The following is a 115,343-nucleotide window of genomic DNA, read 5'->3' on the forward strand; positions in this document are numbered from 1 at the left end:
GACGGTCGTTGGATTACTCGGAACGGATGGTTGGACACGAACGGGAATCGATCTACTGGCACATATACGAGGATATGCTGCATCTGGTATCCGCCCCTTTCTATTAAGCGGAAGTTATATGGTTCCACCGGTCTTCCTGACGCAATCGACAGGACATGATATCGTCCTCATCAATGAAGTGATCGGTATCGGGGAAATTGCCATCAACGATCATCGGTCGACACAACCGACAGCCCATGAACTCGCACGATTAGCGTCAGAAGCCCGAATTGCCGGCATGGTCAAAGGCGTGTCGGGAACGATGAACGTCCATATCGGAGACGGGAAACAAGGACTCGATCTATTACATGAAGTGATTGACACGACTGATATCCCCATCGGACAATTCCTTCCGACGCATATCAACCGGAGTGAACGTATTTTTGAAGCGGGACTCGCCTGGGCGAAACGGGGAGGAAGGATCGATTTCACGACGTGTACGACGGAAAGCTTCATTGCGGAAGGCGAAATTCCAGCAGGACAGGCTGTCGCCCGTGCTTTAGCAGCAGGAATCCCACCTGAACAGATTACGATGTCGAGCGATGCTGGTGCCAGTCTTCCGGCATTTGATGATGCAGGTCGTCTAGTTCGGATTGATACAGGAAAGCCTTCTTCTCTGATACAAGCCGTGCGCGATGCAGTGGCGCATGGTGTTGCTTTTGATCAGGCAATCACGACGATCACGCGACATGTCGCGGATGCATATGGTATACCGGGCGGGCGAATAGCGGTCGGAGAACGAGCGGATCTGTTACTGATTGATGACGCTTTGCAAATCGATACGATTCTTGCGAATGGTCATGCTATAATGGTTCAGAAAAAATGGCTAATACCAGAATGACGGAGGGATAGACGTGTCAAAGAAAACAAAACGTAAAAATACGAAAAAACCGCAATCCAAGGCGAATTGGATTACAGCGGGAGTCATCGGCTTAATCGTATTGGTGGGAGGATTACTTCTTGTCTTCACGGATCGAGAAGATTCTGCATCGAAGAACGGCAATCTAACGGCTACACAAGTCGCAGATAAAGTAAAATCCGGTGATGAATTCTATACGTATTTCTATCAAACGGGTTGTTCCCACTGTGAAAAAGTAAAACCATATCTCGTCCCGCTTGGTGAAAAACAAGATATCCCATTCGAACAGATCGACCTTGCTGTCGAACAGTCGGCTTGGGATACGTTTGGTATCGAGGGTACACCGACTGTCGTTCACTTTAAGGACGGTAAGGAAGTTGGACGTGTCGCAGGTGAGCAAACGGAAGACAGCTATAAAGAGTTCTTCGCTGGAAAAGACGTAGAGGACTCAAAAGAAGAATCATCTGGTGATCTCAATGATTAAAAAATGGTTTTACTCTCGTGTGTTCGAATTAAATGGACACCCGCTTGTTGCCAAACAACTGAAACGTTTTGCGATGAGCCGTATCAGTCGTCCGTTTATCCGTCCGTTCGTTCAGGCATACGATTTAAATATGACAGAAGCGACTCGGAGCCTTGAAGAGTATTCGAGTTTACATGACGTCTTCGTTCGTCATGTCAAACCGGAAATGCGACCGATCGATCAAGCAGAAGGCGCATTCGTCAGTCCGTGTGACGGTGTGCTATCCGTCGTTGACGATTTGACGGCTGATAGCCGCTTTACCGTCAAAGGACAATCGTATACGGTATCCGAGTTACTCGGTTCCCATCATGAAGCACAGCAATATGTCGGTGGACGTGTAATGATCTTTTACTTAAGTCCGCAAAACTACCATCGTGTTCATGTACCGATGGATGGAACGGTCCGGACGAGTTATACGCTCGGTCGCGATTCGGCACCAGTAAATGAGATTGGTCTCACACATGCGCTTCGCCCATTGACTCGGAACTACCGTCGTGTGACACGCATCGTCCAAGGGAAACATGCTCTTGAACATGTCATGGTCGGTGCACTCAACGTCAACTCGATCGTTCGGACGAACGAGTCGAAGGACCTTCGTCGCGGGGATGAGTTCGGATACTTCTCATTCGGTTCGACGGTCGTCCTGATTTGTCCGAAAGATGCATTGACGTTAGACAGTCAAGCAATCGGACCAGTTTTAATGGGGCAACGCCTCGGACAATGGCATTCATGAAAGCGAGACGCCCGTTTTGGGCGTCTCCTTACGTTTAGGAGGAATGAATCATGCCGGCACTGGCATTAGCAGAAATCGGAAGTACACAGGTCCAAACGTATATCGCACTCATCATTTTTTTAGTGACCTATGGCTTCATCATCAGTGAAAAAGTAAGTCGGGCGATCGTCGCCTTGCTTGGAGCTCTCGCGATGGTCATCATCGGCATCGTGGATCTCGAGACTGCATTATTTGAATACATCGAGTGGGGAACGATCGTCTTATTGATTGGCATGATGATTCTCGTCACGATTGCCAACCAATCTGGCTTGTTCGAATACATCGCAATCCGTGCGGCGAAGACGACGAAAGGTGATCCGATCAAGGTGTTGATTCTACTGTCTGCATTGACGGCACTTGGATCTGCTTTTCTTGATAACGTCACGACGGTTCTATTGATCGTTCCAATTACGTTTTCGATTACGAAGATACTTAAGATTGCGCCGTTTCCGTTCTTGCTCGCAGAAGTATTGTTTGCAAACATCGGTGGGACGGCGACCTTGATCGGCGATCCACCGAACATCATGATTGGTGCTGCGAATCCACACTTAACGTTTAACGCCTTTTTAGTGAATCTCGCACCGATTATTCTCGTCATCACGGTTGTAACGATTGGCATTCTGTACTTCATCTTCCGCAAACAACTGCATGTCGAAGCGGAAGATCGACAGAAACTGATGGAAATCGATGAGAAGAGTTATATTGTCAGTCACAAATTGGTCACGCGAAGTAGTATCGTCCTCGTCAGTACGATTGCGTTGTTCGTGTTGCATCCGGTGCTTGATCGAATCGGACTCCATCTCGAAGCACCGGCCATCGCGATCCTTGGAGCGACGGTCCTAATGTTGCTGACGATCGAAAACGATCATCAGCTCGAAGGAATTTTTGCCCGCATCGAATGGACGACGATCTTTTTCTTCGCCGGACTGTTCGTGCTCGTCGGCGGGATTCAGGAGGCGGGTATCATTCGCTACCTTGCGGAAAAGACGATTGATTTGACGGGCGGTGACATTCAGACGACAGCGACTGCTGTGCTTTGGTTGTCCGGTATCGCCAGTGCGACGATCGATAACATCCCGTTCGTCGCGACGATGATTCCACTCATCAACGATGTGGCTGCTGGGATCGGATTGTCACCAGCAGATGCGAAAGTGGACGTGTTATGGTGGTCCCTCGCACTCGGTGCCTGTCTCGGTGGTAACGGAACATTGATTGGTGCGTCGGCGAACGTCATCGTCGCGGGTCTTGCAACACGACAAGGTGAAAAATTCACCTATATGCGCTTTTTGATTTACGGAGCACCGATCACGATCGTAACGTTGATTCTATCCCAACTCTATCTGTGGATTCGGTATTATTAAGAAAACGGAAGGTCCGCCTTCCGTTTTCTTTTGTGCGTCGCTCTTACTACCTGATTGTGCTATAATCGAACGATAAGAGCATAACTGTTTCTTAAACTTAACTATAGAGCTAGACCATTATCTGGAGGTTTTATTCTTGTTCAAACGACTTTATCCGAAACATTTCGTGGCTTCGATCTACGATATCGACCTTGAAATGCTCAAACGAAACGGTGTCAAAGCTATTTTGACCGATCTTGATAATACACTCGTCGCATGGAATATCGCAGATGCTCCAGACGAATTGGTTGCTTGGCTGGATATGGTGAATAATCAATATGGTTTCGACGTCATCATCGTATCGAACAACAATGGAGATCGCGTCAAGAAGTTCGCGGATCCACTCGGATTGCACTACATTGCACCTGCTCGAAAACCGCTTCCTATCGGGTTTAAACGGGCATTGACGGAATTCGGTTATCACGCGAAGGAAGTTGTCTTTTTAGGAGATCAACTCTTTACGGATGTACTCGGTGCAAACTCCGTTGGAATCGAAGTCATCCATGTTCAACCCGTCGTTAAGACGGACGGTGTCGTCACGAAATTCAATCGCCTGATGGAACGTGTCATTTTCCGCCGGATGAAACGCAAAGGAATCTATAAATTGACACAACGCGTCAAAGAAGATCCTTCTGTGCTGGAACATCCGATCGAAACACTTCGTCAGGATAAGCAACAATAACCCTGTCAGATCGGTAGATGAAAGGGAAGGCAGCAGTCGCAACATGTACGGCGAGAGGTCGGAAGTTACGCTCTTGGAGTAGCGAGCAGGGCGCTACGGTGAAAAGAGAAGGGATATCGTTCCCGCATGCGGCTCAACATAATATGATCGAAGAAATCCACTGCGCTGGTTGTGGTGTCGCCATTCAAACGGAAGACACAAAAGCACCAGGATACGCACCTAAATCTGCACTTGATCGTGAAATGGTCATTTGCCAACGTTGCTTTAAATTAAAGCACTACAATCAAATTCAAGATGTATCGTTATCGGACGATGATTTCGTTAAAATCTTAGACGGAATCGGTCAAAAAGATGCACTTGTCGTTAAAATCGTTGATATCTTCGATTTTAATGGAAGCTGGTTACCGGGATTACATCGGTTCGTCGGTAAAAACGACGTCTTACTCGTTGGGAACAAAGCCGATTTATTACCGAAGTCACTAAACCCGAATCGTCTCATGAACTGGATGCGTCAAGCATCGAAAGAACTCGGATTACGTCCAGTCGACGTTCATCTGATCAGCGCGAAAAAAGGGCACGGAGTTGATGAACTTGCTGAAAAAATCGATTATTATCGAAAAGGCCGCGACGTCTATGTCGTTGGTTGTACGAACGTCGGGAAATCGACGCTGATCAACCAAGTCATCAAACGCTTCGGTGAAGAAGATGAGGCCGTCATCACGGTCAGTCACTTCCCAGGTACGACACTTGATTTGATCGATATTCCACTCGATGATAACTGTAACCTATATGATACACCAGGGATCATCAATCACCACCAAATGGCTCACTATGTGGATGCAAAAGACTTGAAGCTGATCACACCGAAAAAAGAGATCAAGCCACAAGTCTTCCAAATCCATCCGCAACAGACGCTTTTCTTTGGAGGTCTTGCGCGATTGGACTATATGGAAGGGAACAAGCGTTCATTCGTCATCTACATGTCGAACGAATTGAAAGTTCACCGGACGAAGCTTGAAAAGGCAGACGATCTATATGCGAACCACAACGGTGAGCTGTTGTCTCCGCCAAACGAAAAGACGCGTGAGATGCTACCGCCGCTTGTCCGTCATGAATTCAGCCTCCGCGACAACATGAAGACGGATATCGTCTTCAGTGGACTCGGGTGGGTTGCGGTTCACGGAAAAGGTGGACGTGTCGCTGCTTACGCCCCGAAAGGTGTCGCTGTATCCTTACGTGAGGCGCTCGTCTGATGCGCTTTGCCGTCATCGGTCATCCGATTGCCCATTCACTTTCACCTGAGCTGCATACAGCTTGGCTGGAAGCGGCTGGGCTTTTCGGCTGTTATGACCTCATCGATGTAACGGAGCAGCAATTGCCGCAAATCATTACGAAATTACGCATACATCAGCTAGACGGAATCAATGTGACGATTCCGCATAAAACAGCAATCATTCCGTATCTGGATCGGCTAGAGCCGGCAGCTCAAAAAGCAGGCGCCGTGAACACGGTGTACCGGCAGGATGGGCAGTTGATTGGTGCGAATACAGATGGAATCGGATTCGTCCGCGCGTTGACAGAACGTCGTCCTTCATTTCAAAAAACGCTCGTTCTTGGTGCGGGCGGTGCGGCGCGAGGCATCATTGCTGCGTTGCCCGGAGATGTGACGATCACGAATCGAACAGAAGAACGCTCTAAGGCAGTTGCAGATGAATTTGGAGCAAACGTTCTACCGTGGCAAGAAACATTTGATTTAACGAGTTACGACGTCATCATCAATACGACTTCTGTCGGGATGGCTCCACATATCGAGGCACGTCCAATCGAATTGACAGAGACGCACGCCTTGATTTGTGATATTATTTATCGACCGACGCCGACCCGTCTATTGCGTGAAGCGACCGAAAAAGGGCTCGACACACTTGACGGCGTCCCGATGTTCGTCTTACAAGCGGCTGAAGCATTTGAACGCTTCACCGGACAAGCACCTGACTTTGCACTTGGCGAGCAGGTGATACGAAAGCAATTGGAGGAATTTTAATCATGTTAACAGGTAAACAAAAACGTTTTTTACGCGCGACAGCTCACGATTTAAACCCGATTTTCCAAGTCGGTAAAAATGGAGTCGGCGAAGCGATGTGTGCTGATTTGATGGATGCGCTCGAAAAACGGGAACTCTTAAAAGTACAAGTATTGCAAAACTGTGCGGACGCACCGAAGGATGTCGCACAAGAACTCGTCGCAGGAACGAATGCTGAACTCGTTCAAGTCATCGGAAAAGTCATCGTTCTTTATAAAGAATCAAAAGAGAACAAGACGCTCGAATTGCCACGATGAAAATCGGACTGATGGGCGGAACGTTCGATCCTCCGCATATCGGTCATCTCCTGATTGCCGAACAAGCGCAGGAACAACTCGAACTCGATGCGGTCTGGTTTTTACCGGCGAATGTGCCACCGCATAAACAACGTACTGTCACAGAAGCAACCAAACGTCTACGTCTTGTTGAAGAAGCGATTGCATTGAATCCGACCTTCTCCGTCTCAGCGATCGAGTTTGAGCGCGAAGAGCCTTCCTATACGTATGATACGATTCGTGCACTCAAGCACCGGTACCCAGAGCATGAGTTTCTGTTTCTCATTGGAGCGGATTCACTCGTTAGTCTCGATACGTGGTATCAAGCCGAACAGTTATACGAGGAAGTCGTCTTTGGTGCCGTCGCTCGACCGGGCAGTCGGTATCTGATTCCACGCGGTGCTCATGTGAAAGCAGTCGATATGCCATTACTAGAAATTTCTTCAACGGATATCCGGCAACGGGTCGCGCGCGGACGGAGCATTCGCTACCTTGTACCGGAAGCCGTTCGACAACGGATTGAGGAGTGGGATCTATATGCGCCTTGAAGAAGCACGTCAAATCATTGAGCGTACGTTGCCTGAACGACGCTATGTGCATACATTAGGTGTCGTCGAGACAGCGCGACACTTGGCTCTTAAATATGGTGTTGATGAAGAAGAAGCAACACTTGCTGCCATGCTCCATGATTATGCGAAATACCGCGATACGAATGAGATGCGTTCGATTGCCGTTGAGTTGAATCAACGTGTTTTACTCGATTATGATGACGAACTGCTTCATGCGCCAGTGGGTGCGGAGCTTGTCCGTCGAGAACTTGGTCTTGATTCAGATGTGATTTATCAAGCGATCGCAAATCACACGACGGGGGCACCCGGTATGCCGTTGCTTGATCAAATCATCTTCGTCGCGGATGCGATTGAACCGAATCGCAGTTATTCAGGTGTCGAAGCGCTTCGTGAAGTAGCGGAGCAGGATTTGACGGACGCCGTCATCGCAACACTCAGTCAAACGATTCATTTTTTATGTAAGAAACAAGCCATCATCTTTCCGCGAACGATTGAGACTTATAATGCCTTCGTCGCGGCCAAACGAAAGGGGACCGTCCTATGACAGTCGAACAAGAATTACAATTAATCGTAAATGCCATCGACGATAAACGCGCTGAAGATATCGTCGTCCTGAATATGTCGAGCATCTCACCAGTTGCCGATTATTTCGTCATCTGTGAAGGGAATTCAGAAAAACAAGTACAGGCGATTGCACGTGAACTCAAAGAAATCGCGCACGAACATAACCTGCCGATCAAACGTCTCGAAGGATTCGATGCGGCACGTTGGGTGTTAGCGGATCTTGAAAACGTCGTCGTTCATGTGTTCCACCGTGACGATCGTGATTACTATAACCTCGAAAAACTCTGGGCAGATGCTCCAAAGGTTGAAGTCGAGGTCAACTAATGGCATACGAACAGTTCGCCTACATCTATGATGAATTGATGCAAGACGTCCCGTACGATCAATGGGTCGACTGGGTCAAAGCATATGTTCCGACTGGAAGTACGATTGCTGATATCGGATGTGGAACGGGTACGGCGACGCTTGCATTAGCGGCACACTATGAAATGCTCGGGATCGATTTATCGGAAGAGATGCTAGAAGTCGCGCAAGAGAAGGCGATGGAAGAGGGATTAAGCATTCAATTCTGGGCGCAAGACATGCGCGAAATCGAATTGCCGACACCTGTCGATGCTGTGACAATACTATGCGACTCCTTGAACTATCTCCGGACGGAAGAGGATGTCAAACAGACGTTTACACATGTAGCAGCAATCCTCAAAGAGGGTGGACGTCTCTTATTCGATACACATTCTCCTTACAAGATGGAAACGTTGTTCAATGGAAAGACATACGCGACACATGCCGAGCAAAGTTCGTATATCTGGTTCGCGGATCCTGGTGAAACACCGCTTTCTGTCGTCCATGAACTGACTTTCTTCATCGAGGAAGAGGACGGTCGCTATGAGCGTGTCGATGAAACGCATCATCAGCGGACATATCCTCCGGCACAATACGTGACGTGGTTACGCGAAGCGGGATTCCGTGTCCTTGCCGTCACAGGCGATTTTGGACCGGATGCTCCTTCTGAGACAGCCGAGCGGATTTTCTTCGTTGCTGAAAAAATGTAAAAGTGATCTCATCCGTCTTCTTTAAGCGATACACGTTCGTGTTGCTTAAAGGAGACGGATTTTTTGTTCGTCAAACAGATGATAATTCAAAGTAACAGTATGGATGTTATGACCTTCATCCGACCTAACACATAGTATCGTGTTGTAAAAGAGTGGTTAGTACGTATTCCTTCGTTTCCTGAAGTCCGTAGCGACCTGTTAGAGTCGTGGGAAAAGGAGGGATTCGTCTTGACCGTTCCACGTTTGCAACAAATCGCAGGTCTCGTCGTCGTCCTGCTACTCATCGTTTTATTGTTCGTACCATTACCCTCTTGTTCGAATGAAGCGATGGTCGATCAACCGTCCTTAACGGATAAACAACAAGAGGCAAAAGCAGAGCCAGCAGAAAAGGAGACCTCGATTCGTGACAAACTCATCATGGTCGATGTGAAAGGGGCGGTAGAAGCACCTGGACCCTATCAATTCCACCTCGGTGATCGAGTGAAGGATGCAATCGAAAAAGCAAAGACGACTGCGAAAGCGGACATTCGACAAATGAATCTTGCGGCACGTCTCATTGATGGACAGGAAGTCATCGTGCCGGTAAAAAAGACGAAAGATCAGCCGAAATCAACGAAACGCTCAAAAGCAGAGATACCAAAAGGATTGATTGATCTCAATGCGGCAACAGCGGAACAGTTGATGGAGGTTCCGGGAATCGGTCCTGCCAAAGCAGAAGCGATCTTGACCTATCGGGAGGAGAAGGGAGGATTTTCGACGTATGAATCACTCGGAGATGTGAAGGGTTTTGGGGAAAAGACGTTAGAGTCGCTTAAATCCTACCTGATCGTCTACTGATGCCGCTATATGCCCTGTTTGTGCTCTTACTCGTTGTTGCCATTAAAGAATCAATCTGGTGGTTAGTAACGTTGATGTTGTTTGCTGTCATGAAATCATGGTCTTTTTCAATTGGTCGTCTCTTCTGTTTGCTCATTCTGAGTTGCCTTTTCATCGGAATGGGTCATCTGTCACCTGAACCGCATGACGTCTCGTCTGTTGACATTTTATCAGGTAAGCGTAATGGGGATCGAATTCGCTATGAGGCAGAGAGCAACGATCAATCGGTTCTGTTGACGGCGACGATTGCAGAAGAAAAGACAGGATACGAACGAATCGGGTACTCCTGTCGTGTCAATACGGAGCCGCTCGACGTCCGGCAACAATCGAATGCGGGAGGTTTTGACGAACAGCAATTCATGCATACACATCGTTACGCTGGAAAGTGGGAAGTCCGTTCATTTGATTCCTGTCATCCGACACCTGGGTATGCGGCAGAAGGAAGACGGGTACGTGAAGCATGGTTGAAACGGATTGAAGAATTGCTACCAGAAAAGCAAGCCTTCTACGTCGAAGCGCTCGTATTTGGTGAGGATCGACTAATGGATCAAGTGACGCTCGAACGGTTTAAGAAATTCGGCTTATTACATGCAATCGTCATCTCAGGATCACATATCGCTTTTTTAGTGTTTAGTCTGTTGTATGTCTTACGAAAAATCAGAATGACCAAAGAAAAACGACTTGATATCGTTCTTGTCTTACTGCCGATTTACGGATGGTTGACGGAGTGGAGTCCACCAGTCACACGAGCTGTTCTTGTCGCGATCATTCTGTTGCTCGGTCGTCGTTTCCATAAACCGTTAGATCCGGTGGAGGTCATTGCGGGGGTCGCCGCTTTTCAATTGGCGATTCAACCAACTGTCATTTACGATATCGGATTCCAATTGACGGTCGGACTGACGCTGTTTCTTGTGCTGTCGAGACGACTCATGGGTTCGGTTCGTCGTCCTTGGAACTGGCTGCTCATCAGTGCTTGGGCACAGTTTGGAACCCTCCTCTTTTTGCAAGGTATTGAACAGACGACTGTTTCCATTTGGTCGCCATTGTTGAACCTATTGATTGGTAGCTGGATTGAATGGGTGATTCTTCCGGGATCATTCATTCTTGCGACCCTTCCGTTCTTACCGATTCGTTCAACGTTTCAGATCGCGCATCAGTATGCGATTCAATGGATGGATCAAGCGTTACGACTGGCGGAGGATCTACCGTTGGCGATGGTTGCCGTTCCAGCATTTTCTCCTATCGTCTTGACGATCGTCGTTGTCGGAACGGGGATTGCTTGGTTCATTGCTGAGCGGAGATGGTGGGGGCATGCTCTCCCATTGATCCTTTTACTTGCGGCATGGGGCTACACGGAGTGGCGCGCACCCGAACAAATCACGTTTTTAGATGTCGGGCAAGGCGATAGTATCGTGCTTGAGAAAGCAGGAGAGACATTCGTCGTGGATACGGGTGGCGTTTATCAACAAACGACGCATCCACTGCTTCGTCCGTTTGATCCAGGTAGTCATATCGTCGCGCCCTTTTTATTCACACGAGGAGAAGCAGAAATCGACGGTCTCATCGTGACACATGCTGATCACGATCACGTCGGTGGACTTCTAGGTGTACTGCGTCAAGTTCGCGTGAAAACCATTTATTTAGGTGCGTATGACAACACGGATGAGAAGCGAAACGATTTGATTCGTTCCATCGAAGCAACTGGGACGCGTGTTGAGTTCGTTCAAAAGGGACAAACGATTCGTCCTTGGTTGCAGGTTCTTGCACCGACTGGACGAGAGGAAGAAGAGAACGATCGGTCTATCATATTACTTGCACAGATCGCCAAGCAACGTGTTTTGTTGACGGGCGACGCTGGTTTAGCAATCGAGGACGAGTTAACGATTGATCCGATCGATATTCTAAAAGCAGGTCATCATGGGTCGTACACGTCGACCGGTGAAGAACTCTTGCGGAAGACGAATCCGAAAATTGTCATCTTGTCAGTCGGACGGAAAAATCGATACGGGCATCCGCATCCGGACGTCCTCGAACGAATCGGAACAGATCGAATCGTCTTTCGAACGGATGAGGACGGGAGTGTAACTTGTTCTTCAGCGGGCTGTGAACCTATGATAAAATAAAAAAACAGCAACCCCCCAAGGTTGCTGTTTTACTGATTATAGACTTAAGAACTTAATTGCGACACCGATGATGAACAAGACTGCGAAGAAGCCGAATGATGCACCAAAACCAACGGCAGAGTCGAGCGCATCGTTGCGTTTTGATTGAATATCGTTCTCGAACGCGTTTTCACTTGGTGGGCGTACTGAATGTGCCATGCTGCATTCCCCCTTAATAGATTCCGCTTCTAGTATAGCGGAATAAAAGAGGATTATCTATGATGAAGTTAAGAACAAACTGTGAAATGTGGTGGGAATGATGAAAACTCCTTGGCTCGTCAACGGAAAATTAGCGAATTTATACTTATTATATGGAACAGAACGACACCTGTTAGAAGAATGGGAACGGGAAATCGTGAAAGCGGCTCTTCCGGACGGAGAACGCTTTGATTATATGAAAATCGATTTGAACGACCAACCGCTTGATGCAGTACTCGATGAGGCGGAGACAGTACCCTTTTTAAGTGACTATCGCGTCGTCGTTGCAAAACCTGCAACGTTTCTGACAGGGGCAAAAGATAAAAAACAACATAACCTCGAACGGTTAGCGGATTATATCCTACAACCGGCGGACTACGCAGTCGTTGTCTTGATTGTCGAAGCAGAAAAGCTCGATGAACGAAAAACCGTCGTCAAACGATTGAAGGAGCGCGCGACGGTACTAGAGGCAAAAAAACCGACGACCGAAGAGTTGTTCCGCTTCGTTCTGGATGCTGTCAACGACAAAGGATACCGGATGGAACGTCCGGCAATCGAGCGACTCATTTTCTTGACTGCTGAGATGTGGGGAACATTAGCCCATGAACTTGAGAAGTTGATGTTGTTTGCAGGGGACCGACCAACAATCGAAATCGAGGATGTCGATTTGCTTGTTCCGCGGACATTAGAGGACAACGTCTTTCAATTAACGGACTACTTGATGAAGCGTCAACTCGAACCAGCGATCCGCTTGATTCGCGACCTTGAAAAACAAGGACAGGAAGTGTTGGCTCTCCTTGGACTGATGGCACGCCAATACCGGATGATGTTGCTGTCGAAACGATTAGCAGAACAAGGATACGGAGAACGACAAATCGCATCAAAAGTCGGAGCTCATCCGTATGCGATCAAATTGGCACTCCAGTCTGCCAAACGGTTTACGTTTGCGCAGCTCGAGCAAGCACTCATCGCCATCACGACGACAGATGAAGGTATGAAAACAGGACGCGGTGATAAGAAAATTTTATTCGATGCGTTGATTGTTCGCTTAGCGACGCTATAAGAGGAGGCAAACGATGATGGAAGTCCAGATCATTACAGCAGAAGAGGTCATCCCATTACGGCATGATGTGTTACGTCCACATCAACCACGTGAAGCATGTGTTTATCCAGACGATGCCTTGCCATCGACGTTTCATCTCGGCGGGATAAAAGCACAACAAATTGTCGCAATCGGTAGTTTCTCGGAACAATCGCATGCACAAGCGCCAGGAGCGACGTATCAGCTTCGTGGCATGGCGTCGAGTGAAGACGTGCGTGGTGAAGGGTATGGTCGGGCGCTGATCGAAGAAGCCCGTCGTCTATTGAAAGAACGACAAGTGACAGCTTGGTGGTGTAACGCCCGCGTCACGGCACTTCCTTTTTATGAACGCCTCGGACTGGAACGTGTTGGAGAACCGTTCCTCATTGAAGGGCTCGGTCTTCACTATGTCATGATCGATCGTCTAGACGACAAGTAAGACAAGAAATGGCGGACGAAGGAATCGTTTTACACGAGTCCTTCGTCCGCCATTTTAGATCATATAAAAAATCGCCACTGGAGAACCCTCCTAGTGGCGACCCATCACCGTATTCTTCGGAAAGAATTAAAGTGCGTTTACGAGTTTAGCGAGACGTGATTTGTCACGACCAGCTTTGTTGCTGTGGATGAGACCTTTAGCAGCAGCTTTGTCGATTTTTTTAGAAGCTGTAGCGAAAGCAAGGACCGCTTGGTCTTTGTTACCTTCAGCTGCGAAAGTTTCGACTGCTTTAATCGCTGAACGCATTGCCGATTTACGTTGTACGTTAGCGACGCGGCGTTTTTCAGCTGTTTTAACGCGTTTGATTGCTGATTTAATGTTAGCCATGGATGATTCACCTCCAATAAAACTCATTCGAGATTTATATTCGCATATCTGCAGTTATCGTTCAACAGAACAAACACAATTGTAGCAAACGTTTTTCTTAAAAGCAATACGACGTCTAGGGAATCTTCACATTTTGTTTTTCGGGTAAAACAAAACGAGATAGTACAGTGAAGCGCTTTTTGGTATAATGAACCGTATGTACGTTTGAAAATAAGGTAAGGTGACTCTAAACATGACGAATGAAGACCGTTTAAAGCGGCAGAAGAGTATTCGTAACTTCTCGATCATTGCCCATATCGATCACGGGAAGTCGACACTCGCTGACCGAATTTTAGAAAAAACTGGCGCGTTGACATCGCGCGAAATGAAAGATCAGACACTTGATGCCATGGATCTCGAACGTGAGCGTGGCATCACGATTAAACTCAACGCTGTTCAATTGAAGTATACAGCAAAAGATGGGGAAGATTACATTCTTCACCTCATTGATACACCTGGACACGTCGACTTCACATATGAAGTCTCGCGTTCACTTGCAGCTTGTGAAGGGGCTGTCCTCGTCGTCGATGCGGCGCAAGGAATCGAAGCGCAGACGCTTGCGAACGTTTACTTAGCACTCGACAACGATCTCGAAATCCTTCCGATCATTAACAAAATCGATTTACCTTCTGCGGATGTCGAACGCGTCCGTCAAGAAATCGAAGATGTCATCGGACTTGATGCATCTGAAGCCGTTCCGACTTCTGCGAAAGCAGGGATCGGTATTGAAGAAATTCTCGAACAAATCGTCGAGAAAGTACCAGCGCCGACGGGTGATCCGTCTGCACCACTCGAAGCATTGATCTTTGACTCCTATTATGACGCTTACCGTGGTGTCGTAGCATCGATTCGAATCGTCAACGGAACAGTTAAAGTCGGCGATAAGATTCGGATGATGTCGACAGGTAAGGACTTTGAGGTTCTGGAACTTGCCGTTGCGACACCAAAACCATTACGTCAGCAAGAATTGACGGTCGGTGATGTTGGGACGTTGTCTGCTTCGATCAAAACGGTCGGCGACGTACGTGTCGGGGATACTATTACGCTTGCGAAACAGCCAGCTACTGAAGCACTGCCAGGATACCGTAAGATGAATCCGATGGTATACTGCGGACTCTATCCAATCGATGCTGCGAAATACAACGATTTACGAGAAGCGCTTGAAAAACTACAACTTAGTGACGCGGCGCTTGAGTTCGAACCAGAGACATCACAAGCACTCGGATTCGGATTCCGTTGTGGATTCCTCGGGATGCTCCATATGGAAATCATCCAGGAGCGGATCGAACGTGAATTCAACATCGATATGATCACGACGGCGCCATCGGTTATCTATCACGTGACGACGACAGCGGGTGAAGTCTTGCACGTCGATAACCCATCGAAGATGCCGGATCAGCAAAAAGTCGAATTCATCGAAGAGCCGTTCGTTAAGGCTGCTGTCATGACACCAAATGACTACGTCGGTGCGATCATGGAGTTGTGCCAGAAGAAGCGTGGGACATTCGTTGACATGCAATACATCGATACGACACGTGTCAAAATCACGTATGAGTTACCGTTATCTGAGATCGTCTACGACTTCTTCGATCAGTTGAAATCGAGTACGAAAGGGTATGCGTCACTTGATTATGAATTGATCGGCTATCAACAGTCGCGTCTCGTCAAGATGGACATCCTGCTCAACAACGAGAACGTCGATGCGCTCAGCTTCATCGTTCACCGTGACTTCGCGTACGAACGCGGGAAAGTCATCGTTGATAAGTTGAAAGAACTGATTCCGCGGATGCAGTTTGAAGTGCCGATCCAGGCAGCAGTCGGAACGAAGATTGTCGCTCGTTCGACGATCAAAGCATTACGGAAGAACGTTCTCGCGAAATGTTACGGGGGAGATATCTCTCGGAAACGGAAGCTGCTCGAGAAGCAAAAAGAAGGTAAGAAACGCATGAAGATGGTAGGCTCAGTAGAGGTACCGCAAGAAGCCTTCATGTCCGTTCTATCCATGGACGAAGATTAAACAGGTGGGGGGCGCTTGCGTCCCCTTTTTGGTTTTTATAGAGAAAGGATGAGGCGAAATGGGAATACGCGCCGCATATGTCCACATCCCTTTTTGTGAACATATTTGTTATTACTGTGATTTCAATAAAGTCTTTTTAAAGAATCAGCCCGTCGATGAATACCTCGATGCGCTCGAACGCGAAATCGAACTGACGTTGAAACAATACCCGACGGATCATCTCGAGACGATCTTCATCGGTGGCGGGACACCAACCGCTTTGAATGAACCACAGATGCAACGGTTGATGGAAATCATCCAGAAGCACTTGTTGCCACTGACAGGCGATGATTTAGAGTACACGGTCGAGTCGAACCCGGACGGTGTATCGGAAGAGAAACTCGATATCATGAAAGCGGGCGGTGTCAACCGCGTCAGTTTTGGTGTCCAATCATTTGATGACGGGTTGCTCGAACGCATCGGTCGGACGCACCGGGAAGCGAAAGTCGCGCAGACGCTCGACGCAGCAGCAAAACGGTTTGATAACATCTCCGTCGACTTGATGTTCGGGTTACCGAATCAGACGCTCGATCAGGTCCGCTACGATGTCACGCGGGCACTTCAATTGCCGATCACGCATATCTCTTCTTATTCATTGATTTTAGAACCGCATACGGTCTTTGCGATTCAAGAGCGAAAAGGAAAGTTACCTTTACCAACGCAAGATCTCGAGGCTGAGATGTATCAAGTGATGATTGATACGATCGAAGCAGGTGGATATGCGCAGTATGAGATCTCGAATTTCGCACAAACAGGAAAAGAGAGTCGCCATAATCGCGTCTACTGGGAAAACGATGAGTACTACGGATTCGGTGCAGGATCACACAGCTACATCAATCAGACGCGTCGTGCGAACATCGCACCAATTCCGCACTATATCAAGGCGGAAGGGTTACCGGTTCGAAAAGAGACGCCGTTGACGAACGTAGAGCGGATGGAAGAAGAGATGTTCCTCGGACTTCGAATGAAGGATGGCGTATCACTCGAACGTTTCCGGACAAAATATGGAGTAGCGTTTGAAGATGTGTTTGGTGATGTCATGAAACGTTTATTGCCAAACGGTCTCGTCGAACAGACGGAGACACATATCCGTTTAACGCCAGCGGGTATTCCGTTAGCGAACGAAGTCTTTGCAGAGTTCATCGGTGAAGCGCAGGTTCAATGAGTCTTGAATAAATGAAAGGAAGCGGTGTTCCCTTAAAAAAAGAGGAATACCGCTTCTTTTCATTTTTTGGATTTCCTTAAAAAATACGCAGTCGTTCCGATGACCGCGATGAACAGCCAGACAAAGACTCCCGCCATTGCCAATAATTCAATCATCCGATTCATCCTTTCCATTCTTTGTTTCACTGTATCGCAGAATGGGAAACTGTTCAAAGGGACACGTAATTCAGTTGACATCGGGCGGACAATTCCTTATAGTAAAAGATGTAATTAGCACTCGTTAAAAGTGAGTGCTAACAAAATAAGGTGGTGAAGAAGGTGCTGACGGATCGTCAATTGTTGATTTTACGTGCAATCGTCGATGATTACATCAAGACTGCTCAACCCGTCGGCTCACGGACGCTCTCCAAGCGAGACGACGTGACGTTCAGTTCCGCGACCATTCGTAACGAGATGGCGGACCTCGAAGAGATGGGTCTGATTGAAAAGCCACACACTTCCGCAGGACGGATTCCTTCCGAACTCGGATATCGTTTTTATGTCGACCATCTGATTCGTCCGGAAAGCATCACACCAAAAGAAGCGCAGGCATTGAAATCACTCTTTGCCCATTCCGTGAATGAGAATGATCGGTTGATTCGGCACACAGCAGACCTGTTGAGCGATTTAACCCATTACACGACGCTTGTACTTGGACCAAAAGAAGAGGGGCAACGCTTGCATCATCTGGAATTGATTCCTCTTGCCGAAGGTCGTGTCGTCATCGTTCTCGTAACGGAGACGGGACATGTCGAACACAAGACCCTGCAATTGAATCAAGCGTTGTCCCAGGAAGCAGCGAGCCGGCTGATGGAACGTCTGAATCAGACGTTACGCGGTACGCCGCTCTCAGCCTTACGCAGTCGCCTGCTCGAGGAAATCCGTCGCTTCCGTTCAGAGCATTCTGAACAGACGGTATTGCTTTCGAAGGCACTTGATCTCGTCTTGACGGATCAAGAGGAGCGACCGCTCATCTATCTGGGCGGGAAAGCCAACATGTTCGATCAACCTGAATTTCAGGACGTCGCAAAACTACGACCTGTTCTCGAGTTGATCGAACAGCAAGAAGCCGTTCTCGATTTCCTCCGACCGAATCTCGATAATCAAATCCTGATTACGATCGGGAGTGAGAACAATGTGGATGCATTAAAAGATTGTAGCGTCATCCGGGCCCATTATTCGGTCGACGGTGTCTCGATCGGGACACTCGCCTTGATCGGACCGAAACGGATGGATTACAATCGGGGAATCAACTCGATCATCCATCTACTTCAAGCATTCCAAACCGAATTGCATAAGAACAATTTGGATTGAATATAGAAAGGGGCTCGATTCAGAGTGGAAGAAAAAGAACAGAATCAAAACCTCCAACAAGAAGAAAACGTGACAGAGCCGACTGAAACCGTCGAAGTCACAGAAGAAGAAGTCATCCAAGCGGATCTCGTCGAAGATGAGAAACCAGACTTCGAAGCACAACTCGCAGAAGCGAAAGCTTCAGAATTACGCCTCCGTGCGGATTTTGAGAACTTCAAACGTCGCAACCGTGTCGAAGCAGAGAATCGCGCGAAGTATTCTTCACAAGCCATCGTCGAAAAGCTATTGCCACTCGTCGATAACTTGGACCGTGCGCTCCAAATCGAGACGGAAAACGAAGAAACGAAATCCGTCTTGACGGGTGTCGAAATGGTGAAACGTCAACTCGTCGAAACGCTTCAAAATGAAGGCGTCGTCGAGATTCCAGCTGTCGGTGAAGCGTTCGATCCGAACTTACACCAAGCGGTCGTTCAAGAAGCGAGCGAAGAACACGAATCAGGCGTCGTCATCGCTGAATTCCAAAAAGGGTACAAATTGCACGATCGTGTGATTCGTCCGAGTATGGTTAAAGTAGCTGAGTAACCAGCTTGCACTTTATTATTCCAATCATTGAAAGCGAGGAAATAGATCATGGCAAAAATCATCGGTATTGACTTAGGTACAACGAACTCATGTGTTGCAGTAATGGAAGGTGGCGAACCAGTCGTCATCGCTAACGCAGAAGGAAACCGTACGACACCATCTGTCGTCGCATTCAAAAACGGCGAGCGTCAAGTAGGGGAAGTCGCAAAACGTCAAGCGATCACGAACCCGAACACGATCATGTCGATCAAGCGTCATATGGGTACGGACTATAAAGTAGAAGTTGAAGGCAAAGACTACACACCACAAGAAGTCTCTGCGATCATCCTTCAAAAACTAAAAGCGCAAGCAGAAGACTACCTCGGTGAAAAAGTCACAGAAGCTGTCATCACAGTACCTGCTTACTTCAACGATGCAGAACGCCAAGCGACAAAAGACGCTGGTACGATTGCTGGTCTTGATGTAAAACGGATCATCAACGAGCCTACAGCGGCAGCACTCGCATACGGTCTCGAAAAAGGCGAAGATCACACGATCCTCATCTATGACCTTGGTGGCGGTACGTTCGACGTGTCGATCCTTGAACTCGGTGATGGCGTTTTTGAAGTTGTTTCAACTGCTGGTGACAGCCGTCTTGGTGGAGATGATTTCGACCAAAAAATCATCGACCATCTCGTAGCAGAATTCAAAAAAGAAAACGGCATCGATCTTGCTCAAGATAAGATGGCGCTTCAACGTTTGAAAGATGCAGCTGAAAAAGCGAAAAAAGACCTTTCAGGTGTTTCTTCAACACAAATCAGCCTTCCGTTCATCACAGCTGGCGCATCAGGTCCACTTCACTTGGAAATGACACTTTCACGCGCGAAATTCGACGATCTCACAGCAGATCTCGTTGAACGTACGATGGAACCAACACGCCGTGCTATGAACGATGCAGGTCTGACACCAGACAAAATCGACAAAATCATCCTCGTTGGTGGTTCGACTCGTATTCCTGCAGTTCAAAAAGCAATCCAAGATTTCACTGGTAAAGAATCGTTCAAAGGGGTTAACCCGGATGAAGTCGTTGCCCTCGGTGCAGCGGTTCAAGGTGGCGTGTTGACAGGAGACGTCAAAGACGTCGTTCTTCTCGACGTAACTCCACTCTCACTCGGTATCGAGACAATGGGTGGCGTGATGACGAAATTGATCGATCGTAACACAACGATCCCGACTTCGAAATCACAAGTCTTCTCGACTGCGGCAGACAGCCAACCAGCTGTTGACATCCACGTCCTCCAAGGGGAACGTCCAATGGCAGCAGATAACAAAACACTCGGTCGCTTCCAATTGACGGACATTCCACCAGCACCACGTGGTGTGCCACAAATCGAAGTTAAATTCGACATCGATGCGAACGGTATCGTTAACGTTTCTGCGAAAGATCTCGGAACGAACAAAGAACAGTCGATCACGATCCAATCATCAAGCGGTTTGACTGAAGCGGATATCGAGCAAATGGTCAAAGATGCAGAAGCAAACGCGGACGCAGACAACAAGCGTAAAGAAGAAGTCGAATTACGCAACGAAGCAGACCAACTCGTCTTCGCAACAGATAAAGCAATCAAAGACCTCGGTGAGCAAGTCGCTGACGCTGATAAAGAAAAAGCAGAAGCTGCAAAAGAAAAAGTAACAAAAGCTCTCGAAGGAACAGACATCGAAGCAATCCGTTCTGCAAAAGACGAATTGTCGACAGTCGTTCAAGAGTTGACACAAAAAGTCTACGAGAACATGGCACAGCAACAAGCGGGCGCTGAAGGCGCACAAGCTGGTGGTCAAGACGACAACGTCATGGACGCTGAGTTCGAAGAAGTCGACGAGAAAGACAACAAGTAATTCATCCGACCGATTTTTCGGGCGCTAGAGAGAGCCAAAGCGTATCCGCGCTTTGGCTCTTTCCATGTCGCACGAAGTTCGGTAAAATCAAACAGTATGAAATGAATCGGAATAGAGAGAGGAAGACTGCACGTGGAAAAACGCGATTATTATGAAGTACTAGGCGTCGCGCGCGATGCCTCATCAGCGGAAATCAAACGCGCGTACCGTAAGCTTGCCCGGACGTATCACCCGGACGTCAACAAGGAAGCAGATGCGGATGCGAAATTCAAGGAATTATCGGAAGCGTATGAAGTGTTATCCGATGACAATAAACGAGCACGTTACGACCAATTCGGTCACCAAGATCCATCGCAAGGTGGCGGTGGATTCAGTGGAGCTGAAGGATTCGGAGACATTTTCGACATGTTCTTCGGTGGCGGACGTCGTCAAGATCCAAACGCACCACGTAAAGGACAGGATTTACAATACGTCGAGGAAATCGACTTCATGGAATCGGTCACAGGCGTCGAGAAGACGATCACGATCCCAGTCGAAGAAGATTGCGGTACATGTCATGGTTCTGGTGCTAAACCAGGAACACATCCAGAAACATGTAAACGATGCGGTGGTTCGGGTCACATCAACGTCGAACAAAACACGATGTTCGGTCGTGTCGTCAACCAAACGACATGTTCAACGTGTCATGGCCGTGGACAAATTGTCAAGGAGCCATGTGAAACATGTCGTGGAGCCGGTCGCGTTCGTAAAAACAAAGATGTCCGTGTCAAAATTCCAGCAGGGATCGACAATGGGCAACAAATCCGCTTAGCAGGAAAAGGGGAAGCTGGTGTCAACGGTGGACCAGCGGGTGACTTGTATGTCGTCGTTCGTGTCGCAGCACATGAACTGTTCGAACGTGTCGACGATCATATCGTCATGGATATGCCACTTACATTCGCGCAAGCAACACTTGGCGATGAGATCGAAGTGCCAACTGTTCACGGTAAGGTCAGTCTGAAGATTCCAGCCGGAACACAGACAGGATCACGATTCCGTCTCCGCGGAAAAGGGATGCCGAACGTTCGGTCCGGTCACCATGGCGACCAGTACGTCAATGTCGTCGTCATTACACCGAAGAATCTGACGGAACGTCAAAAAGAACTCTTACGGGAATTCAATGAAATCAGCGATGAAAAAGGTGTCGAAGAGCAACACGAAGGTGTCTTCAGCCGGATCAAGACATTCTTCACAGGGTGATCACTACAGAGGAGCGTGACAAGAAATGAAATGGTCAGAGATCTGTGTCCATACGACACAAGAAGCCATCGAAGCAGTTTCAAACATCTTACATGAAGCGGGAGCAAGCGGAGTCGTCATCGAGGACGTCGAAGATTTCGAGATGATGTCCCACCGCGAAGATAACTTCGGTGAAATTTGGGATGAGACGAAACGAGACGAGTATCCGACACAAGGTGTACTCGTGAAGGCGTATCTTGCAGAAAGCAGCGATTTGACGGACACGATCAAAGGCATCGAACATGACATCCAACAGTTGACGAACTTCGGTCTGTCGATTGGCACGGGTGCTGTCACGCTGACTCAAGTAGATGAAGAAGATTGGGCTCATTCATGGAAACAATTCTATAAGCCAGTCAAGATCAGTCGCCATTTGACGGTCGTCCCGATGTGGGAAGACTACACGCCACAGCCGGATGAAAAAATCATCGAGCTCGATCCAGGTATGGCATTCGGAACGGGAACACACCCGACGACGGTTCTCTGTATTCAAGCGATTGAGAACTACTTGCAAGAGCAAGACCGTGTCGTCGATGTCGGAACGGGATCCGGTGTCCTCGCGATTGCAGCAGCGAAGCTTGGAGCAAAGGATGTCTTTGCACTCGATTTAGACGAAGTCGCTGTCAAATCAGCGACGGAAAACGTCGCTTTGAACGAAGTCAGTGAGCAGATCACGGTTCGCCAAGGCGACTTGATGAAGGAATTGAGTGAGCCGGTCGAGTTGATCGTCGCGAACATCTTAGCGGAAGTCATCCTCCTTTTCGTCAAGGATGCCTATACTTTGACGTTACCAGGTGGTCATTTCATCGCTTCCGGTATCATTAGTCAGAAGAAGGATATGGTCGTCCAAGCGATGCAAGAAGCAGGATTTACGATCGTCGAGACGACGAAGCTTGAGGACTGGGTCGCGATCATCGCGAAACGGGAGGCGTAAACACATGCAACGGTATTTCGTCGAGCCCTCGATGCGTCAGGGAGATGTATTTCATCTCCCGAAAGACGACGCACACCATATGAAAAACGTCATGCGGATGGAAGTCGGCGGAGAGATTCTCGTACTCGACGGGACAGGTCTTTACCGGTGCCGTCTGGAAGCACTCGATAAACAAGCGGCTTCTGCCCGGATCGAAGAGACTCTACCGATCGAGACGGAATTACCGATTCGTGTGACGATCGCCCATGGATTGCCAAAAGGCGATAAGATCGAACTCGTTGCCCAAAAAGCAACAGAACTCGGGATCCATCATCTACGAATTTTCGAAGCCGACCGTTCCGTCTCGAAATGGGATCAAAAGAAGGTTCCGAAAAAGATTGAACGACTCGAAAAAATCGTCAAGGAAGCAGCGGAACAATCGTACCGTGCCCACTTGCCGACAGTCGACTTCGTGGCGTATGATGAAGTCTTACAGGATGCATCGAACTATACGGCTTGTCTGGTTGCCTATGAAGAATCAGCAAAACAAGGGGAGACCTCCGTCCTCGCTACGACGCTTGCTGGATTGAAAGAGGGTGATTCCCTTCTTGTCGTCATCGGACCTGAAGGTGGGTTCGCTGAAGCAGAAATCGCACGTTTGACGGATGCCGGTTTTAAAAAAGCCGCTCTAGGGCGTCGCATCTTACGGACGGAAACGGCACCATTTTATGTCCTTTCCGCCGTCTCGTATCATTTTGAATTGAAAGGGTGAACGAAATGGCAACTGTTGCCTTTCAAACGCTTGGCTGTAAAGTCAACCATTACGAAACAGAAGCTGTCTGGCAACTGTTCAAGGACGCTGGCTACGCACGCGTTGATTTTGCGGATCATGCGGATGTGTATGTCGTCAATACATGTACGGTCACGAATACCGGAGATAAGAAAAGTCGCCAAGTCATCCGACGGGCGATTCGCCAAAATCCGGATAGTGTCATCTGCGTAACGGGTTGTTATGCTCAAACGTCTCCTGCTGAGATCATGGCGATTCCTGGCGTCGATGTCGTCGTCGGAACACAAGATCGGCATAAAATGATTGGATACATCGAACAATTCCGTGAAGAACGCATGCCAATCAATGCGGTCGGAAACATCATGAAAGCAAAAGTCTATGAAGAACTGGATGTACCGGCCTTTACGGACCGGACACGGGCTTCCCTGAAAATTCAAGAAGGTTGTAACAACTTCTGTACGTTCTGTATCATCCCATGGGCACGTGGTCTCATGCGGTCTCGTCAACCGGAAGATGTCTTGAAGCAAGCACAACAGCTCGTTGATGCGGGTTACAAAGAAATCGTCTTGACGGGAATCCATACAGGTGGATACGGTGAAGACTTAAAAGACTACAACTTAGCGAAACTACTTAAAGCACTTGAATCCGTTAATGGACTTGAACGCTTACGGATTTCGTCGATCGAAGCGAGTCAAATCACGGACGAGGTACTCGATGTCCTGAAGGACTCACCGATCGTCGTTCGTCACTTGCACGTTCCGATCCAGTCTGCATCCGATACGGTCCTTCGCCGGATGCGTCGTAAATATACGATGGCGGAATTCGGAGAACGGATCACGCGTCTGAAGGAAGTCCTGCCTGACTGTGCAATCACGTCAGATGTCATCGTTGGTTTCCCAGGCGAGACGGAAGAAGAGTTCATGGAAACGTTCAACTTCATCAATGATCATAAGTTCAGTGAATTGCATGTCTTCCCGTACTCGAAACGGACAGGAACACCGGCTGCGATGATGGACGATCAAGTCGAGGAATCAATCAAAGAAGAACGCGTCGCGCGTTTGATCGCCTTATCGGATCAACTCGCGAAGGAATATGCTTCGAAATATGAGGGAGAACTGCTTGAAATCATTCCGGAAGAATTCTCGGAAGAAGCAGGCGGTCGTCTCGTCGGTTACACGGATAACTATCTACGTGTCGCAATCGAAGGCGATGAGTCAATGATCGGACAACTCGTTCGTGTCAAAATCACGAAAGCGGGCTATCCGATGAACGATGGTCAATTCGTCCGCATCATGCAGACACTTAAAGACGCTGCAGTCTAATCGAAAGGGCAAAGGGAACCTCTGGTTTTCTTTGCCACTTTTTTTGTTTTCATTTCAGGAATGCGCTACACTGAATACAGTTCAATTAAGGAAAGAGGATATCATTCATGCGAATCAACAAATTCATTAGCGAAACAGGCTTTTGCTCAAGACGTGCTGCCGATAAACTGATCGATGCAGGTCGTGTGACGATCAACGGTCTGACAGCAGAACTCGGCTCGCAAGCTGAAGAAACGGACGTCGTCGAAATCGACGGTCAGCCGCTCCAGACAAAACCAAAACCTGTCTACATCGTCTTAAATAAACCAGTCGGCATCACGTGTACGACAGAGCTTGATATCGAAGGAAACATCATCGATTTCGTCAATCATCCGAAGCGGATTTTCCCAATCGGTCGCCTCGATAAAGATTCAGACGGCTTGATTCTTTTGACGAATGACGGTGATGTCGTTAACCGGATCTTACGAGCAGAAAACAATCACGACAAAGAATATATCGTAACCGTCGATGCACCAATTACGGATACGTTCATTCAAGGGATGGCGAGTGGTGTTGACATTCTCGGTACGACAACGAAGGAATGCATCGTTGAACCACTTGAGACACGGACGTTCCGGATCATTTTGACGCAAGGATTAAATCGTCAGATTCGCCGTATGTGTAAAGAGTTCGGCTACCGAGTTAAGCGTCTCCAACGCGTCCGGATCATGAATATCGAGCTTGGCGATTTACCGATTGGTTCTTGGCGTGATTTGACAGAAGAAGAATTACGCGAGTTGTTTACGACGCTTGACGGGCAATAAGGTTCAATGAAAGTCGCCACTGGCGGCTTTCTTCATACATAAGGGGGATGACCGTGGATAAACGGGGTATGAGTGCGACATTCGTCGCCTACGTGATTGGTGGACTGTTGCCGATCTACAAAGTATTTGCTGCTGGTATTCCAGCATGGACGGTCGTTTCAATTCGGATATTGAGTGCGTTCATCTTCGTGACGTTGTTACTACGCCTGACGAAGAAATTCCAATTCGTTCGTCAATTATGGCAAAACAAACGCCAGCGCTATACCGTGCTTGCGGCAGGGCTCGTATTAGGTGGGAACTGGTCGCTCTATCTGTATGCCATCGGGGAAGGCTATATCGTTGAGTCGTCACTCGGGTATTACATCAATCCGCTCGTCAGCGTCTTGTTCGGCCTGATCTTTTTTAAAGAACGATTGACGCGTCCGCAAGTGATCGCGATTTTATCAGCAATCACCGGTGTGATGATTTTAACGCTCGGTTATGGTCAATTTCCGATCATCGCCTTCTCACTTGCCGTTTCGTTCGCGTTTTACGGTGTACTAAAGAAAAAGGCAGCAGCCGAACCATTATCCGGATTATTTTTAGAGACACTCGTCACGCTTCCGTTCGCTCTCTTGACGCTTGGTGTGACAGATAGTCAACCGCTTGCGATGCCGACGAGTGCATTGATTGCGATCATCATGCTCGGAATCGCAACAGCAGTCCAATTGATGTTATTCGGATACGGAATGCCGAAAATCCCGTTCGTCTACGTCGGGATTCTCCAATACATTGCCCCGACGCTGACGCTGCTCCTTGGAATTTATCTATTTAATGACGTCTTTACGACGATTCACTTCATCGCTTTCCTGTTCATTTGGATTGCTGTTGCTCTCTTTACGATCAGCGGTTTATCGGCAGGGAAAATGCGAATGAAAAAGGTATCATAATGAAAGAGGGGATTACGTGAATCTACCAGGATTCTTTGCGACGCTTGTCGCGTATATCATTTGGGGACTCTTACCGCTCTACTGGAAGATGCTCGCCAATGTACCGAGTGAAGAGATACTGGCACACCGGATCATCTGGTCATTCTTATTTCTGCTCATCTTATTATCATTTCAAAAAGCGCTTGGGAAGTGGAAGACGGCGCTGCGCGATCCGTTCACGCGCCGACTCTTTTTCTTAAACGGACTGATCATCAGTCTGAACTGGTTCATCTATATCTGGGCCGTCAATCACCAATTCATTGTCGAGGCATCACTTGGCTATTATATCAACCCGCTCGTCAGCATCGTCTTTGGTGTCTTCTTCTTTCGGGAAAAGCTTTCACGGATCGAGTGGATCTCGATTGTCCTTGCAACGATCGGTGTCTTGATTTTGACGATTGGCTACGGCGAGTTTCCATGGATTTCGATCGCACTTGCCTTAAGCTTCGGCTTTTACGGCGTCGTCAAAAAGCGGCGACCACTCGAATCAACGGTCAGTCTGACGCTCGAGACGATGGCGCCGCTTCCGCTTGCTTTAATTTTCCTCGGCTATTGGCAAGTACAAGGGACGTCTTCGATGACCGAATCTGTCGGTACGACGACCGGACTCATCTTGACCGGGATTGTCACCGCTGTTCCACTTTTGTTATTCGGATTCGGGGCACAACGGATTCCGTTCACATGGGTCGGATTCCTCCAATTCGTCGCACCAACCTTGTCGCTTGGACTCGGTGTTTTGCTCTATCATGAACCGTTTACTAAAACACACATGGTGGCGTTTACATGTATTTGGACAGCAGCGATTGTCTTTACACTCAATGGAGTCTGGATTCGAAAAAAACAGCTTCGAAAAGTCGCGTAAAAAGATAGAAGTCAGACCTCTTGCGTGATAGAATAATATCAGAGTCAAAGGGAAGCCTTAAGGAGGATAACAATCATGAATTTAGCAGGAATGATCGACCATACGGCACTGAAGCCAGAAACATCACGTGCTCAAATCGAAACACTCTGTAAAGAAGCATTAGAATACAAATTCGCAAGCGTCTGCGTTAACCCGACATACGTCGCGTTAGCATCAGAACTCTTAAAGTCAGATGATGACGTGAAAGTATGTACAGTCATCGGGTTCCCACTTGGAGCAAACACGCCAGAAGTGAAAGCATTCGAAACAAAGGATGCCATTCAAAACGGTGCAACAGAAATCGATATGGTTTTAAACATCGGCGCACTAAAAGATGGAAATCTTGAGTTAGTAGAACGTGATATTCGTGCAGTTGTCGAAGCGGCGAACGGTACGCTCGTTAAAGTCATCTTTGAAAACTGTCTTCTTACAAAAGAAGAAATCAAAACAGCTGCTGAACTTTCAGTTAAAGCAGGTGCTAACTTTGTGAAAACATCAACTGGTTTCTCAACAGGTGGTGCAACAGTCGAAGATATCCGTCTCATGCGTGAGACAGTCGGTCCTGATATCGGTGTTAAAGCGTCTGGTGGCGTTCGTGACTTCGAAGGTGCAAAAGCAATGATCGATGCAGGTGCATCACGCATTGGGGCTTCAGCAGGAATCGCAATCGTTACTGGTGGTACGTCTGATAGCGACTACTAAGAATATGTCACATGTCCCTCTTTTTTAGAGGGGCATGTTTTTTTGTTGTGGGATTATTCTGAATTTGGATTTTGTATTAAAAAGTCAGACATCGTTTCCGATAATCAGATGTAGAATGTCGGAAGGGTGTGGAATGAATGAAACGATGGAGTGGAATCATACTGGCATCGACACTAAGCCTTGCAGGATGCGGTAGTGTCATCGATGATCCAGAACGGGCAGTCAAGGAGCGAAAAGAAATGGCGGTCGTCTTATCGGATGTTGGTCTTGGCGATCAATCATTCAGCGATGCAGCGATGAGCGGTATGGCGTTGTTACGGGAGAAGGAAGGCTGGTCGATCGATTACCGGGAATTAAACGAAACGAAGACCTATAAAACAGCATTTGAAACGTTAGCGAAAAAGAAGCCGACCGTTATCGTCGGACTCGGCTACATGGGGCAGACAGATCTTGAGACCGTTGCTAAAAAATATCCGAAACAACAATTCGCCTTGATTGATGCCGTCTCGACGTTACCGAACGTACTCTCGGTTACGTTCAAAGAGGACGAAGGAAGCTACTTAGCGGGTGCCGCTGCAGGAATCCAAACCAAGACGAATACGATTGGTTTCGTCGGTGGGATGAAGTCGCCTTTGATTGAGAAGTTCGAAAAAGGATACATAGCTGGCGCTAAAGCCGTCAATCCGAAAACAAAGGTACTCGTCGAATATGCGGAGGACTTTGCGGCGCCCGAAAAGGGACGGACGCTTGCAAACGAAATGATGCAGAAAAAGGCAGACGTGTTATATGCAGCTGCTGGGTTAACAGGGAGCGGCGTCCTTGAGGCAGCGCAAACGAAGGGGAAAAAAGCTATCGGTGTTGATAGCGATCAGACCCCGATCGCGCCTGACGCAGTCATGACGTCGATGCTAAAACAAGTTGATCTTGCGATTACGAAAATCGGACAAGATGTGGATGCAAAAGGACTCCAATCTGGACAAGTCGTCCTTGGTGTCAAAGAAGGGGCAATCCAGTTGGCTCCAATCCGTAATACGAACTTTACGGACGGGGAACGAAAAAAATTAGAGCAGCTGCAACAAGATGTGCTCGAAGGTAAGGTGACGATCCAATGACGTTACGGAAACGATTTTTACTCTCAACATTAGTGACGATTTTGAGTGTCGTCATCTTGATGGGATGGACCTTGTTCCAACTCCGTCAAATTCAATCCTATGACGAAGACTACGGGAAACAACTCGTTGAAATTTCAGAACTCGAAACGAAGCTCTTATATGAACAGGCAGCATGGAACCGACTGGCAAGCCAACCGTCTGAGAGTCAGGCGGAGCAGGTTCAGGCTCTTAGTAGGAAGAACGAGCAAGCTTTGAATCAGCTACAGAAGACATATTTGATTCCAGCGTTTCAAGAAGAGTTGAACCGGGCGGATATGAAGTATAAGACGCTCGCTGCAAAACGGACGGAACTGACGGACGCGGTGAATCCGATTGACATTCGCTCCCATGCTGCACGAATCGAAGGTGTCCTTAGTGATCTCTATACGTTACATACGAAAAATGGGGAGTTTTATGATGTCTTACAACGTGAGGAAAAAGACGAGACATTGAATTTGACGCGGACCGTCCTAATCGCGACATTCCTCCTCCTGATTGGTCTAGCGTTATACAATTGGTACTTCGCACGTAGTATCACGCGACCGATCTGCCGTGTCGTCCGGACAGCAGAGCAAATTTCGGATGGAGACTTGTCACAGGAACTGGTCGTATCCGGTCGAAAAGATGAGATTGGTCGACTCGAGACGGCTGTTGCGCAGATGCAAGGAACTTTACATGAGGTCATCGGAACGATCAGTCGCTCGTCGAACACGATTCGTCAGATGAGTACGGAAGCGACGACGGAGAACGCGAACATCGTCGAAGTTTCTGGTAACATGACCCATGCGATTAATGAGATGGCGAGTGGTACACAAACGGTGTCGGACGATATCCAGACGACAGTCAGTACGATGTCCGATATGCAACAGCTCTTCGAGGAGAGTGAACAACGTGCACAAACCGCTTATGCAGAAGGACAAGCGGCCGATCACGTGATGGTTCAAAGTAGTTCCGTCATGGAACAGCAAGCACGGTCACTTCGCGCGTCAACAGAACAAAATCGCGAACTCGGTCAGAAACTGGAAGGTTTCTTAGAACAGACGAAACAAATCGAGCAGATGGCACAACTCGTCGCGGGAGTCTCTGCGCAGACGAATTTATTGTCACTCAATGCGGCTATCGAGGCTGCACGGGCTGGGGAAGCCGGTCGTGGATTTGCCGTCGTGGCAAGTGAAGTCAAAAAGTTAGCGGACGAGACAAATGAGGCGACACGCTCGATCTTCTCACTCGTCCGTTCGATTCGTCAGGACGGGGCTGTCTTACAAGAAGCACTCGTGCAAGCGGAGCGGGAGCAGACGAACCAGGTCGAGAACTTTACGCACGTCCAGCAAGCATTCGGTGAGACGCGTCAAAAAGTAGCGAGTGTGACCGAAACACTCGATTATGTGACGAAACAACTCGTACATTCGAAACAACAAGCCCGCCATGTCGTTGGTCAAGTCAGTACAGTCAGTGGCGTCATGGAAGAACTTGCAGCCGGAAATGAAGAGATCGCTGCTTCGATGCGTGATCAACAGGCCTCGTTCGAACAGATTCATCAATTGATGCAAGAACTCGAATCGACGACGACGTCGCTTGACAGTCAGACACATCAATTTAAAATTTAATGAACATAGCAAAAAGTGCACGCTTTCTCGGGAAGAGAAGGCGTGCACTTTTTCTTGAATCGACTTAGAAGAAGCTTTCTGGGTCGAGCTCATTCGTCCGTCCATTCGCATCATACTGGTATCCACCATCGTGGATTTCAAAATGCAAGTGTGGACCAGTCGAGTTACCGGTGCTTCCGAGAACACCGATTTGCTGTCCTTGTTTGACTTGTTGTCCCTGTTTAACGTTCAAGGCATTCATATGGGCATACACGGTCGTATACGTTTTTCCGTCGATATTATGAGAGATATAGACGTGGTTGCCGTAAGGACCACCGGAACTTGCTAAGATGACTGTTCCATTTGCAGACGCAACGATTGGCGAGTTGAGTGGACCAGCGAAGTCGGTTCCATTGTGGTACGCATAACCATTACTTCCGCTCGCTGCACCCATTCCTTGCGAAACAGAGCCTTGAGCAGGTTTGATGAATTTACCTTTTGCTTTTGAGATGACTTTCGTGCTGGCCTTGCTAACAGATGCTGGCACTGCCGATTGTTTTGCAGCTTTTGCTGCAGCTGCTTTCGCGGCACGTGCTGCAGCTTTTTCTGCCTCTTCCTGTGCCTTCAGTTGGGCCGATGCCTCTTTCAGGCTAAGGATACTGGATTCGATTTTTTTCTTTTGCGACGTCAGACGTTTCAGAAGTGCTGTTCGCTTTTGTTTTTCTTGTTTTAATTCACGTTGTTTCTTTTTTAAAACATTACGATCTTCAATCAAGTCTTGGCGTGTCTGCTTCAGTTCTTCTTTCGCAGCTGCCAATTCCTTTTTGTTTGATTCGTAATCTTTTAATAAAGAAGCATCGCTTTCCGCGATTGTATTGAAGGCATTGAAACGGCTAATCATATCACCGACATCTTTTGCGCCGAAGACGGCCTCAAGCAGCGGAGCGTTATCGGCTTTCGACTGACGGACCGCTAGACGATCACCGAGCATTTTTTCTTGTTTCTTGATTTTCTTTTGTAACTTCTCGATTTTATCTTCTAATCGAGCAATCTGTTTCGTGTTTTCGTCGATTTTCTTTTGATTCTCGACGACTTGTAATGTCAGCCCATTAATCTGTTGATCCAGGGCGTAGACTTGTTGCTGTGCTTTAGATAATTGATTCTTTTTTTGAGACAACGCCTCGCGTTGCTTCGATTGTTGTTGCTGGTTTTGTTGTTGCTTTTCTCTATATGAACTTGCTGCGTCGACGGGAATTGTCGTCATGAGCGGACTTGCGAGTAAAGTGAGTGTCATGAGCGATAGCCCGAGTGACTTTCCGAAAGGTCGTTTCATAAACTAAGCGTCATTCCTTTCCCTTGTGAAGTGTTACCTATCCCACTCTAACAAGAAAATCGGAAAATCCACTTTACAATTCTTTTAAAAAAATACAAGAGAAGCTAGCAGAAAGTATGAAGAATTTATGAAAATAATGATGCGTGAACAGAAGAATAAATAGAATATGTTGATATGAAAGGAAAAATCATTATGTAATTGATTGATTTCCGAATGATGTCAAAAGATATATTTTTGTAACATCGTATAAATAGAAGGTTTATTAATGTTTGAAAAAGGTATAAATATAGTTTTTGTGAAACGAAAAAGTGCCCTGAAAGGCACTCCATCCGAATCATTCTTCATAAATCATCTTTCGTGTCATCCCACCGTCTAGGACCAGTGTTTCGCCCGTCAAGAAATCGTTATCCGGGTGTGTTAGATAGAGAGCCGCACGAGCGACATCACTTGGTTTTCCGACGCGACCAGCTGGATGTTGACTATGATCTTCAGGTGATAATTCTTGATAGTCACCGGTTTCAATCCAACCAGGAGCAATCGCGTTGACGAGAATTCCGTCTTCTCCGAGTGAGACAGCAAGTGCATGGGTCAGAGCAAAAATGCCACCTTTCGTCGATGCATAAGATTCTGTATGCGGTTCCGACATGAAGGCGCGGGTCGAAGCCAGGTTGACGATCCGACCACCACTTTTACTTTGTTTCAAATAAGGTGTAGCGGCCTTAGTCGTTAAAAAGATACTACGCAGGTTCGTATGATGAACCCGATCCCATTCCTCAAGTGACAATTCGAGTAAGGGTTTTCGAATCATGATACCGGCGTTATTGATGACGATGTCGATACGACCAGTATGTTCAATCGCTTTCTCAATCAACAGTTGAACGTCTTTTTCGTGTTGGATATCGAGGTGATAGAAGTAAGCCGTCCCACCATCTTCTTCAATTTGTTGAACTAATTCGTCTCCTGTCATCTGATCGATGTCAGCAAGAACGACATTTGCGCCATGCGCAGCGTAGGTGCGGGCGAGTTCTGCACCAATGCCATTCGCGGCTCCCGTAATGATGACGGTTTGATTAACATGATTCATAAAAATCATCCTTTCTGTAACGCTTCTCTCCCTTTTTTACCGTTCCATCATATCCTGAAACCTGACAGGATTATCATCCGTAGGAACAGGGAAGTAGAAAAGCGTCGAAGTTACTTTAGAATGGGGGAAAATAGGAATGAAATTCTCGAATCAACAATTAGAAAAACAACAAAATCAATATGCCGAAGATGCAAAAGATTATATTGATCGCCCGAAAAAGACGAACTCGCTGTTACAACGAGCAACTGCAAAGGTAAACGGGAACTCTCGTTTGTCCGTCGTCTTTTCACCGTTGACGTTGTTCGTCGATATGATTCGCGCGTACCAGTCAGGTGAATACCGTAACATTCGTCGTACGACGATCTTAAAAGTAATCGGCGCATTGGTTTATCTCGTGTCACCAATTGACCTCGTACCTGATTTCGTACTCGGATTTGGATTTGCAGACGATATCGCGGTCATCCTTTTCGTCACGAAAACAGTCTTTGAAGAATTGACACGTTTCAGCGACTGGCAAGATGAACAACAAAAACGTCGTACGCAACCATTGCAAAGCGAGGATGCGTATTGATCAAATAGATGATCCGAGCGACTTCACACAAGAAGTCGCTCTTTCTGATGTAAAAAGAGCCGTTTCCTGTACGCCTTCTTGAAATTTCGATACACTAGAAATAGTTGGTAAAGAGAGAGGGAGGGCGAAAATGGGACACCACTGGATGGAATCATACGGTTATATCGGGATCATGATGACGCTCATGTTTCCATTCATACCGAGCGAAGTACCGCTCGCGTATGCAGGATATCTCGTGCATACGGCACAGGCGAATCTGCTATTCATGGTGTTCCTTGCTGTAGTAAGCTTCGTCATTAGTCAGAATCTTTTTTTTACGATTGGACAGTTCGGGAGTGAACGGTTATTGAATCGTTTATTCAAATGGTTTCGGATTTCGGAAACAAAAATGCTCCAGTTTCAGACGCAAATGGAGACGAAAGGACGCTATATTCTTCTTCTTTCTCCGATGTGGCGTATCGGATTTGCGATTGGTGCCGGTCTGACTGGTGTTTCACGCTGGACGTTTACCGTCGTGACGACGATTTCCTTTTTCCTCTGGTCGACGCTCTTCATTTGGGGCGGGAAAGCCGTCGGGCATGAATGGCGAAAATTGCATCACCTCAATCATCCGATAGTTTGGATTGGTTTAGGCGTGTTGATTACGATTGGCTATTTGATTCAGAAAAAGAGAAAAGCAAAAAAAGAGATCTAAAAGGAGTGGGAACATGGCAATTATCTTATTCGATATTGACGGTACATTGATTGACTCAACGGAACAAATGACAGAAGCAATCCATCGGGCGATGGAGGACATGCCGCATCTTCCAAAACCTTCGCAAGAAAGTGTTCAGGCAAGCTACGGTCTTGCAGGAAGCGCCTTTTGGCGAAAAGCGATTCCGGAAGCCTCAGAAGAGGATATTCGGTTGATTCGAAAAAAAAGACATGGTCACCTAGAAGAGACGATGGCAGAACAGAATGTCTTGTTTGACGGAATTCGATCCTTATTAGAAGCGCTAGTGTCTGCGGGACATACCATTTCAACAGCGAGTAATTGTGGCAACCACTATCTTAACCTTGTGCTGGATAGCCAGAAAATTCGTTCGTTTTTCACGAGTCCGAAATGCTTAGAATCCGTCAAAGGGAAAGAAAAAGCGGATATCTTGCGAGCACACCGTGAGGAGTTTGGGGAAGAGTCCTACTGGATGATCGGGGATCGGTCTTCCGATGTTGAAGCGGCCCGTAAGGAAAACATGCCGGTCGTCTTATGCCAGTATGGTTTTGGGACACAATCCGAGTGGGATTCGGCGGACCATGTCATCGAGACACCGCTTGACTTACTGACAGTGATCAAATAAATGCACAAAAAAGCCAAGTTCGATCCGTCGATTTTTTAGACGGTCGGCTTGGCTTTTTTGTGATGAAAGAACGCTAACGATGAACTTACTCAAAATCCAGTCGGTATGGCTCTGCACTCATCCATGGACGGAATCTCCGGAAGAGCAAATGGAACAATAGACAAAGAATGACGGGCAAGACGATGAATAATCCGAGAACGAATGTCATGTTGAACAATGTCCAGCCTCCTGACATCAGATGTAACGCATTGATCGGACCGATTAATCCAGACATCCCGAAACCGGCACTGAACGGTGTACCTTGGACGCCGAGCATTCCTGCTAGTGCGCCCAGGATAGCAGCACTACACATGACAGGTAGGATCATCAAGGGATTACGGATGAAGTTCGCCATCTGGATTTTAGGAGAACCAAGAAAATGAGCAATCGACGTTCCGCGCGAATTGGCTTGCCACCCGGCAATTGCAAGACCGAATCCGGCGGCACAGACGCCTAGATTCGCAGCTCCGGCGGCAACACCTGACAAACTGATGGCTGTCGCAATACCGACCGTTGAAAGCGGAGAGACGATCAGTACGGAAAAAGTAATCGCAATCAGAATACCCATTAAGACGGGTTGAAGTGCCGTAAAGTCTGAGATGACATGTCCGATCGCTGTCGTGATCCGTGTCACGAATGGATACGTCAATACACCAATCCCACCGGCACCGACAATCAAAATCGTTGGCATGACAAGCACCGTATACGTCTTGAAACGTTCACCGATCAATAAGACGATTGCCGTCGCAACAGCTGCCGTCAGTCCGGCATTGATGACGTCGCCCGTGCCGACGAAAACGAAGGTCGCATCTGCACGAGTTGCAACGCCTGAGCCAACGACCGTCGCGAGTCCAATCGACGTGGTCGCAATCGGTGTCACTTTAAATTGCATGGCTACGGCAACACCAATCATCATCGGCAAAAGGCGCATCGCGAGTGTGGTGGCATCTAGAACATGCTGGGCACCGGATACGTATGGCAACAATGCCTTAGCGAGTTCACCGAGTAGTGCTCCTGGAATAAGGGCAACGAGAATTCCGATACTGAGTCCGTTTAAAACATGAACGGCGAATTGACGCGGCTGACGCAAAATAGATGAATCCATACAAGTCCTCTCCTTATGTAACGCTTTTGTGCATAACAGTATAAAAGATATGAATTGTGTTTTATCTTACGGCAAGAACAGAAGGACGTCAAGAAAAAGTTAGAAAATTCCAAACAAGCAAAGGATTCGTCTTTCAGAAACGGAATTGTTACAGTGAAGAAGTACATTGAATGAGGAGGTCATGAATCATGTCAGAACAACGTATCGTATTAGCAGCACGACCAAACGGAAAACCAACAGGGGAAACATTCCGCTATGAATCATTCGAGTTAGCAGAGCTGAAGGAAGGACAAGTCGCACTAGAGTCACTCTATATCTCGGTCGATCCATATATGCGGGGTCGTATGAACGATGCGCGTTCTTATTCGCAACCATTTGAGATTGATGAACCGATTCACGGAGGTGTCGTAGCACGTGTCATCGAGTCTAAAAGTGAAGGGCTCAAGTCAGGTGATGTCGTTGTTGGGATGCTCGATTGGGCAACAAAAGCAGTCGTCGATGCAAAAACCGTTCGTAAAATCGATGAGCAGATCGCACCTATTTCAACAGCACTCGGTGTTCTCGGAATGACAGGGATGACAGCGTATTTCGGATTGCTTGATATCGGGAATCCACAACCAGGGGAAACGGTCGTCGTATCGGCAGCAGCAGGGGCTGTTGGATCGATCGTTGGTCAAATCGCTAAAATCAAAGGCGCACGTGTCGTCGGAATCGCAGGAAGTGACGAAAAGTTACAACACTTAAAAGCAGATCTTGGTTTTGATGAAGTCATCAATTATAAAACGGAAGACATCCGGGAAGCGTTAGACCGGACATGTCCAGACGGCATCGATGTCTATTTTGAAAACGTCGGTGGGGAAATCGGTGATGCAGTTCTTGATCGACTCAATCCATTCGCGCGGGTACCAGTCTGCGGTGCCATTTCTGGATATAACGCACAACAGGACATCGGTCCACGTGTTCAATCGAAATTAATCATCGCGCGTGCGCGCATGCAAGGTTTCTTAGTGGGTGATTATGGCAAACGATTCAAGGAAGCGGCTGAGCAACTTGGTCAATGGGTTAGTGAAGGGAAGTTACAATACGAAGAGACGATCTTTGAAGGATTCGATCGTGTACCAGATGCGTTCCTCGGATTGTTCGATGGTTCAAATACAGGGAAACTATTAGTAAAAGTGAAGTAAACATGCCAAAAGAGGTTGCGGGAATCATTTCCGCAACCTCTTTTTCTATGGCGTGAGATTCATGAATCTTTTCGATCACGCTCGAGCTCTTCTGGATCAGGATCCGGATGTTGTGTCTCCGCAGGCTTGATGCCGGGATCGGATGTCTCAGCTGGATCAGGATCCGGGTGAAGACCAACGTCTGCCTTTTCATCTGGTAAATCATGATTTTTTTCGTTTAACATGTCCAGTCATCTCCTTTTATCAGTACGTAGTAATGTTTCCCCGTTTTTTAAATACAAAACAATCAGGGTGCATAGGATTCGTTTTTGAAAACATGTGAATGACTTCCACGGACAAGAAAGTGAAAGCGGTCGATTTCCTAGGAAATACAGGTTGACTGAACTGGAATGTAAGGAAAATCCAAAAAAGCTTCATGAAGTCTTTACAAAAACCTTGCAAGTCCTTCAAGTAGTCTTTGAACTGCTTCCGTAGACTAAGAAAGAGTTGAAAAGAGGAAGGGTGTTTACGTGTGAGTGATCAAAAATGGAAACGACAAATCATGCAACAACTGAACTGGGTCCGCGAAGAGAAAAAACGGCTGACGAGTGCGACGACCGCAAGTAAAGATGCACTCGAAAAACTCCGTCAGTTAGACGTCTTGCGACTGCCGACGGTTCGAACTTCTAATAACACGACGACACGTTACCGACAAAATAGCCAAGCTTCACTACTAGATCAATTGGATGTCTCGGAGACCCCGGTCCGGACGACGACGCGTTACTATGAAAAGCGACCAATCGAGATGGCGATCGTCTGCTCGGAATTCATGTACGCCTATTATGAAGATGCTGTTCATCTTCACTACGTCAATGCGCATACATTCGAAGAAGTTTTCGAGCGCGAGATTGATCTCTTTTTAGTCGTCTCTTCATGGAAGGGGTTACGAGGAGACGATTGGAAAGGTGTCGCCACACCGAATTCAAAGAAACGCCAACGACTGCTTTCGATGATGCAGGAAGTCAAAGCCAAAGGAATTCCAGTCGTTTTTCAATCGACGGAAGATCCGAGCAATCATGAACGGTTTCAAGACGTGGCGCAAGCTGCCGATTATGTCCTGACTTCAGATGAGGCGATGATTCCTGAATACCGCGTCTTATGTGGTCATGATCGGATCATGGCGATGCCGTTTGGTGTCAATCCATTGATTCACAATCCGATCGGAGCGACACGTAGCCGTAAAAAAGGCGTTTTATTTGCCGGTAGCTGGATGGCGAAATATCCGGAGCGCGTGAAAGATACGGAGATGTTGTTTGATGGGGTGATGCAATCCTCGCACGAACTCGATATCGTGGACCGGAATTATCATCTCGACTTACCAGCCTATCAGTTTCCGGAGCGCTATCAATCACGGGTCGCACCAGCGATTCCTTATGTTGCTTTACAACAAGTCAGTAAATGTTACGACTGGGTCTTGAACCTGAATAGCATCAAATACAGTAAAACGATGTGTGCTCGTCGCGTCTATGAATCGCAAGCACTCGGGAATTTGATCCTGTCGAATTACAGTATCGCCGTCAACAACGAGTTTCCGAATATCTTCACCGTGCATGACGCACAGGAGGCGACGGCGATCGTAGAACGTACGTCGCAAGAAGAAATCGAACGGCTACGAGCAGAAGGACTTCGTGCCGTCATGACGGAACATACGGTCTTCGAACGGATGGATCAGATTCTAGCGTTCATTGGACGAGTACCTGAGACACGAAAACATCGTTTACTCATCGTTGTCGCTCAAGACGGGGAAGCCATTCGTGACGTGATTGATCGCCAAAGTCTCACACCAGACGAAATCGTCTCAGCGGATATGTTGACGGAGCAAACCTATGATCAAGCCGATCTCGTTGCTTGGATGGATGGACAGGAATCTTACGGTGAATATTATTTAGAAGACCTCGTGAATGGCTTTAAATATAGTGATGCCAGCATCGTCCGAAAGGGAAGCAAGCATCCGTATCATGTACAAGAGATGAGCGGTAGCCGAAACGGTGCGATCGTTTGGCGGTCAGCTATCGGATATGACATGTTCCAGGCAGATGAACTGAACGGAAAAACACTGTTGCTCGATCAATTTGAGTGGAACGAGCAGACGGTAGTTCCGACGAATCAGACCCCGCAACTGTCGGTCGTCGTTCCGATCTATAACAATGGAAAACACCTCACGTATAAATGTTTTGCCAGTCTAACGCGGATGGATCGATTCATGGAGTCGGAGATTTTACTCGTAGATGATGGATCGACGGATGTTGCGACACGTCAAGCCGTAGAGCGTCTCGCGCGACGCTATGGAAATGTCAGAACTTATTTCTTCGAGACAGGCGGAAGCGGTAGTGCTTCACGTCCGCGTAACAAAGGAGTCGAGATGGCACGAGCTGACTATGTGACGTTCCTTGATCCGGATAACGAGGTACTCAGTGATCGATATGCCTTTTTGCTTCAAGAACTAGAAAAAGATCCATCACTTGATTTTGTGGCAGGGCATATGAAAAAGCTTGCCGAGAAGACGAGCATCATCGCATTGCCGACGATTCGTAAACAAGGACGAACGGTTTGTGAGGATCCGAAAGCTTTTCTACTGAAACATCGGTTTGCGGTACAAAGCATTCAAGCACTCGTCGTCCGTCGTACCTTCCTGCTCGAGCATCAATTGGAACAGGTCGTAGGTGCGGTCGGTCAGGACTCCTTGTTCTTCCAAGAATTGATGCTTCGCGCGAACCGTGTCTTACTCGTCAATCGAGTCATCCATTATTATTACGCAGCCGTTGCAGGGTCAACCGTGAATGCATTGACGGTGAAATTCTTTGAACGAAGTGTCGTCCGAGAACGAGCACGCGCTGAGAAATTCGCTCGCTATGGAGTGCTAGAGGAATACAAGGAGACTCGATTCGAGCATTTCTTTGAGCATTGGTATCTTGTCAAGTTACGCTACTGCAGTGATAAGGATTTTGCACCGAGTGTCGCATTATTACGCACGATCATCGGATTCTATGAACCAATCACGTTGACGAACCCGTTGATCCGTCAATTCATGGAGCTTGCAGATCGACAGGAGACGGATCGACTTCAACACTTATTACTCGAGGAGGTGCAGAAATGACGGCATCGATGAAAACAGCACGCCCCAAGGATCAAATCCGAGCTGCCTACTACGATCAGTTAGGCGGTGGATTCGGTAAAAAAGTCCGCGCGCGTGTTCACTGGATCGTTCGACAAGCAAAAGGAGAGCACATTTTAGATATCGGTTGTTCGGGTGGAGTCGTCCCGATTTTGCTCGGACGCGAAGGGAAACATGTCATCGGGATCGATGTGTTACCAGAAGCGATCATCGAGGCCAAACAAGCGTTACTAGAGGAACCAACATCCGTTAAAGAAAAGGTGGAATTACATGAAGCAAATGTCATGACGTACACACCTGACATTCAATTCGATACAGTCTTGATGACGGAAGTACTGGAGCATATCGGGGAGCCGGAACGCTTCATCGCCCGTGCCGTCTCGTTCATCGCACCAGAAGGACGACTCGTCATCACAGTTCCATTTGGAGTGAACGATTATGCGGATCACAAACGGACGTATTATTTAAACCGACTGCTTGAACAGTTGACACCCTTCGGTAAAATCGAGACGGTCGAGCGGATTGATAAGTGGCTAGGGATCACGATTCAAGTCTATCCGGAACCTCGGTCCGGTCGATCGATTTTACCGGCGGAAGTCGAATGGCTCGAGGATGCCTTTGAAGAGGTGGAACGATTGCATCTCGCAACGATCATTGATTTAAAACGTAAGCAACAGAATCTAGAGCGAAAAGTGCAGCGATTAGGAGAACAAACGGACCGATTGGAACACGCTCAAGTCGAATTGCTACGTCATGAACAGCAACTACAGGAACAGCGTGAACAATACAAGATGCTCGAAGAACAATATGCCGTACTGCTTGATCGATTCGAAGGATCATTGGTGGCAAATCTGGAATTGCTGGAGGCGAATGCATCATGGAAATCAAAATACCGCTCACTCACGCGATCAAAGCTCGGAAAAATCGTCGTCCGCTACTGGAAGTTCCGACGTCAACTCAAGCAGCGCCGGAGTCGTCGATGAACGTCTTGATGATTTGTCAAAATTTCTATCCGGAAATCGGGAGTGCGGCAAACCGAATGAAGAATATCTTCAAACGGATGGAACAAGCCGGAAGTGACGTCCATGTGTTGACGTCAGAACCGCTCTATCCGACGGCAGAACTTTATACGGACTCGATGTTCTGGGATGAACCGAGCCTTGATACGGCACATGTAACCCGTATCCAGCCGCGTGACATCCGGGCGACGAATAATTTATGGCGGCGTCTTCGTTTATTCGTCGAACAATTCGTGCTCGCGGTAAAAGAGGTGCGACATGACCCGAAATCCTATGCCTACATCTATGCGACGACGCCATCCATCTTCATGGGACTCGTCGGGGTCGTCGCGAAACACGTCAAAAAGGCTCCTTTGATTCTCGATGTACGTGATTTATGGCCGGAATCATTGATTGGCGTCGGCATCACGAAATCGCGTCTCTTATTGACGCCGCTCTACTGGCTTGAAAAGTGGATGTATCGTCAGGCAGATCAATTGGTCATCAACAGTGAGGGGTTTCGATCATATATTGAAGGGCGGGGCATTGCACCGGAAAAAATTCATTATATCCCGAACTCGATCGAGGAAAATGAGTGGTTGATCAAACGCCGAAAAGTATCGGAACAAGTCCGCGTCGTGTATACAGGAAATATCGGTCTCGCACAAGATGTGTTCTTGTTGCTTGACGTCGCACAGGAACTTCAACAAGAGGAAGATATCTGTTTTCAAGTCGTCGGTTACGGCTATCACAAGCAAACGTTCGAACGACTCGTCAAGGAACGTGGATTGACGAATATCGAGTTTCTTGACGCGATGCCACGCTGGGATGCGTTGAAACAACTCGCGAAGAGTGACATCGCCTTTGCGACACTCGTCGAAAGTACAGCGTTCGATACAGTGACACCAGGAAAGATCATCGACTACATGGCGATGGGCTGTGCCATCGTCGGTGCGGTATCCGGTCATGCGGCGCATGTCATCGAAGAAGCAGGAGCCGGTTACGTGTCTGTCCAGCGGAAAAAAGAGGAGATCGTCGATCATATTCTCGAGTTATCACGAAATCCAGAGAAACGTGCAACGATGGGACGGGCGGGTGTGGATTACGTCCAACGCCATTTCGATTGGGAACAAAATGAACAGCGCTTATTTGAAGCCATCGAACAAACGCAGTCACGAAAGGCGGTCGCAGAATGAAGCGCATTGGAATGTTTGTTTGGAATCCGTTTACGAATGACGCCCGTGTCTTACGTGAATGTACGGCACTCGTCGAAGCAGGACACCGCGTGGACCTATACTGTCTAAATGACGGCACACTTCCAGAAGTCGAATACCCGATGTCAGGGTTTCGCGTCATTCGAATCGACCGGACGCCACCTTTTGCGAGGTGGCTCCCGTTCTTTCGCAAACGGAAAAAACGGACCCTTGCTATCGGCGTGATGGGTGCGCTTCTTGCGCCGTGGCTCATTCCCGTGATGCTCGTGCTCTTTTTACTCATGCGAAGTCGATTCATCCGTTACGCCCTATATAACAGTTTCGGCATTCTTCGTATGACACGTGCTGCCAGGAAGCATGATTATGACGTCATGCATGCGAACGATGTCAATACGTTACCACAAGCGATTGGGGCGGCGCGTGGTGCACAAATCGTCTATGACTCGCATGAAGTCCAGACCGATCGGACAGGATACGGAAGCATGCAAGGGAAATTAGAACGCTGGTTGCTTCGATTCGTCGATCAGACGATCGTTGAAAATGACACGCGTGCAGATTATCATCAAAAATTATATGGAACTCGACCATCCGTCTTGCACAATTATCCGTTTTACGAACCGATTGTTCCACAACCGCGACCGTTACGCGAAGAGTTAGCACTCGCATCAGACGAGCCGATTTTGTTGTATCAAGGCGGGATTCAGGAAGGTCGTGGACTGGAGCGACTCATTGAAGCGATGCCGTTCATCGATCGAGGAACACTTATTTTCGTTGGAGATGGCAAGTTAAAAGGGAAACTGATGCAACTGGCTGCGCAATCATCGGAAAAGTCTCGTATCCGCTTCATTGAGAAGGTTCCGCTTGCTGAACTACCCAGTTACACGGCAGCGGCGACGGTCGGCTTTCAAGTCCTTCAGAACGTTTGCTTCAATCATTATTCCGCTTCGTCGAATAAACTATTCGAATACATGGCGGCGTTGATTCCTGTCATCGCGGCCGACTTACCAGAAATCCGTCGTGTCGTCGAGACGGAAGGAGTTGGATTAATCGTCGATGTCGAATCCCCGCAGAGTATCGCCGAGGCGGTCAATCGTCTAGTGAAGGATGAGAACTTGCGACGGGCGATGCAGGAACGAGCAAGCGTAGCAAGGAGACAATACAACTGGGAGCAAGAAAAAGGTCGACTTCTTGCTGTCTATGACTCGATTTTCATGGAATCGGGCGCAAAATAAGAAAAATAGTCAACGACTCGAAGGGAAATCCACGTGCAATGAAGGCGGATTCCTGACGAGTCGTTTTGTTTCATTCGAATAGACACGAAGGATTCGCGAAAGCTTCATAAGATTTACAAAAACGATAGAAAACACTGGAAATGTAAGGTCTGTGAAGAATGGTTTAAGAGATGGTTAGAAGCATTGGAAAGCAAAGGAAATCTCGTTATGGTCTAGTTACAGCCAAGCCACAGACCGTTCGTTGGCTAGTATGACTAACTCGATGGAGGAATGACAAAATGAAACTTTGCACAATCGGACTAGGATATATTGGATTACCTTCTTCTGCGATGTTCGCGGATCATGGCACGGAAGTCGTAGGTGTCGACATCGATCCACAAATCGTCAATCTTCTGAACACGGGAACGATTCATATTGAAGAACCAGGACTCGAGGATGTCATCAAACGAGTCGTCGCGAACGGAAAATTCCGAGCGACACTTACGCCAGAACGAGCAGATGTCTTTTTAATCGCCGTTCCAACTCCTAATTTAAACGATACGTATAAATCGTGTGATTTGAAATATGTCATTTCAGCGGTTAATAACATGCTACCCTTCCTTGAAAAAGGGAACGTCGTCATCGTCGAATCGACGATTGCGCCACGAACGATGGATGATCATGTCCGTCCCTTAATCGAAGCAGCTGGATTTACGATCGGTGAGGACATTTATGTCGTCCATTGTCCCGAGCGTGTATTGCCAGGACAAATCTTACATGAACTTATCCATAATAACCGAATCGTTGGTGGATTGACGCCAGCGTGTGCGGAGGCAGGTGCTGCCGTTTACGAAACATTCGTTCAAGGTGAAATCGTCCGGACAGATGCGAAGACAGCCGAAATGTCGAAGTTGATGGAGAATACGTTCCGCGATGTCAACATTGCTCTCGCAAATGAATTGACGCAAGTATGTCATCAGCTAGAGATCAACGTCTTAGATGTGATTGAGATGGCGAACATGCACCCACGGGTGAACTTGCATCATCCGGGACCGGGAGTGGGTGGTCACTGTCTCGCAGTGGATCCGTACTTCATCGTCGCAAAAGCCCCATCGCTTGCTCGCATCATTCATACGGCACGACAAACGAACGTTCAGATGCCACAATTCGTTGCCGAACAAGCAGCGCATCTCGTCGGTTCGCGTGTCCGTCCAAAAATCGCTGTCTTTGGTGTCACGTATAAAGGAAACGTCGACGACATGCGCGAGAGTCCAGCTGTCGAAGTCATTGAACAATTACTCGACCGTGGACTTGACGTCGCTGTCTGTGATCCGCACGTCGAACGCTCGATTTCGACACGTTTCGAACTCGTCGATGAGCTGGAGGCGATTCAAGGCGCCGACCTAGCGCTTGTCTTAGTCGACCACGATGAATTCAAACAATTCGATTCACGTCGTCTCGCAAACTACATGCGGACACCGTTACTCTTTGATACGAAAGGGATCGTCAATGAGCTCGACGCTGTCAAAGTCCTGAACTTCGGTAATTTGCATACGCACCGCGTGACGGAAGTGGATGCGAAAGCGATATGAACGCGTTACGAACGATTGGGGGAGAGTTGAAGGATCATCTATATCTGATCTTTCGGCTCTCGCTTTATGAAACAAAGAGTCAATATAGCATGCAATACCTTGGTTGGTTTTGGGAGATCATGACGCCACTTCTCCAAATCGGTGTCTACTGGGTCGTATTCGGCTTCGGGATTCGTGGTGGTCATCCAGTCGATGGAATTCCGTTCGTCTTTTGGCTCGTCAGCGGATTGATTGCTTGGTTCTTCATCGGCAGTACGATTCCAAGTGGTTCCCGGTCGATTTATGGTCGGGTCGCTCTCGTCTCGAAGATGCACTTTCCATTGAGTACGATTCCAGCGTATGTTATTTTGGCACAATTCTACCGTCATCTCGCGATGATTGCTTTGACGATCATTTTAGGGTGTGCCTTCGGTTATTTCCCGGGATGGCATACGCTTGAACTCCTTTATATCGTACCGGCAGGCGTCGTATTCCTATATGCGGTCTCCTTATTGTTATCCGCACTTGCGACGATGATTCGAGATGTACAAAACATGGTGACATCTGCGATCCGCATGCTGATGTATTTGACGCCAATCATGTGGATTCCGCCAGATCACTCGTTATTCAAGATGTTGTTGATGCTAAACCCACTCGTTTATTTGATTGAGGGGTATCGGTCCGCACTCATCGGAACCGGCTATCTGCTCGATCATATGTGGTACGGCGTGTACTTCTGGTGTATGACGCTCGCAATCTTACTTGTTGGAGCATCGATTCACATTCGATTCCGACGCTATTTCATCGATTACGTATAGGAGGGAGAACGATGGGTCATGTCGTGTTTGAGAATGTATCGAAACGGTACATGCTCTATGCCCGACCGATCGACAAGCTAAAGGAAGTGTTGTTCGGTAAGGTGAATGGAAAATCGTTCTATGCTCTGAAGAACGTCTCCTTTTCTGTGGAAGAGGGAGAAATCGTCGGTGTCGTTGGCATCAACGGAAGTGGAAAATCGACACTATCGCATCTGCTTGCTAACGTGACACCACCGACGTACGGTCGGGTCACATTGGGTGGAAAGTCAGCATTGATTGCCATCTCTAGTGGATTGAATAGTCAACTGACGGGGCGAGATAACATTGAATTAAAAGGGCTGATGATGGGCTTGACGAAACGCCAAATCGAGACGATTACTCCAGAAATTTTAGAGTTCGCTGATATTGGGGAGTTCATCGATCAGCCAGTCAAGACATACTCGAGCGGCATGCGAGCTCGGATTGGTTTTGCCATCTCGATTCATATTAATCCAGATATCTTGATCATCGACGAAGCGCTCTCAGTCGGAGACCAAACGTTTACTGAAAAGTGTCTCGATAAGATGCGTGAATTCCGCGATCAAGGGAAAACGATTTTTTTCGTCAGTCATTCGCTCAGCCAGGTAAAGAGTTTCTGTACAAAAATCCTTTGGTTGGAATACGGGGAAGTACGTCTATTTGGTCCGACGAATGAAACGTTGGCTGAATACAATAAATATCTATATTGGTACAAACAGTTATCAAAAAAGCAAGCCTCCCATTACGTAGCTAAGAAACGAACGGAACGGATTGGTTCCGTGGATCAGCAGATGATGGGCGAGACGATTGAACAATCGTCATGAAATGAGATAGGGGATGAAGTAAATGAAACGTGTCATGCTTGTATTCGGAACACGACCAGAGGCGATCAAAATGGCGCCGGTCGTCAAAGCACTTGAAAATCGTCAGGACGTCGAACCAATCGTCGTCGTTACAGCACAACACCGAGAGATGCTCGATCAGGTCCTTGAACTGTTCGAAATCACTCCGGACCATGACTTGGATTTGATGCGTCCGCGTCAGACATTAGAGGAAATGACGGCGCGTATTTTAAACGCGATGCGTCGCGTCCTCGAAAAGGAACAGCCGGATCTCGTCCTTGTCCATGGGGATACGACGACGACGTTCGCTGCTTCTTTAGCGGCGTTCTATCAACAGATTCCAGTCGGTCATGTGGAAGCAGGACTACGGACATATGAAAAGTATGCGCCGTTCCCAGAAGAGATGAATCGTCAATTGACAGGTGTGTTGGCGGATTATCATTTTGCACCGACCGAACAGGCTGCAATGAATTTACGTGCTGAGAACAAGCAGACACCAATCATCGTAACCGGTAATACGGTCATCGATGCGTTGAAGACGACTGTATCACCGACATATACGCATCCTGTCCTATCTCGCCTAGAGAAGTCGGGACGAAAACTTGTCTTGCTGACCGTTCATCGCCGTGAGAATCATTTACAACTGGCAACGATTTTTGAGGCGATTGAACGATTAGCAAATGATCATCCAGAAATCGAAATCGTCTATCCGGTTCATCCGAATCCGGTCGTACTAGAGGCGGCAGCTCGCTTGGAGCATCATCCGCGGATTCAATTGATCGAACCACTTGATGTCTTTGACTTCCATAATCTTGCGGCTCGGGCATCCTTCATTCTGACTGACTCAGGTGGGATTCAAGAGGAAGCACCTTCGCTCGGCGTGCCTGTCCTTGTCTTACGGGAGACGACAGAGCGTCCAGAAGGGGTCGAAGCTGGAACGTTGAAGCTCGTCGGGACGAATCCAGAGATGATTTATACGATGAGTCATCAATTGTTGACGGATCAGGTGTTCTACCAATCGATGGCACAAGCGGCGAATCCTTATGGTGATGGACAAGCGGCGGAGCGAATCGTCGATGCCATCATGAGTGAGGTACCTGTATGAGTCAACGTATTCCTCCAGCGATTTATCAATTCTTTCCATTCGGAACGCAGGAAAAAATCTTGCTTGAGGATGCTACAGATGGTGTCTATTTTGATTTTCAAGAAGCGACGGCAGACGACAAATTGTACATTCAGTTGTTTGATCAAGGATTTCAACATCCTCCTTCAAAGTTATACCGGCCAGACGCCACGATTACAGGAGATCTCATCGAGGTGACCTGTCATTTCGAAGTCGATGCACCATGTGTCGTTCAGTTATTCAAGATGCAGTATGGACAGAAAAAACGGATGGGATCGGAAACGGAAACCGTCACATTGACGAATGAGACAGTCGTTCATGTACAGATGAAACGAGTACCAGAAGCGAAGTATTTCAAGGTGGCATGGAAGTTCTTGCAAGAGGGGAGCTTCCGGGTCCATCTCCGGGACATTCAGATTGTGCAACATGTCACGGCAGGGGAGGAAGCGACGTATGCTATTTAGTTCGACGATATTCTTATTTCTGTTCTTACCGACTGTGTTGATCGTCTATTACCTACTCCCACGCAGCTTCCGAAATGGCTGGTTATTAGTGACGAGTCTATTCTTTTATGCATTCGGGGAACCACGCTTTGCATTGCTGATGCTACTGAGTGTCACGATCAACTACTTCTTCGCCTTGTTCGTCGATCTGTATCGACACCGAATCGGCGTCAAATGGATCATGTTCAGTATGATCGCAGTCAATCTGGGGTTACTCGGCTGGTTCAAGTACAGCGGATTTTTTGTTCGTTCAGTCAACGAGACATTCGGATTAGGATGGTTCGTACCAGAAGTCGTCTTGCCACTCGGAATCTCGTTCTATACGTTTCATGCGATGAGTTATGTCATCGACATCTACAAAGGGAAGGAAGCGGTGCAAAAGAATCCGCTTGACCTCGCCCTTTATATCGCGTTCTTCCCCCAACTCGTCGCGGGTCCGATCGTTCGTTATAACACGATTGCGAGTCAAATCGAATCACGAGAAGAGACAGTTTCCGATTTTGCCCGAGGGGTTCGTCGGTTTACGATCGGCTTAGCTAAAAAACTGATTCTTGCCAATGGATGTGGTCAGGTCGCGGATGCCATCTTCAATATGAAAGATCTCTCGATGGGGCTTGCTTGGATTGGCATCATCGCCTACGCCTTACAAATCTATTTCGATTTTTCAGGATATAGTGATATGGCGATTGGACTAGCTTTGATGTTCGGATTTCATTTTCTTGAGAATTTTAACTATCCCTACATTTCAAAGTCCGTTTCTGAATTTTGGCGTCGTTGGCATATTTCGCTCGGATCGTGGTTCCGAGATTATGTCTACATCCCGCTTGGTGGAAATCGTGTCTCACCGTGGTTACAGTATCGCAACTTAGCAATTGTCTGGATGCTGACAGGTCTTTGGCATGGTGCGAGTTGGACGTTTGTCGCGTGGGGAGCGTATTACGGAATCTGGATCATGCTCGAGAAAGCATTTCTCGGGAAATGGTTGGAGAAAATGCCAGTCTTCTCGACCGTTTGGACACTCGTACTCGTGTTGGTCGGTTGGGTATTCTTCCGTTCCGAGACGTTCCCAGAAGCCGTTACGTACATTCAAGCGATGTTCGTACCAGATGTAATTTGGGATGAACGCGCGAGCTACCAGCTTGTCCAAAATGGTGTTCTATTGCTTGTCGCGTGTATCGCAGCGACACCGATTCCGAAAATCATCGGAGAGCGATTAGTCGTGTCACTCGGAAAAATTGGTACGACCATGCAGTATGGGTATGCGATGTTGCTACTATTTTTGGCGACATCAGCACTTGTTGCAAGTACGTTTAACCCATTCATCTATTTCCGCTTCTAAAAAGGAGGTCTACTGATGGCACAGCCACTTGAAACAGAAAATAAACAGGGACAAAAACGGACGACTTCTTTTGAACGGATCATGATGTGGGTGACGACGATTAGTTTTTTACTCATCTTGTTAACGATTGGTATCGGAACGATCGTCCGAGAGGATCGTGTGCGTTCCCAGTTAGAAAATCGTACACTCGCACAATCGGTCAATCCGACGATCGAAGGAATCGCGACTGGAAAAGACATGCTGAAGATGGAGACGTATTTCACGGATCAACTGCTTTTGCGGGGGACGTTCGTTGAGATGCAAGCACTGCTATCAAAGGATGTCTTTAGGCAGCCTTTTCGTAATGGAATCTATACATCTAAAAATGGCTATATGATCGAACCGAGTGCCTCGACTCAAGTTCAGATTCCAAACGCGTTTCAAAAATTCGTTCAAGAAGTCGACCGTCCAGTTTATATGGCGCTAGCTCCATCGAAGACGGTCATTGCTGAACGCGATCAGTTGATACCATCGTATGTTGCTTCGAACGCACGGACACGGTACGCAGGAATGATTCGTGACTTCAAGGCTGCCGGGATGACGAATTTGTCACTTGATCAATTAAAGCTAACGGATTACTTCAAGACGGACCATCACTGGAATATCGACGGGGCGGCGTCGGCGTACGAGACGATTACGAAAGGCATGGACCTACAACCAGTCACACCACCAAAAGCCAATCGTAAAGAGGATGAACATACCTACTATGGTTCATTGGCACGAAAGACGACGCTTGCGTACGCGACGTCCGGTGATCAGTTAGCTTATTATGGACCAGCATTCTTTAAAGGGATCGATGTCTGTTACGACGGGGCATGCGATCGTCCAATCATTGATGAATCCTTCGTTCAGCAGGAGGGAGATTACGTCGATCGGTATGAAGTATTCTTGCGCGGGAATCACGGCATCATGTCGATGAAAGAGCAAACGAAGAATGATCGACCAACGATTCTCGTCTTAAAGGATTCATTCGCGAATCCTGTCTTACCGTTCCTTGCTAAAAGTGCCAATCTGGAAGTCGTCGACGTTCGTTATGTGCCAAAATCATTCGACGTCTCGCAGTTCGCTAAACAAAAACAAGTCGACTCCGTGTTGTTCTTGCATAACTCGAACATTGCTGGATTGATGAAGACGTATGAAAACACACTATGAAGGAGTTCATGATATGAGATCCCGAATGGCGAAAAGAAAACCGCGTCTTGTTTGGCGCGTATTGAGTGCGCTCCTGCTAGGTTTCGTTCTGATTGCTAGTGCATCAGCTGGTTTAGCTTTTTTAAAAGTGAAACAAACGGCAGACGCGTTCTTAACACCGTTAGATGGAGAGCAGCCGAAGCCACTCGAATCGATGAAGCCGGTCAATGTCTTGTTACTTGGTGTGGATGAACGGAAAAATGATAAGGGACGTGCCGATGCCATCATGCTTCTTTCATTCAATCCAAAAACAAGACAAGCGACTTCCCTGTCTATTCCAAGAGATATGCAGGTAACCGTGCCTTCTGGCGAAAAGACTAAGATCAATCATACCTATGCCTATGGGGGTGTGAAAGAGACAGTCGAAACGGTGGAGCAGACGTTTGAGACCGATATTCCTTATTATGCGAAGATCAACATGGATGGATTGATTGAGTTGGTCGATGCTGTTGGGGGTGTCACGGTCGACAATCCATCTGCCTTCAGTTGGAACGACCGCCGTCTTCAAAAGGAGTATGAGAAAGGGAAAATTCATCTGACGGGTCTTGAAGCGAGTGGTTACGCACGTATGCGAAAGCAAGATCCACTCGGCGATATGGGTCGACAAATTCGTCAGCGTCAAGTGCTAGAAGCCGTCGGAATGAAGCTTGCTGGACCACAGTTGTTGACGCAACTCGAAAAGATTACGGACGTTATGAAAAACAACTTTACGACGAATATCGGACTTGATGTCGCAGCGCAGCTAGCGCAGGAGAATCAGCGTGGGTTCGAACAATTGAAGCCGCTGAAAATTGATGGAGAAGGATATATCGCAAGTGATGGTGTCTGGTATTTCTTTGCATCGGACGAATCAATGGAACAGACGAAGCAGACGATCGCTACACTTCTCGCACGATCGTAAGCCATAAATAGTATTACCATCAAACAAACCAGGATGAGCGTCTCTAGCACATGATTGTGGAGACGCTTTTTCCTGTTTTTCTCTAAAGTAACATCGTTCTTTTTGAAAAAAAGTGCTTGGTTCAAAAGTCTTATTTTCGATCAAACCGATGAAATAGGCTTTGACAGGACTTGTAAACGGATGCAAAATGAAAACGATTACATACCAAAAGGAGATGGCTACCGTATGAAACGCATGAAATTCGTTTGTATCGTTGCGCTAACGTTTGCACTGATATTTAGTGGACTCTCTTTATCCGGTCAAGCACTGGAAAAAGGGAAGTCGACATTGGTCATCATTCACTACAAGGAAGACCCAAATGCCACAATGGATTGGAATCTGTGGTTATGGGCAAATGGTCCGGATTATTTTCCGAATAAAGCTCACGCTTTTAACGGCGAGGATGCTTACGGGAAAATCGCAGCTTATGAATTTCCAGTTGATCAGCCGGAAAAAATCGGCTTCATCGTTCGAGATGATAACTGGAACAAGGATGGGGGATCTGAAAATGATCGCTTCATCACGAAAGATATGATTAAAAATGGTGTTGCTGAAATCTGGATCGAGTCGGGAAGTAAGAACATCTCGACAGTCAATCCAAGCAATGGAGCAGATGTCGAAAATATCGATACGAACATCCACTATTACCGGTATGACAATGATTATGACAAGTATGGTGTCTGGTCTTGGCCGGAAGAGCAAGATGGCAAGCGATTCGAGTTCGACAAGCAAGATGAGTTTGGTGCCGTTGCCAAAGTAACACTCGATAATCCGACGAAAGCACGTCTTGCAGGCGTCATTCCGCATCTTGAAGGATGGTCGGAAAAAGACGGAGCTGATCGTTTCTTTTATGCAGGGGCGAAAGACATCTGGTTGATTGAAGGAGATCAGACGGTGTACTACAGCAAACCGGAAATCGATCGCACACCGAAAATCACAAGCTTTTTAGCAGATGACTTCCGGACGATGACATTAAAAACGAATGCACCGTTGACGGAAGAAGACTTAAAGGCATTTACGTTTGAAGGCGTGACGAATCCAGTCGTGTCAGCAATCGATGCCAAAACGGTAAAAGTCGAAGTCACTTCAGATATCGATTTAGCAAAAGTCGTCCGAGCATCTCATCCTGTTTTTGGAGAAGCAATTCTTGAAGCAGGTAAAGTGCTCCGTTCGAAAGCATTCGACCAAAAGTATGCCTACGATGGAAAACTCGGTGTCGACTATCAAAAATCGAAGACGACGTTTAAAGTCTGGGCACCGACAGCACAAGCCGTCGAGCTCGAATTGTATCGCTTACCAAAACAAGAAGCTGCTACGACAAAAGATATCACGCGCGAAATCAAGATGGAACGAACGGATCGTGGTGTGTATCAAGTAACAGTCAAGGGCGATCTTGACGGTGTCGGATACACATACGAAGTCAAACACGCCAAAGAATCAACGCGTGCTGTTGATCCGTATGCGACAGCAGTCGCCGTCAATGGCGACCAAGGTGTCGTCGTCGACTTACGCGAGACGGATCCAAAACGCTGGACGAATGGGAAAATGCCACTTCGCCATGCGACAGACGCAATCATCTATGAATCACACGTCCGTGATTTATCGATGTTTGATGTGACGAATTCAGGTTACGATTCAGGGATCAAACAAAAAGGGAAGTACCTTGGCGTCATCGAGCCAGGTACGCGTTTGACGAAGGATGGTGAGAAAACGAAGACGAAGACGGGGCTTGATCATCTGAAGGAACTTGGCATCACGCACGTTCAGTTCATTCCAGTCTATGATTTCAACACAGCGTCCGTCGATGAGACGAACCCGCTTAAATCGTATAACTGGGGTTATGATCCGAAGAACTATAACGCACCAGAAGGATCGTATGCGACAAACCCCTATGATCCAAAAGTCCGAATCACAGAAATGAAGCAGATGATTCAAGGACTACATGACAATGGACTTCGTGCTGTCATGGACGTCGTTTACAACCACATGTTTGACGCAAAGGCATCAAACCTTGATAAAATCGTCCCTGGTTATTACTACCGTTATACAGAAGGCGGCGATTTAGCGAACGGAACTGGTGTCGGAAACGATACAGCGTCTGAGCGTCAAATGATGCACAAATTGATCGTTGACTCTGTCTCCTACTGGGCGAAAGAATACCACTGGGACGGATTCCGCTTTGACTTAATGGGCATTCACGACGTCAAAACGATGAATGCTGTCAAACAGGCGACAAAACGAATTGATCCGTCGATTCTCGTATTCGGAGAAGGGTGGAGCCTTGGAACACCGCTTCCAGATTCAGAGAAGGCCAACCAAACGAATACAAAACAAATGCCAGGAATCGGACATTTCAATGACAATCTACGCGATGCGCTCAAAGGTAGCGTCTTCATCGATTCAGATGCTGGTTTCATTAACGGAACAACCGGTCTTGAAACGCGCATCAAACGCGGAATCGTCGGAGAGATTGCTTATGACAAAGAGATTCAAGGATTTACGCAAGAACCAGATCAAGCCATCACTTACGTTGAAGCACATGATAACCATACGCTTTGGGATAAGTTGAACCTGACGAATCCACAAGACAATGACGCAACGAAGACAAAGATGCATCGTTTGGCTTCAAGTATCTTGTTGACGTCACAAGGAACGACGTTCATCCATGCAGGGCAGGACTTCATGCGGACGAAGGGCGGAGACCATAACTCGTATAAATCACCGGATTCTGTCAACCAGCTCGACTGGAAACGGAAGATGGACCGTCAACAAGACGTTGATTATATGACAGGATTGATCGAGTTACGTAAAAAGAATCCAGTACTTCATTTAGCAACAGCAAAAGACATTCGTCGTTACCTGACGTTTGAAACAGCACCGGCACAAGTCATCGCTTATCGATTAGATGATGCTGCGCCACAACAAAAGGATGATCTCTACGTCATTCATAATGCGAATCGGACAGCAGTCGATATGAAGTTACCGACAGGGAAATGGAAGTTGCTTGTAGACGGTAAACAAGCAGGAACCAAAGCAATCCGTAAAGTATCAGGTACGGTTCGTGTCGAAGGACTTAGCTCATTCGTCTTATCGAAATAAGTGAACAGATAAAAAAGGACGTTCCGCAGTTGGCGGAACGTCCTTTTCGTCAGTCGAGAAACGTGCAATCAAGCGTAACGCTCATCCGTTTCTTCGTTCTCTTCTTCTTTCAGATTACCTTCTTCCGATTTCGAGACGATGACGGCACATGCTGCGTCACCAGTGATGTTGACGGCTGTCCGCATCATATCAAGAAGACGATCGACACCGATGATTAAAGCGATCCCTTCGACCGGTAGATTGACCGATTGAAGAACCATCGTCAACATGACGAGACCGACACCCGGTACACCGGCTGTACCGACTGAGGCAAGAACAGCTGTCAGGACGACAGTCGCAAGTTGACCTGGCGTCAAATCTACAGCGTAGACTTGCGCGATGAAGACAGTCGCGACACCTTGCATGATTGCTGTTCCATCCATATTGATCGTCGCACCAAGAGGTTGGACGAAACTTGAGACGGAACGCGGAACCTTCAACTCTTTTTGAGCCGTTTGCATCGCGACAGGAAGTGTTGCGTTCGACGAAGACGTCGAGAAAGCAAACAACATGACAGGTGCGAACTTCTTAAAGAAGAAGAACGGGTTCATCTTCCCGAGTAACGAAACAGTCGAACCGTATGTGAATAAAGAATGAACGACTAACGCTAGAACAACGACGAGCATATAGAAGAACATTGCTTTTAACGATTCCCAACCTTGTGAACCGACTGCTGATGCGATCAAAGCAAACGCTCCAAGCGGAGCCATCTTCATGACGAGTGTGATGAGGTACGTCATCAATTCGTTTCCTTGTTCGACGAATGTCCGTAACGTCGAGACTTTTTTACCGAGGAATGTGATTCCAAAACCGACGAACACACTGAAGACGATGATTTGCAACATGTTGCCTTCTGCCATCGAGGTGATCGGGTTCGTCGGGAACATACCGACGATTGTGTTGATCAAACTCGTATCGGGAAGACTTCCACTATCGTATTCAAGGTTATTTGTAGAGAAGCTTCCGAGAGTACCCGGTTTAATCAGTAATGACAAACCGAGAGCAATGACAATCGCGACAGCCGTCGTCGTCATGAAGTAGCCGATTGCCTTTCCGCCGACACGACCAAGCTCTTTTGGATTCCCGAGCCCCATGACACCGAGAGTGATCGAGAAGAAGACGATCGGTACGACGAGCATCTTAATCAGGTTCAGGAAGATTGTCCCGATGGGCTGTAAAGCATATTTATTCAATCCCTCATAAATCGACTTATCCGGTAAGGTTGCAAGAATGATTCCGAGGATCACCCCGAGAATCAATCCCCAGATGATGCGCTTTGCTTCTTTCATATGTGATGTCACACTCCTTTATTTGATAATTGTCTATATTTTGACACATCATCACCCATTTTGACAAAACATTTTAAAAAATACATGATAACGCTTACAAAAAAGTTTCTGGATTTTGATGCAGGAATGACTAGATTTTGTTGTCAAACGGATGCAACCATGAGAGGATAGAAAAGAACAAAAAGGAACAGCGTAGGGTATAGAAAAGTCGCTAGAATCAACTGTTGACCAAATTGTATATTCCTACTATAATGTTGTATGACGTGTCTGACACGTTTCCTTTAGTCGGTAATATCGGAGGGAGGGAAAACTAGTGGAAACTCGTGTACGTAAAAATGAATCACTTGAAGACGCACTTCGTCGCTTCAAACGTGGTGTTTCAAAAGATGGTACGCTTGCAGAAGTTCGTAAACGTAAACACTACGAAAAGCCAAGTGTAAAACGTAAGCTTAAATCGGAGGCTGCGCGTAAGCGTAAGAAGTTCTAACGTTAGAGAGGGTGTATCCTCATGAGTCTTCAGGAGCGTTTGACAGCGGATATGAAAGAAGCCATGCGTCTACGTGAAAAAGATCGTCTTACGACGATTCGGATGGTGAAATCATCGCTGCAAAATGAAACGATCAAACTCGGTAAGCAAGAATTGACGGACGAGGAAGAATTAACGATTCTTTCACGTGAAATGAAGCAGCGCAACGACTCCCTCCGAGAATTCGAAAGCGCTGGTCGTCACGATCTCGTCGAGAAAATTCAAGCAGAGATTGTCGTGCTCGAAGCTTATATGCCAAAACAGCTTTCCGAGGAAGAAGTACAGGAAATCGTCGACGCAGCTATTGCGCAGACGGGTGCCTCTGCTCCTTCAGATATGGGGAAAGTAATGGGTATCGTCATGCCACAGCTTAAAGGCAAGGCAGACGGTGCATTAATTAATCGACTCGTCAAACAACGGCTCGCTTAATACATGGAAAAGGTGTCCTTCGGGGCACCTTTTTTGTCGTTCCTGTCACAATTAAAAGTTTCTTGATGAATTCAGAATAGTCATGAAACCTTTTTGTTTTGAAAGCGTATATAATTATAGTAACAAATCAAAGTGCAAAAGAAGCAGCTTCTGACACGAATGAAAAGGGGTGAACGTACGCATGACGTTTAGCTTAGGGATGATTTTGGCGGTCTTCATGATCGGGGTCCTCATGTTACTGGTCGAAATATTCGTCACAGGGTTCGGAATCTTTGGAGTCCTCGGAATCGGCGCTGTCCTTGCTAGTCTGATCATGGCAGGTGCTACAGTTGGTCAAGTAGGCATAGCGGTTGGACTTGCTGTATTTCTATCACTTGCGGCCGGATACTGGGCATATCGCAGAATTAAATCGAATCAATCCTTATTATGGAGAGGTTTGATTTTGACAGATTCCACATCGTCTGAAAAAGGCTATCTTTCTCATCAAGACAAAGTGCAATTGTTAGGACAAGAAGGAGTTAGTCTGACACCTCTCCGTCCGTCAGGAACAATTGAAATCGACGGAAATCGAATCGATGCGGTTACGGAAGGGACCTTCATTCAAGCGGGGGAAACGATCGTCGTAAAAGAAGTGACGCATGGACGCGTCATTGTTAGAGTCCAACATACGAAGGAGGAGTCCCACACATGACACCTGAATTATTGACTGTATTACTCATATCCGGAGGAATTTTAATTTTCCTCGCCATCTTCTTCACGCTCGTTCCGATTCCACTTTGGATTAGCTCGCTCGCAGCGGGAGTACGCGTATCGATCTTTACATTAGTCGGGATGCGTCTTCGTCGAGTAACACCGTCTAAGATCGTCAATCCGTTGATCAAGGCGGTTAAAGCGGGATTGAACTTGAATACGAACCAACTGGAAAGTCACTTCCTTGCTGGTGGTAACGTTGACCGCGTCGTCAATGCCTTGATTGCAGCACACCGTGCGAATATCGAGTTGAGCTTCGAACGCGCAGCGGCGATTGATCTTGCTGGTCGTAACGTTTTGGAAGCTGTTCAAATGTCGGTTAACCCGAAAGTCATCGAAACACCATTCATTGCCGGTGTGGCGATGAACGGGATTGAAGTGAAAGCGAAAGCCCGGATCACGGTACGTGCGAACATCGATCGTCTCGTCGGTGGTGCTGGGGAAGAAACGGTCATCGCACGTGTTGGTGAGGGTGTCATCTCAACCATTGGTTCGTGTAATGACCAAAAAGAAGTACTTGAGAATCCAGAGATGATCTCACGGACGGTTCTTGCAAAAGGACTCGATTCGGGTACGGCGTTCGAGATTCTCTCGATTGATATTGCAGATATTGATATCGGTAAGAATATCGGTGCGGTTCTGCAGACGGATCAAGCAGAAGCAGATAAGAACATTGCGCAAGCGAAAGCCGAAGAACGTCGCGCAATGGCGATCGCAAGTGAACAAGAGATGAAATCACGTGTTGAAGAGATGCGTGCGAAGGTTGTCGCTGCTGAAGCGGAAGTGCCGCTTGCTATCGCTGAAGCGATGCGTGACGGTAACTTTGGCGTCATGGATTATGCGAACTACTTGAACGTGACAGCAGATACGAAAATGCGCCAAGCAATCGGTGGGCAATCATCACCAAATGACTCACAATAAAGGGTGAGACGGTATGGATATCATATGGGTCGGATTGATGATCGCATTCGGTGTCATCTCCGTCATCTCAAAAGCAGCAGATAAAAAACCGAAGCAGACGAACCGAACTCCTTCAAAGGAGTTCGGTGAATATGTGAAGCAAATGACCGAACAGGTCGATACGATGCGACAAGAGACGGTACCTCCACCTGTCGTTCGTAAAAAAGCACCCTCGAAGAAACAACCGGGGGTAACGCAAACGAAAGCGCGACCCGTTCATGAACGAACGGAATTGCAACAACGTTTGGACCAACGTCAAAAGCAACATTCGAAAAAAGGGATGTCCTCATCGACGATTGGCGAAATCAAAGATAGCGTAGCAGATGGTGCCATTGGATCGTCTAGTCGTTCAGCATCAGCAACGACGATTTCACAAGATGAAATGCGACGTGCCATCGTTTGGAGTGAAGTTCTTGGTGCGCCTGTTTCCAAGCGCAAACGCTAATATTTGTATAGTGAGTCGATCCTACGAAACGCGTAGGATTGACTCTTTTTATTTCCTAAAAGGTGGGAACGGGTTTTTCTTTCCATCTTTTCGGCGGAAGTGCTAAAGTGGAAGAGATTAGATATGAAGCGATGACAACTTGTTATCCATGACTAGGAGGCCATTCACAACGTGATATTCAACGAAAGAATCCCATTTGCATTTTCGAATTCAGAACAGATTCAAGCATTCGTCGGTCCGAATGATGCAGTCTTACGTACGATGGAAGCAGAACTTGACGTTCAGCTGACGCATCGAGGAGATGAACTGTTGGCACAATCCGAACAGGAGCAGTCTGTGATCTTAGCAGGACAGGTCGTAGGCGTCTTGAAACAACTTGTGAATCGTGGTGCTGTTTTAACAGAGCGTGACGCGACGAGCGCCATTCAACTCGCACGTCAAGATCGTGTGGATGAACTGCTAGAACTTTACGATACGGTCATTCATACGAATCATAAAGGAAAACCACTTCGTGCAAAGACACTCGGTCAAGCACGTTACGTTCGGGGAATCGACCGCTGTGATTTGACATTTGGTATTGGGCCAGCGGGAACCGGAAAAACGTATCTTGCTGTCGTGATGGCGGCAAAAGCGTTAAAAGAAGGTCACGTCAAACGACTCGTCCTGACGCGTCCGGCAGTAGAAGCAGGAGAAAATCTAGGATTCCTTCCAGGGGATCTTAAAGAAAAAGTCGATCCCTATCTACGTCCTCTGTACGATGCGCTACATGACGTGCTTGGTGTCGAACATACGGCTCGTCTGCTTGAACGTGGTGTCATCGAAATCGCACCGCTTGCTTACATGCGAGGACGGACGCTTGAACATGCTTTTGTCATTCTCGATGAAGCGCAAAATACGACACGGGAACAAATGAAGATGTTCCTGACGCGTCTCGGATTCCATTCGAAGATGATTGTTACGGGCGATTTAACACAAGTCGATCTTCCGCGTGGAAAAACATCTGGTCTACAAGAAGCGTTACATTTGCTCGGTAATGTCAAAGGGATTCATTTTGAGCACTTTGGCTCAGCTGATGTCGTACGTCACCCACTTGTCCGGAAAATCGTTGATGCTTATAGTCAGGATTTGACCTAAGCCGTTACGGAAAAAGAGGGAAAAGGGGGAGATGATATGCGCAAGGTTGGGGTCTGGGTTGGTCTTTTGACAGTAGTATTCTATCTCATCGTATCGACGATGATGTATGTCAGCGTTCGACCAGAAGCCTTGTCCGCAGAACCATTCTCAATTGCAGAAGAAGATATCCGGTCACCCTTGACGATGGAGGACCGGGTCGCAACAAATCAAATCAAGGAAAATTCGGTTGCTGCAATCGAGAGTCAGTATACGATCAAACAAGAGTATGCAGCACAGCAAATTGATAAAGTAGAACAACTTTTTGCTAGTTTGTCCGGTATTAAAAAAGCAAATGAGATCGGTAAAATCAAGCAGCGTCTGCGTGGGACGGAGGCAGCGACACTGTTGAAGGATGATGAGTTACGCTTGCTTGTGACGTCGACGACAGCACTGCGGAATACGACACGTGACGTCGTCATTACAGCGATTGAAGAAGCGATGCGTCAACGTATCTCGTCCGATGGTGGTGAAGTAGCAGAAGCACGTGAGAATGCGCGGACGGATATCGAACGTTCGCCGCTCTCCTTCTCATTAAAAGCAGTCGCTAAAGCGCTGACCGATCAACTGATCGTAACGAATTACGTCTATGATCCGGAAAAGACGGAACAGCTCCGTAAGCAGACGAGTGATAAAGTCGAACCGGTTATCATTTCAGAAGGTGAAGTGATCGTCAAACGAGGCGAAGTGATTTCACAAGATGCCTATCGTCAGCTACAACTCGTCGGATTGATTTCTGATCGACAGTCGTTGAAACCGTTACTCGGTGCGATGCTAATCAGTGCGTTGATGACTGCCTTTTTATTTGGCTTCATTCACCGTTCGAAACTGCGATACGCTCAAATGGGGCGGATTCGTTTATTTGGGCTTGTCTATCTCGTCGTCAGTCTACAATTACTCGTCATGTATGGTATGGCGTTCTTAGCAGACGACATCAATCCAGCATTTTACTTACTCACGCCGACGGCTTTTGCTGCGCTCGTCCTGCGTAATTTATTGAACGAACCGATTGCCTTATCAAGCTCTCTGTTCACGGCGCTTGCCGGAACGTTCTTCTATAGTGCGAATCAAAACTTCAGCTTCAATATCGCGATCTATTTATTGGTCGGTGGGTTAGTTGCAACGTTTTTCCTACAATCTAGTTTGTCGCGTCGTCGTATTTTCATGAGCAGTATTTCGATTGCCGGAGCAAACATCGCGATTTTCTTAGCATTCGTTCTACTGCGAAGCGGTACGTTCGAACCGCGAGAAACATTGATTTTAATCGGCTTTGCGATTGCGAGTGGTATATTGAGTGCCGTCCTGGCAATTGGACTATTGCCGTTTCTTGAGATGACATTCGGTATTTTAGCACCGACGCGTCTACTCGAACTGTTGAACCCAACACATCCGTTACTCAAAAAACTATTAGTTGAAGCACCGGGAACGTACCATCATAGTATGATGGTCGCGAACCTAGCAGAAACAGCCTGTGAAGCAATCGGAGCAGATGGGTTGCTTGCACGAGTCGGAGCCTACTATCATGATTTAGGGAAAACACGACGGCCACTTTATTTCATTGAAAACCAGCATGGACGTAATCCCCATGATCGATTGACACCGGAAGAGTCGGCACGTGTCATCTTGGCACATACCGAGGATGGCGTTGAATTACTCGAAGACGCAAAACTTCCTGCAGCGATCATCGATATTTGCCGTCAGCATCATGGAACCTCTCTGCTTCGATATTTTTATGTCAAGGCAGCAGAACAAGGTGAGGTCGACGAAAAGACGTTCCGTTACACAGGTCCGAAACCACAAACTCGTGAAGCGGCGGTCATCATGATCGTTGACTCGATTGAAGCGGCCGTTCGTTCGATGAAAGCTCCTTCAGAAGAAGGAATTCGGGACTTAGTCGCGAAAATCATTCGTGAAAAGATGATGGATGACCAATTCGCGGAATGTGACATTACGACACGTGAGATTTATCGCGTCGGTGAAAGTGCGTGTCATACTTTATCCGGTTTGTTCTATGAACGAATCGAGTATCCAGAATTAAAGAAAGAGGCAACGACATGAATATTTATATGACAGACGAAAATAATCGTCTAACGGAAGAACAACGACAGCTTGTCGAATCGATTTTGATTTACACGGCAGAACAAGAAGAAGTCGATTCAAATAGTGAGTTGTCCGTGACTTTCGTCTCAAACGATGAGATTCAAGAAATCAATCGTGAATGGCGTGGAAAGGATCAGGCGACAGACGTCATTTCCTTTGCGATGGAAGAACTCGGAGAAGATGAAATCGATTTCGGATTGCTCGAAGATGAACCAATCGTCCTTGGCGATTTGATCATTTCCGTGGAACGATGCCGTGAACAAGCGGCAGAGTATGGCAATCATTTTGAGCGAGAGCTCGGTTTCCTCGCTGTCCATGGTTTTCTCCATTTACTCGGATACGATCACATTGAAAAAGCAGATGAGGAAGTCATGACGAAGCGACAGGAGGAAATCCTGCATCACTTCGAGTTATATCGGGGCACATTGTGAAAAGCTGGTGGCAACCCTTTCGGCATGCCATGAACGGATTGCGCCAATCGATTCGAGAGGAACGGCATATGAAAGTTCATGTGACAGTTGGTGCCATCGTGTTACTTGTCGCCTTTCTATTACCATTGACGTCTGTCGAGCGAGCGATTCTCTTCTTGACGGTCGGGATCGTCATCAGTGCTGAGATGTTCAATACAGCGTTTGAGCGCGTCGTTGATCTCGTAACGCAGAAATGGCATCCGCTGGCAAAAGCAGTCAAGGATATTGCAAGTGGAGCTGTTCTTGTGTTGGCGCTTACATCTATTGCAATTGCACTATGCATCTTCATCCCATATTTGGTACAATAAGAATCCGGCCTTTTTGGCCAATACCGTTCCTAAGAAGGGGATACTCACATGAAAACAGAACAATTACTCGAACAAGCTAAACGTGCACGCGAAAAAGCGTATGTTCCATATTCGAAATTCCAAGTCGGTGCGGCTTTACTAACAAAAGACGGACAAGTCTTCCATGGCTGCAATATTGAAAACGCTGCATATGGTCTTTGTAACTGTGCAGAACGGACAGCAATCTTTTCTGCGTGGGCACAGGATGCGCGTGAGTATGCAGCGATGGCTGTCGTTGCGGACACGGAAGGACCGGTCGCACCATGCGGACAATGCCGCCAAGTGTTATCAGAGATGTGTGACGCGGATATGCCAATCTATTTGACGAACCTTAAAGGGGATGTCACAGAAACAACAGTGGGCGCCCTCTTACCAGGAGCATTCACGAAAGGGGATTTACATGTTTAAAGAAGGATTCAAATCGGGCTTTGTCTCGATCATCGGACGCCCGAACGTCGGAAAATCGACATTCCTCAACCGTGTCATCGGACAAAAGATTGCCATCATGTCTGATAAGCCACAAACGACGCGAAACAAGATCCAAGGTGTCTATACGACAGAAGACGTTCAGACGATTTTCATCGATACACCAGGGATTCACAAACCAAAACATAAACTCGGCGACTTCATGATGAAGGTCGCGACGAACGCATTGCGTGAAGTTGATGCGATTTTGTTCATGGTCAACGTGACGGAACCAAAAGGAAAAGGTGACGATTTCATCATTGAAAAATTGAAAGAACTCGATACACCCATCATTCTCGTCATGAATAAGGTCGACTTGATTCATCCGAATGATATTCCGCCAATCATCGAGTCATATAAAGATGAGCTTGAGTTTGCGGCAGTCGTTCCAATCTCTGCGTTACAAGGTAACAACGTCGGACCGTTACTTGAAGAAATCGCGAAGATCTTACCGGAAGGACCGATGTATTACCCGGCGGATCAAGTCACTGACCACCCGGAGCGTTTCATCATCTCAGAGATGATCCGTGAGAAAGTCCTGCAAAAGACACGCGATGAAGTACCACACTCGATCGCAGTCGCGATTGATCAAATCAAGACGCGTGAGAATGGCAACATGGTCGATGTCCATGCGACGATCTTGATCGAGCGCGATTCCCAAAAAGGAATCATCATCGGTAAACGCGGAGCACTTCTAAAAGAAATCGGCTCTGAAGCACGAACGGACATCGAGATGTTACTCGGAACGAAAGTTTACCTGAACTTGTGGGTTAAAGTCCAAAAAGATTGGCGCAACAAGGCCGGTCAATTGCGTGAACTTGGCTTCCGCGATGACGAGTACTAAGCGATGATCGATAAGGCGGAAGGGCTTGTACTACGAACGGTCGTATACGGTGAATCGAATAAAATCGTCACGCTACTGACACGTGAATACGGCAAGCTCGCCGTCATGGCGCGAGGAGCGAAGAAGCCGGGTAGTCGTTTTAACGCGGCAAGCCAGCCTTTCGTTCGAGCCGTCTATATCTATCCAAGGTCACGTGGTCTCGGTCAGTTGAAATCAGCAGACGTCATCACGAGTCATGCGCATATCCGGCAAGATGTCGTCTTGATGGCGTATGCGATGTATCTACTGGAGCTTGCAGATAAAGCGCTTGATGAACGTGTGCCGCAACCGGCACTCTATGATTTGTTCGTCGAAGGACTGGAGGCGATGGATGAAGGACTCGATCCCGACGTCGTCTCCTTCATCATCGAGTTGCGCCTGTTGCGTCATCTAGGGATTGCGCCACACTTGAACGGCTGTACGATTTGCGGGAGTGCTGAAGCACCGTTTGCTTTTTCGTTACACCACGGCGGTCTACTCTGTCGCCGGCATCGCCATGAGGATGAACATGCTGTCTTCATGTCAGAAGCAGTCGCGAAGATGCTCTACGTGTTCTCTGTCTACGATTTTTCGCGGATCGGGACCGTGACGGTGAAGCCGGAAACGAAGCGTCTACTACGTCAAATCATGGATGCTTATATGGAACGCTACAGTGGGTTACGCCTACGTTCAAAACGTGTCCTCGACCAGTTGATTGATTTCAGCAACGATTGACAGCAACAAGCGGGTTCGGTAGAATAAATGCGGTAGAAGCAACTAAATGAACACGATGACGAAAAGGAGTACCGCCTTTTTCTCAATCAAGCGATTCCAGGGTGGTGCGAGCTGGGAGTGAGAGGGGCGCGAATGGCGTTTCGGAGTGTTCTTTGTCAAAAAGAGTGGCATGCGATGCATGCAAGTAGGGTGGAACCGCGGGCTCGTCTCGTCCCTATGTGCAACGATTGTTGTACATAGGGGCGTTTTTTGCGTTCCTTAATCATTTCGGAGGTGAAAGTCGTGAAGATGACAGTACAAGACATGATCTTGACATTACAAAAATTTTGGGCAGAACAAGGCTGCTTGACGATGCAAGCATACGACGTAGAAAAAGGAGCCGGTACGATGAATCCGATGACATTCTTACGGAGTCTCGGACCAGAACCATGGAACGTTTGTTATACAGAACCATCACGCCGACCGGCTGATGGTCGTTACGGGGAAAACCCGAACCGTCTGTATCAACACCATCAATTCCAAGTCATCATGAAACCGTCACCTGACAACATTCAGGAATTGTACTTACAAAGTCTCGAGTTGCTCGGTATCAACCCACTCGAACATGATATTCGTTTCGTAGAGGATAACTGGGAGAATCCGACATTCGGTGCTGCAGGTCTCGGCTGGGAAGTATGGCTGAACGGGATGGAAATCACGCAATTCACGTATTTCCAACAAGTCGGTGGAATCGAGTGTAACCCGATCGCAGTAGAGATCACGTATGGAATCGAGCGTCTTGCGTCGTACATTCAAGACGTCGAGAGTGTCTTTGATCTCGTTTGGACGGATGGCTTCAAATACGGTGATATCTTCTATCAACCGGAGTTCGAACATTCAAAGTATACGTTTGAAACATCAGATGTCGCCTTACTCTTCACTTTGTTCGATCAATATGAAAAAGAAGCGAATCGTGCCTTGGACGAGAACCTCGTCTTCCCAGCGTATGATTACATCTTGAAATGTTCGCATACCTTTAACCTTCTCGACGCGAAGGGAGCAATCTCTGTCACGGAACGTACAGGATTCATCCATCGTGTCCGGAACATGTCGCGCCGTTGTGCGCAAAGTTTCATCGAAGAACGGGAACGTCTTGGCTTCCCATTGATCAAGTCGAAAGCAGGTGAGTCACATGCATGAATTATTACTTGAAATCGGTTTAGAAGAGATGCCGGCTCGATTCGTCCTTCAATCCGAAACACAACTCAAGGAACGCGTGACGCGTTTTCTTGAAGAAGCACGGATTGAGTTCACAAGCGTCGAATCCTTCTCGACACCACGCCGTCTTGCAGTGTATGTCAAAGGTCTCGCAGCACGTCAAAGTGACCTCGAAGAGACATTAAAAGGACCGGCAAAACGTATCGCGATGGACGAAGCAGGGAACTGGACGAAAGCAGCCGAAGGGTTCGCACGTGGTAAAGGGTTAACGACGGACGATCTCTTCCTTGGAGAAGAAAAAGGAGTCGAGTATCTCTATGCGACACGTAAGGAAGTCGGACAAGCGACAGCCGATCTACTTCCTGGACTAAAACAAGTCGTCGAAGCGATGACATTCCCGAAAAACATGCGTTGGAGCACACAATCGTTACGTTACATGCGTCCGATTCGTTGGTTGATTGCCCTGCTTGACGATCAAGTCATCCCGTTTGAAGTCGCATCCGTCGAAACAGGTCGGACATCACGTGGACATCGTTTCCTCGGGCAGGACATCACGATCCTGCGTCCGAACGCTTATGTTGAAGCGCTCGCAGGAGAAAACGTCATCGTCAGTTATGAAGCACGTCGTCAATTGATTGAAGAACAAATCGCAGCGCTTGCGGCACGCGAACAATTCGAAGTGCCGATTGATGCTTCTTTACTTGAAGAAGTCACGAACCTAGTCGAGTATCCGACAGCCTTGTTCGGTGCATTTGATGAAGCATATCTTGAGTTACCAGAAGAAGTCTTGATCACGACGATGAAGGAACACCAACGTTACTTCCCGGTCAAACGTGACGGTGCGTTGCTCCACTATTTCGTCACGGTACGAAACGGAAACGCAACACATCTTGAAAACGTCGCACGCGGAAACGAAAAAGTCATCCGTGCCCGTTTAGCCGATGCGCAGTTCTTCTATGAAGAAGATAAAAAAGCAGATATCGATGAACAGGCGAAACGTCTTGATAAAATCGTCTTCCATGAAAAATTAGGAACGACAGGTGAAAAAGTCCGTCGCGTCCGTCAGATGGCACTCGCACTTGCCGATCGTGTCGGTGCAGACAAAACACGTGTTGAACGTGCAGGACAAATCTATAAATTCGATCTCGTCAGTCAAATGGTCTATGAATTCACAGAATTACAAGGTCTGATGGGTGAGCGGTATGCGAACATGAAGAATGAGGATCCAGAAGTCGCGGCTGCGATTCGTGAACATTACATGCCACGCTTCGCGGGGGATGCAAGTCCGGAAACACCAACAGGAACACTCTATGCGATTCTCGATAAGATGGACAGCGTCGCTGGATTCTTCGGTGTCGGCATGATTCCAAGTGGATCAGCGGATCCGTATGCATTGCGTCGTCAAGCACAAGGAATTGTGCAAATCTTATCGGATCGTAAGTTGAACTTGACATTGACTGAACTGATTGCCTTCGTCGTGTCTGAACAGGTAGCAGCAGGTCTTTACGCGAAGGATGCCGAAGAAGTTCAAGCTGCATTACAAGACTTCTTTGCACAACGCTTGAAATACCGTCTATCGGAAATGAACTTCCGTCATGATGTCGTCGAAGCCGCTCTTGATCATACGTTGACAGTCGAAGCGAATGAGCAGCGTGCTGCGATGCTTGAAAGTGCGACGAAAAAAGAATCGTTTAAGAAAACGGTCGAACAACTCAGCCGTGTCTTAAACATTTCGAAAAAAGCAGAAGACGTCACAACTGTTAATCCAGCGCTCTTTGAAAATGATGCGGAACGCGCGTTACATGAGGCGATTGAGAAGACCTTACCAGAGGTCGATCAAGCGATCGCGTCACTTGATTATGAACGAGCGCTTGAGGCACTTGAGGCAACCGTTCCGTCGATCACAGCATACTTTGACGGTACGATGATCATGACGGACGACGAAACAGTCCGCACGAACCGTCTTAGCGAAATGAAACGATTTGCGCAAGCCATCGAATCAGTCGCCCGGTTCAATGCACTTACTTTAGCGTAAAGAAAAAGGACGGATGAGCCGATGAAGTTAAATGAACGGCAAAAAAAGATACTCCAAATCGTCAAAGAGAACGGTCCGATCACGGGAGAGCAGATTGCTTCTGCACTCTCCCTGACACGGGCGACATTACGACCCGATTTGTCGATTTTAACGATGACCGGCATGCTAGAAGCGCGTCCACGTGTCGGCTATATGTACGTTGGAAAGAAAAATGCGTCCATGCTTCATGAGAAACTCGACACCTTGACCGTCGGCGAATTCATGTCGTCGGCAAAGGTCATTCATGAAGGGATGACCGTATACGATGCGATCGTTCACTTATTCCTTGAAGATGTGGGTTCGCTGTTCGTCGTCAGTAAGGACCATGCGTTAGTCGGTGTGTTGTCACGTAAGGATTTTCTACGTGCGGCAATCGGTAATCAAGAGTTAGACTCGTTACCGGTCAATATCATCATGACACGGATGCCGAATTTGACGGTCTGTGAAAAATCGGAGACGTTGATTGGTGCCGGTATGAAACTGATCGAAAAGCAGATTGATTCAATGCCAGTCGTCGAAGAGGAGAACGGCGTCTTGAAAGTCGTGGGTCGAATGACGAAGACGAATATGACGAAAGTGTTGGTCGCTTTAGCACGTGATGAAGAAATTTAAGGAGGGTTCCTGATGCGTCAACGGATTTATGTCGTGAGTGACTCTGTCGGAGAGACGTGTGAACTCGTCGTCCGCGCAGCTGCAATCCAATTCCCGGAACAAGCTATCGAAACGGTCCGCATTCCGTTCGTCGATGATGATCAAGTCATTTATGACTTGGTTCTTCATGCGAAAGAAGAACAAGCGACGATCGCTTTTACGATCGTTCATGCGACCCATCGTCGTCTGCTTGCAGACACAGCGCGTGCCCACGGTGTAAAAGCAATCGATCTACTTGGTCCATTGCTTGATACGATGGAAGATCGCTTGCAGATGCAACCGAAGGAAGAGCCAGGGTTAATCTATCGCCTAGATGAGGAGTATTTCCGAAAAATCGAAGCGGTTGAATTTGCTGTCAAGTATGACGATGGACGTGATCCAAAAGGTATCAAACGTGCGGATATCGTCTTGATCGGGGTGTCGCGTACATCAAAGACACCACTTTCGCAGTATCTGGCTTTGAAGCGATATAAAGTAGCGAACGTACCACTCGTACCTGAATCGATCCCGCCAGCAGAGCTATTCGATATTCCAAAAGAAAAATGTTTTGGACTACTCATCTCACCGGAAAAGTTGATCGACATCCGAATGGAACGCCTGCGTTCATTAGGACTCGAACCAGAAGCAGCATATGCGCAGATGGACCGAATCAACCGGGAACTCGAATACGCACGGAATTTATACGAACGAATCGGTTGCCAAGTCATCGACGTGACGAATAAAGCAGTCGAGGAAACAGCGAATCTGATTTTGACTGGAATTTCCGGGAAAGCGCATGACTAGTCAAGCAGTCAGGAACATAGTATACTTGTTTAGCTGATAAATGAGATAATGCCCTTTTTCTAATGAAACGGAACGAGTCATCGTTCCGTTTCATTGCGGGTATGGTCATGTAAGGATAAGTTCTCAAGGAAAGGGGAGAGGACGGAATGAAGCGAATTCCTGATGAAATCGTCGATCAGGTCCGCCAAGCAACGGACATCGTCGAATTGATTTCAGAACGTGTAGAATTAAAAAAACAAGGGAATCGATATTCAGGGCTTTGCCCGTTTCATTCTGAGAAATCACCTTCCTTTTCTGTTTCTCCTGATAAAGGGATGTACTACTGTTTTGGATGTGGTGCAGGTGGAAACGCGATCACTTTTGTCATGGAAACAGAAGGAATGAGTTTCAAGGAAGCCGTCTCTAAATTAGCTGATCGCAGTGATGTCACACTTCCAGAACTGGAGCCGGACCGATTCGAACAATCGGAATCGACACCTGAACAGGAAAAGAAGTTCCGGATGCGCGAGGCACATCGGATCGTCACTGAGTTGTATCATGAGGTGTTGATTCAAACGGAAGCAGGCGACGCGGGACGAATCTATTTAGAGAATCGTGGTATCCGTGAAGGTGCGATGCGTGAGTTCCGACTCGGGTATGCACCGGATCAAGATCGTTTTACAGTGGATTCCTTGGCACGACGTGGGTTTGATTTAGATGAGATGGTCGAAGCGGGATTGATTTCAATCGGACGCGATGGCGATTATCGAGATCGATTCAACGGTCGAGTCGTATTCCCTATCTCCGATCGTGATGGCACGATCGTCGGATTTAGTGGACGTTCGATTGATGGTCGTGATCCGAAGTATGTCAATACAGCGGAAACACCTTTGTTCAATAAAAGTGAACTGTTATTCGGATTCGCTCAAGCACGAGGGGCGATGCGCAAAATCAAACAAGTCGTCCTCGTTGAAGGGAATCTTGATGTTGTGCGTGTCGCTCAAGCGGGTATACCTTATACGGTAGCCTCTTTAGGAACAGCCTTAACACCGGTTCATGCCCAAAACCTAGCACGTATCGTCGATGAAGTCATTATTTGTTATGACGGAGACAAGGCAGGACGCGCTGCGACGTTAAAAGCCCTACAGTTGCTTGAAGCCGTTGCCGTCGACTGTTCCGTCATCCGTTTACCGGATGGCGAAGACCCGGATTCCTTCATTGGGAATCAGGGCGAAGAGACGTTTTTACACTGGATCGAACAAGAACGGGTTTCAAGTCTTGAATTCAAATCTTTTTATTTTCGACAAGGAAAAAACTTGCGATTAGAAGGAGAACGCGTTCGATATATTGAAACTATGCTTGAAGAGATTGGTCGAACATCCAATCCGTTGTTACGGGACATTTATTTAGGAAAACTTTCTGAGGAATTTAAACTCTCGAAAGACTCCTTGATCGCACAAGTGCGTCCAACCGTCCAACAACCGAAGAGAGAACAAATCGTTTCCGATCGCCCAACTGCTCTACCGACAGCACCTCCTGACCGAACGTTCGCGAACTGGAAAAAGGCAGAACGCTTCTTGCTTGCCTACATGATCCGTTCAGAAGAAGTATGTCTTGAAGTGCGAGAGCAACTAGGTGTCCAATTCAATGATCCGGCACATCAATTGATTGCCGGCAAGCTATATGAATTTTACGGAGCAGGTACGCAAGGAAGTCCTGATCGTTTTTTGACGATGTTGCACGACGCTTCTTTGCAACGAATCGTAGCGGATTTAGAGTTCATGCTGATGCCTGAGTATGATCCTGATTTACTCAGTCACTACATTCGTGCCGTCCAAAATGAACAGCAACGTCGGTTGTTAGAAGAAGAAAAGTCACGATTGAATCAACAAACAGATATCCGTGCTCAAGCGGAGCTGATGCAGGCGATCATAGAACGGAAGCGTCGTTTAAAAGATCGATGACCTGCTGCATGATGTGGAAGGAGTGTATGGTTCGATGGCAGAAAAAGCAAGATCAGAAGCTGAATTACTCCGTCTCGCGAAAGAGGAACTCATCGCGCTCGGACATAAAAATGGTGAATTGTCACACCAAAAGATCGAAGACAAACTAAGTTCGTTCGAATCAATGGATGCTCAGCAATTCGAGGAATTCCTTCAATTGCTTGAAACAGAAGGTATCAAGGTCAACAATGACGGTACAGGGGACGAAAAAGAAGAGGCGGATCTAAACGATTTGTCTGTTCCTCCTGGTGTCAAGATCAATGACCCTGTCCGGATGTATCTAAAAGAAATCGGTCGCGTTGATCTGTTGAATGCAGAAGACGAAGTCGAACTCGCTAAACGAATCGAACAAAACGATGAAGAAGCAAAAAAACGATTGGCGGAAGCAAACTTACGTCTCGTCGTTTCGATTGCGAAGCGTTATGTCGGACGCGGTATGTTGTTCCTTGATTTGATTCAAGAAGGCAACATGGGTCTGATCAAAGCGGTCGAGAAATTCGACTATACGAAGGGATATAAATTCTCGACGTATGCAACATGGTGGATTCGTCAGGCAATCACACGTGCGATTGCTGACCAAGCGCGGACAATCCGAATTCCAGTTCACATGGTTGAGACGATCAACAAATTGATTCGTGTCCAGCGTCAACTCTTGCAAGATCTCGGACGTGAACCATCACCGGAAGAGATTTCAAAAGAGATGGAAATCACGCCGGAAAAAGTCCGTGAAATCCTGAAAATTGCCCAAGAGCCGGTTTCTCTTGAAACTCCAATCGGGGAAGAGGACGATTCACATCTCGGAGATTTCATCGAGGACCAAGATGCGACGGCACCACAAGATGCTGCAGCATACGAACTCTTGAAAGAACAACTCGAAGATGTGTTAGATACACTGACGGATCGTGAAGAAAACGTCCTTCGTCTTCGTTTTGGTCTTGACGATGGTCGGACACGGACACTTGAAGAAGTCGGAAAAGTATTTGGCGTTACACGTGAGCGGATTCGTCAAATCGAAGCAAAAGCACTTCGGAAGTTACGTCACCCGAGTCGTTCGAAACGCTTGAAAGATTTCCTCGATTAATTCAAAGTGTGAAGAATATATGAAATTTTAGTGGGAAGGAAGAAAAAAGTTTCGTTTTTTTCTTCCTTCCCTGTTTTTTTTACAGTAGAATAGTAACGGGGAATACCATTCAGTCACCAACTTGGTTGGGTATAGAATATGGGGGGAATCCAAATGCGTAATCCATTAGTACCGTTCGCGGCGATCGCAGTCATCGCCATCATCGCTATGATTTCATTGTCTTACTTTGGGGTCGATCAGGTGAAGGAAGCTCGCAAAGGGCCGTCAACTGCAGAAATGAAGCCGGAAGACTTATTTGCATCTAAAGGATGTACAGGATGTCACGGTGGAAACTTAGAAGGCGGAACAGGTCCGAACTTAACAAAGATCGGCGCGAAGCTGAAAGAAGATGAAATTAAAGACATCGCAATGAACGGTAAAGGGCAAATGCCTGGCGGTCTTGCGAATGACGAAGAAGCAGCTGTTCTAGCCAAATGGTTAGCTGCTAAGAAATAAGAACAAGGGCATCTATCTCGTTACGAGATGGATGTTTTTTTGTGGTGTATGGTATCTTTTTTAGCGTAAATCCGCTATTTTTAAAAGAGAGTTTTTCGGAAAATAGGAAGGATGAAGATGATGCAAATGAACGTCGTATTGGATCAACGACTCCAAAAAGTCGTATCGTATATTCCACAAGGAGCGATCCTCGCAGATATTGGATCAGACCATGCATTCGTACCTTGTTTTTGTATACAACAAAAGAAAATCGAGCGTGCGATTGCAGGAGAGGTGAATGAAGGACCGATGGAAGCGGCAAAAGGACAAGTGGCACTTGTTGGTCTTGAATCACAGATTGATGTCCGTTTAGGAAGTGGCTTATCGGTTTTGAAACCGGGCGAAGCAACGGCGATTACGATTGCGGGAATGGGCGGAACGCTGATTGCCTCTATCCTTGAAGAAGGAAAAGATCGGTTGTCAGGTGAGGAACGCTTGATTCTTCAACCGAATGTCGATGCAGTCGATGTTCGGAAGTGGTTGCTGACGAATTCATATGCGTTATTGTCTGAAGCCATTGTCGAGGAGAACGGAAAGATCTATGAAATTCTCGTTGCAGAACGTGGAGATGAAACACTTTACTCAGAGGACGAAACAACACGTCAGTGGGAATTGTTCTTTGGACCACAGTTAATGCGGGAACGTGCACCAGAATTCATTGAAAAATGGCAGATTGAAAAACAAAAGCGAGAGTATATCTTAGCTCAGATGAAACAAGGGCAAGCAACGGAGGTTTTATCTGAAAAAATCGAAGCCATCGAACGATTGATTCAAAAGATGGAAGAGGTGACGAACTAATGGCGAATGGGAACCATATCATTGAGCAGTTTGAAGCATTTGCTCCGAAAAAATTCGCACTCGAAGGTGATCCGATTGGTCTACAAATCGGAACATTGAACAAGGACGTCAAACGTGTGCTCGTGACACTTGATGTCTTGGAGTCTGTCGTCGATGAAGCGATTGAAAAGAAGGTCGATCTCATCATTGCGCATCATCCACCGATTTTTAGTAAGTTAGCAAATGTGACGGATCGTTCTGCAACAGGACGGATCGTCACAAAATGTATCAAACACGATATTGCGGTGTATGCTGCGCATACGAACCTTGACGTGACACCAGGCGGGGTCAATGACTGGATGGCAGATGCGCTTGGTCTTGAGTCTTGTGAAGTACTAGCTCCGACATTTGAAAACACACAATATAAACTAAGTGTCTTCGTACCGACTGAGGCTGTAGAGAATGTTTCAACAGCCCTTGCACAAGCGGGAGCAGGAAAAGAAGGAGACTACAGTGATTGTCAATTCCACGTCAATGGAACGGGTCAATTCCGACCGTTGACGGAAGCTACCCCGTATATCGGTGAAGCAGGACGACTCGAACGCGTTTCAGAAGTCCGAATCGAGACGATCGTCACGGAACTGAATCAGAAACAAGTCATTCGAGCGATGAAACAGGCTCATCCATATGAGGAAGTCGCCTATGATCTCATTCGTCAAGAACGTCCGGCAACATCACTTGGTCTTGGACGGATTGGTCGGTTACCGGAAGCAATGACGTTGCGGGAATTTGCTGAGCATGTTCGCGATGCGTTTGGTGTACAAAACTTACGCTTCGTCGGAGACGAATCACGCCACATCCAAAAAGTAGCAGTCCTTGGTGGTGACGGCAATAAGTACGTCTCGACTGCAGCATTTGCGGGAGCAGATGTCCTTGTGACAGGGGATCTCTATTTCCATGTGGCGCATGATGCGATGGCACTTGGACTAGCAGTCGTCGATCCGGGACATCATGTGGAGTCGGTCATGAAGGAAGGCGTCGTCAACGAATTGAAGCGTCGATTCGAACAGAAAAAAATCGACGTCGAGCTGCTGATTTCAACAGCGAATACGAATCCGTTTCAGTTTTTATGATGAATCGAATGAAATACGTCGATGATATCGTCATATTCCATAACAAAAAAACCGAGTCGCGAATGAGGATCGCGACTCGGTTTTGCTGTATCGATTGTAATGATTAAAGTACTTTGACTTTAGGCAAGATACGTCTTAATTCAAGGAATGGTGTCTTGTCATGCGTACTGATATCAGCAGGATCATATTGTTGGAGGAAATCAATGACCTTTTTCGTGATTGGTGTTGGAGTTGATGCACCTGATGTGACACCAACTTGAGTCACACCCTCAAGCCAAGTCAAATCAAGTTCCGTTAAATCACCAATCCGATGCGCTGGAGTTCCTGCGATATCGAAGGATACCTGTGCTAGGCGGTTTGAGTTGTTCGAACGCGGATCACCGACGACGATGACGAGATCGCAATCTCCTGCTTGATCAGCCACCGCTTCTTGCCGGACCTGTGTTGCGTTACAGATTTCATTGTGTACTTCTACATGCGGATACTTTTTACGAACGTGTTCCATCAAAGCTTGGACATCCCATTGGCTCATCGTCGTCTGATTCGTGACGATGATTTTTTTGTGGGCAAGCTGAGGCGGGAGTTCATCGATATCTTCGACTTTTTCGATGAGGTGCACATGCTCTGGTGCTACACCGACTGCACCTTCAGGTTCCGGGTGTCCGTGTTTGCCGACGTAGATGACTTCATAATCATCCGCGACGACTTGACGAATCAAATCGTGCGTACGCGTCACGTCAGGACATGTTGCATCGACGACATGTAAGTTCTTCTCAGCAGCTCGTGCATAAACTGCAGGTGAGATGCCGTGTGCGGTAAAGATGACAGTACCCTCTTGAATCGTCTCTAACGCTTCGAGGCGATCGGGACCATCGACAGTGATGACACCCATATTTTCGAACTCACGTGTCACGTGAGCGTTGTGGACGATCATCCCTAAAATATGGATCGGACGTGGCAAGTCTTTATTCAATGCCGCTTGTTGTGCAAGTTTCATTGCATCGACGACACCGTAACAATAGCCGCGGGGGCTGATTTTTTTTACTAGCATAGTTATGGATTCTCCCTTTGTGAAAAAGAATGATTAGTTAGAGTGTACCATTGATTGAAGCTGAATGAAAATAGAGGAGTCTGTTTCATCCACAGAACATGCTATACTAATGAAGTTGTCAATTATTCAAAAGGGAGGCGAAGGGATGGAGTCTAAGAAAATGATGCGGTCGTATTTTTTTCAAATCACCGCTGTCTTATTCATCCTGATTTGTCTTGTCATTTCAGCGCTTGCCTTCACTGCGGACCGGGTCACGATTTCCCGCGTTGAGCAACAAACAGAGAAACAGAGCGAGAAGAGTGTCGAGGTCTCAGGAAATGCGATTCGCGACAATGTCGGGAATCTGCATGAAGAGATCATGAGCTTGCAGTTGAATGTCAAAAACCCCGACAAGCTGAAACAAAAAATTGAAGAATCGAATCTATTAGACATCGATACAGGATTTAAGAGTTTCTTCTACTTTGATCGACAGACGAAGCAAGTCACTTGGTTCTCAAGTGAGGATCGACGTATAGAAAACAGTACGATCCTAAAAGACGATGAATTCTTGCAAACGTTGACGAGTACGGACTTTCATATGAGTAAGCTGTATACGATGGAATCAGATGCTGTCACCTATATGTTCGTTCCGGTTCGAGACGGCAATGAACGCGTCGGTGTCTTTGGTGGTGGGTTAAGTGTCATGAACTCGATCGTTTTTCGGAATTCGCTTGAATCATTTGACGATCAGACGATCGCCTACCTATTCAATAGTAAAAAAGAATTGTTAGCCACATCTAGTAATCTAGTACCGGATGAAGAACGCTTATTATCGAAAAGTGTCATTGAACGTGCGTTTCAGTCGGTAGAACCTTCTGAGATTTTTAGTACGAACCAAGACATGTATTACTTCGCGAAAGATTTGAAGGTGACGGATTGGAAGATTCTCGTTCGAACGCCACGAAGCGTCTTTTATGAACCAGTCTACACGACACGGCAACAGTATTTGATCATCGCTGCCTTGACGCTCGTCCTCAGTCTGATTGTCGGCTATTTGATGTCAAAACAATTGACGGCACCGATGCTTGAACTTGTAAAGAAGATCGAGAAAAGCACCTCACCCAAACCGATTGTTCTCGAGCGTGCCGGATCGAACGAAGTCAAGACACTCGTTGCTGCCTATAACGAGTACGCTCAACGGATGGAAAATGCGCGCCTTGAGCAGTTGAGTCAACAACAAACGATGTTACATCAAGAAAAATTAGCATCACTCGGTCAACTAGCAGCAGGAATTGCCCACGAAATCCGCAATCCACTAACGCCAGTCAAGATGACGTTACAGTTGTTAGCAGCAGAAAAGGATCGTGATCCAGAAATGTTGATTCTCGCCTTATCGGAACTGGATCGAGCAAATGGCATGATTCAAACGATGCTTGATTTATCGAAAGGCGAAAACAATGCGCTTCAAAAAACGACGATTGATATGAATGATTTAATGAAGAAGCTGACATATATCTTAGAAGCGGAAGCTCATCATTACGAAGCGGACTGCAAGATTTATACACCTTCCTTCATGCCAAAGATTTATGCATCAGAAGAGGGGATTTTGCAGATTTTAGCAAACTGTGTTCGAAATGCCCTTCAAGCTGTCGCGTTTAAAGGACCGGATGGAATCTGTCATCTGCATGTCCACGTTTATCCAGAAGAAGTCGTCTTCATTGTTCAGGATAATGGGGTAGGGATGGATGGAAATCAGATTGATCATGTCGGTCAAGCGTTCAAGACATCAAAAGTCGATGGCAATGGACTTGGACTCTTCATGTCGAAACAAATCGTTCGTGATCATAAAGGCAAGATGATCTTTGATAGTAAGCCGGGTGTCGGTACGACGATTCAAGTCCACTTACCTCGAAAGGAGAAAACGGAATGAAATTCAATAAGGCCTGGTTATTCGTCCTGATTGTTTGGATTTCATCCGTTTTGTTCATTTCCAATTTATTCGTCAATCCGGATCCGAGTCCACGTCGTCATCTCGTCGGCTTCACGATCGTCAATGATAAACATGAATTTGCGCAACGGCTCGTCGATGCGTTCAAGACACAAGCCAAACTGAATAAATACGAAGCAGTCGTCGCGACGTCGCATAATTCACGCATCAATGAACGCGAGCAAATTCAAGAGTTCATTCGAATGAAGGTGGATGCAATCTTCGTGACGACGCTTGATGATGTCTATATCGCTAGTACGTTAGAAGAGGCAGCTCGTGCTGGGATTCCGGTCTTCGCGATCGATCGTTTGATCCGCTCCGATGCAGTCGTCAGTTCGATTACCTCGAATAACCAATTGATCGGGGAACAGCTTGCCTCGTTCATCAAACACGAACGCATCAAGTATACGGGACAAGCTACAGCCGACATCATTGAAGTCGCAGGTACGGCAAACGTCAATACGACGAATGAACGACACCGGGGATTTTTGACTGGTCTTGAGCGGGAGTCGGATCTGAAAATCGTCGAATCCGTGAATGGGGATTACGATCCCGTCACTTCAGAAAAGGTCATGACACAGGTCATTGAGTCAGGAATTCCGTTTGATGCCGTCTATTGTCACAATGACGATATTGCGCTAGGTGTCCTCGAAGCATTGAAAAAAGCAGGGATCAAAGGAAAAATAATTGTCGGCATAGACGGGAATCGTGCTATATTAGAAGCTGTTGACATGAAATCGATGGATGCGACGGTCGTCCAGAGTGCTGATGAGATGATGAAAGTCGCCTTCAGTGCATTGAAGCTTCATACGAAAAACAAAAAGATTCCAACTCGTTTTTATACGTACTCCTATCTGTATGACGGTAGTAGACCCATAACCATGTTGAACTAATCGAGAGGCAGAAGCCTCAGCAAATAAGGAAAGGACGGTGTCAATTCATGAATGGATTCAGCCATTATCAATTACACCCGTTCGTCATCGAAGCACTCGATGACGCCCGCATCACAAAACCGACCGACATTCAGTCGCGGATCATCCCAGCTGCAGTAAAGGGACGCGATATCATCGGTCAATCACAAACAGGAACAGGAAAAACGTTATCGTTCCTTCTTCCAATCGTTCAAAACGTCGATCCAAAGCTTCAAGAATTACAAGCCATCATCGTTGCTCCAACGCGCGAACTTGCATGGCAAATTCATGAAGAACTGAAATCGTTACTCGTGAAGGAACCAGACTTCATCAAGACGAGTCTTATTACAGGTGGAATGGATCGCGAACGTCAAATCGGTCGTGTGAAAGTCTCACCTCAAATCGTTATCGGAACACCGGGACGTATTTTAGACCTATTCAAAGAACAGGCTTTAAAACCACATTTCGTGAAGCACTACGTTATCGATGAAGCGGATCAAATGCTCGACATGGGCTTCTTGCCAGAAGTTGACCGGATTGCGCAAGCTCTTCCAGAACAGCTTCAGATGATGGTCTTCTCAGCAACGATTCCTGAGAAATTGCAACCGTTCTTGAAAAAATACATGAACAACCCGCGTTATGCGCATGTGGATCCAAAACAACAGACAGCGAAGAAAATCGTTCACCATACGATTCCGGTCAAGCATCGTGAGCGCTCACAATTGACGTTGAAAGTCGCGAAAGCGCTGAATCCGTATATCTGTCTAATTTTTACGAATACAAAAGCAGAAGCAATCGAAGTCGAAGCTTTGTTCCTAGAAGCAGGACTGAACGTTGGTTCCCTTCACGGAGATCTTCCGGCACGTCGTCGTAAACAAGCCATCAAAGAAATCAACGATGCGAAGTATCAATACGTCATCGTGACGGATCTTGCAGCACGCGGAATTGATATTTCAGGTGTGTCACACGTCATCAACCATGGTATTCCAAAAGATTTAGACTTCTACGTCCACCGTGTCGGTCGGACAGGTCGCGTCGATCAAGATGGATTGGCATACACATTGTTTGAAGATCACGAGAACGGTATGATCAATCGCTTAGAGGACCGTGGCATTCAATTCACGAACGTTGATGTCAAAGGCAGTCAAATCGTCGAGGTCAAAGAACGTCGTCGTGCGAAGCCGCACATGAAAACTGCTGTCTCGAAGACAGCGCATAGCCGTCTGTCGGGTGAAGCAGCAAAAGCGAAAAAGCGCGTTAAACCAGGTTATAAGAAGAAGCATCAATATAAGTTGAAAGAAACAGCAAAACGTGAACGCATCAAAGAACAACGTGGTGTCGGTCGCGCGCAACGTAAAGAAAACGCACGCAAATCAAAATAACTCCATTGATGACACCCGTGAAATGAAAAAACATTTTTCGGGTGTCTTGTCGTTTTCAAGATTTGGTACACTGTAAAAAGAGAAAGGTGGAAAAGAACATGAAAATAGGTTCACACGTCTCCGTTTCGGGGAAAAAAATGCTGTTAGGTGCAAGTGAGGAAGCGGCATCTTACGGTGCAACGACGATGATGGTCTATACAGGAGCACCTCAAAATACACGCCGTAAGCCGATGGAAGAGTTACGGATTCAAGAAGCATTGCAACATATGAGTGCTAATGGAATAGAGGAAATCGTCGTGCATGCGCCGTATATCATCAACTTAGGGAATACGACGAAACCCGAGACATTCGAACTCGCTGTTTCGTTTTTAGCAGCAGAAATTAAACGAGCAGAAGCGCTTGAAAAGGCGCAACACATCGTATTACATCCTGGTGCGCATGTCGGTGCTGGGGAAGAAATCGGAATCAAACGGATCGTCGAAGGACTCAATGAAGTACTGACAGGTGACGAACAGGTCAAGATCGCGCTTGAGACGATGGCTGGAAAAGGATCGGAAATCGGAAAAACCTTCGAGGAACTTGCTCAAATCATCGAAGGCGTCACACATCATGATCGTCTGTCCGTCTGTCTCGATACATGTCACGTGCATGATGCAGGATACGATATCGTGCACGACTTAGATGGTGTTCTTGAACAATTCGACCGGATCGTTGGACTGGATCGTCTTGGTGTCATCCATGTAAATGACTCAAAGAATATCCGTGGTGCTCGAAAGGACCGTCATGAAAATATTGGTTTCGGTGAGATTGGATTTGATGCCTTACATCGTGTCGTGCATCATCCTGCTCTAGCACATTTACCGAAAATCTTAGAGACGCCATACATCGGGCTCGATCCAAAGAAAAAAGTGGCACCGTATAAAAAAGAAATCGATATGTTACGTTCGGGTGCGTTTGATGCAGACTGGCGTCTACCGATTCTAGGAGCACCAGTCGAATAACTCATAAAGGGGTGTCTGTGATGTGTCATATACTCGTCGTTGATGAGACTAGTTTTGCGATACGACAAGCTGTTGTCCACTACTATGAAACAAAGGAACCGTTTTATTTGCCGGCAGAACTGGTAGAGGGAGAAGAGGTGTTTCTTGCGACGACTGACGGTATCATGGCGTATGCTGAAGCCTTGTTCACCGAGTATACGACACGTCCAGAAGATCCATTTTGGTTGACGAATGCTGACGACTCGGAAGGGTCATATGTGTGCCTTGATCTCATCAGTGTGGATTTACGTCATCCCTTACTTGGACGACCAATCGATCAACTTGGTCTTAAAACTGGACCGGTCGAAGGCGTGTTTCGCACGCGTCTGCTTGATTCATGGCAGTATGGGTATTTCGAAACGGATGTACTGACACTCGAACAATCTAAACAACGTCGAATCGAGCGCTTCAAGGAGCGAAATCATCTGGAACAAGTCGCGCGTCAATGTATGCATTGTGAGGATTCTAGGCAGTCGTTACTGGAATGGCATTTGACACCAGAAGGATATCAGACGGTTTGCCCGACCTGTCACCGATGGTTACATCAACAGATGCTTCATGCGGTGGATACGGCAGCAGCAACGGAAGAGAGTGAGTAAAATCTTTTCCTATTCAAGCAGAGCTCGCACGATCGACATTTAATCATTAAAACTATAAAAAGAATCAAAAAACAGTTCTCTTTTCTGCGCTGGCAGCAAAGAGAACTGTTTTTGTTTGGATTAGAAAAAGCGTTCTACTAAAAATAGATAGATTTTCATCCCAAGGAAGACACCGAAGATTCCGACGACGGCTGGAAAAACAGGTGGGGCAGGAATCGGCAGTTTCAGTGCGGTAAACACGACGCCGCAGATGACGCCGGCGAGAAGGGATAATAAGATTTGCTGAAGCATACATTTCGTCCTTTCTGCTGTAAATCAACATTTGAAGTAGAGTACGTAGTAAAACATGACCAACATCATGTAGCATTTTGATCAAGAATGACTTTGTCCTCTTTCTTTTCGATCGTGATCCACTTTTGTGTTAATGGTGTTGTAAAACTAGGTTTTTGTTTGAGTTTGCCGCTCGTATAGTCTTGAATCAGCAACTGGGATTCACAGCTCTGTTTTCCGTCCTTCACGTAATGATAGGATCCATCCGCTGCCTGTTCACGCGACTTCACATTATCAGCAAGGGCGAGGGCGAGACAATCCTTTAAATACTCTTTATGTTCTTCGTCCATGATCGGGAACAAGATTTCAATCCGTTTTCGCATGTTACGTGTCATCCAGTCAGCGCTTGACCCATACATCAAATCCTGTCCGTTGTGATGGAAGTAGAAGATGCGTGAATGCTCCAAGTAACGATCGACGATCGAGATGACGCGAATGTTCTCCGAAACATCAGGAATGCCAGGGCGCAGACAACAGACGCCCCGAACGATGAGTTCGACTTGGACACCGGCACGCGATGCCTTGTAGAGCCGTAAAATGATGTCTTTTTCCGTTAAACTATTCATCTTGGCAACGATTCGACCATTTCCGTGTTTTTTATGATGATGAATCTCTTCATCAATCAATGACAGGAACTTCTCAAGCATTGCATTTGGTGAAGTTTGAATGACGTTCCATTCTGGCTGTTCCCCGTATCCGGATAACCAATTGAAGAAGTTCGTCGCATCTTCGGCGATCTCTTCCCGAGCCGTCAGCAATCCGACATCCGTGTATAACTTCGCCGTCGAATCATTATAATTGCCGGTACCAAGATGGACGAAACGCTGAATCTTGCCTTCGTGGAGTCGGACGACGAGCGTGATCTTCGAGTGGGTCTTTAAATCACTATATCCGTAAATGACATGGGCGCCGACCTTTTCTAGTTGCTTCGCCCACTCGATGTTCTTCGCCTCGTCGAATCGAGCCTTCAGTTCAACGAGAACGGTGACCTGTTTCCCGTTCTCCGCTGCCGTTTTCAAGGCCTTGATGATCGGAGAATCACCAGATACGCGATAAAGCGTTTGTTTGATGGCAAGGACGTTCGGATCATTCGCCGCTTGGACGATGAACCGGACGATCGGATCAAACGTATGATACGGATGATGCAAGAGATAGTCGCGTTCCAGCAATTGATTAAACAGATTTTTTGAACTATCGAGTGCCGGTGGGTCGACCGGCATGATCGTCTGATAAATCAAATGATCATATTCAATACCGATTTGACTGTAGAAGGCAAAGGAGAACGTCAAATCAATCGGACCATCCACGGCAAAGATGTCGCGTTCCTGTAAATCCAGTACATCGCGTAACATGTTGAGCAGTTCGGTATTGATGGCAGCTTTTTGAACTTCGAGTCGAATGGCGACTCCCCAACGCCGTTTTTTTAATTCTTTCTCAATCAGCTTTAATAAATCATGGGTACCTTCCTCATGAAACGGAAGGTCGGCATTACGCGTAATTCGAAACGGCATGGCAGACAACACACGATAACCTTTGAATAGACTATCGATGAAGGCGATGATGACGTCTTCGAGTAAGATGACAGCCGTCGTCTCGTCATCTTCTACCGGTAAATCGACGAATCGTGGCAAGACAGCAGGTACTTGTACGAGCGCCAAATTTCGTTTTGTCCCGTCTTCTGCCTCAAGCACCGTCGCAATGTTGAGTGACTTTGACGAGAGCATCGGGAACGGACGATAGGCATCGACGGCAACGGGCGTGAGTACCGGAAAGACTTGTTCACGGAAAAAGGATTTTACATAGGTCGTTTGTTCCGAAGTCAGAGCGTCGTATTTCAAGAATGTAATGCCTTCATCGGATAACGTCTGATTGATTGCTTGAAATGCTTCGTATTGCCGATCGACTAACTCTTTTGTTTTCGCTGCGATCGCACGTAACTGTTGTTTGGGTGTCATCTGTTGTTTATTTTCTGGTTTATTGAACCCGGCGAGTACTTCATCCTTTAAACCACCGACTCGTACCATATAGAACTCGTCTAGATTGGAACTAAAGATACCGAGAAACTTAAAACGTTCCATTAGCGGATTGCGTGTGTCAAACGCTTCATCCAGCACACGTTTGTTGAACTGGAGCCAGCTGAGCTCACGATTATTGAAATGTTCCGGTATGTCGAGCTTCATGAAGGAAGATCTCCTTTCGTTTCGAAGGTAATCGTACAATCAATGATTCGTTCCAGGTGTTTCTTTTGTTTTTCCGCTTTTTCGACTTCGAATCCATAATCATGATCCCCTGTATCGAGGACGAATTGGAGTTGATCCTTTTCAAGGAACAGTTCCAAATGATCGACAGCTTTTCGCTCCGTCACGTCGAGCGCATGACTTAATTTGAGGAGAGATCCAAGTAGGTCGAAGCGATCCAGCGATTTTTCCGTAAACCAGTCCTTGAAAGGTTTCGCAAGCTGGTTCATCCGTTTGGCAGAAGAATAGGAACTGACGAGCGAGAGAGCAACGCGATCCTTGTGCGTCATGCCATTCAATTCGGTATTCGTCAACAGGTAGAACGTCTGGTCCGATCGTGTATCTGGATTAATGTATTGTCCACAATAAAATAAGCGACTTGCTGAATCAAGCAGTCGTAGATCAGACGCGCGTTCTGAAATCAAGTCGAGCGTGACGAGCTGCCGGTACATCGATTTGGCGAGTGTTCCAATATAGGACGCACGATCTCGATTGACCTTATAGTCGCTTTCGAGCTGATAGAGACTTTGCTCACGTACGTTTTCAATCCGACGGTATGCTTCGTCCTGCACATCGAACTCGTAAACAAGACCTTCGCGAAGACCGAGATTACTCATGACGAATTCTTCCGCTTCGATGTGATGGGCTAACTCTTGAATCGCAATCAATGCCGGCAGGAAGATATCAATTCGATCTTTTGAGAGTCCTTCGATTTTCGATAGTTGTTTCGCCGACTTTCCTTCGAGATCGTCGACCATCTTCGCGAGTTCTTTCGCTTTGATTTGATATTGGTGAACACTTCGAAGGGGATAGTCCTGATTCGACTGATGGATCCGAACGAAATTTCGGGCAGAACCACCGACACCGATTAAAGGAAGCTTTTTATCACTCAGCCATAGAATCGATTCGAATTGTTCCCGTAGGAATTTCACCAATTTCTTCTTATCGCTGGCACTTAGTGTCTCGTCCGAAACGAATTGCCGTGTCAAGGTGACGGCACCAAATGGAAAGCTGTGATACGCCACCATTTCGCGATTTTCAATCAAGGTGACTTCCATGGAACCACCACCAATATCGACAGAAAAGCCATCAGTCAGGAAGGTCGAATTGATGATGGCAAAATAGCCATAGTATGCTTCTTGTTCATCTGTCAGAACCTGAATGGAAAAAGGCGTGTTTTCTGTAACGGATTCAACGATGGCATCTCGGTTCGTTGCATTACGGATGGCTGCTGTCGCGACACAAATCGTTTCTTCGACTTCATGGGTGACACCAACTTCATAAAAACGATGTAACGTTTCTTCGAGTAAGGCGATGCCTTCATCATCCAGTGCTCCATCCTCGTTGATGTGAGCAGATAATCGGGCGACGACTTTAATATTAATCTTCTCGATATAGCGACCAGAAGCGATCGGATGGAAGATAACATAACGAATCGAGTTGGAACCGATATCGATGACTGCAAGTTCTTGTTTCAAATGACTCCGACTCCTCTCTGCGATGCGTGCACTAAAAGAATTCCCTCTCTGAACAATCCGGAAACAGCTAGCTTCTTTCTTTATTATACCTTGAATGTTTTCTAAGGAGGATAGGAAGTTGCTAGAGTTGCACCAATAATTGGCGGGCGCTATAATAAGACAGTTGATTAAGGCGTAATTATTCCGTTTTACGAAAACGGAAGGAGTGAAAATAAATGGAAACAACAATCATCGAGATTGATCAAGTCAGCTATGATTACCCAGATCGTCGGGTGTTGAATCAAGTCTCGTTTCAGGTCGAGCAAGGACAATTTTTAGCCATTGTCGGGGAAAATGGATCCGGAAAATCGACACTGATCAAATGTATATTAGGGTTATTGCAACCGAAAGGAACGATTCGTTTATTTGGACAATCCCAATCACAATTCAATGAATGGTGGCGGATTAGCTATGTTTCGCAAAAAGCGGCAGCGTTCAACTCCGGTTTTCCGGTGACTGTCGCAGAAGTCGTTGAGATGGGACTGTACGCCAAAAAAGGACTCTTTCGTCGCTTATCTCGCGACGATCGAGACAAAGTACGAACGGCCCTTGAAACGGTCGGAATGTGGGAGCGGCGCGATTCAAAAGTCGGCGACCTATCCGGTGGTCAACAACAACGTGTTTTCATCGCACGTGCGCTCGTCAACGATCCTGATTTAATGATCTTGGATGAACCAACCGTTGGTGTCGATCAGCGATACGTGAAAGAATTTTATGAGATCTTAGAAGAACTTCGTCGAGATAAGCGCCGGACATTCGTTCTTGTCACGCATGATATTCACTTCGTCAGTAAACTTGTCACGGATGTGATTCATCTGGTCGATGGACGTTTAGGGTGTAACTGTGGCATCAAGGAATACTGGGAACTAGATGAACAGACGATCCGCTCCCTTTATCCGGTTCCGGGACGTGTTCTCGTTCATGAAGGGAAGAGTGTCCAATGATTGAAGCGTTCATGACGTTAAAGTTTTTACAGTACGCTTTAGTGGCTGCCATTCTGATCGGATTCACGGCACCATTGATCGGTTCGTTCGTCGTCGTCCGGCGGATGAGTCTAATCGCAGATGCGCTTTCGCATGTCACGTTAGCTGGAATTGCACTCAGTCTCTTGATCTCTGGAATGGTCGCACAATTAGCGGACTTGAATCCACTGTATTTAGGAATCGTAACGGCGGTCATCGCGGCACTGACGATCGATTGGTTGCGTGCGAAATACAAGCATTTCCAAGAACTCGCAATCCCAATCATCATGGCGACAGGGATGGGGCTTGGAGCAACATTCATCAGTCTCGCGAACGGCTTTTCAATGGATCTCGTCTCCTTCTTGTTTGGAACGGTCTCGGCTGTCGCCTTGACGGATGTGTACACGATTCTTATCGTGACGGTCGTCGTCGTCATCTTCGTCTTTGCTTTTTATAAGGAATTGTTGTTCCTCTCCTTTGACGAGGAGCAGGCGCGCGTTTCCGGGATTCGCCTTCGCTTAGTGCATATTCTCTTTATGATCGTCGTTGCGCTTGTCATTGCGATCAGTATGCGAATCGTTGGGATTTTGCTTGTCTCAAGCTTAATCACGTTACCGGTTGCGGCAGCACTTCGAATTGCGAAGAGTTTTAAGGCGACGATCTTTTTAGCCATCATATTTGGTGAAGTTGCGACAGTACTTGGGCTCATCCTGGCCTATCAGTTCGATTTGGCACCAGGTGGAATGATCGTCTTGCTTGCGGTACTGGAGCTGATCATCGTGATGCTGTTGGAACGTTTTTGGATAGGAGGGAAAACACATGAAGACGAACATCGAACAAGCGCGTGAACGCATGAAGGCTTCCGGGTTTAAAATGACACCGAAGCGTCTCGATTTGCTATCGTATCTGTTTGAAGTGAATCGTTATGTCAGTGCGCGGGAAGTAGCAGAAGCTCTTCGAACGTCTCATCCTTCGTTAAGTTATGATACAATCTATCGAAACTTGAATGACTTTTCGGAAATCGATTTATTAGAAGTGACGGAATTAGACGGTGAGATGAAATACCGAGCAGCTTGTGCTTCAGGACACCATCATCATCATTTGATATGCCGAATCTGCGGCAAGACGGAAACATTGAATGTCTGTCCGATGGAATGGGTTTCTCCGGTCCAAGAGACTGGCTTTGAAGTCGAGGATCATAAGTTCGAAATTTATGGACGCTGTGCGAATTGTCAACGCATGACATCTTAAATGAAAGAGGATGCCCGGTCGGGCGTCCTCTTTTTGCGTTTTAAAAGACTAGTCCTGTTCAAAACGGGAATAGTCGAACAGAGGTGATGAGAAGATGATTTATGATACACAAGAAGCGCGACAAATCGATGAGTGGGCACGTACATCCGGACTGCCACTTGAAGTGCTGATGGAACGAGCTGGAAGTCACATCGCAACACGTATCAAAGAGCGTCATAGGAAGACGGAGCGAATCTTGATTTTATGTGGGACAGGCAATAACGGTGGGGATGGGTATGTCATTGGACGCGAATTGATACGCGACGGATTTGATGTCACACTACATGCACCATTTGGAGAGAATCGTTCGGATACATCTATCGTTCATGTCCATTATGCAGAAGCGTTTGGACTCGTGACCGAACAACCGTGTGGTCAATATGATGTCATTCTAGATGCCTTATATGGAACGGGATTTGATCCAAAGCGGGTGAATCAGGTGTTCGAAGCGCAATGTGAATTCGTATCGGAACAAAAGCGACAAGGGGCACGTATCTATGCAGTGGATGTGCCGAGCGGAGTACCGACGGATCACGCAACGGAATTTAAGGAGACAGCGGTTCGCGCAGACGTGACATTTCAACTGCATGCAATGAAACGATCTGCCTTTTTAATACGGACAGCACCGTTTTATGGCGAATCAGAAACGATTGATATCGGATTACCGACATTTGGTGAATGGCGCGTATCACCTAATGGTGTGACCGCCTTGTTCAAGCGGGAACCATACGGTCATAAAGGAACGTACGGGACGGCTCTATTGATTGGTGGAAGTGAGACGATGCCGGGTTCCATCCAACTCGCGACACGGGCAGCCTTACGAACAGGAGTCGGTAAACTACAAGTGGCAACGACGGCACTTGCGAAACATGGAATCATCGTCCAAGCGCCGGAAGCGATGGTCATTGATCAGACATTACCAGCAATTCAGGAGATGCTCCCCTCCATCTCAGCAGTTGGAATCGGTCCCGGATTATCGCAAGAGGCAGTCGAAACATGGGTGGACTATCTGCTTGAGAGTGATTTGCCGGTTGTACTAGATGCTGCAGCTTTAGTAAAAGAAAGTTATCCCGAACGAACCGCGCCAATCATCGTCACACCGCATATCGGTGAATTCGCCCGGATGACGAACCAGAGTGTCGCAAATATTCAAGATGATCTTTTTGGTCAGGCAACCGACTATGCCATCTTGCATCAAGTAACTGTCGTTTTGAAGTCCCATGTCATCTTAATCGCGAAACCAGATGGAGGCGGATTCGTCGTCTCTGGTGCATCAAGTGGTCTCGCCAAAGGAGGGAGTGGGGATACGCTGTTTGGTATATTAACCAGCCTTCTTGCACAACATCCAACAGGAGATATCGAAAGAACACTAGCGCAAGGAGCGGAGTGGTATGCACGTGCTTCTCGACAAGTCGAACGATACATGCATCCGAGCAGCTTGCTAGCAACGGATGTCATCGAGGAGTTAGGAAGAGTCGAGCTATAAAAACATCAATTTGAAAGAAAAGTCTTCCACGATACGTATGAGGGAAGACTTTTCTTTTTAGGAAAGAATTGACACATTCCATTTGACAGGAGTATCATCAAGCGATGTCGAAACCTTTATACGGAAAATCAGACGGAAAGGAGGGGGGAAGCATGGAGGATATCGTTCGGAAACAACAATGGTGGATTGGAAATTTCGCCTTATTCATGATGTTCGTTGGTGCTTTGATCATTTATACGACGACAGAAGAGACAATTAAGAGTGCGTATTTGAGTCGTTCTGTCATCATTTCATTTTTAATCGTCATGGGTCTATTTATTTTTTATATTAGTCGTCGCAAAATGGAAACCGTTTTGCAAACGCACTTATTGTCTTTGATGTTGCTCGTCGTTCCGATTACATCGATTAGCTTTTTACCTTATGCGGCAGTTACCGTTTGGGCAAGTAGCTTTTTGTTTTTGATGATCGCTTTAATCTCGTATCAACGAATCATGATGTGGTACGCCATCGCGATTGCCATTGCAACTAGTTTGTATGTCATGTGGAATGCCGATACCGTGACGGTAGAAATTGATCCGACAGACCATTATGGACGGATTGGCATGATTGTGATTGGCGTATCGATTGCGCTTGTCATCAATCACTTGCATATTCGCAATTTAAATCGGTTAAATGACCTTGCGATACAATTACACGATACGGCGCGACGTGATGAAGAAACAGGTGTCTTGAATCGCCAAGGATTAAACGAAAGTGATTTTCCAAGACCCGAACAACAGCTCATTTTTGTCGGGATTCATTTAGAAAACTACTATGAGCTGGCACGTTATTTTGGAGAAGATATTCAGTTACAAGTACTACGCGCCTGTATCGAGCGACTCAAGAGACAACTACCTCCTTATCAAGCTTTTGCTCGGATTGAAGCAGGGACGTTATTGATCGTCATGGAAAAGCCGGACGAGGTGGCGTGTAAGGAAGCGATGGAAGAATTGAGCCAAGAAATCTCTGTACCATACGAAATCGAGGGGCATCATGTCTATGTCAACATATCCATCGTCATTGATAATGGCGAAGGGGCGACCAACAATCGAAAGCGTCGGGTGCAGCAATTATTGACTGCCTTACAAGAAGCAGCGCAACAAAACGAACGTGTGATGTGTATTGACCAAGAATGGCGTAAGGATCAAGAATTACGAGTCAAAGCAGCACAATCCCTAGCCCAAGCTAACATCGAAACGGATTTTCATCTGGTTTATCAATTACAATACGATGTTCAATCAGAGCAATTCATCGGTCTTGAGGCCTTAGTTCGATGGAAGACCTCGTTACAAGGAGCAGATCGACCATCCGTATTCATTCCGATTGCTGAAAAAAGTGATTTAATCATTCGTCTAGGAGAATGGATTTTTGAAGAAAGTTGTAAGACACGCAAAGCATTGATCGATCTGGTTCCAGACGAGTTTACGTTATCTGTCAACGTATCACCACGCCAGTTGACGAGTGAATCGTTCATGCCGTTCATCGAACGAACGCTACTGAAGTATGCCTTAAAACCGCAACAGATTAAAATTGAAATCACAGAGAGTCAGTCACTTGATTTCGAGAGTCAATCGATTCATCGAGCGCTCAAACGCATCAAAACGCTTGATTTCCCGTTGTCACTCGATGATTTCGGAACTGGTCACGCATCCTATCATGTTCTCGAGCGTTTGTTACCGTTACGTCAATTAAAGATTCCGAAACAATTCATCGAACAAATCGGTGAATCGGAGAAACGACAATCCATTCTCGAGTCGATTTTTCAACTGAGCCAGTCGATGCATGTCGAATGTATCGTCGAAGGAGTTGAGACAGGAGAAGAAGTACGCATTGCCAAGGAAATCGGTATTCATCTATTCCAAGGTTATTTCTTCGCTAAACCGGTACCACTTGAAGAAATCATCTGTCTACTGCAAAAGACGAATGAAGGAACGGTCCGTTGACCAACAAAAGCCACTTCAGTCCGAATCATTCGGAGGAGAAGTGGCTTTTTAGTATTCATTTCGATTGATACAGGCGATGCTGATTTCGTCCTTGTGCTTTTGCTTCGTACAAAGCGCTATCCGCTTGCTTAAATACTGTTTCAGCTGGTTGTTGATGAGCGTAAGCAATTCCTGCGGATACCGTAATGGATACGGCATGATCTTGCATGACGAAGGGTGTTTGCTGAACGGCTGTTACGATTGTTTCAGCTAAGACGACAGGAGGATGCGGTTCAATGTCTGGAACGATGACGATGAATTCTTCACCACCATATCGACCGACCGTAACGGGTGCCGGACAATGCTCGTTCAATAAGATTGAAAAGTGGCACAAGACAGCGTCTCCTATAGCGTGACCATGTGTATCGTTTACATTCTTGAAGTGATCCAAATCAAACAAGATGACTCCCAGGAATCTTTACTCTTTTCGAGCGTCGTGACTTTTTCTAAAATGACATTGCGGTTCGCGAGCCGCGTCAATTGATCGGTCGAAGCAAGATAGGATTGATAAGAATAAAGAACAAAATGCTGCTGAAGAAGTGAAGACAAACGATAAAACAAAAAGGCTCCACCAATCGTTAAAATGAAATATGGAATATAAATCGTTCTCCAGGCATCCGCTGGGGAGTTGCTCATAATCAATCGCGAGAGTACGAGTAGGGAACCGACCGTGACGATAGCAGAAAAGAAATACCCTTGCCGTTTGATGAATCGACGACAAATAAAAGAAAGTACTAGAAATCCAAGTAGTGTGATGACAGAACTAAACAGAGCGTCTAGTGAATCGCCACTATCAATCACGAATCGATAAATCAAGAGCATCAGCCCTGTCACGGCAATACTGATATTACCACCGAACAAAGCGGACAAAGCGAGAGGTAATAACCGTAAATCAATCAACGCTCCATTTAAGTCGATTGCATTATGCATAAGTAGAATGCCAGTCATACCATTGGAAAGTCCGAAATAGAGACGAGTAGACATTTTTGAATCAGGTTGAATTGGCAAACGATCACGAAGTAGGTAAAAGGTGAACGTAGAAACGAGAAAAATAATACAGATATTAATAAAAAAGATATTCACTGTCGCAAGCATCACGAAGCCCTTCCTATATCAAAGTTTCAATCTATCGTCATTGTACGATATCAAGTCGTGCAATGACATAAAAATGGAAAAAACAGCCTAATCGGCTGTTTTAACGAATCGGTGCAAATTTTTGAATCTCTTGAACGGCCTCATTCCATGAAGCGACACGAATGACATTATTCGGTACGGCTTTACGGTTATAAGGTGCGTCGAACAAGATTACAGGAATCGATGTGTCTTCTGCGATCTGCACAGCATTCTCTAATCGATCTTCCATGAATAAATCGAGTGATAAATCACGAACGACTTGTACTTTGTCGTGTGATCCCGTCATGATCAAGGAATCAAGAGGAAGTTCGTGTTGTTTGATCCACTCTTCTGTTACAGGACGAACGAGCTCCGATCGTGCTGTTACGTAATGGAGGTCATATTGCTTCCGCAAATTCCATAAGTGGTGGCGAACATGTTCTTGAGGGATGGATTCACGATAAATGCCGGTCTCGTGACCGGAGTTCACCATGTAGTCCCAAAATTCGATTTGATTCATATCGGTGTACGTATGCAATTCATACTCGGACGCCTGATTGAAGTCAATCGACGTTCCGAGATATTTATTCATGTAAGTGAAGCAAGAGGATGGATGTGTGATTGTTCCATCAATGTCAATTCCAATTTTCATTTACAGTCACCCACGTTCTAAAAATTTTTCTTCACTTAGTATAACATAGTCGAAATCGAGATACGAAAAAAGACTCCTCGCGAGGGAGGAGTCTTCAACTTATGCGTGGTTCGCTTTTTCGGCTTCTTTTTCAGCCTGTTTTTCGAGAACGATCGCATCGATCTCTTTCTTCAATTCTTCGACCATCGTTGCTTCCGGTACTTTGCGGATGATTTCTCCGTGACGGAATAGCAATCCTTCGTTTCGTGCACCAGCGATACCGATATCAGCTTCACGCGCTTCACCAGGACCGTTGACCGCACATCCGAGAACCGCAACTTTGATGTTCGCTTGGATGTTTTCGATATAGTCTTCGATTTCTGCAGCAATCGACATTAAATCGATTTCGATCCGACCACATGTTGGACATGAGATCAATGTCGCCGCGTTGGCTGCGAGACCAAATGATTTCAAGACTTCTTTTGCGACTTTTACTTCTTCGACAGGGTCTGCTGAAAGAGATACACGAACCGTGTTTCCGATTCCGCGTGAGAGGATCGCTCCAAGTCCTGCTGCTGATTTTAATGAACCAGAACGAAGTGGACCCGATTCCGTAATCCCGACGTGAAGTGGATAGTCAAACGATTCAGAAGCAAGTTGATATGCTTCAAGCGCCAACTGAACGTCTGATGCTTTCAATGAAACGATGATGTCATGGAAGTCGAGATCTTCAAGGATCTTGATGTGGTGCAAGGCACTCTCGACCATACCACGTGCTGTTGGATAACCGTATTTTTCGAGAATGTGCTTTTCGAGTGAACCAGCGTTTACCCCAATCCGGATTGGGATGTTTTTCGCTTTTGCTGCTGTCACGACGGCTTCGACTTTTTCGCGGCGACCGATATTACCTGGGTTGATCCGGATTTTATCGACGCCAGCTTCGATCGCCATGAGCGCGAGTTTATAGTTGAAATGGATGTCTACGACAAGCGGAATGTTGATTCGGCTTTTGATTTCTGCAAGTGCGAGCGCATCACGTTCTTCTGGACAAGCGACGCGGACGATTTGGCAACCAGCTTCTTCAAGACGTAGGATTTCAGCGACTGTCGCTTCGACGTCGTGTGTTTTAGTTGTCGTCATACTTTGGATGATGACTTCATTATTTCCACCAATGACAAGGTCCCCTACACGAACGGGACGAGTCTTAGAGCGATGGACCATTTTCGGCATATCGAAAATCTCCTTTTGTGGCATACCGCCATATTGTTTATGTTTACCTTTTCTATCATATCGAACTATTCCCTAAAAATCGAGAAACAAGAACGAAAATCGAACATTTACAATTGTTTAATGAAAGTAAGGCGTCCGTCAATCCGTCGGACGCCTGATTTTGATACTCATCGAGATTTACGTGACGCGCGAGGTTTCGGGGAACGGGCGATCCATAATGGCGCCAACGTGTAAACGAAGTGCCCGAGGATAAGTAAAGCGACTCCTATTTGATGATGCCCCAATTGGTAAAGAAGCATGCCAAGGGGGAAGGTCCATAGATTCGTTGCAACTGTGTAAGGGAACGTCTGACGATATGCCCATGTGCGGGGGAGTAACAGACGAACGAATCCTTTCGTCAGATATGCCATCAAGAGCAAATACAGCAAGACGGCAATAGCGATGAAGATGAAGTGAAGAACGAACCAAATCACGATTGGGATATCTTTTTGTAAAAAGAAGGAATCAATAATCGTCGTCCACAGTGAAATCCAAGCTAATCCACAAAAATACAAAGAAACATCTGCTAGGCGAAGACGTAAAAACAGACGATTTGGAATTAAGGAAGTTTGTAAGTAATTAATCAGTTGACGTAAAAATGACAAGTGAATCACTCTTTCTACTGTTTTAAAACAGATTTTAATTGTTTAATTTTGATTGGTAATAAAGGGTTTTTGTGTAATGGTACAGATTAATAAAACCTTAACAAACGGATGTCGCAAAAACTATTTACAAGTTCACCGGACCTTTACATAATGGTGAAGTTGAGAAAATAAACTTTACAAACACATCAATCCACATCAAATAAAGGAGCTGGCAAGATGAACTATGATTTGCAGGAAATGATTTTCACCTTCATCGGTGGACTTGGGATTTTCCTTTTCGGTATTAAGTATATGGGAGATGGTCTCCAAAAAACAGCGGGAGACCGATTACGTTATATCCTCGATAAGTATACGACGAATCCACTATTAGGTATCTTAGCAGGTATCGTCGTCACGATACTGATTCAGTCGTCCTCCGGTACGACCGTTATCGTCGTTGGACTCGTTAGTGCGGGTCTGATGAATTTACGACAAGCGATCGGTGTCGTCATGGGAGCGAACATCGGTACGACGATCACTGCCTTCATCATTGGCTTCAATGTTAAAGAAGCGGCACTTCCCGCTATCGCTATTGGTGCTTTTTTGATCTTTTTCTTCAATAAAGAACGTGTTCAGTATATCGGACAGATTTTCTTTGGTTTCGGTGCGTTGTTCTACGGTCTCACATTGATGGGGGACGGGATGGCTCCACTTGAATCAAGTGCTTGGTTCCGTGAATTGACTGTCTCGATGTCGGATAATCCATTACTTGGTGTCTTCGTCGGAACGATCTTTACTGTTCTTGTCCAGTCGTCGTCAGCAACGATTGGTATCTTACAGGAGTTGTACGCTGGTGGCATGATCGATATCAAAGCGGCACTACCGGTCTTGTTCGGGGATAACATTGGAACGACGATTACGGCAGTACTTGCAGCACTTGGTGCGTCGATTGCAGCTAAACGGACAGCAGCGGCACACGTCATCTTCAACATTATCGGGACGATTTTGTTCTTGATCGCATTACCAGTGTTCTCTAGCTTCATTGCGTGGATCACAGGTGCGCTTGGTTTAGAACCAAAAATGCAAATCGCCTTTGCACATGGAACGTTCAATGTCGTCAATACGTTGATTCAATGTTGGTTCATCGCGCAAATCGCATGGCTTGTACAAAAAATCGTACCGGGTACGGATACGACGATCGATTCAAAACCGCGTCATCTCGATCAAAACATCTTGAACCAATCTTCGGCACTCGCATTAAATCAAGCAAAGCTCGAAGTATTGCGAATGGGAGAATTCTCGAAAGACGCACTTGCGAAAGCGCACCGTTACACGCAATCGCATGATAAGAAGGATGTATCGGAATCAGAGCAGATTGAATACGCGATCAACCACTTAAATACAGAAGTCACGAGTTATCTTGTCAAAGTAGCCGCACATGATTTATCAGAGCGTGAATCAAATGATCATTCGCTACTGATGCATGCTGTCAATGACTTCGAGCGGATCGGTGATCATGTCGAGAATATTGTTGAATTAATCGACTTCCAGATCGTCAACCGGATTCAGTTCACCACATCTGCGAAGCGAGAGCTTGATGAGATGTATGTCCTGACACAAGAAATCGTCGCTTGTGCGATTCGCGCCGTCGAAGAAGACGATGTCACACGGGCACGAAAAGTTCTTGAACTCGAGGGTAAACTCGATGCACTCGAACGTTCATTCCGTAAGCATCATGTCCTTCGCGTGAATGCTGGCGAATGTACGGGACAAGCAGGGATGATCTTCGTCGATTTACTATCAAACCTTGAACGAATTGGCGATCACGCTGTCAACATCACGGATCTCGTCCTTGAACAGCGGACCGCATTAACGAACTAAACGAAATACGATTCATCTATGACAGCTGATTTCAAAAAATGAAATCAGCTGTTTATTTTTTTGAAATAGCATATTGACAAGTTTCGCCATATCTCGTAATCTAGTAAGAGTAAGAAACATACATCATGGCGGTGTAGCTCAGCTGGCTAGAGCGTACGGTTCATACCCGTGAGGTCGTGGGTTCGACTCCCTCCGCCGCTACTATTACTTAAGGACCCTTAGCTCAGCTGGTTAGAGCTGACGGCTCATAACCGTCCGGTCGCAGGTTCGAGTCCTGCAGGGTCCATTTAGTTGAACGCTTCTCGTTGCAAACGGGAAGCGTTTATTTTTGTTCGCTCGGGGAATAGTAAAGGTATTGTAATAATATTCATACTATAGTAACTAAGGGAGAGCGAAGAGAGATGGAACGTAACCATACGATGATGCAGTTTTTCGAGTGGCATGTAGAGAATGATGGAAAGCACTGGCAACGTTTGAAAGAACGAGCGCCTGAATTGCGTGCTGCTGGCATCACGTCCGTGTGGATTCCACCAGCATCGAAAGGTCAGTCGGATGAAGATACAGGATACGGCATCTATGATGTCTATGACTTAGGCGAGTTCGATCAAAAAGGAACGGTCCGGACGAAATATGGCACAAAGGATGAGCTAGTCGAAGCAATCGAAGTTGCTCATGAGAACGATATCGCTGTTTATGCGGATGTTGTCATGAACCATAAAGCTGCAGCAGACGAACTCGAGACGATTAAAGTAGTGGAAGTCAATCCAGAAGATCGATCGAAAGAAATTTCAGAAGAGTTTGAAATCGATGCGTGGACGAAGTTTACTTTCCCGGGTCGTAATGGAAAGTATTCGGATTTTGTCTGGACGCACGAATTCTTCAATGGAACGGATTTTGACGCACGCGAAGAAAAAACAGGGATATTTAAGATTTCCGGAAAAAATAAGGATTGGAACAACCAAGTAGATGATGAGTTCGGCAATTATGACTATCTCATGTTTGCAAACATCGACTACAATCATCCGACGGTACGGGAAGAAATGATTCGTTGGGGACACTGGTTCAAGGACACGATCGATTGCCAAGGTTTCCGTCTTGATGCGATCAAGCATATCAACTATGAGTTTGTCCGTGAATTCGCGAAATCGATGATGGAAAGCAGCGAAGGCGATTTTTACATGGTCGGCGAGTTTTGGAAGTCAGATCTCGACGATTGCCGTCATTTCCTGGACAGTGTCGACTACACGATCGATTTGTTTGATGTTCCGCTTCATTATAAGTTCCATGAAGCTTCTAAGCAGGGAGAAAAATTTGATTTAACGACATTGTTTGCGGATACGCTCGTCGAGTCGCATCCGACGAATGCCGTCACGTTCGTCGACAATCACGATTCTCAACCGGGGGAATCACTTGAGTCGTGGGTGGATGACTGGTTCAAACAACACGCTTACGCGGCGATTTTACTTCGTAAAGACGGTTACCCATGTGTCTTCTACGGTGACTATTATGGAGTGCAAGGACCACATCCGGTAGAAGGGAAAAAAGAAATGATCGATGCTTTACTCTATGCACGGTATCACAAAGCATATGGTGAACAAGAAGATTATCTCGATGATCCACATTGTGTCGGTTGGGTTCGTCGTGGAGTTGAGGAAATTGAGAACTCTGGCTGTGCGGTCTTATTGTCGAATGCCGATATGTGTGAAAAACGGATGTTCGTCGGTGAAGAACGTGCAGGCCAAGAATGGTTCGACTATACGAACCATCAAGATCACCCTGTCGTGATCGACGATGAAGGATTTGGTGTCTTCCCAGTTCCAGGTGGTGGTGTCTCAGTTTTTGCTCCACGAGAAGTCAAGTAAATCCGAGGGTCTTGACTTGCGTCAACACAGGTTCTTTTGCTAGTCTTAAAGGGTATTGAAGTTTTCGAAAATAGTACAAAGGGGGACATGAACATGTCAAAATTTGAATTACCAGAACTCGGCTACGCTTATGATGCGCTTGAGCCACATATCGATGCTCGTACGATGGAGATTCACCACACGAAACACCACAACACGTATGTCACGAACGTGAATGCGGCGCTTGAGGGTACAGAACATGAAGGAAAGTCACTTGAAGAACTTCTTCAAAACTTGGATGCTCTCCCAGCAAACATTCAAACTGCAGTCCGTAACAACGGTGGCGGTCACTGGAACCACTCATTCTTCTGGAAACTGTTGAAGAAGAATGATGGCGCTGCTCCAACAGGGGAACTCGCGGCAGCAATCGACGAAGCATTCGGATCATTCGATGCATTCAAAGATGCATTCGCGAAAGCAGCAACAACTCGTTTTGGTTCAGGTTGGGCTTGGTTAATCGTTGACGGTGGAAAATTGGCGGTCGTTTCGACACCAAACCAAGATACACCAGTCATGGAAGGCAAAACGCCAATCCTCGGTCTTGATGTTTGGGAACATGCATACTATCTCAACTATCAAAACCGTCGTCCTGATTACATCAATGCGTTCTTCAACGTCGTTGATTGGGATCACGTAGCGAAGCTTTACGCTGACGCGAAGTAATGTGAAAACGAGCGTGTCGTTCAATTGTGAACGATACGCTTTTTTTAATGCGGAAAATGATGGGATAGGTTGTTATGGAAAGTTTCCTTCTATATAATGAAACAAGATGACTTTTGAACGATAGGGGAGTACGCCATGGCTAAACGAATCACCGTACGAGGAAGACGGCGTAATCATCTGCCGCTTCGTCTGAATTTAATGTTCTTCGTCGTTTTTTTATTGTTTGCGATTTTGATTTTCCGTTTAGGAGTCGTGCAAATCGTCAATGGTGAGAAAATTTCGCGGGAAGTTCAAAAAACAGAAATGATCGCATCAAAATATGAAGTGCCACGCGGAAAGATTTATGACCGGGATGGTCGTCTTTTGGTTGATACGATTTCTAAATACTCGATCGTCTACCGTCGAGCACAAACGACGAAAGTCGATGAACGCATTGAGATTGCACAGCGTCTTGCAGCAATCATTGATCTACCTAAAAAAGATTGGAAAGTCACAGAACGTGATATTAAGGATTTCTGGATCGCGACGAACATGAAAGAGTCTGATCGTCGTTATCAAGAAGCCATCAAACAGAAATATCCTTCAGCAGAGGCACAAAGTAAACTATCAATCGCAGAACAGGATCAAATCCGATTAGATGCGATTACGAAAGACGATATCGATTATGACGATCAAACGATGGAAGTCATTGCGATCAAACATAACATGGAAGTCGGATACGCACTTGATCCGCAACTCGTCAAACTCGGTGCTTCTGCAAAAGAGATGGCGATCATCGATGAAAATCTAGAAGATTTAAAAGGTGTATCGGTGGAACCGTTCTACGAGCGTTCTTATCCATATGAAGGAACACTTCGGAACATCTTCGGGAAGTACTCGAAGATTCCAGCAGAACAACAAGCGGAGTTCAAAGCAAAAGGTTACAGCTTGAATGACCGTGTCGGAACATCATTCCTTGAACAACAGTATGAAGATCTTCTGCGCGGGAAACCAGCGTACGATGTGTATGAGACGTTCAATGGAGAGCCGGTCGGTGATCCAAAACGCGAGGAAGGCGAGTCCGGTAAAGATCTCGTTCTGACCGTAGATGCAGAGTACAACAAACAAGTCGACCAAATCATGCAACAAGCCATTAAAATGGGACGTGGCATGGGTAGTCGTTATCTAAAAGAAGGTTACGCCGTCGTCATGAATCCACAGACAGGTGAGATTCTTGCGATGTCTGGTCAAAAGTTGGATCCAGCAACCGGTAAGTTCTCAGATGTCGCAATCAATAATGTATTGACGTCGCTTCAAATCGGTTCGACGATTAAAGGCGCAACGGTTGCGATGGGACTCGAAGAGGGTGTTATTCGCCAAAACGAAGTCATCAATGATGCGCCGATCACGATCGGTGGTACGAAAAAAGCATCATATGTCAACATGGGACCGATTACGGATTTAACGGCGCTTGAGCGTTCGTCAAACGTTTATATGTTCAACATTGCGATGCGGATGGCGAAGTACCCAAGTAACGGTATTGCCGGAGCGAGTGTGGACGCAGCGGCTGCGATCATGCAGAATTACTATAGCCAGTTCGGGCTTGGAGTAACAACGGGTGTGGATTTACCGTACGAAGCAAAAGGTGTTCAAGGAACACCTGACCGTGTCACTTTACTCATGGACCGCGTCATCGGACAGTATGATGCTTTCACGCCGCTTCAAGTCGCACAGTACATTTCAACGCTTGCCAACGGTGGCTATCGTGTTCAGCCTCACTTCTTAAAAGAAGTATTGGCTTCGAACTCGATTGAAAAGGGTACGAAAAAGGTCGATTACAGCTTTAAAACGAATTATCTGAACCGGATTGAAGTCAGTCAAGATAATATCGATCATGTCCGGGAAGGGTTACACCGTGTTGTAAAAGGTGAGCGTGGTACAGCGAAAATCATCGCACAAACTGGAATCGATGCTGCTGCGAAAACAGGTACAGCACAGGTCAGTGTCTACGGTGATGACGGAATCGCCTTACGAGACGGTAGCGGGCAACCGGTTCGTTCATTGAACTCGAACCTTGTCGGTTGGGCACCGTATGATAATCCGGAGATGGCATGGGCCGTGTTCCTTCCATATATGGAACAAGAAACCGTCAACTCAAAAATCGGTCATGATCTTGTCAAAGCGTATTTCAACGTCAAGGATGTACCGTGGCAGACTAAGCCAAATTAACTAGAAACTAAGCGAGAGTGAATAATCACTCTCGTTTTTTTGTTTGTATTGACCTTTTTTTCTAATGGATTTCGAATTGTAAACACCAAAAAACACGCCTTTACAATTCTTTTACGTTGGATTCATTTCGTTTTAATAGTTCATCCGTAGTATAAGTCTTGTAAGGAAAACGGATAAAAAGTCGTAGCATCGTCAGCGACATACTTTCGAGGAGGAAAATTAATCATGTCTTGGATGAAAAAAACAGCATTAATCACAACGGTAGCATCAATCGCGGTAGTCGGAGCGGCATGTGGTAACGATAAAGGCGGTTCTGCTAGTTCATCTGATTTAAAAGGAAAAATCGCAATCGACGGTTCTTCTACAGTCTTCCCGATCATGGAAGCTGTCGGTGAAGAATATTCAATGGAACAACCTGACGTAGATGTCACGGTCGGTGTTTCTGGTACAGGTGGCGGATTCAAACGATTCGTCGTTGGGGAAACGGATCTTTCGAACGCATCGCGTGAAATTAAAGAAGAAGAAGCAGCTGAAGCAAAAAAGAATAACATCGAATATACAAAACTTTCACTCGCGTATGATGGTTTGACTGTTGCAGTCAGCAAAGACAACACATGGGTAAAAGAACTCTCGCTTGATCAACTCGAGAAAATCTGGCTCGACCCGAACGTTAAGACTTGGAAAGATGTCGATTCTTCTTACCCGGCTGAACCACTAAAATTCTTCAGTCCAGGGAAAGATTCAGGAACATTTGACTTCTTCTCTGAAAAAGTACTCGAGAAGAAAGACATGCGTAAAGACGTTCAATTGTCTGAAGACGATAACGTACTCGTCAAAGGGGTTGAAGGAACGAAAGGTGCGATCGGCTACTTCGGTTATGCCTACTACGCTGAAAACAAAGATAAGTTAAAAGAAGTTCCACTTTCAGCTGAAGGAAAAGACGCTGTCGATCCAACACCTGAAACGATAAAAGATTTATCTTACCCGCTTTCACGTGAAATCTACACGTATGTCAACAACAAATCATTGAATGACAAAAAACAGGTAGCAGACTTCGTGAAATTCACGAACGAAAACGCTGGAGATTTAGCTGAAGAAGTCGGTTATATCAAAATGCCACAAGATCGTTACGATGAAAACGCAAAAGCAATCAAAGACGCAATGAAATAATCATCGAGTCATGAGGATGGCCCAATCGGGGAAGTCTGTACCGGTTGGGTCCCGTTCTCATGTCAAGAAGGAGTAGGGAGCGAAGAAGGATGAATTCAACACCCAATAAATCGGTTCGCGAGCTGATTCAACAGAACCGACAGCAAAAATTCAGTATGAAAAACGTCATGGAACGCGTCATGCCGATCGTTTTGTTCCTGTGCGCGTTTGTCTCGGTCGTTACGACCATCGGCATCATTCTCACGTTAGTCATTGAAACCGAACACTTCTTTGAAGTCGTTCCGTTCAAGGAATTCTTCGGCAGTACGAGCTGGTATCCACTGAACTCTCAACCGGAGTATGGAATTTGGCCGCTTGTCGTCGGTACGCTTGAGATTACCGTGATTGCGATGCTAGTTGCCGTGCCGATCGGCCTCACTTCAGCGATTTATTTAAGTGAGTATGCGTCTGACCGCGCACGCCGTATCTTAAAACCGATTTTAGAAGTATTAGCTGGTGTTCCGACGATCGTTTTCGGATTCTTCGCGTTGACGTTCGTCACACCACTACTCGTTAAATTAATTCCGGGCATTCAAATCTACAATGCCCTCAGTCCGGGAATTGTCGTCGGGATCATGATCATTCCAATGATCGCTTCGATTTCTGAGGATGCGATGAGCTCTGTTCCGAAAAAAATTCGGGACGGTGCGCTTGCTCTTGGTTCGACACGTCTTGAAGTTGCTTTGAAAGTCGTCGTTCCAGCTGCCTTGTCAGGAATCATTGCTTCGATCGTACTCGGGATGTCTCGTGCGATCGGTGAGACGATGATCGTGACGATCGCTGGTGGTTCGAATCCGACAGCTGCCGTTGATCCACTGGAGCCGGTTCAAACGATGACTGCGTATATCGTTCAGGTCGCTTTAGGCGATGCTGGATTTGGAACAGTTGAATATTACAGTATCTATGCGGTTGGTACGCTCTTGTTCGTCTTTACGTTATTGATGAACTTACTTGCGAACTGGATTACACGCCGCTTCAGAGAGGAGTATTAAGATGGCCTTACCAGAAAAGCAACCTGTCACGAAAAAATTCATCGACCCGGTCGCGGTTAAGAAATCCATTAGCCAACGCCTCGTCGTCAATAATGTAACAAAAGTCATTTTCCTCGTCGGTCTGTTTTTCGGTCTCGTCGTCTTAGGTATTCTCCTATACGGCGTCATCCGTGACGGTGCGTCATGGTTATCACTAGAATTTCTACAAAACGCACCTTCTCGTCGTGCGGAACGTGCGGGAATCTATCCAGCATTAATGGGTTCTATCTATTTAATGCTCTTGATCATCCCGATGATCTTTATCATTGGTGTCGGAGCAGCGATTTATTTAGAAGAATATGCGAAGAAGAGTCGGATGACATCGTTCATCGAAGTCAACATCTCGAACCTCGCGGGTGTTCCGTCGATCGTCTTCGGATTACTCGGATTGACGTTCTTCGTCCGTAACATGGGCTTCGGTTCGACGTTGATTGCTGGAGCTTTGACGCTCGCATTGATGAGTCTTCCAGTCGTCATCGTTTCTTCTCAAGAAGCGATTCGCGCCGTGCCACAAGCGATGCGTCATGCATCACTCGCACTCGGTGCATCGAAATGGCAAACGACATTTAAAGTCGTTCTTCCGGCATCACTTCCGGGTGTCATCACGGGAATCATCTTAGCTGTTTCCCGAGCGATCGGTGAGACAGCACCGTTGATCATGGTCGGAGCTGCCATTTTCATCGCTCGTGCGCCCGAAGGAATCTTCTCGGAGTTCACGGCATTACCAATTCAAATCTATAACTGGACAAGTCGTCCACAAGCGGACTTCCAAGGACTTGCAGCGGCAGGCATCATCGTCTTAATGGTCATTCTCTTGACGATGAACTCGCTTGCGATCTGGATCCGGAACCGATTCTCAAAACGCTACTAATCGAACGAGATAGATAGAAGGGATTTCTTTTAAGGAGGAAGACAGATGATGGATACGAAGCTGAATACGAAATCAGTCGTTACAGAAGGGACAGAGCGTATGAACCAACCAGTAGCAGCACGTGAGAGCGTCTATAACGTCAAAGACTTAAACTTATGGTACGGTGACGATCATGCGTTGAAAGATGTCAATCTCGACATTAAGAAAAATGAAGTCACGGCAATCATTGGACCGTCTGGTTGCGGGAAATCGACATTCATCAAAACATTGAATCGAATGGTCGAACTCGTTCCGATCGTACGGACGAATGGTGCAATCGAGTATCACGGACGTAATATCTTTGATAAAGAATACGGTGTCGAAGAATTACGGACATCGGTCGGAATGGTCTTCCAGCAACCGAACCCATTCCCAAAATCAATTTATGACAACATCGCTTATGGTCCCCGTGTCCACGGTGTTAAAAACAAAAAAATCCTCGACGAGATCGTCGAACGCAGTTTACGCCGTGCAGCGATCTGGGATGAAGTCAAAGATCGTTTGAACGAAAATGCTTATGGTCTTTCTGGTGGTCAGCAACAACGTCTTTGTATCGCGCGTTGCCTTGCAATCGAGCCGGACGTCATCTTAATGGATGAGCCGACATCGGCACTTGACCCGATTTCTACATTAAAAGTAGAAGAACTCGTCCAAGAGTTGAAATCGGACTACTCGATCATCATCGTGACACACAACATGCAGCAAGCTGCACGTGTATCGGATAAAACGGCATTCTTCTTGAACGGGGAAGTCGTCGAGTTCGATCAAACAGACCGGATCTTTGGAAATCCGAGTGACAAACGGACGGAAGATTACATTTCAGGACGATTCGGATAAGAAGGGGAGACGAGACGAATGGCAGCGAACCGTACGATTTTTGGAGAAAATCTTGCAATACTCGATCAAAAGGTCTTTTTACTGGCTCGTAAGACGATGCAACAGATCGCAACAACGGCAGAAGCACTCGAAAAATATGATCAAGACATCGCGCGTGGTGTCATCGAAAACGATAATGAACTCGATGATCTTGAACTTGAAATCAACGATGATGCGATTTTATTAATCGCGAAGCAACAACCCGTTGCGACAGATTTACGACGAATCATCACCGCGATGAAAATTTCGTCGGATCTCGAACGGATTGCAGATTACGCGGGGAATATCTCAAAAGCGGTTCTTCGTGTCGAGACATTCCCGTATGTCATCGATATCTCTTTGTTGAAGGAAGCATTCGAGACATTACTGGATATGACGGAAACTGCAATCGTCGCCTATCGTGACGGAGATGTCGAGAAAGCAAAAGCCTTGTCTGATCTCGATAACGTCATTGATGAGACGACATATAAGGCACTTCGCCAGTATATGCGTCATATGTCGCTTCAGCCAATCGTCGTCGATGAAGTCATGCAATTCACGAACATTTGCCGCTACATCGAGCGGATGGGTGATCACTTGACGAACGTCGGGGAGCATCTGATCTATCTCGAAAAAGGAAAACATTATGATTTAAACGGATGAATCAAGTAGGCAGGAGGAATTTCCTCTGCCTACTTTTTTTGTAAAGGGATTCGAAACACGTTTGTAGAATAGGAAAGAAGTGAATAATGACAGAGAGGTGATTGGGAATGCTTGAGCAAATCATTAAAATGAAAGAACAAGGGCTGACAACAAAACAAATCGCAGCTCAATTGGATACGACTGAAGGGAAAATCAAATATGCTTGGACTAAATATCGTAAATCGTTAACAGAACAACCTTCTGTAGCAGCGCCGAAAGTAAAATCAAAAACGGTCAAGCAGACGAAAAAGTCGACTGCACCGGTATTAGACGTCGTACCGTCTGTGCAAGTGGTACCTTCGCTAGAACGCGACGCGTTTGGAATGGCGACACATTACGAGGATGACATCCTCCACGCCATCGTTCAGTCACCGACAGCTTTATACGTCTACTGGGAATTATCTGAACTGTCGAAACAGTTGCTAGAAACGCACTATCACACGACGTTTGATTCGTTCCGTAAAGAATTACGCATCATTGATGTCACGCTTGTTGAATACGAACAAGGACAGGCAAATCGGACGTATCAATTCGAACTGCCAGAAATGACGAATGCTTGGTTCGTTCGACCAGTCGCCCCGAATACTACATACATCATTGAATGGGGCATTCAAACAATCGACGGGGACTTTGTTCCAGTACTGCGTTCAAAACCAGTCGAAACGCCACGTGACGAACCAGTCACGGACGGACGGTTCGCGGAAGTCGTGCATCATTGGCAATACGGAGAGGTCGAACAACCGGAATGGGTCGAAGTATTACGTCCTTATTCCTATTTCGATCGCGTCCGGTAATGGAATTAGAGAGAGGGAAAGGAAGAGAAGCTATGCGAAAAGGATATTTTTCACTCGTCTTACATGCACATTTACCATATATCCGTCATGAAGAGGCGCATCGTCTAGAAGAACGGTGGATGTATGAAGCGATTTCAGAAACCTATATCCCATTATTGTGGGAGGTCAATCGCTTGTCACGTCCGCTCGGCTGGACGGTCAGCATTTCGCCACCCGTCATCGAGATGCTTGCCGACCCATTGATTCAAGAGCGGTATATCGAGCATATCGAAGATACGTTACGTTTGATTCGCCAGGAACTAGAGCGAGAGCTTGCTCAAAAGGAACGAGATGCGCTTCTATTCTATCAAGACCGCTATCAAGATTTATTGAATACGTTCCTTCACTGGGAAAAAGATTTGAACCGCGCATTCCGTCATTACAAAGAGCAAGGTTATCTCGATTTGATTACGTGTACGGCGACACACGGATTCAGTCCGCACATGTTGTCTGAACAAGCGGCACGTTCTGAAATTCAGACGGGATTGAACTGTTTCGAACGTCATTACGGATTCCGTCCATCTGGTCTTTGGATGCCGGAGTGTGCGTATACGCCAGGACTTGATCGTATTTTGTACGAAGAGGGCATTCGTTATACATTCGTTGACGAACATTCAATTTTAAACGCGGATCCGTCACCGAAACATGGAATCGGAGCACCTGTCTATTCTCCGCACGGTGTGGCACTCTTCCCGCGTGATCAAATCATTTCCGGGAAGATTTGGAGCTCTGTCATCGGATACCCGGGTCATCCGGATTACCGCGAGTTTTATCGTGATCTTGCATACGATCGGGAGTGGGATCAAATCGCTGAGTTCATGCACCCGGAAGGCTTACGTTATGATACAGGATTGAAATTGCATCGCGTAACAGGAGAAACGGATCAAAAAGACTATTACGTCCGTGATTGGGCATGGCAACGGACGAGTGAGCATGCAGCAGACTTCGCACAAGCACTCGGTGAACATTTGGATGCGCATCAAGGACAAGACTTCCCACCGTTCCTTGTCACAGCACCATTTGATGCCGAATTGTTCGGTCACTGGTGGTTTGAAGGTCCCGACTTCCTCGGTAAAGCGATGGAACGTTTAGAAGGTCAAGGAATTGAGTCGATTTCACCGGCGATCTTCCTCGAACGTCACTTCCAAGACATCGACACGGCACATGTCGCGATGGGAACGTGGGGACGAAAAGGCTACGCGGAAGTCTGGATCAATGAACGGAATGACTGGATGATTCGTCATCTCCATCAACTTGAGAAGAGACTAGCAGGTGTCGTAGCCCGAAATCGTCATCAAGATGCGTTGACTGTCAAAGCAAAGCGTCAACTCATTCGAGAATACCTCCTCGCTGTCTCGAGCGACTGGCCGTTCATCCTCGATGGACAGACGACAGCTCAATATGCTGCGAATCGTTTCCGGGAGCACATCCTACGTTTTGAAGAAACGGAGCGTCGCCTGGATGCTGAGGAGCTGACGGTGGAATGGTTGGATGATCGATATCGCGAATATCCTTTCCTTCGAGATTCAGATATTGAACCGGATGTCTTCTTGACAGCACATGATTACTACGTGGCAGTGAAGCGTGAGAAATCTTGGAATACGGACGCCATCTTGTTGTTCGTCCGACAATATGATGCGTCAGACCGGCCGGCTTCGGAGCTCGCTCGACGACTTGCTGCTGCTGGTGAGAATGTCTATGTCGTCACGGAACATCCAGAAGCGTATCGATTTGAAGAAGGTGTTCATGTTTACGGAGTGCAAGTGACGGGTCTACCGCTCGTTCAGACCTATAACCAACTGGCGGCACTAAATTTAGCATTCTTACGCCAAGCGCAAGCCTTGAGTAAGATCGTTGATTTCGCAGTCATCCACAACTTCAACATGGAGACCGCATCAGCTGCCCAAGCTATCGCGAAGATGAAAGAGTTGCCACTCGTAAGTAACGTCTACGATGTCGAAAGTGAGCGTTCTCCTGATCGTTCAGGTGGTCTGGTCGTTGCCTTAAAACGACTTGAAGGAGATGCGTTGCGCCAATCAGCGGTCGTTTATCTAGAACGAGAAGAGTCACGTCACGGGGTGGAACAAGAGTATCACGTCGAAAAGAAGCCACTGCGTTTTGAAGAGAACCTTGAAAAACCATATCAACACGTGACGAATCCGAAAAAGAACGGATGAACAGTTGCAATTCCTTTTCTTTCTTGGTACGATACTTGAGTATGCTTAACCTTATGTAAAGCAAAATCACTTGATACATCGAGAGCTAGATAGGAGGGAATCCCATGCGCGTTAAAATCACATTAGCTTGCACTGAAACTGGTGACCGTACTTATATCACTAAAAAGAACAAGCGTAACAACCCAGAGCGTCTTGAGTTGAAGAAATACAACCCACGTCTCCGTAAGCACACACTTCACCGTGAAGTGAAATAATTGAGATGGAAGCCGTCACTTCGTGTGATGGCTTTTTTTGTGGAAAGGAAGACAGTCATGAACAAACAAGAAGTACGCCGTCTAATCAAAGAAAGATTAGATGTAATGGAGAATCGTACGGAGAAGGAACGGTTGATTTACGAACATGTTTTGTTGTTGCCTGAGTGGCAACAAGCGACATGTGTCGCGATCACATTAGCTTTTCGAAATGAATGTGATACAAGAATGCTGATTGAACAGGCGTGGCAAGAGGGCAAGACGGTCTTGATACCAAAAGTAGTCGGAGACGAGATGATCTTTTATGAACATGGACCAGAAGATCAACTGCAAGCAAATCAGATGGGGATTGCTGAACCGATAGCTTCAGCACGTCGCGCCTCACTTGATCAAGCAGAGCTTTGCCTCGTTCCAGGTCGCGCCTATCGACGGGACGGATATCGGTTAGGGTGGGGAGGAGGCTATTACGATCGTGCACTCGTGACATATACAGGTTGCAAAGTATCGATTGCCTTTTCTGAACAACTTCTTTCAGATTTCGAAGTGGAAGCCTTTGATATTCCAGTTGACCTGATCGTTACTGACTTAGAGGTCATCCGATGCTAAGCGCGACCATTTTGTTTTGTCTATTGCTGGCTTGGACCGGACGATCTTTTCGTTTATTGACGACAAGTGGTGCGATCATGACCTTGCTCGTCGGTAGTGGTGTCTCATTCGGATTCGGTTGGCAAGGATTAGTAGTACTCTTGCTTTTCTTTGGTAGCTCGAGCTTGTTATCGAAGGTCGGACGGTCCAGAAAACAATCGGTCGACTCCATCGTTGAGAAGGACGGCGCGCGTGACGGATGGCAGGTTCTTGCGAATGGAGGGCTAGCGTTCGTTGCTGCCTTAGCGTATGCCATGACGATGGATTTTGCGTATCTCTTGTTATTTCTATTCGTCATCGCAGCATCGAATGCTGATACGTGGGCATCCGAAATCGGACCGCTCTCAAAACGTGATCCATGGTCGCTCAAAACGTTACGCCGGGTACCAGCAGGAACAAGTGGAGCGATGTCGCTGATTGGAACGGTAGGTACGATCGCAGGAGCTGCGTTCATCGCGATAGCAGCGCATTGGATATTTTCTCTTTCTTTAAGGGACGTCTTACTCGTAACAAGCATCGGTGTACTTGGGAGCCTACTGGATACACTATTTGGAGCAGTAGGGCAACGCGTTTACCGATGTACGGTTTGTGGAGAATACACAGAAAAGCGAGAGCACCATGGTCAACCGACCGCTTACGTTTCGGGCATTCGATTTTTAGGGAACGATGCTGTCAATGTCTTAACGAGTGGTTTGGCAAGTGGAATCGGGTTTATCATCGTTCGATTCTGGTAACTGGAAAGTATATGAGTATGTAATTCTTTATGTTAGGATATCAATGACACAAAATGGACAAATGTGATTAATTTCACATGATACAAAGAATGTGAAAGATGTTACAATTTACTTGTGAGATAGCTAACAAACTCTTAGGATGAATGAAAGGGTGGACATAACGATATGGAATTACATGCGAAAGTGACACGGGTAGCTCTCATTGGAGCTGGTGCAGTTGGTTCAAGCTTTGCCTATCAGATGTCAACAGCTGGACTTTGTGAAGAACTTGTCATCATTGATGTCAACAAAGCCAAAGCAGAGGGCGAGGCAATGGACTTAAACCATGGAACACCATTTAGCTCTTCACCGATGCGAATATGGGCTGGCGACTACGCAGACTGCCGCGAAGCGGAAGTCGTCGTCATCACGGCAGGCGCTCCACAAAAACCAGGTGAGACAAGACTCGATCTCGTCGCAAAGAATGCGTTGATCATGAAAGAAATGATTCGTCAAATCATGGATTCCGGTTTTGATGGAATCATCGTCGTGGCTTCCAATCCGGTTGATATCATGGCACATCTTGCCTGGAAATATTCTGGTCTTCCGAAAGCACGCGTATTTGGATCAGGGACGGTGCTGGATACAGCGCGTCTGCGTCAAATGCTCGGAGAATACTTTCACATTGATTCCCGAAATGCCCATGCCTATATTCTTGGCGAACATGGTGACACGGAATTCGCAGCCTGGAGTAACAGCCGCATTTATGGGAAAACGATTGATGAACTCCTTGCTGAAGACGATCGTTATTCTCAAGCAGATCTTGACCAAATCTACATCAACGTCCGAGATGCGGCTTATCATATCATCGAGCGCAAAGGGGCAACCTATTATGCGATTGGGCTTGGGCTCGTTCGGATCGTTCGTGCCATCCTCGGAAATGAGAACTGTCTGTTGACGGTCGGTGCGCATGTCGATGGGCAGTACGGAATTTCCGGTATCCATATTGGAGTTCCCGCCATCATCAATCGTCAAGGTGTGCGTGAAATCATTGAAGTCTCATTGACGGAAGAAGAGTTGAAGAAATTCCATCATTCTGCTGATGTATTACGTCAGACGCTTGAACCCGTCTTGCAAGGTTAACGGCGCGAAGCATGACGAAAACCTCATAAATAGAGAGCTTAAAAACTCAAATGGTGATCCTGTATCTTGGTGTCCACCTTTGAGTTTTTGTTATGAGAAAAAAGAAGAGGCAAACATCACTACTGTATTTAAGTGAAATTAAAGAGAAAAAATCTAGGTTTTATTTTACTAGAAAAAGGTTAAGTAAGAGATAGAAGCGTTTTTCCGTTATTTTTTGTACGTCATGAAACCCAAAAAAGGAGAGAATCGACAGTCATGTATACTTTTCGAAAATTAACTAAAGAGGATGCAGAACAATACTGGAATCTACGCCTTGAGGGATTAAAGAATCATCCAGATGCTTTCGGTCATTCGTTTGACGATGAACAGCAAACCCCGCTCCGCGAAGTACGAGAAGGTCTAGAAGGAGAACCCGACTCCGATGAGATTTGGCTCGGTATGTTCGACGGCGATGTATTGTTTGGGTTTGGTCAGGTCAAGCCATACGAACTGTCACGTGAGTCGCACAAAGCGATGATTTCCGGAGTATATGTTTCGCCTGAATATCGTGGAGGGACCGGTCGTGCTCTAATGGAGGCCTTGATCGACGAGGCGAAGAAGTTACCAGACGTTGAGCAAGTCATTCTTGCCGTATTATCAGGAAATGAAGCAGCGCAAAGTCTTTACGAATCGCTCGGCTTTGAAGTATATGCCGAAGATCCAGACTCTGTAAAATTAGAAGACGGCACATACCGCGATGATATTTGGATGAAAAAATACGTCTAAGTTCATTATATGGTGTGGACAAAAAGCTGTAGCAAAAAAGTGCTACAGCTTTTTCGCGTAGTGCATATAGGATATCAGTACCGACAAAGAATGAATATTTGTTATCATGAAAAC

General features: G+C 46.7%; 110 protein-coding genes, 2 tRNA genes and 1 pseudogene (1 of these 113 running past the window's edge). 97 read left to right on the forward strand and 16 right to left on the reverse strand.

The window, feature by feature from the left end; genetic code table 11:
- The 14 genes from iadA to MKY22_RS04310 all read left to right on the forward strand — a co-directional run.
- Positions 1-880, forward strand: partial view of a beta-aspartyl-peptidase gene (gene iadA / locus MKY22_RS04245; protein ID WP_214728746.1) — the 3' portion only. It extends 254 nt beyond the left edge of the window; the window shows 880 of its 1,134 coding nt (coding positions 255-1,134); its start codon lies beyond the left edge, outside the window; the stop codon is at positions 878-880.
- Between the two features lie 13 nt (positions 881-893).
- Positions 894-1,382 carry a thioredoxin family protein gene (locus tag MKY22_RS04250; protein WP_214728748.1) on the forward strand — a complete coding sequence of 163 codons (489 nt, stop codon included), beginning with the start codon at positions 894-896 and terminating at the stop codon, positions 1,380-1,382.
- Positions 1,375-2,154, forward strand: a complete 780-nt coding sequence (locus tag MKY22_RS04255) for a phosphatidylserine decarboxylase (protein ID WP_214728760.1) — start codon at positions 1,375-1,377, stop codon at positions 2,152-2,154. Before MKY22_RS04250 ends, MKY22_RS04255 begins: the two co-directional genes overlap by 8 nt.
- Before the next feature lie 50 nt (positions 2,155-2,204).
- Positions 2,205-3,554 (forward strand): ArsB/NhaD family transporter, encoded by a 1,350-nt coding sequence (locus tag MKY22_RS04260; protein ID WP_341086904.1) that lies wholly within the window; start codon positions 2,205-2,207, stop codon positions 3,552-3,554.
- A 136-nt stretch (positions 3,555-3,690) separates the two neighbouring features.
- Positions 3,691-4,275, forward strand: a complete 585-nt coding sequence (locus tag MKY22_RS04265; RefSeq protein ID WP_029340987.1) for a YqeG family HAD IIIA-type phosphatase — start codon at positions 3,691-3,693, stop codon at positions 4,273-4,275.
- Positions 4,276-4,418: 143 nt separating this feature from the next.
- Positions 4,419-5,528: a ribosome biogenesis GTPase YqeH gene (yqeH, locus tag MKY22_RS04270; RefSeq protein ID WP_023467421.1), complete on the forward strand. Its 1,110-nt coding sequence runs from the start codon at positions 4,419-4,421 to the stop codon at positions 5,526-5,528.
- The gene (gene aroE, locus MKY22_RS04275) at positions 5,528-6,316 is read left to right on the forward strand and encodes a shikimate dehydrogenase (protein WP_341086913.1); all 789 of its coding nucleotides are present in this window, start codon (positions 5,528-5,530) and stop codon (positions 6,314-6,316) included. The genes yqeH and aroE overlap by 1 nt, the downstream gene beginning before the upstream one ends.
- Positions 6,317-6,318: 2 nt before the next feature.
- Complete coding sequence (gene yhbY / locus MKY22_RS04280; RefSeq protein WP_023467424.1) at positions 6,319-6,612, forward strand: ribosome assembly RNA-binding protein YhbY; 294 nt, start codon at positions 6,319-6,321, stop codon at positions 6,610-6,612.
- Positions 6,609-7,178, forward strand: coding sequence for a nicotinate-nucleotide adenylyltransferase (gene nadD, locus MKY22_RS04285; RefSeq protein WP_341086916.1), 570 nt, complete (start codon positions 6,609-6,611; stop codon positions 7,176-7,178). Before yhbY ends, nadD begins: the two co-directional genes overlap by 4 nt.
- Positions 7,168-7,743 (forward strand): bis(5'-nucleosyl)-tetraphosphatase (symmetrical) YqeK, encoded by a 576-nt coding sequence (yqeK, locus tag MKY22_RS04290; protein ID WP_341086918.1) that lies wholly within the window; start codon positions 7,168-7,170, stop codon positions 7,741-7,743. The genes nadD and yqeK overlap by 11 nt, the downstream gene beginning before the upstream one ends.
- Positions 7,740-8,087 (forward strand): ribosome silencing factor, encoded by a 348-nt coding sequence (gene rsfS / locus MKY22_RS04295; protein ID WP_029340991.1) that lies wholly within the window; start codon positions 7,740-7,742, stop codon positions 8,085-8,087. Before yqeK ends, rsfS begins: the two co-directional genes overlap by 4 nt.
- Positions 8,087-8,815 carry a class I SAM-dependent DNA methyltransferase gene (locus tag MKY22_RS04300; protein WP_341086919.1) on the forward strand — a complete coding sequence of 243 codons (729 nt, stop codon included), beginning with the start codon at positions 8,087-8,089 and terminating at the stop codon, positions 8,813-8,815. The genes rsfS and MKY22_RS04300 overlap by 1 nt, the downstream gene beginning before the upstream one ends.
- A 228-nt stretch (positions 8,816-9,043) precedes the next feature.
- A complete protein-coding gene (locus tag MKY22_RS04305) occupies positions 9,044-9,652 on the forward strand; it encodes a helix-hairpin-helix domain-containing protein (protein WP_341086920.1) in 609 nt (202 codons plus the stop codon).
- Positions 9,652-11,814 (forward strand): DNA internalization-related competence protein ComEC/Rec2, encoded by a 2,163-nt coding sequence (locus MKY22_RS04310; RefSeq protein WP_341086921.1) that lies wholly within the window; start codon positions 9,652-9,654, stop codon positions 11,812-11,814. The genes MKY22_RS04305 and MKY22_RS04310 overlap by 1 nt, the downstream gene beginning before the upstream one ends.
- Positions 11,815-11,850: 36 nt before the next feature.
- Here MKY22_RS04310 and MKY22_RS04315 read toward each other — a convergent pair whose 3' ends face one another.
- Positions 11,851-12,012 carry a YqzM family protein gene (locus MKY22_RS04315; RefSeq protein ID WP_023467431.1) on the reverse strand — a complete coding sequence of 54 codons (162 nt, stop codon included), beginning with the start codon at positions 12,010-12,012 and terminating at the stop codon, positions 11,851-11,853.
- A gap of 100 nt (positions 12,013-12,112) precedes the next feature.
- Here MKY22_RS04315 and holA point away from each other — a divergent pair, with 100 nt between their 5' ends.
- Both holA and MKY22_RS04325 read left to right on the forward strand, forming a co-directional pair.
- Complete coding sequence (gene holA, locus MKY22_RS04320) at positions 12,113-13,114, forward strand: DNA polymerase III subunit delta (protein ID WP_023467432.1); 1,002 nt, start codon at positions 12,113-12,115, stop codon at positions 13,112-13,114.
- 13 nt (positions 13,115-13,127) lie between these two features.
- Positions 13,128-13,571, forward strand: a complete 444-nt coding sequence (locus MKY22_RS04325; RefSeq protein WP_341086926.1) for a GNAT family N-acetyltransferase — start codon at positions 13,128-13,130, stop codon at positions 13,569-13,571.
- Between the two features lie 126 nt (positions 13,572-13,697).
- On the opposite strand, the gene rpsT is transcribed toward MKY22_RS04325, so the two are convergent.
- Positions 13,698-13,958, reverse strand: coding sequence for a 30S ribosomal protein S20 (rpsT, locus tag MKY22_RS04330; RefSeq protein ID WP_023467434.1), 261 nt, complete (start codon positions 13,956-13,958; stop codon positions 13,698-13,700).
- Between the two features lie 232 nt (positions 13,959-14,190).
- Between rpsT and lepA the strand changes: the two genes are divergently transcribed.
- From lepA to MKY22_RS04405, 15 genes are all read left to right on the forward strand, one after another.
- Positions 14,191-16,014: a translation elongation factor 4 gene (gene lepA, locus MKY22_RS04335; RefSeq protein WP_023467435.1), complete on the forward strand. Its 1,824-nt coding sequence runs from the start codon at positions 14,191-14,193 to the stop codon at positions 16,012-16,014.
- A 58-nt stretch (positions 16,015-16,072) separates the two neighbouring features.
- A complete protein-coding gene (hemW, locus tag MKY22_RS04340) occupies positions 16,073-17,218 on the forward strand; it encodes a radical SAM family heme chaperone HemW (RefSeq protein ID WP_341086931.1) in 1,146 nt (381 codons plus the stop codon).
- 317 nt (positions 17,219-17,535) lie between these two features.
- On the forward strand, positions 17,536-18,570 hold the full coding sequence (gene hrcA / locus MKY22_RS04345; RefSeq protein ID WP_341086932.1) for a heat-inducible transcriptional repressor HrcA: 1,035 nt from the start codon (positions 17,536-17,538) through the stop codon (positions 18,568-18,570).
- Between the two features lie 24 nt (positions 18,571-18,594).
- Positions 18,595-19,152 carry a nucleotide exchange factor GrpE gene (gene grpE / locus MKY22_RS04350; RefSeq protein ID WP_023467440.1) on the forward strand — a complete coding sequence of 186 codons (558 nt, stop codon included), beginning with the start codon at positions 18,595-18,597 and terminating at the stop codon, positions 19,150-19,152.
- A gap of 48 nt (positions 19,153-19,200) precedes the next feature.
- Positions 19,201-21,027 carry a molecular chaperone DnaK gene (gene dnaK / locus MKY22_RS04355; protein ID WP_035398411.1) on the forward strand — a complete coding sequence of 609 codons (1,827 nt, stop codon included), beginning with the start codon at positions 19,201-19,203 and terminating at the stop codon, positions 21,025-21,027.
- 132 nt (positions 21,028-21,159) lie between these two features.
- Positions 21,160-22,266, forward strand: coding sequence for a molecular chaperone DnaJ (gene dnaJ, locus MKY22_RS04360; RefSeq protein ID WP_023467442.1), 1,107 nt, complete (start codon positions 21,160-21,162; stop codon positions 22,264-22,266).
- A 25-nt stretch (positions 22,267-22,291) separates the two neighbouring features.
- Positions 22,292-23,239 (forward strand): 50S ribosomal protein L11 methyltransferase, encoded by a 948-nt coding sequence (gene prmA, locus MKY22_RS04365; protein ID WP_029341002.1) that lies wholly within the window; start codon positions 22,292-22,294, stop codon positions 23,237-23,239.
- A 4-nt stretch (positions 23,240-23,243) separates the two neighbouring features.
- Entirely contained in the window at positions 23,244-23,990 is a 747-nt protein-coding gene (locus MKY22_RS04370; RefSeq protein WP_341086934.1) for a 16S rRNA (uracil(1498)-N(3))-methyltransferase, read from the forward strand.
- 5 nt (positions 23,991-23,995) lie between these two features.
- Complete coding sequence (gene mtaB / locus MKY22_RS04375) at positions 23,996-25,330, forward strand: tRNA (N(6)-L-threonylcarbamoyladenosine(37)-C(2))-methylthiotransferase MtaB (RefSeq protein ID WP_023467445.1); 1,335 nt, start codon at positions 23,996-23,998, stop codon at positions 25,328-25,330.
- Positions 25,331-25,437: 107 nt separating this feature from the next.
- The gene (gene rluF / locus MKY22_RS04380) at positions 25,438-26,133 is read left to right on the forward strand and encodes a 23S rRNA pseudouridine(2604) synthase RluF (protein ID WP_023467446.1); all 696 of its coding nucleotides are present in this window, start codon (positions 25,438-25,440) and stop codon (positions 26,131-26,133) included.
- Between the two features lie 47 nt (positions 26,134-26,180).
- The gene (rarD, locus tag MKY22_RS04385; RefSeq protein ID WP_341086937.1) at positions 26,181-27,062 is read left to right on the forward strand and encodes an EamA family transporter RarD; all 882 of its coding nucleotides are present in this window, start codon (positions 26,181-26,183) and stop codon (positions 27,060-27,062) included.
- Positions 27,063-27,078: 16 nt separating this feature from the next.
- The gene (gene rarD / locus MKY22_RS04390; RefSeq protein ID WP_290777459.1) at positions 27,079-27,963 is read left to right on the forward strand and encodes an EamA family transporter RarD; all 885 of its coding nucleotides are present in this window, start codon (positions 27,079-27,081) and stop codon (positions 27,961-27,963) included.
- Positions 27,964-28,038: 75 nt separating this feature from the next.
- Positions 28,039-28,704 (forward strand): deoxyribose-phosphate aldolase, encoded by a 666-nt coding sequence (gene deoC, locus MKY22_RS04395; protein WP_035409273.1) that lies wholly within the window; start codon positions 28,039-28,041, stop codon positions 28,702-28,704.
- 137 nt (positions 28,705-28,841) lie between these two features.
- Positions 28,842-29,816, forward strand: coding sequence for a BMP family lipoprotein (locus tag MKY22_RS04400; RefSeq protein ID WP_341086943.1), 975 nt, complete (start codon positions 28,842-28,844; stop codon positions 29,814-29,816).
- Complete coding sequence (locus MKY22_RS04405) at positions 29,813-31,462, forward strand: methyl-accepting chemotaxis protein (protein ID WP_341086945.1); 1,650 nt, start codon at positions 29,813-29,815, stop codon at positions 31,460-31,462. Before MKY22_RS04400 ends, MKY22_RS04405 begins: the two co-directional genes overlap by 4 nt.
- Positions 31,463-31,526: 64 nt before the next feature.
- Here MKY22_RS04405 and MKY22_RS04410 read toward each other — a convergent pair whose 3' ends face one another.
- Entirely contained in the window at positions 31,527-32,774 is a 1,248-nt protein-coding gene (locus tag MKY22_RS04410; protein ID WP_341086947.1) for a murein hydrolase activator EnvC family protein, read from the reverse strand.
- A gap of 334 nt (positions 32,775-33,108) precedes the next feature.
- Positions 33,109-33,858, reverse strand: coding sequence for an SDR family NAD(P)-dependent oxidoreductase (locus tag MKY22_RS04415; protein ID WP_035409264.1), 750 nt, complete (start codon positions 33,856-33,858; stop codon positions 33,109-33,111).
- Positions 33,859-33,994: 136 nt separating this feature from the next.
- Here MKY22_RS04415 and MKY22_RS04420 point away from each other — a divergent pair, with 136 nt between their 5' ends.
- The 3 genes from MKY22_RS04420 to MKY22_RS04430 all read left to right on the forward strand — a co-directional run bounded on the left by MKY22_RS04420 (position 33,995) and on the right by MKY22_RS04430 (position 35,766).
- Complete coding sequence (locus MKY22_RS04420) at positions 33,995-34,429, forward strand: YkvA family protein (protein WP_035409261.1); 435 nt, start codon at positions 33,995-33,997, stop codon at positions 34,427-34,429.
- A 130-nt stretch (positions 34,430-34,559) separates the two neighbouring features.
- Entirely contained in the window at positions 34,560-35,123 is a 564-nt protein-coding gene (locus tag MKY22_RS04425; protein WP_341086949.1) for a DedA family protein, read from the forward strand.
- Positions 35,124-35,136: 13 nt separating this feature from the next.
- Positions 35,137-35,766 carry an HAD family hydrolase gene (locus tag MKY22_RS04430; RefSeq protein WP_341086950.1) on the forward strand — a complete coding sequence of 210 codons (630 nt, stop codon included), beginning with the start codon at positions 35,137-35,139 and terminating at the stop codon, positions 35,764-35,766.
- Between the two features lie 85 nt (positions 35,767-35,851).
- On the opposite strand, the gene MKY22_RS04435 is transcribed toward MKY22_RS04430, so the two are convergent.
- Positions 35,852-36,910: a PTS transporter subunit IIC gene (locus MKY22_RS04435; protein ID WP_341086951.1), complete on the reverse strand. Its 1,059-nt coding sequence runs from the start codon at positions 36,908-36,910 to the stop codon at positions 35,852-35,854.
- 188 nt (positions 36,911-37,098) lie between these two features.
- Here MKY22_RS04435 and MKY22_RS04440 point away from each other — a divergent pair, with 188 nt between their 5' ends.
- Positions 37,099-38,094 carry an NADP-dependent oxidoreductase gene (locus tag MKY22_RS04440; RefSeq protein WP_050678356.1) on the forward strand — a complete coding sequence of 332 codons (996 nt, stop codon included), beginning with the start codon at positions 37,099-37,101 and terminating at the stop codon, positions 38,092-38,094.
- A gap of 59 nt (positions 38,095-38,153) precedes the next feature.
- Here MKY22_RS04440 and MKY22_RS04445 read toward each other — a convergent pair whose 3' ends face one another.
- Entirely contained in the window at positions 38,154-38,318 is a 165-nt protein-coding gene (locus MKY22_RS04445) for a hypothetical protein (protein ID WP_023467459.1), read from the reverse strand.
- A gap of 287 nt (positions 38,319-38,605) precedes the next feature.
- Here MKY22_RS04445 and MKY22_RS04450 point away from each other — a divergent pair, with 287 nt between their 5' ends.
- The 13 genes and pseudogenes from MKY22_RS04450 to pulA all read left to right on the forward strand — a co-directional run bounded on the left by MKY22_RS04450 (position 38,606) and on the right by pulA (position 56,154).
- A complete protein-coding gene (locus MKY22_RS04450; RefSeq protein ID WP_341086954.1) occupies positions 38,606-41,230 on the forward strand; it encodes a glycosyltransferase in 2,625 nt (874 codons plus the stop codon).
- Positions 41,227-42,231: a class I SAM-dependent methyltransferase gene (locus tag MKY22_RS04455; RefSeq protein ID WP_341086956.1), complete on the forward strand. Its 1,005-nt coding sequence runs from the start codon at positions 41,227-41,229 to the stop codon at positions 42,229-42,231. Before MKY22_RS04450 ends, MKY22_RS04455 begins: the two co-directional genes overlap by 4 nt.
- Complete coding sequence (locus MKY22_RS04460; protein ID WP_341086957.1) at positions 42,126-43,442, forward strand: glycosyltransferase family 4 protein; 1,317 nt, start codon at positions 42,126-42,128, stop codon at positions 43,440-43,442. Before MKY22_RS04455 ends, MKY22_RS04460 begins: the two co-directional genes overlap by 106 nt.
- Positions 43,439-44,692, forward strand: coding sequence for a glycosyltransferase family 4 protein (locus tag MKY22_RS04465; RefSeq protein WP_341086959.1), 1,254 nt, complete (start codon positions 43,439-43,441; stop codon positions 44,690-44,692). The genes MKY22_RS04460 and MKY22_RS04465 overlap by 4 nt, the downstream gene beginning before the upstream one ends.
- 278 nt (positions 44,693-44,970) lie before the next feature.
- Positions 44,971-46,263, forward strand: coding sequence for a nucleotide sugar dehydrogenase (locus MKY22_RS04470; RefSeq protein ID WP_341086960.1), 1,293 nt, complete (start codon positions 44,971-44,973; stop codon positions 46,261-46,263).
- Complete coding sequence (locus tag MKY22_RS04475) at positions 46,260-47,060, forward strand: ABC transporter permease (protein WP_029341022.1); 801 nt, start codon at positions 46,260-46,262, stop codon at positions 47,058-47,060. Before MKY22_RS04470 ends, MKY22_RS04475 begins: the two co-directional genes overlap by 4 nt.
- 11 nt (positions 47,061-47,071) lie before the next feature.
- Positions 47,072-47,812, forward strand: a pseudogene (tagH, locus tag MKY22_RS04480) (teichoic acids export ABC transporter ATP-binding subunit TagH); the annotation flags it as partial.
- Positions 47,813-47,924: 112 nt separating this feature from the next.
- Positions 47,925-49,025 carry a non-hydrolyzing UDP-N-acetylglucosamine 2-epimerase gene (gene wecB / locus MKY22_RS04485; RefSeq protein ID WP_023467472.1) on the forward strand — a complete coding sequence of 367 codons (1,101 nt, stop codon included), beginning with the start codon at positions 47,925-47,927 and terminating at the stop codon, positions 49,023-49,025.
- Complete coding sequence (locus tag MKY22_RS04490; protein ID WP_341086963.1) at positions 49,022-49,507, forward strand: hypothetical protein; 486 nt, start codon at positions 49,022-49,024, stop codon at positions 49,505-49,507. Before wecB ends, MKY22_RS04490 begins: the two co-directional genes overlap by 4 nt.
- Entirely contained in the window at positions 49,497-50,885 is a 1,389-nt protein-coding gene (locus tag MKY22_RS04495) for an MBOAT family O-acyltransferase (protein ID WP_341086965.1), read from the forward strand. The genes MKY22_RS04490 and MKY22_RS04495 overlap by 11 nt, the downstream gene beginning before the upstream one ends.
- A 15-nt stretch (positions 50,886-50,900) precedes the next feature.
- A complete protein-coding gene (locus tag MKY22_RS04500; protein WP_341086969.1) occupies positions 50,901-52,076 on the forward strand; it encodes a DHHW family protein in 1,176 nt (391 codons plus the stop codon).
- Positions 52,077-52,101: 25 nt separating this feature from the next.
- Entirely contained in the window at positions 52,102-53,016 is a 915-nt protein-coding gene (locus MKY22_RS04505) for an LCP family protein (RefSeq protein ID WP_231884701.1), read from the forward strand.
- A gap of 225 nt (positions 53,017-53,241) precedes the next feature.
- On the forward strand, positions 53,242-56,154 hold the full coding sequence (pulA, locus tag MKY22_RS04510) for a type I pullulanase (protein WP_341086970.1): 2,913 nt from the start codon (positions 53,242-53,244) through the stop codon (positions 56,152-56,154).
- A gap of 68 nt (positions 56,155-56,222) precedes the next feature.
- On the opposite strand, the gene MKY22_RS04515 is transcribed toward pulA, so the two are convergent.
- Positions 56,223-57,482 (reverse strand): dicarboxylate/amino acid:cation symporter, encoded by a 1,260-nt coding sequence (locus tag MKY22_RS04515; protein WP_064300322.1) that lies wholly within the window; start codon positions 57,480-57,482, stop codon positions 56,223-56,225.
- 313 nt (positions 57,483-57,795) lie between these two features.
- On the opposite strand from MKY22_RS04515, the gene rpsU reads away from it, so the two are divergent.
- The 21 genes from rpsU (at position 57,796) to MKY22_RS04620 (ending at position 76,953) form a co-directional block, all read left to right on the forward strand.
- Positions 57,796-57,969 (forward strand): 30S ribosomal protein S21, encoded by a 174-nt coding sequence (gene rpsU, locus MKY22_RS04520; RefSeq protein WP_012369719.1) that lies wholly within the window; start codon positions 57,796-57,798, stop codon positions 57,967-57,969.
- A gap of 21 nt (positions 57,970-57,990) precedes the next feature.
- Positions 57,991-58,437 carry a GatB/YqeY domain-containing protein gene (locus tag MKY22_RS04525; RefSeq protein ID WP_023467485.1) on the forward strand — a complete coding sequence of 149 codons (447 nt, stop codon included), beginning with the start codon at positions 57,991-57,993 and terminating at the stop codon, positions 58,435-58,437.
- A 199-nt stretch (positions 58,438-58,636) separates the two neighbouring features.
- On the forward strand, positions 58,637-59,128 hold the full coding sequence (locus MKY22_RS04530) for an NfeD family protein (RefSeq protein WP_051656223.1): 492 nt from the start codon (positions 58,637-58,639) through the stop codon (positions 59,126-59,128).
- Complete coding sequence (gene floA, locus MKY22_RS04535; protein ID WP_023467489.1) at positions 59,125-60,108, forward strand: flotillin-like protein FloA; 984 nt, start codon at positions 59,125-59,127, stop codon at positions 60,106-60,108. Before MKY22_RS04530 ends, floA begins: the two co-directional genes overlap by 4 nt.
- A gap of 13 nt (positions 60,109-60,121) precedes the next feature.
- Entirely contained in the window at positions 60,122-60,592 is a 471-nt protein-coding gene (locus MKY22_RS04540) for a hypothetical protein (RefSeq protein ID WP_341086992.1), read from the forward strand.
- A gap of 171 nt (positions 60,593-60,763) precedes the next feature.
- Positions 60,764-61,726 (forward strand): PhoH family protein, encoded by a 963-nt coding sequence (locus MKY22_RS04545; protein WP_023467492.1) that lies wholly within the window; start codon positions 60,764-60,766, stop codon positions 61,724-61,726.
- A gap of 36 nt (positions 61,727-61,762) precedes the next feature.
- Positions 61,763-63,820 carry an HD family phosphohydrolase gene (locus MKY22_RS04550; protein WP_341086998.1) on the forward strand — a complete coding sequence of 686 codons (2,058 nt, stop codon included), beginning with the start codon at positions 61,763-61,765 and terminating at the stop codon, positions 63,818-63,820.
- A complete protein-coding gene (gene ybeY, locus MKY22_RS04555; RefSeq protein ID WP_029341033.1) occupies positions 63,817-64,293 on the forward strand; it encodes an rRNA maturation RNase YbeY in 477 nt (158 codons plus the stop codon). The genes MKY22_RS04550 and ybeY overlap by 4 nt, the downstream gene beginning before the upstream one ends.
- A 29-nt stretch (positions 64,294-64,322) precedes the next feature.
- Positions 64,323-64,640, forward strand: a complete 318-nt coding sequence (locus MKY22_RS04560) for a diacylglycerol kinase (RefSeq protein WP_341087002.1) — start codon at positions 64,323-64,325, stop codon at positions 64,638-64,640.
- Between the two features lie 48 nt (positions 64,641-64,688).
- The gene (locus tag MKY22_RS04565; RefSeq protein ID WP_023467498.1) at positions 64,689-65,087 is read left to right on the forward strand and encodes a cytidine deaminase; all 399 of its coding nucleotides are present in this window, start codon (positions 64,689-64,691) and stop codon (positions 65,085-65,087) included.
- A complete protein-coding gene (gene era / locus MKY22_RS04570; protein ID WP_341087005.1) occupies positions 65,080-65,988 on the forward strand; it encodes a GTPase Era in 909 nt (302 codons plus the stop codon). Before MKY22_RS04565 ends, era begins: the two co-directional genes overlap by 8 nt.
- A gap of 3 nt (positions 65,989-65,991) precedes the next feature.
- Positions 65,992-66,741 (forward strand): DNA repair protein RecO, encoded by a 750-nt coding sequence (gene recO / locus MKY22_RS04575; protein ID WP_341087009.1) that lies wholly within the window; start codon positions 65,992-65,994, stop codon positions 66,739-66,741.
- 288 nt (positions 66,742-67,029) lie between these two features.
- Positions 67,030-67,920 carry a glycine--tRNA ligase subunit alpha gene (gene glyQ, locus MKY22_RS04580; RefSeq protein ID WP_029341034.1) on the forward strand — a complete coding sequence of 297 codons (891 nt, stop codon included), beginning with the start codon at positions 67,030-67,032 and terminating at the stop codon, positions 67,918-67,920.
- Positions 67,913-69,973 (forward strand): glycine--tRNA ligase subunit beta, encoded by a 2,061-nt coding sequence (gene glyS / locus MKY22_RS04585; RefSeq protein ID WP_294742959.1) that lies wholly within the window; start codon positions 67,913-67,915, stop codon positions 69,971-69,973. Before glyQ ends, glyS begins: the two co-directional genes overlap by 8 nt.
- Before the next feature lie 21 nt (positions 69,974-69,994).
- Positions 69,995-70,624, forward strand: coding sequence for a helix-turn-helix transcriptional regulator (locus MKY22_RS04590; protein WP_035398363.1), 630 nt, complete (start codon positions 69,995-69,997; stop codon positions 70,622-70,624).
- Between the two features lie 12 nt (positions 70,625-70,636).
- Positions 70,637-71,446: a pyruvate, water dikinase regulatory protein gene (locus MKY22_RS04595; protein WP_341087012.1), complete on the forward strand. Its 810-nt coding sequence runs from the start codon at positions 70,637-70,639 to the stop codon at positions 71,444-71,446.
- A 146-nt stretch (positions 71,447-71,592) separates the two neighbouring features.
- Positions 71,593-73,389, forward strand: coding sequence for a DNA primase (dnaG, locus tag MKY22_RS04600; protein ID WP_149426945.1), 1,797 nt, complete (start codon positions 71,593-71,595; stop codon positions 73,387-73,389).
- Positions 73,390-73,423: 34 nt separating this feature from the next.
- Positions 73,424-74,509: an RNA polymerase sigma factor RpoD gene (rpoD, locus tag MKY22_RS04605; RefSeq protein WP_023467512.1), complete on the forward strand. Its 1,086-nt coding sequence runs from the start codon at positions 73,424-73,426 to the stop codon at positions 74,507-74,509.
- A 153-nt stretch (positions 74,510-74,662) separates the two neighbouring features.
- Positions 74,663-75,004: a cytochrome c550 gene (gene cccA, locus MKY22_RS04610; protein WP_029341040.1), complete on the forward strand. Its 342-nt coding sequence runs from the start codon at positions 74,663-74,665 to the stop codon at positions 75,002-75,004.
- A gap of 117 nt (positions 75,005-75,121) precedes the next feature.
- Positions 75,122-75,841 carry a tRNA (adenine(22)-N(1))-methyltransferase gene (locus MKY22_RS04615; protein ID WP_341087022.1) on the forward strand — a complete coding sequence of 240 codons (720 nt, stop codon included), beginning with the start codon at positions 75,122-75,124 and terminating at the stop codon, positions 75,839-75,841.
- On the forward strand, positions 75,841-76,953 hold the full coding sequence (locus tag MKY22_RS04620; protein WP_341087024.1) for a Nif3-like dinuclear metal center hexameric protein: 1,113 nt from the start codon (positions 75,841-75,843) through the stop codon (positions 76,951-76,953). The genes MKY22_RS04615 and MKY22_RS04620 overlap by 1 nt, the downstream gene beginning before the upstream one ends.
- A 103-nt stretch (positions 76,954-77,056) precedes the next feature.
- On the opposite strand, the gene MKY22_RS04625 is transcribed toward MKY22_RS04620, so the two are convergent.
- Positions 77,057-78,004 carry a 4-hydroxy-3-methylbut-2-enyl diphosphate reductase gene (locus MKY22_RS04625; protein ID WP_029341043.1) on the reverse strand — a complete coding sequence of 316 codons (948 nt, stop codon included), beginning with the start codon at positions 78,002-78,004 and terminating at the stop codon, positions 77,057-77,059.
- Positions 78,005-78,149: 145 nt separating this feature from the next.
- Here MKY22_RS04625 and MKY22_RS04630 point away from each other — a divergent pair, with 145 nt between their 5' ends.
- From MKY22_RS04630 to MKY22_RS04650, 5 genes are all read left to right on the forward strand, one after another.
- Positions 78,150-79,913 (forward strand): two-component system sensor histidine kinase NtrB, encoded by a 1,764-nt coding sequence (locus MKY22_RS04630; protein ID WP_341087028.1) that lies wholly within the window; start codon positions 78,150-78,152, stop codon positions 79,911-79,913.
- A complete protein-coding gene (locus MKY22_RS04635) occupies positions 79,910-80,863 on the forward strand; it encodes a sugar ABC transporter substrate-binding protein (RefSeq protein ID WP_341087030.1) in 954 nt (317 codons plus the stop codon). Before MKY22_RS04630 ends, MKY22_RS04635 begins: the two co-directional genes overlap by 4 nt.
- A gap of 47 nt (positions 80,864-80,910) precedes the next feature.
- Positions 80,911-82,263, forward strand: a complete 1,353-nt coding sequence (locus MKY22_RS04640; protein WP_064300313.1) for a DEAD/DEAH box helicase — start codon at positions 80,911-80,913, stop codon at positions 82,261-82,263.
- A gap of 98 nt (positions 82,264-82,361) precedes the next feature.
- Positions 82,362-83,264 (forward strand): deoxyribonuclease IV, encoded by a 903-nt coding sequence (locus tag MKY22_RS04645; protein ID WP_341087036.1) that lies wholly within the window; start codon positions 82,362-82,364, stop codon positions 83,262-83,264.
- A 20-nt stretch (positions 83,265-83,284) separates the two neighbouring features.
- Entirely contained in the window at positions 83,285-83,902 is a 618-nt protein-coding gene (locus tag MKY22_RS04650) for a hypothetical protein (RefSeq protein WP_341087039.1), read from the forward strand.
- A gap of 120 nt (positions 83,903-84,022) precedes the next feature.
- Here MKY22_RS04650 and MKY22_RS04655 read toward each other — a convergent pair whose 3' ends face one another.
- The 3 genes from MKY22_RS04655 to MKY22_RS04665 form a co-directional block, all read right to left on the reverse strand.
- Entirely contained in the window at positions 84,023-84,193 is a 171-nt protein-coding gene (locus MKY22_RS04655; RefSeq protein WP_023467523.1) for a XapX domain-containing protein, read from the reverse strand.
- Between the two features lie 65 nt (positions 84,194-84,258).
- Positions 84,259-86,412, reverse strand: coding sequence for an RNA degradosome polyphosphate kinase (locus MKY22_RS04660; RefSeq protein WP_214724441.1), 2,154 nt, complete (start codon positions 86,410-86,412; stop codon positions 84,259-84,261).
- Positions 86,409-87,947, reverse strand: coding sequence for a Ppx/GppA phosphatase family protein (locus tag MKY22_RS04665; RefSeq protein WP_341087050.1), 1,539 nt, complete (start codon positions 87,945-87,947; stop codon positions 86,409-86,411). The genes MKY22_RS04660 and MKY22_RS04665 overlap by 4 nt, the downstream gene beginning before the upstream one ends.
- Before the next feature lie 215 nt (positions 87,948-88,162).
- On the opposite strand from MKY22_RS04665, the gene MKY22_RS04670 reads away from it, so the two are divergent.
- From MKY22_RS04670 to MKY22_RS04690, 5 genes are all read left to right on the forward strand, one after another.
- Positions 88,163-88,930 (forward strand): metal ABC transporter ATP-binding protein, encoded by a 768-nt coding sequence (locus MKY22_RS04670; RefSeq protein ID WP_341087053.1) that lies wholly within the window; start codon positions 88,163-88,165, stop codon positions 88,928-88,930.
- Positions 88,927-89,796 (forward strand): metal ABC transporter permease, encoded by an 870-nt coding sequence (locus tag MKY22_RS04675; protein ID WP_029341050.1) that lies wholly within the window; start codon positions 88,927-88,929, stop codon positions 89,794-89,796. The genes MKY22_RS04670 and MKY22_RS04675 overlap by 4 nt, the downstream gene beginning before the upstream one ends.
- Positions 89,768-90,199: a Fur family transcriptional regulator gene (locus MKY22_RS04680; RefSeq protein ID WP_023467528.1), complete on the forward strand. Its 432-nt coding sequence runs from the start codon at positions 89,768-89,770 to the stop codon at positions 90,197-90,199. Before MKY22_RS04675 ends, MKY22_RS04680 begins: the two co-directional genes overlap by 29 nt.
- A gap of 94 nt (positions 90,200-90,293) precedes the next feature.
- Complete coding sequence (locus MKY22_RS04685; protein WP_341087056.1) at positions 90,294-91,724, forward strand: NAD(P)H-hydrate dehydratase; 1,431 nt, start codon at positions 90,294-90,296, stop codon at positions 91,722-91,724.
- Between the two features lie 152 nt (positions 91,725-91,876).
- Complete coding sequence (locus tag MKY22_RS04690; RefSeq protein WP_341087059.1) at positions 91,877-93,706, forward strand: EAL domain-containing protein; 1,830 nt, start codon at positions 91,877-91,879, stop codon at positions 93,704-93,706.
- 55 nt (positions 93,707-93,761) lie between these two features.
- On the opposite strand, the gene MKY22_RS04695 is transcribed toward MKY22_RS04690, so the two are convergent.
- The 5 genes from MKY22_RS04695 to MKY22_RS04715 all read right to left on the reverse strand — a co-directional run bounded on the left by MKY22_RS04695 (position 93,762) and on the right by MKY22_RS04715 (position 97,372).
- Positions 93,762-94,145: a GGDEF domain-containing protein gene (locus MKY22_RS04695; protein ID WP_341087062.1), complete on the reverse strand. Its 384-nt coding sequence runs from the start codon at positions 94,143-94,145 to the stop codon at positions 93,762-93,764.
- Positions 94,115-94,840: a LytS/YhcK type 5TM receptor domain-containing protein gene (locus MKY22_RS04700; protein ID WP_341087064.1), complete on the reverse strand. Its 726-nt coding sequence runs from the start codon at positions 94,838-94,840 to the stop codon at positions 94,115-94,117. The genes MKY22_RS04695 and MKY22_RS04700 overlap by 31 nt, the downstream gene beginning before the upstream one ends.
- Before the next feature lie 100 nt (positions 94,841-94,940).
- Entirely contained in the window at positions 94,941-95,510 is a 570-nt protein-coding gene (locus MKY22_RS04705) for a 5' nucleotidase, NT5C type (protein ID WP_231884699.1), read from the reverse strand.
- A gap of 99 nt (positions 95,511-95,609) precedes the next feature.
- Positions 95,610-96,719, reverse strand: a complete 1,110-nt coding sequence (gene ispG, locus MKY22_RS04710) for a flavodoxin-dependent (E)-4-hydroxy-3-methylbut-2-enyl-diphosphate synthase (RefSeq protein ID WP_023467533.1) — start codon at positions 96,717-96,719, stop codon at positions 95,610-95,612.
- Positions 96,720-96,886: 167 nt separating this feature from the next.
- On the reverse strand, positions 96,887-97,372 hold the full coding sequence (locus tag MKY22_RS04715) for a hypothetical protein (RefSeq protein ID WP_341087070.1): 486 nt from the start codon (positions 97,370-97,372) through the stop codon (positions 96,887-96,889).
- A gap of 207 nt (positions 97,373-97,579) precedes the next feature.
- Here MKY22_RS04715 and MKY22_RS04720 point away from each other — a divergent pair, with 207 nt between their 5' ends.
- The 18 genes from MKY22_RS04720 to MKY22_RS04805 all read left to right on the forward strand — a co-directional run bounded on the left by MKY22_RS04720 (position 97,580) and on the right by MKY22_RS04805 (position 115,229).
- Complete coding sequence (locus MKY22_RS04720) at positions 97,580-99,223, forward strand: Na/Pi cotransporter family protein (protein WP_341087072.1); 1,644 nt, start codon at positions 97,580-97,582, stop codon at positions 99,221-99,223.
- Positions 99,224-99,350: 127 nt separating this feature from the next.
- Positions 99,351-99,424, forward strand: a tRNA-Met gene (locus tag MKY22_RS04725).
- 11 nt (positions 99,425-99,435) lie between these two features.
- A tRNA-Ile gene (locus MKY22_RS04730) sits at positions 99,436-99,509 on the forward strand.
- Between the two features lie 115 nt (positions 99,510-99,624).
- The gene (locus MKY22_RS04735; protein WP_341087074.1) at positions 99,625-101,085 is read left to right on the forward strand and encodes an alpha-amylase; all 1,461 of its coding nucleotides are present in this window, start codon (positions 99,625-99,627) and stop codon (positions 101,083-101,085) included.
- 93 nt (positions 101,086-101,178) lie between these two features.
- A complete protein-coding gene (locus tag MKY22_RS04740) occupies positions 101,179-101,787 on the forward strand; it encodes a superoxide dismutase (RefSeq protein WP_016404085.1) in 609 nt (202 codons plus the stop codon).
- A 135-nt stretch (positions 101,788-101,922) separates the two neighbouring features.
- Positions 101,923-103,995, forward strand: coding sequence for a peptidoglycan D,D-transpeptidase FtsI family protein (locus MKY22_RS04745; protein WP_341087080.1), 2,073 nt, complete (start codon positions 101,923-101,925; stop codon positions 103,993-103,995).
- Between the two features lie 225 nt (positions 103,996-104,220).
- Positions 104,221-105,165, forward strand: a complete 945-nt coding sequence (locus tag MKY22_RS04750) for a PstS family phosphate ABC transporter substrate-binding protein (RefSeq protein WP_341087082.1) — start codon at positions 104,221-104,223, stop codon at positions 105,163-105,165.
- 89 nt (positions 105,166-105,254) lie between these two features.
- A complete protein-coding gene (gene pstC, locus MKY22_RS04755) occupies positions 105,255-106,196 on the forward strand; it encodes a phosphate ABC transporter permease subunit PstC (RefSeq protein WP_341087085.1) in 942 nt (313 codons plus the stop codon).
- 1 nt (position 106,197) lies between these two features.
- A complete protein-coding gene (pstA, locus tag MKY22_RS04760; protein ID WP_341087086.1) occupies positions 106,198-107,106 on the forward strand; it encodes a phosphate ABC transporter permease PstA in 909 nt (302 codons plus the stop codon).
- A gap of 99 nt (positions 107,107-107,205) precedes the next feature.
- Positions 107,206-107,982 (forward strand): phosphate ABC transporter ATP-binding protein PstB, encoded by a 777-nt coding sequence (gene pstB, locus MKY22_RS04765; RefSeq protein ID WP_053454494.1) that lies wholly within the window; start codon positions 107,206-107,208, stop codon positions 107,980-107,982.
- Between the two features lie 18 nt (positions 107,983-108,000).
- Positions 108,001-108,663, forward strand: coding sequence for a phosphate signaling complex protein PhoU (phoU, locus tag MKY22_RS04770; RefSeq protein WP_050678392.1), 663 nt, complete (start codon positions 108,001-108,003; stop codon positions 108,661-108,663).
- Positions 108,664-108,770: 107 nt separating this feature from the next.
- Positions 108,771-109,496, forward strand: a complete 726-nt coding sequence (locus MKY22_RS04775) for a DUF4912 domain-containing protein (RefSeq protein ID WP_064300297.1) — start codon at positions 108,771-108,773, stop codon at positions 109,494-109,496.
- Positions 109,497-109,528: 32 nt separating this feature from the next.
- Positions 109,529-111,712 (forward strand): 1,4-alpha-glucan branching protein domain-containing protein, encoded by a 2,184-nt coding sequence (locus MKY22_RS04780; RefSeq protein WP_341087090.1) that lies wholly within the window; start codon positions 109,529-109,531, stop codon positions 111,710-111,712.
- Between the two features lie 104 nt (positions 111,713-111,816).
- Entirely contained in the window at positions 111,817-111,966 is a 150-nt protein-coding gene (gene rpmG, locus MKY22_RS04785) for a 50S ribosomal protein L33 (RefSeq protein ID WP_012369771.1), read from the forward strand.
- A gap of 57 nt (positions 111,967-112,023) precedes the next feature.
- Complete coding sequence (locus tag MKY22_RS04790) at positions 112,024-112,569, forward strand: 5-formyltetrahydrofolate cyclo-ligase (RefSeq protein WP_341087098.1); 546 nt, start codon at positions 112,024-112,026, stop codon at positions 112,567-112,569.
- Positions 112,563-113,342 (forward strand): DUF92 domain-containing protein, encoded by a 780-nt coding sequence (locus MKY22_RS04795; protein WP_149426962.1) that lies wholly within the window; start codon positions 112,563-112,565, stop codon positions 113,340-113,342. The genes MKY22_RS04790 and MKY22_RS04795 overlap by 7 nt, the downstream gene beginning before the upstream one ends.
- A gap of 165 nt (positions 113,343-113,507) precedes the next feature.
- The gene (locus MKY22_RS04800; protein WP_214769069.1) at positions 113,508-114,464 is read left to right on the forward strand and encodes an L-lactate dehydrogenase; all 957 of its coding nucleotides are present in this window, start codon (positions 113,508-113,510) and stop codon (positions 114,462-114,464) included.
- A gap of 255 nt (positions 114,465-114,719) precedes the next feature.
- Entirely contained in the window at positions 114,720-115,229 is a 510-nt protein-coding gene (locus MKY22_RS04805; RefSeq protein WP_214854898.1) for a GNAT family N-acetyltransferase, read from the forward strand.
- The last annotated feature ends 114 nt before the right edge of the window (positions 115,230-115,343 follow it).

The organism is Exiguobacterium sp. FSL W8-0210 (assembly GCF_038006045.1).
Taxonomy (GTDB): Bacteria; Bacillota; Bacilli; order Exiguobacteriales; family Exiguobacteriaceae; genus Exiguobacterium_A.

Bases quoted from the DNA above. Each gene is read 5' to 3' on its own strand.
- MKY22_RS04460 (WP_341086957.1), top strand. From the start codon at position 42,126: ATGGAAATCAAAATACCGCTCACTCACGCGATCAAAGCTCGGAAAAAT.
- glyS (WP_294742959.1), top strand. From the start codon at position 67,913: ATGCATGAATTATTACTTGAAATCGGTTTAGAAGAGATGCCGGCTCGA.
- glyQ (WP_029341034.1), top strand. From the start codon at position 67,030: ATGACAGTACAAGACATGATCTTGACATTACAAAAATTTTGGGCAGAA.
- MKY22_RS04465 (WP_341086959.1), top strand. From the start codon at position 43,439: ATGAAGCGCATTGGAATGTTTGTTTGGAATCCGTTTACGAATGACGCC.
- ispG (WP_023467533.1), bottom strand. From the start codon at position 96,719: ATGCCGAAAATGGTCCATCGCTCTAAGACTCGTCCCGTTCGTGTAGGG.
- holA (WP_023467432.1), top strand. From the start codon at position 12,113: ATGAAAACTCCTTGGCTCGTCAACGGAAAATTAGCGAATTTATACTTA.
- MKY22_RS04680 (WP_023467528.1), top strand. From the start codon at position 89,768: ATGAAGACGAACATCGAACAAGCGCGTGAACGCATGAAGGCTTCCGGG.
- pstA (WP_341087086.1), top strand. From the start codon at position 106,198: ATGGCCTTACCAGAAAAGCAACCTGTCACGAAAAAATTCATCGACCCG.
- MKY22_RS04750 (WP_341087082.1), top strand. From the start codon at position 104,221: ATGTCTTGGATGAAAAAAACAGCATTAATCACAACGGTAGCATCAATC.
- MKY22_RS04490 (WP_341086963.1), top strand. From the start codon at position 49,022: ATGAGTCAACGTATTCCTCCAGCGATTTATCAATTCTTTCCATTCGGA.
- MKY22_RS04635 (WP_341087030.1), top strand. From the start codon at position 79,910: ATGAAATTCAATAAGGCCTGGTTATTCGTCCTGATTGTTTGGATTTCA.
- MKY22_RS04590 (WP_035398363.1), top strand. From the start codon at position 69,995: ATGAAGTTAAATGAACGGCAAAAAAAGATACTCCAAATCGTCAAAGAG.
- MKY22_RS04525 (WP_023467485.1), top strand. From the start codon at position 57,991: ATGAGTCTTCAGGAGCGTTTGACAGCGGATATGAAAGAAGCCATGCGT.
- MKY22_RS04740 (WP_016404085.1), top strand. From the start codon at position 101,179: ATGTCAAAATTTGAATTACCAGAACTCGGCTACGCTTATGATGCGCTT.
- cccA (WP_029341040.1), top strand. From the start codon at position 74,663: ATGCGTAATCCATTAGTACCGTTCGCGGCGATCGCAGTCATCGCCATC.
- MKY22_RS04370 (WP_341086934.1), top strand. From the start codon at position 23,244: ATGCAACGGTATTTCGTCGAGCCCTCGATGCGTCAGGGAGATGTATTT.
- rsfS (WP_029340991.1), top strand. From the start codon at position 7,740: ATGACAGTCGAACAAGAATTACAATTAATCGTAAATGCCATCGACGAT.
- MKY22_RS04690 (WP_341087059.1), top strand. From the start codon at position 91,877: ATGGAGGATATCGTTCGGAAACAACAATGGTGGATTGGAAATTTCGCC.
- MKY22_RS04255 (WP_214728760.1), top strand. From the start codon at position 1,375: ATGATTAAAAAATGGTTTTACTCTCGTGTGTTCGAATTAAATGGACAC.
- dnaK (WP_035398411.1), top strand. From the start codon at position 19,201: ATGGCAAAAATCATCGGTATTGACTTAGGTACAACGAACTCATGTGTT.
- MKY22_RS04325 (WP_341086926.1), top strand. From the start codon at position 13,128: ATGATGGAAGTCCAGATCATTACAGCAGAAGAGGTCATCCCATTACGG.
- MKY22_RS04530 (WP_051656223.1), top strand. From the start codon at position 58,637: ATGATTTTGGCGGTCTTCATGATCGGGGTCCTCATGTTACTGGTCGAA.
- MKY22_RS04500 (WP_341086969.1), top strand. From the start codon at position 50,901: ATGGCACAGCCACTTGAAACAGAAAATAAACAGGGACAAAAACGGACG.
- MKY22_RS04660 (WP_214724441.1), bottom strand. From the start codon at position 86,412: ATGAAGCTCGACATACCGGAACATTTCAATAATCGTGAGCTCAGCTGG.
- MKY22_RS04685 (WP_341087056.1), top strand. From the start codon at position 90,294: ATGATTTATGATACACAAGAAGCGCGACAAATCGATGAGTGGGCACGT.
- deoC (WP_035409273.1), top strand. From the start codon at position 28,039: ATGAATTTAGCAGGAATGATCGACCATACGGCACTGAAGCCAGAAACA.
- phoU (WP_050678392.1), top strand. From the start codon at position 108,001: ATGGCAGCGAACCGTACGATTTTTGGAGAAAATCTTGCAATACTCGAT.
- yqeH (WP_023467421.1), top strand. From the start codon at position 4,419: ATGATCGAAGAAATCCACTGCGCTGGTTGTGGTGTCGCCATTCAAACG.
- MKY22_RS04645 (WP_341087036.1), top strand. From the start codon at position 82,362: ATGAAAATAGGTTCACACGTCTCCGTTTCGGGGAAAAAAATGCTGTTA.
- MKY22_RS04435 (WP_341086951.1), bottom strand. From the start codon at position 36,910: ATGGATTCATCTATTTTGCGTCAGCCGCGTCAATTCGCCGTTCATGTT.
- MKY22_RS04720 (WP_341087072.1), top strand. From the start codon at position 97,580: ATGAACTATGATTTGCAGGAAATGATTTTCACCTTCATCGGTGGACTT.
- MKY22_RS04405 (WP_341086945.1), top strand. From the start codon at position 29,813: ATGACGTTACGGAAACGATTTTTACTCTCAACATTAGTGACGATTTTG.
- MKY22_RS04540 (WP_341086992.1), top strand. From the start codon at position 60,122: ATGGATATCATATGGGTCGGATTGATGATCGCATTCGGTGTCATCTCC.
- MKY22_RS04805 (WP_214854898.1), top strand. From the start codon at position 114,720: ATGTATACTTTTCGAAAATTAACTAAAGAGGATGCAGAACAATACTGG.
- hemW (WP_341086931.1), top strand. From the start codon at position 16,073: ATGGGAATACGCGCCGCATATGTCCACATCCCTTTTTGTGAACATATT.
- MKY22_RS04650 (WP_341087039.1), top strand. From the start codon at position 83,285: ATGTGTCATATACTCGTCGTTGATGAGACTAGTTTTGCGATACGACAA.
- rluF (WP_023467446.1), top strand. From the start codon at position 25,438: ATGCGAATCAACAAATTCATTAGCGAAACAGGCTTTTGCTCAAGACGT.
- yqeK (WP_341086918.1), top strand. From the start codon at position 7,168: ATGCGCCTTGAAGAAGCACGTCAAATCATTGAGCGTACGTTGCCTGAA.
- MKY22_RS04410 (WP_341086947.1), bottom strand. From the start codon at position 32,774: ATGAAACGACCTTTCGGAAAGTCACTCGGGCTATCGCTCATGACACTC.
- MKY22_RS04260 (WP_341086904.1), top strand. From the start codon at position 2,205: ATGCCGGCACTGGCATTAGCAGAAATCGGAAGTACACAGGTCCAAACG.
- MKY22_RS04655 (WP_023467523.1), bottom strand. From the start codon at position 84,193: ATGCTTCAGCAAATCTTATTATCCCTTCTCGCCGGCGTCATCTGCGGC.
- MKY22_RS04620 (WP_341087024.1), top strand. From the start codon at position 75,841: ATGGCGAATGGGAACCATATCATTGAGCAGTTTGAAGCATTTGCTCCG.
- ybeY (WP_029341033.1), top strand. From the start codon at position 63,817: ATGAATATTTATATGACAGACGAAAATAATCGTCTAACGGAAGAACAA.
- MKY22_RS04595 (WP_341087012.1), top strand. From the start codon at position 70,637: ATGCGTCAACGGATTTATGTCGTGAGTGACTCTGTCGGAGAGACGTGT.
- MKY22_RS04640 (WP_064300313.1), top strand. From the start codon at position 80,911: ATGAATGGATTCAGCCATTATCAATTACACCCGTTCGTCATCGAAGCA.
- recO (WP_341087009.1), top strand. From the start codon at position 65,992: ATGATCGATAAGGCGGAAGGGCTTGTACTACGAACGGTCGTATACGGT.
- rpmG (WP_012369771.1), top strand. From the start codon at position 111,817: ATGCGCGTTAAAATCACATTAGCTTGCACTGAAACTGGTGACCGTACT.
- MKY22_RS04675 (WP_029341050.1), top strand. From the start codon at position 88,927: ATGATTGAAGCGTTCATGACGTTAAAGTTTTTACAGTACGCTTTAGTG.
- MKY22_RS04560 (WP_341087002.1), top strand. From the start codon at position 64,323: ATGAACGGATTGCGCCAATCGATTCGAGAGGAACGGCATATGAAAGTT.
- MKY22_RS04705 (WP_231884699.1), bottom strand. From the start codon at position 95,510: ATGAAAATTGGAATTGACATTGATGGAACAATCACACATCCATCCTCT.
- prmA (WP_029341002.1), top strand. From the start codon at position 22,292: ATGAAATGGTCAGAGATCTGTGTCCATACGACACAAGAAGCCATCGAA.
- mtaB (WP_023467445.1), top strand. From the start codon at position 23,996: ATGGCAACTGTTGCCTTTCAAACGCTTGGCTGTAAAGTCAACCATTAC.
- MKY22_RS04310 (WP_341086921.1), top strand. From the start codon at position 9,652: ATGCCGCTATATGCCCTGTTTGTGCTCTTACTCGTTGTTGCCATTAAA.
- MKY22_RS04420 (WP_035409261.1), top strand. From the start codon at position 33,995: ATGAAATTCTCGAATCAACAATTAGAAAAACAACAAAATCAATATGCC.
- MKY22_RS04800 (WP_214769069.1), top strand. From the start codon at position 113,508: ATGGAATTACATGCGAAAGTGACACGGGTAGCTCTCATTGGAGCTGGT.
- floA (WP_023467489.1), top strand. From the start codon at position 59,125: ATGACACCTGAATTATTGACTGTATTACTCATATCCGGAGGAATTTTA.
- MKY22_RS04780 (WP_341087090.1), top strand. From the start codon at position 109,529: ATGCGAAAAGGATATTTTTCACTCGTCTTACATGCACATTTACCATAT.
- MKY22_RS04795 (WP_149426962.1), top strand. From the start codon at position 112,563: ATGCTAAGCGCGACCATTTTGTTTTGTCTATTGCTGGCTTGGACCGGA.
- MKY22_RS04440 (WP_050678356.1), top strand. From the start codon at position 37,099: ATGTCAGAACAACGTATCGTATTAGCAGCACGACCAAACGGAAAACCA.
- aroE (WP_341086913.1), top strand. From the start codon at position 5,528: ATGCGCTTTGCCGTCATCGGTCATCCGATTGCCCATTCACTTTCACCT.
- MKY22_RS04745 (WP_341087080.1), top strand. From the start codon at position 101,923: ATGGCTAAACGAATCACCGTACGAGGAAGACGGCGTAATCATCTGCCG.
- dnaG (WP_149426945.1), top strand. From the start codon at position 71,593: ATGAAGCGAATTCCTGATGAAATCGTCGATCAGGTCCGCCAAGCAACG.
- MKY22_RS04775 (WP_064300297.1), top strand. From the start codon at position 108,771: ATGCTTGAGCAAATCATTAAAATGAAAGAACAAGGGCTGACAACAAAA.
- MKY22_RS04630 (WP_341087028.1), top strand. From the start codon at position 78,150: ATGGAGTCTAAGAAAATGATGCGGTCGTATTTTTTTCAAATCACCGCT.
- MKY22_RS04505 (WP_231884701.1), top strand. From the start codon at position 52,102: ATGGCGAAAAGAAAACCGCGTCTTGTTTGGCGCGTATTGAGTGCGCTC.
- MKY22_RS04470 (WP_341086960.1), top strand. From the start codon at position 44,971: ATGAAACTTTGCACAATCGGACTAGGATATATTGGATTACCTTCTTCT.
- pstB (WP_053454494.1), top strand. From the start codon at position 107,206: ATGAACCAACCAGTAGCAGCACGTGAGAGCGTCTATAACGTCAAAGAC.
- MKY22_RS04735 (WP_341087074.1), top strand. From the start codon at position 99,625: ATGGAACGTAACCATACGATGATGCAGTTTTTCGAGTGGCATGTAGAG.
- rpsT (WP_023467434.1), bottom strand. From the start codon at position 13,958: ATGGCTAACATTAAATCAGCAATCAAACGCGTTAAAACAGCTGAAAAA.
- MKY22_RS04425 (WP_341086949.1), top strand. From the start codon at position 34,560: ATGGGACACCACTGGATGGAATCATACGGTTATATCGGGATCATGATG.
- pstC (WP_341087085.1), top strand. From the start codon at position 105,255: ATGAATTCAACACCCAATAAATCGGTTCGCGAGCTGATTCAACAGAAC.
- pulA (WP_341086970.1), top strand. From the start codon at position 53,242: ATGAAACGCATGAAATTCGTTTGTATCGTTGCGCTAACGTTTGCACTG.
- MKY22_RS04430 (WP_341086950.1), top strand. From the start codon at position 35,137: ATGGCAATTATCTTATTCGATATTGACGGTACATTGATTGACTCAACG.
- MKY22_RS04475 (WP_029341022.1), top strand. From the start codon at position 46,260: ATGAACGCGTTACGAACGATTGGGGGAGAGTTGAAGGATCATCTATAT.
- MKY22_RS04550 (WP_341086998.1), top strand. From the start codon at position 61,763: ATGCGCAAGGTTGGGGTCTGGGTTGGTCTTTTGACAGTAGTATTCTAT.
- MKY22_RS04790 (WP_341087098.1), top strand. From the start codon at position 112,024: ATGAACAAACAAGAAGTACGCCGTCTAATCAAAGAAAGATTAGATGTA.
- MKY22_RS04670 (WP_341087053.1), top strand. From the start codon at position 88,163: ATGGAAACAACAATCATCGAGATTGATCAAGTCAGCTATGATTACCCA.
- MKY22_RS04495 (WP_341086965.1), top strand. From the start codon at position 49,497: ATGCTATTTAGTTCGACGATATTCTTATTTCTGTTCTTACCGACTGTG.
- MKY22_RS04565 (WP_023467498.1), top strand. From the start codon at position 64,689: ATGAAAACAGAACAATTACTCGAACAAGCTAAACGTGCACGCGAAAAA.
- MKY22_RS04315 (WP_023467431.1), bottom strand. From the start codon at position 12,012: ATGGCACATTCAGTACGCCCACCAAGTGAAAACGCGTTCGAGAACGAT.
- era (WP_341087005.1), top strand. From the start codon at position 65,080: ATGTTTAAAGAAGGATTCAAATCGGGCTTTGTCTCGATCATCGGACGC.
- MKY22_RS04515 (WP_064300322.1), bottom strand. From the start codon at position 57,482: ATGAAAGAAGCAAAGCGCATCATCTGGGGATTGATTCTCGGGGTGATC.
- MKY22_RS04415 (WP_035409264.1), bottom strand. From the start codon at position 33,858: ATGAATCATGTTAATCAAACCGTCATCATTACGGGAGCCGCGAATGGC.
- MKY22_RS04400 (WP_341086943.1), top strand. From the start codon at position 28,842: ATGAAACGATGGAGTGGAATCATACTGGCATCGACACTAAGCCTTGCA.
- MKY22_RS04615 (WP_341087022.1), top strand. From the start codon at position 75,122: ATGATGCAAATGAACGTCGTATTGGATCAACGACTCCAAAAAGTCGTA.
- lepA (WP_023467435.1), top strand. From the start codon at position 14,191: ATGACGAATGAAGACCGTTTAAAGCGGCAGAAGAGTATTCGTAACTTC.
- MKY22_RS04700 (WP_341087064.1), bottom strand. From the start codon at position 94,840: ATGCTTGCGACAGTGAATATCTTTTTTATTAATATCTGTATTATTTTT.
- wecB (WP_023467472.1), top strand. From the start codon at position 47,925: ATGAAACGTGTCATGCTTGTATTCGGAACACGACCAGAGGCGATCAAA.
- nadD (WP_341086916.1), top strand. From the start codon at position 6,609: ATGAAAATCGGACTGATGGGCGGAACGTTCGATCCTCCGCATATCGGT.
- rarD (WP_341086937.1), top strand. From the start codon at position 26,181: ATGACCGTGGATAAACGGGGTATGAGTGCGACATTCGTCGCCTACGTG.
- yhbY (WP_023467424.1), top strand. From the start codon at position 6,319: ATGTTAACAGGTAAACAAAAACGTTTTTTACGCGCGACAGCTCACGAT.
- MKY22_RS04445 (WP_023467459.1), bottom strand. From the start codon at position 38,318: ATGTTAAACGAAAAAAATCATGATTTACCAGATGAAAAGGCAGACGTT.
- rpoD (WP_023467512.1), top strand. From the start codon at position 73,424: ATGGCAGAAAAAGCAAGATCAGAAGCTGAATTACTCCGTCTCGCGAAA.
- MKY22_RS04625 (WP_029341043.1), bottom strand. From the start codon at position 78,004: ATGCTAGTAAAAAAAATCAGCCCCCGCGGCTATTGTTACGGTGTCGTC.
- MKY22_RS04300 (WP_341086919.1), top strand. From the start codon at position 8,087: ATGGCATACGAACAGTTCGCCTACATCTATGATGAATTGATGCAAGAC.
- MKY22_RS04455 (WP_341086956.1), top strand. From the start codon at position 41,227: ATGACGGCATCGATGAAAACAGCACGCCCCAAGGATCAAATCCGAGCT.